Annotated in this window: 105 protein-coding genes, 20 tRNA genes and 1 pseudogene (2 of these 126 running past the window's edge); 55 read left to right on the top strand and 71 right to left on the bottom strand. The window is 52.9% G+C overall.

Going from position 1 to position 115,343, the window contains the following annotated elements; genetic code table 11:
* The 4 genes in view from nadD to leuS are tightly spaced (at most 14 nt apart) and all read right to left on the bottom strand, a layout consistent with a single transcriptional unit that may run on beyond the window.
* On the bottom strand, window positions 1-78 hold the start of the coding sequence (nadD, locus tag FDW97_RS10860) for a nicotinate-nucleotide adenylyltransferase (protein WP_087857163.1). It extends 564 nt beyond the left edge of the window; the window shows 78 of its 642 coding nt (coding positions 1-78); it begins with the start codon at window positions 76-78; its stop codon lies off the left edge, out of view.
* A gap of 1 nt (window position 79) precedes the next feature.
* Complete coding sequence (holA, locus tag FDW97_RS10855; RefSeq protein WP_069323158.1) at window positions 80-1,111, bottom strand: DNA polymerase III subunit delta; 1,032 nt, start codon at window positions 1,109-1,111, stop codon at window positions 80-82.
* On the bottom strand, window positions 1,111-1,704 hold the full coding sequence (gene lptE / locus FDW97_RS10850) for an LPS assembly lipoprotein LptE (RefSeq protein WP_137351034.1): 594 nt from the start codon (window positions 1,702-1,704) through the stop codon (window positions 1,111-1,113). The genes holA and lptE overlap by 1 nt, the downstream gene beginning before the upstream one ends.
* A 14-nt stretch (window positions 1,705-1,718) precedes the next feature.
* Window positions 1,719-4,301, bottom strand: a complete 2,583-nt coding sequence (leuS, locus tag FDW97_RS10845) for a leucine--tRNA ligase (protein ID WP_110498575.1) — start codon at window positions 4,299-4,301, stop codon at window positions 1,719-1,721.
* Window positions 4,302-4,536: 235 nt separating this feature from the next.
* Between leuS and FDW97_RS10840 the strand changes: the two genes are divergently transcribed.
* Window positions 4,537-5,019: a zinc ribbon-containing protein gene (locus FDW97_RS10840; protein ID WP_006685521.1), complete on the top strand. Its 483-nt coding sequence runs from the start codon at window positions 4,537-4,539 to the stop codon at window positions 5,017-5,019.
* Between the two features lie 96 nt (window positions 5,020-5,115).
* Here the strand turns inward: FDW97_RS10840 and rihA are convergent, their stop codons facing one another.
* From rihA to miaB, 10 genes are all read right to left on the bottom strand, one after another.
* Window positions 5,116-6,051 carry a pyrimidine-specific ribonucleoside hydrolase RihA gene (gene rihA / locus FDW97_RS10835; protein ID WP_085047514.1) on the bottom strand — a complete coding sequence of 312 codons (936 nt, stop codon included), beginning with the start codon at window positions 6,049-6,051 and terminating at the stop codon, window positions 5,116-5,118.
* A gap of 116 nt (window positions 6,052-6,167) precedes the next feature.
* Window positions 6,168-6,893, bottom strand: a complete 726-nt coding sequence (gltL, locus tag FDW97_RS10830; protein ID WP_000631392.1) for a glutamate/aspartate ABC transporter ATP-binding protein GltL — start codon at window positions 6,891-6,893, stop codon at window positions 6,168-6,170.
* Window positions 6,893-7,567, bottom strand: coding sequence for a glutamate/aspartate ABC transporter permease GltK (gene gltK, locus FDW97_RS10825; RefSeq protein ID WP_038638772.1), 675 nt, complete (start codon window positions 7,565-7,567; stop codon window positions 6,893-6,895). The genes gltL and gltK overlap by 1 nt, the downstream gene beginning before the upstream one ends.
* Entirely contained in the window at window positions 7,567-8,307 is a 741-nt protein-coding gene (gene gltJ / locus FDW97_RS10820) for a glutamate/aspartate ABC transporter permease GltJ (RefSeq protein WP_038638776.1), read from the bottom strand. The genes gltK and gltJ overlap by 1 nt, the downstream gene beginning before the upstream one ends.
* Before the next feature lie 159 nt (window positions 8,308-8,466).
* Window positions 8,467-9,375, bottom strand: a complete 909-nt coding sequence (gene gltI, locus FDW97_RS10815; protein WP_003022762.1) for a glutamate/aspartate ABC transporter substrate-binding protein GltI — start codon at window positions 9,373-9,375, stop codon at window positions 8,467-8,469.
* 357 nt (window positions 9,376-9,732) lie between these two features.
* On the bottom strand, window positions 9,733-11,271 hold the full coding sequence (gene lnt, locus FDW97_RS10810) for an apolipoprotein N-acyltransferase (RefSeq protein ID WP_038638779.1): 1,539 nt from the start codon (window positions 11,269-11,271) through the stop codon (window positions 9,733-9,735).
* Window positions 11,272-11,295: 24 nt separating this feature from the next.
* Complete coding sequence (gene corC, locus FDW97_RS10805) at window positions 11,296-12,174, bottom strand: CNNM family magnesium/cobalt transport protein CorC (protein WP_038638785.1); 879 nt, start codon at window positions 12,172-12,174, stop codon at window positions 11,296-11,298.
* 96 nt (window positions 12,175-12,270) lie between these two features.
* Window positions 12,271-12,738: an rRNA maturation RNase YbeY gene (ybeY, locus tag FDW97_RS10800; RefSeq protein ID WP_003835559.1), complete on the bottom strand. Its 468-nt coding sequence runs from the start codon at window positions 12,736-12,738 to the stop codon at window positions 12,271-12,273.
* Complete coding sequence (locus tag FDW97_RS10795) at window positions 12,735-13,781, bottom strand: PhoH family protein (protein ID WP_019076268.1); 1,047 nt, start codon at window positions 13,779-13,781, stop codon at window positions 12,735-12,737. Before FDW97_RS10795 ends, ybeY begins: the two co-directional genes overlap by 4 nt.
* A 153-nt stretch (window positions 13,782-13,934) precedes the next feature.
* Window positions 13,935-15,365 carry a tRNA (N6-isopentenyl adenosine(37)-C2)-methylthiotransferase MiaB gene (gene miaB, locus FDW97_RS10790; RefSeq protein WP_085047762.1) on the bottom strand — a complete coding sequence of 477 codons (1,431 nt, stop codon included), beginning with the start codon at window positions 15,363-15,365 and terminating at the stop codon, window positions 13,935-13,937.
* A 147-nt stretch (window positions 15,366-15,512) separates the two neighbouring features.
* Between miaB and ubiF the strand changes: the two genes are divergently transcribed.
* Window positions 15,513-16,688: a 3-demethoxyubiquinol 3-hydroxylase gene (gene ubiF / locus FDW97_RS10785; RefSeq protein ID WP_137351033.1), complete on the top strand. Its 1,176-nt coding sequence runs from the start codon at window positions 15,513-15,515 to the stop codon at window positions 16,686-16,688.
* Window positions 16,689-16,792: 104 nt separating this feature from the next.
* On the opposite strand, the gene FDW97_RS10780 is transcribed toward ubiF, so the two are convergent.
* The 18 genes from FDW97_RS10780 to nagB all read right to left on the bottom strand — a co-directional run bounded on the left by FDW97_RS10780 (window position 16,793) and on the right by nagB (window position 24,348).
* A tRNA-Gln gene (locus tag FDW97_RS10780) sits at window positions 16,793-16,867 on the bottom strand.
* Window positions 16,868-16,902: 35 nt separating this feature from the next.
* Window positions 16,903-16,977, bottom strand: a tRNA-Gln gene (locus tag FDW97_RS10775).
* A gap of 43 nt (window positions 16,978-17,020) precedes the next feature.
* Window positions 17,021-17,097 (bottom strand) — tRNA-Met (locus FDW97_RS10770).
* Between the two features lie 21 nt (window positions 17,098-17,118).
* Window positions 17,119-17,193 (bottom strand) — tRNA-Gln (locus tag FDW97_RS10765).
* A 35-nt stretch (window positions 17,194-17,228) separates the two neighbouring features.
* Window positions 17,229-17,303, bottom strand: a tRNA-Gln gene (locus tag FDW97_RS10760).
* Between the two features lie 43 nt (window positions 17,304-17,346).
* A tRNA-Met gene (locus FDW97_RS10755) sits at window positions 17,347-17,423 on the bottom strand.
* A 21-nt stretch (window positions 17,424-17,444) separates the two neighbouring features.
* Window positions 17,445-17,519, bottom strand: a tRNA-Gln gene (locus tag FDW97_RS10750).
* Window positions 17,520-17,556: 37 nt separating this feature from the next.
* A tRNA-Gln gene (locus tag FDW97_RS10745) sits at window positions 17,557-17,631 on the bottom strand.
* A 37-nt stretch (window positions 17,632-17,668) separates the two neighbouring features.
* Window positions 17,669-17,743 (bottom strand) — tRNA-Gln (locus tag FDW97_RS10740).
* Window positions 17,744-17,780: 37 nt separating this feature from the next.
* Window positions 17,781-17,855, bottom strand: a tRNA-Gln gene (locus tag FDW97_RS10735).
* 37 nt (window positions 17,856-17,892) lie between these two features.
* A tRNA-Gln gene (locus FDW97_RS10730) sits at window positions 17,893-17,967 on the bottom strand.
* A gap of 23 nt (window positions 17,968-17,990) precedes the next feature.
* Window positions 17,991-18,075: transfer RNA gene (locus tag FDW97_RS10725), tRNA-Leu, on the bottom strand.
* A gap of 8 nt (window positions 18,076-18,083) precedes the next feature.
* Window positions 18,084-18,160 (bottom strand) — tRNA-Met (locus tag FDW97_RS10720).
* A 223-nt stretch (window positions 18,161-18,383) separates the two neighbouring features.
* Entirely contained in the window at window positions 18,384-20,048 is a 1,665-nt protein-coding gene (gene asnB / locus FDW97_RS10715; protein WP_038638793.1) for an asparagine synthase B, read from the bottom strand.
* Window positions 20,049-20,299: 251 nt separating this feature from the next.
* On the bottom strand, window positions 20,300-21,052 hold the full coding sequence (gene nagD / locus FDW97_RS10710) for a ribonucleotide monophosphatase NagD (RefSeq protein WP_038638796.1): 753 nt from the start codon (window positions 21,050-21,052) through the stop codon (window positions 20,300-20,302).
* A 57-nt stretch (window positions 21,053-21,109) separates the two neighbouring features.
* The gene (locus tag FDW97_RS10705) at window positions 21,110-22,330 is read right to left on the bottom strand and encodes an N-acetylglucosamine repressor (RefSeq protein WP_038638799.1); all 1,221 of its coding nucleotides are present in this window, start codon (window positions 22,328-22,330) and stop codon (window positions 21,110-21,112) included.
* Window positions 22,331-22,338: 8 nt separating this feature from the next.
* On the bottom strand, window positions 22,339-23,487 hold the full coding sequence (nagA, locus tag FDW97_RS10700; protein WP_038638801.1) for an N-acetylglucosamine-6-phosphate deacetylase: 1,149 nt from the start codon (window positions 23,485-23,487) through the stop codon (window positions 22,339-22,341).
* Window positions 23,488-23,547: 60 nt separating this feature from the next.
* Entirely contained in the window at window positions 23,548-24,348 is an 801-nt protein-coding gene (nagB, locus tag FDW97_RS10695) for a glucosamine-6-phosphate deaminase (RefSeq protein ID WP_003022803.1), read from the bottom strand.
* A gap of 342 nt (window positions 24,349-24,690) precedes the next feature.
* Here nagB and nagE point away from each other — a divergent pair, with 342 nt between their 5' ends.
* The 4 genes from nagE (at window position 24,691) to chiQ (ending at window position 30,716) form a co-directional block, all read left to right on the top strand.
* Window positions 24,691-26,640: a PTS N-acetyl glucosamine transporter subunit IIABC gene (gene nagE / locus FDW97_RS10690; RefSeq protein WP_137351032.1), complete on the top strand. Its 1,950-nt coding sequence runs from the start codon at window positions 24,691-24,693 to the stop codon at window positions 26,638-26,640.
* Window positions 26,641-26,826: 186 nt separating this feature from the next.
* Window positions 26,827-28,494 (top strand): glutamine--tRNA ligase, encoded by a 1,668-nt coding sequence (glnS, locus tag FDW97_RS10685; RefSeq protein WP_038638804.1) that lies wholly within the window; start codon window positions 26,827-26,829, stop codon window positions 28,492-28,494.
* Window positions 28,495-28,927: 433 nt separating this feature from the next.
* The gene (gene chiP, locus FDW97_RS10675; RefSeq protein ID WP_038638807.1) at window positions 28,928-30,334 is read left to right on the top strand and encodes a chitoporin; all 1,407 of its coding nucleotides are present in this window, start codon (window positions 28,928-28,930) and stop codon (window positions 30,332-30,334) included.
* A 49-nt stretch (window positions 30,335-30,383) separates the two neighbouring features.
* Window positions 30,384-30,716, top strand: coding sequence for a ChiQ/YbfN family lipoprotein (chiQ, locus tag FDW97_RS10670; RefSeq protein ID WP_038638809.1), 333 nt, complete (start codon window positions 30,384-30,386; stop codon window positions 30,714-30,716).
* Between the two features lie 44 nt (window positions 30,717-30,760).
* Here the strand turns inward: chiQ and FDW97_RS10665 are convergent, their stop codons facing one another.
* From FDW97_RS10665 to ybfF, 8 genes are all read right to left on the bottom strand, one after another.
* On the bottom strand, window positions 30,761-32,056 hold the full coding sequence (locus FDW97_RS10665) for an MFS transporter (protein ID WP_137351031.1): 1,296 nt from the start codon (window positions 32,054-32,056) through the stop codon (window positions 30,761-30,763).
* Window positions 32,057-32,109: 53 nt separating this feature from the next.
* Window positions 32,110-33,249, bottom strand: coding sequence for a tricarballylate utilization 4Fe-4S protein TcuB (gene tcuB, locus FDW97_RS10660; RefSeq protein ID WP_137351030.1), 1,140 nt, complete (start codon window positions 33,247-33,249; stop codon window positions 32,110-32,112).
* The gene (gene tcuA / locus FDW97_RS10655) at window positions 33,236-34,639 is read right to left on the bottom strand and encodes an FAD-dependent tricarballylate dehydrogenase TcuA (RefSeq protein WP_137351029.1); all 1,404 of its coding nucleotides are present in this window, start codon (window positions 34,637-34,639) and stop codon (window positions 33,236-33,238) included. The genes tcuB and tcuA overlap by 14 nt, the downstream gene beginning before the upstream one ends.
* Before the next feature lie 97 nt (window positions 34,640-34,736).
* Complete coding sequence (gene tcuR, locus FDW97_RS10650; protein ID WP_038638820.1) at window positions 34,737-35,663, bottom strand: tricarballylate utilization LysR family transcriptional regulator TcuR; 927 nt, start codon at window positions 35,661-35,663, stop codon at window positions 34,737-34,739.
* Between the two features lie 127 nt (window positions 35,664-35,790).
* Complete coding sequence (fur, locus tag FDW97_RS10645) at window positions 35,791-36,237, bottom strand: ferric iron uptake transcriptional regulator (RefSeq protein ID WP_003022836.1); 447 nt, start codon at window positions 36,235-36,237, stop codon at window positions 35,791-35,793.
* 289 nt (window positions 36,238-36,526) lie between these two features.
* A complete protein-coding gene (fldA, locus tag FDW97_RS10635; protein ID WP_003022839.1) occupies window positions 36,527-37,057 on the bottom strand; it encodes a flavodoxin FldA in 531 nt (176 codons plus the stop codon).
* A 349-nt stretch (window positions 37,058-37,406) separates the two neighbouring features.
* Entirely contained in the window at window positions 37,407-37,694 is a 288-nt protein-coding gene (gene ybfE, locus FDW97_RS10630) for a LexA regulated protein (protein ID WP_042310165.1), read from the bottom strand.
* A 128-nt stretch (window positions 37,695-37,822) separates the two neighbouring features.
* Window positions 37,823-38,596, bottom strand: a complete 774-nt coding sequence (ybfF, locus tag FDW97_RS10625; RefSeq protein WP_137351028.1) for an esterase — start codon at window positions 38,594-38,596, stop codon at window positions 37,823-37,825.
* 193 nt (window positions 38,597-38,789) lie between these two features.
* Here ybfF and seqA point away from each other — a divergent pair, with 193 nt between their 5' ends.
* Window positions 38,790-39,332, top strand: coding sequence for a replication initiation negative regulator SeqA (gene seqA, locus FDW97_RS10620; RefSeq protein WP_137351027.1), 543 nt, complete (start codon window positions 38,790-38,792; stop codon window positions 39,330-39,332).
* Window positions 39,333-39,356: 24 nt separating this feature from the next.
* Complete coding sequence (pgm, locus tag FDW97_RS10615) at window positions 39,357-40,997, top strand: phosphoglucomutase (alpha-D-glucose-1,6-bisphosphate-dependent) (RefSeq protein WP_137351026.1); 1,641 nt, start codon at window positions 39,357-39,359, stop codon at window positions 40,995-40,997.
* 95 nt (window positions 40,998-41,092) lie between these two features.
* Here pgm and kdpE read toward each other — a convergent pair whose 3' ends face one another.
* From kdpE to kdpF, 6 genes are read right to left on the bottom strand one after another with little or no spacing between them, the layout of a single operon-like run.
* Window positions 41,093-41,770: a two-component system response regulator KdpE gene (kdpE, locus tag FDW97_RS10610; RefSeq protein ID WP_038638835.1), complete on the bottom strand. Its 678-nt coding sequence runs from the start codon at window positions 41,768-41,770 to the stop codon at window positions 41,093-41,095.
* Entirely contained in the window at window positions 41,767-44,451 is a 2,685-nt protein-coding gene (gene kdpD, locus FDW97_RS10605) for a two-component system sensor histidine kinase KdpD (RefSeq protein ID WP_137351025.1), read from the bottom strand. Before kdpD ends, kdpE begins: the two co-directional genes overlap by 4 nt.
* Before the next feature lie 10 nt (window positions 44,452-44,461).
* Complete coding sequence (gene kdpC, locus FDW97_RS10600) at window positions 44,462-45,028, bottom strand: potassium-transporting ATPase subunit KdpC (protein ID WP_137351024.1); 567 nt, start codon at window positions 45,026-45,028, stop codon at window positions 44,462-44,464.
* An 8-nt stretch (window positions 45,029-45,036) separates the two neighbouring features.
* Window positions 45,037-47,085, bottom strand: coding sequence for a potassium-transporting ATPase subunit KdpB (gene kdpB, locus FDW97_RS10595; RefSeq protein ID WP_085047503.1), 2,049 nt, complete (start codon window positions 47,083-47,085; stop codon window positions 45,037-45,039).
* Between the two features lie 20 nt (window positions 47,086-47,105).
* The gene (kdpA, locus tag FDW97_RS10590; RefSeq protein ID WP_137351023.1) at window positions 47,106-48,785 is read right to left on the bottom strand and encodes a potassium-transporting ATPase subunit KdpA; all 1,680 of its coding nucleotides are present in this window, start codon (window positions 48,783-48,785) and stop codon (window positions 47,106-47,108) included.
* Window positions 48,785-48,874 (bottom strand): K(+)-transporting ATPase subunit F, encoded by a 90-nt coding sequence (gene kdpF / locus FDW97_RS10585; protein WP_077949339.1) that lies wholly within the window; start codon window positions 48,872-48,874, stop codon window positions 48,785-48,787. Before kdpF ends, kdpA begins: the two co-directional genes overlap by 1 nt.
* Before the next feature lie 308 nt (window positions 48,875-49,182).
* On the opposite strand from kdpF, the gene FDW97_RS10580 reads away from it, so the two are divergent.
* From FDW97_RS10580 to FDW97_RS10565, 4 genes are all read left to right on the top strand, one after another.
* Entirely contained in the window at window positions 49,183-49,389 is a 207-nt protein-coding gene (locus FDW97_RS10580) for a YbfA family protein (RefSeq protein ID WP_003022870.1), read from the top strand.
* Between the two features lie 87 nt (window positions 49,390-49,476).
* Window positions 49,477-49,908, top strand: coding sequence for a DUF523 and DUF1722 domain-containing protein (locus FDW97_RS10575; RefSeq protein ID WP_085047501.1), 432 nt, complete (start codon window positions 49,477-49,479; stop codon window positions 49,906-49,908).
* 20 nt (window positions 49,909-49,928) lie between these two features.
* The gene (gene phrB, locus FDW97_RS10570) at window positions 49,929-51,347 is read left to right on the top strand and encodes a deoxyribodipyrimidine photo-lyase (RefSeq protein ID WP_137351022.1); all 1,419 of its coding nucleotides are present in this window, start codon (window positions 49,929-49,931) and stop codon (window positions 51,345-51,347) included.
* 161 nt (window positions 51,348-51,508) lie between these two features.
* Window positions 51,509-52,411, top strand: a complete 903-nt coding sequence (locus FDW97_RS10565) for an Rpn family recombination-promoting nuclease/putative transposase (protein ID WP_137351021.1) — start codon at window positions 51,509-51,511, stop codon at window positions 52,409-52,411.
* Between the two features lie 50 nt (window positions 52,412-52,461).
* Here the strand turns inward: FDW97_RS10565 and dtpD are convergent, their stop codons facing one another.
* The gene (gene dtpD, locus FDW97_RS10560; RefSeq protein WP_137351020.1) at window positions 52,462-53,943 is read right to left on the bottom strand and encodes a dipeptide permease DtpD; all 1,482 of its coding nucleotides are present in this window, start codon (window positions 53,941-53,943) and stop codon (window positions 52,462-52,464) included.
* Between the two features lie 289 nt (window positions 53,944-54,232).
* On the opposite strand from dtpD, the gene ybgI reads away from it, so the two are divergent.
* Genes ybgI through nei form a run of 8 tightly spaced genes read left to right on the top strand, consistent with a single transcriptional unit; the run spans window position 54,233 to window position 60,525 of the window.
* A complete protein-coding gene (gene ybgI / locus FDW97_RS10555; RefSeq protein ID WP_016152273.1) occupies window positions 54,233-54,976 on the top strand; it encodes a radiation resistance protein YbgI in 744 nt (247 codons plus the stop codon).
* 15 nt (window positions 54,977-54,991) lie between these two features.
* Window positions 54,992-55,648, top strand: a complete 657-nt coding sequence (gene pxpB / locus FDW97_RS10550; RefSeq protein WP_137351019.1) for a 5-oxoprolinase subunit PxpB — start codon at window positions 54,992-54,994, stop codon at window positions 55,646-55,648.
* Window positions 55,642-56,574, top strand: a complete 933-nt coding sequence (gene pxpC / locus FDW97_RS10545) for a 5-oxoprolinase subunit PxpC (RefSeq protein ID WP_137351018.1) — start codon at window positions 55,642-55,644, stop codon at window positions 56,572-56,574. The genes pxpB and pxpC overlap by 7 nt, the downstream gene beginning before the upstream one ends.
* On the top strand, window positions 56,564-57,298 hold the full coding sequence (gene pxpA / locus FDW97_RS10540; RefSeq protein ID WP_137351017.1) for a 5-oxoprolinase subunit PxpA: 735 nt from the start codon (window positions 56,564-56,566) through the stop codon (window positions 57,296-57,298). Before pxpC ends, pxpA begins: the two co-directional genes overlap by 11 nt.
* A 52-nt stretch (window positions 57,299-57,350) precedes the next feature.
* Window positions 57,351-58,073, top strand: coding sequence for a DUF969 domain-containing protein (locus tag FDW97_RS10535; protein ID WP_003831395.1), 723 nt, complete (start codon window positions 57,351-57,353; stop codon window positions 58,071-58,073).
* On the top strand, window positions 58,070-59,065 hold the full coding sequence (locus FDW97_RS10530) for a DUF979 domain-containing protein (RefSeq protein WP_038638872.1): 996 nt from the start codon (window positions 58,070-58,072) through the stop codon (window positions 59,063-59,065). The genes FDW97_RS10535 and FDW97_RS10530 overlap by 4 nt, the downstream gene beginning before the upstream one ends.
* 9 nt (window positions 59,066-59,074) lie before the next feature.
* Window positions 59,075-59,719, top strand: coding sequence for a pyroglutamyl-peptidase I (gene pcp, locus FDW97_RS10525; protein WP_038638875.1), 645 nt, complete (start codon window positions 59,075-59,077; stop codon window positions 59,717-59,719).
* A gap of 14 nt (window positions 59,720-59,733) precedes the next feature.
* Window positions 59,734-60,525, top strand: coding sequence for an endonuclease VIII (nei, locus tag FDW97_RS10520; protein WP_121528773.1), 792 nt, complete (start codon window positions 59,734-59,736; stop codon window positions 60,523-60,525).
* Here nei and FDW97_RS10515 read toward each other — a convergent pair.
* From FDW97_RS10515 to FDW97_RS23520, 3 genes and pseudogenes are all read right to left on the bottom strand, one after another.
* Window positions 60,522-61,568 (bottom strand): AbrB family transcriptional regulator, encoded by a 1,047-nt coding sequence (locus tag FDW97_RS10515; protein ID WP_137351016.1) that lies wholly within the window; start codon window positions 61,566-61,568, stop codon window positions 60,522-60,524. The two genes, nei and FDW97_RS10515, sit on opposite strands and share 4 nt — an antisense overlap.
* Before the next feature lie 174 nt (window positions 61,569-61,742).
* Window positions 61,743-63,026, bottom strand: a complete 1,284-nt coding sequence (locus tag FDW97_RS10510; protein ID WP_137351015.1) for a citrate synthase — start codon at window positions 63,024-63,026, stop codon at window positions 61,743-61,745.
* 203 nt (window positions 63,027-63,229) lie between these two features.
* A pseudogene (locus FDW97_RS23520) lies at window positions 63,230-63,340 on the bottom strand (hypothetical protein).
* 382 nt (window positions 63,341-63,722) lie between these two features.
* On the opposite strand from FDW97_RS23520, the gene sdhC reads away from it, so the two are divergent.
* The 9 genes from sdhC (at window position 63,723) to FDW97_RS10465 (ending at window position 74,514) form a co-directional block, all read left to right on the top strand.
* The gene (gene sdhC, locus FDW97_RS10505) at window positions 63,723-64,127 is read left to right on the top strand and encodes a succinate dehydrogenase cytochrome b556 subunit (protein ID WP_042309715.1); all 405 of its coding nucleotides are present in this window, start codon (window positions 63,723-63,725) and stop codon (window positions 64,125-64,127) included.
* Window positions 64,121-64,468 carry a succinate dehydrogenase membrane anchor subunit gene (gene sdhD / locus FDW97_RS10500; RefSeq protein WP_137351014.1) on the top strand — a complete coding sequence of 116 codons (348 nt, stop codon included), beginning with the start codon at window positions 64,121-64,123 and terminating at the stop codon, window positions 64,466-64,468. The genes sdhC and sdhD overlap by 7 nt, the downstream gene beginning before the upstream one ends.
* Window positions 64,468-66,234 carry a succinate dehydrogenase flavoprotein subunit gene (gene sdhA, locus FDW97_RS10495; RefSeq protein ID WP_038638885.1) on the top strand — a complete coding sequence of 589 codons (1,767 nt, stop codon included), beginning with the start codon at window positions 64,468-64,470 and terminating at the stop codon, window positions 66,232-66,234. The genes sdhD and sdhA overlap by 1 nt, the downstream gene beginning before the upstream one ends.
* A gap of 15 nt (window positions 66,235-66,249) precedes the next feature.
* On the top strand, window positions 66,250-66,966 hold the full coding sequence (gene sdhB, locus FDW97_RS10490) for a succinate dehydrogenase iron-sulfur subunit SdhB (RefSeq protein ID WP_038638888.1): 717 nt from the start codon (window positions 66,250-66,252) through the stop codon (window positions 66,964-66,966).
* Window positions 66,967-67,230: 264 nt separating this feature from the next.
* Window positions 67,231-70,032 (top strand): 2-oxoglutarate dehydrogenase E1 component, encoded by a 2,802-nt coding sequence (gene sucA, locus FDW97_RS10485; protein WP_038638891.1) that lies wholly within the window; start codon window positions 67,231-67,233, stop codon window positions 70,030-70,032.
* Window positions 70,033-70,046: 14 nt separating this feature from the next.
* Window positions 70,047-71,270 carry a 2-oxoglutarate dehydrogenase complex dihydrolipoyllysine-residue succinyltransferase gene (odhB, locus tag FDW97_RS10480; RefSeq protein ID WP_038638894.1) on the top strand — a complete coding sequence of 408 codons (1,224 nt, stop codon included), beginning with the start codon at window positions 70,047-70,049 and terminating at the stop codon, window positions 71,268-71,270.
* 91 nt (window positions 71,271-71,361) lie between these two features.
* Complete coding sequence (gene sucC / locus FDW97_RS10475; protein ID WP_038638897.1) at window positions 71,362-72,528, top strand: ADP-forming succinate--CoA ligase subunit beta; 1,167 nt, start codon at window positions 71,362-71,364, stop codon at window positions 72,526-72,528.
* Complete coding sequence (sucD, locus tag FDW97_RS10470) at window positions 72,528-73,397, top strand: succinate--CoA ligase subunit alpha (RefSeq protein WP_003022929.1); 870 nt, start codon at window positions 72,528-72,530, stop codon at window positions 73,395-73,397. The genes sucC and sucD overlap by 1 nt, the downstream gene beginning before the upstream one ends.
* 226 nt (window positions 73,398-73,623) lie before the next feature.
* Window positions 73,624-74,514: a PocR ligand-binding domain-containing protein gene (locus tag FDW97_RS10465; protein ID WP_137351013.1), complete on the top strand. Its 891-nt coding sequence runs from the start codon at window positions 73,624-73,626 to the stop codon at window positions 74,512-74,514.
* On the opposite strand, the gene cobA is transcribed toward FDW97_RS10465, so the two are convergent.
* Window positions 74,493-75,281: a uroporphyrinogen-III C-methyltransferase gene (gene cobA / locus FDW97_RS10460; RefSeq protein WP_137351012.1), complete on the bottom strand. Its 789-nt coding sequence runs from the start codon at window positions 75,279-75,281 to the stop codon at window positions 74,493-74,495. The two genes, FDW97_RS10465 and cobA, sit on opposite strands and share 22 nt — an antisense overlap.
* Window positions 75,282-75,686: 405 nt before the next feature.
* On the opposite strand from cobA, the gene FDW97_RS10455 reads away from it, so the two are divergent.
* Window positions 75,687-76,589 carry a LysR family transcriptional regulator gene (locus FDW97_RS10455; protein ID WP_038638907.1) on the top strand — a complete coding sequence of 301 codons (903 nt, stop codon included), beginning with the start codon at window positions 75,687-75,689 and terminating at the stop codon, window positions 76,587-76,589.
* Between the two features lie 82 nt (window positions 76,590-76,671).
* On the opposite strand, the gene cobO is transcribed toward FDW97_RS10455, so the two are convergent.
* The 10 genes from cobO to glmS all read right to left on the bottom strand — a co-directional run bounded on the left by cobO (window position 76,672) and on the right by glmS (window position 87,777).
* Window positions 76,672-77,274, bottom strand: coding sequence for a cob(I)yrinic acid a,c-diamide adenosyltransferase (cobO, locus tag FDW97_RS10450; protein WP_137351011.1), 603 nt, complete (start codon window positions 77,272-77,274; stop codon window positions 76,672-76,674).
* A 9-nt stretch (window positions 77,275-77,283) separates the two neighbouring features.
* The gene (locus FDW97_RS10445) at window positions 77,284-78,936 is read right to left on the bottom strand and encodes a class I fumarate hydratase (RefSeq protein ID WP_061381689.1); all 1,653 of its coding nucleotides are present in this window, start codon (window positions 78,934-78,936) and stop codon (window positions 77,284-77,286) included.
* Between the two features lie 62 nt (window positions 78,937-78,998).
* Complete coding sequence (gene glsA, locus FDW97_RS10440) at window positions 78,999-80,000, bottom strand: glutaminase A (RefSeq protein ID WP_085047488.1); 1,002 nt, start codon at window positions 79,998-80,000, stop codon at window positions 78,999-79,001.
* Between the two features lie 70 nt (window positions 80,001-80,070).
* Window positions 80,071-81,378, bottom strand: a complete 1,308-nt coding sequence (locus tag FDW97_RS10435; protein WP_038638921.1) for a dicarboxylate/amino acid:cation symporter — start codon at window positions 81,376-81,378, stop codon at window positions 80,071-80,073.
* A 168-nt stretch (window positions 81,379-81,546) separates the two neighbouring features.
* Complete coding sequence (locus FDW97_RS10430) at window positions 81,547-81,864, bottom strand: DUF4387 domain-containing protein (protein ID WP_006685446.1); 318 nt, start codon at window positions 81,862-81,864, stop codon at window positions 81,547-81,549.
* Complete coding sequence (locus FDW97_RS10425; RefSeq protein ID WP_038638923.1) at window positions 81,861-83,231, bottom strand: acyclic terpene utilization AtuA family protein; 1,371 nt, start codon at window positions 83,229-83,231, stop codon at window positions 81,861-81,863. Before FDW97_RS10425 ends, FDW97_RS10430 begins: the two co-directional genes overlap by 4 nt.
* 3 nt (window positions 83,232-83,234) lie before the next feature.
* Entirely contained in the window at window positions 83,235-84,476 is a 1,242-nt protein-coding gene (locus FDW97_RS10420) for a methylaspartate ammonia-lyase (protein ID WP_038638925.1), read from the bottom strand.
* Window positions 84,476-85,921: a methylaspartate mutase subunit E gene (locus tag FDW97_RS10415; RefSeq protein ID WP_038638927.1), complete on the bottom strand. Its 1,446-nt coding sequence runs from the start codon at window positions 85,919-85,921 to the stop codon at window positions 84,476-84,478. The genes FDW97_RS10420 and FDW97_RS10415 overlap by 1 nt, the downstream gene beginning before the upstream one ends.
* A 12-nt stretch (window positions 85,922-85,933) precedes the next feature.
* Window positions 85,934-87,328 carry a methylaspartate mutase accessory protein GlmL gene (gene glmL / locus FDW97_RS10410; protein ID WP_038638930.1) on the bottom strand — a complete coding sequence of 465 codons (1,395 nt, stop codon included), beginning with the start codon at window positions 87,326-87,328 and terminating at the stop codon, window positions 85,934-85,936.
* Window positions 87,328-87,777, bottom strand: coding sequence for a methylaspartate mutase subunit S (gene glmS, locus FDW97_RS10405; RefSeq protein ID WP_038638933.1), 450 nt, complete (start codon window positions 87,775-87,777; stop codon window positions 87,328-87,330). Before glmS ends, glmL begins: the two co-directional genes overlap by 1 nt.
* Window positions 87,778-88,997: 1,220 nt before the next feature.
* Between glmS and cydA the strand changes: the two genes are divergently transcribed.
* From cydA to pnuC, 20 genes are all read left to right on the top strand, one after another.
* Entirely contained in the window at window positions 88,998-90,566 is a 1,569-nt protein-coding gene (gene cydA / locus FDW97_RS10400; RefSeq protein WP_038638936.1) for a cytochrome ubiquinol oxidase subunit I, read from the top strand.
* A 15-nt stretch (window positions 90,567-90,581) separates the two neighbouring features.
* Complete coding sequence (cydB, locus tag FDW97_RS10395) at window positions 90,582-91,721, top strand: cytochrome d ubiquinol oxidase subunit II (protein WP_038638939.1); 1,140 nt, start codon at window positions 90,582-90,584, stop codon at window positions 91,719-91,721.
* A gap of 14 nt (window positions 91,722-91,735) precedes the next feature.
* Entirely contained in the window at window positions 91,736-91,849 is a 114-nt protein-coding gene (gene cydX / locus FDW97_RS10390; RefSeq protein ID WP_061381940.1) for a cytochrome bd-I oxidase subunit CydX, read from the top strand.
* Window positions 91,849-92,142: a cyd operon protein YbgE gene (ybgE, locus tag FDW97_RS10385; RefSeq protein ID WP_038638940.1), complete on the top strand. Its 294-nt coding sequence runs from the start codon at window positions 91,849-91,851 to the stop codon at window positions 92,140-92,142. The genes cydX and ybgE overlap by 1 nt, the downstream gene beginning before the upstream one ends.
* A 275-nt stretch (window positions 92,143-92,417) precedes the next feature.
* Window positions 92,418-92,822: a tol-pal system-associated acyl-CoA thioesterase gene (gene ybgC, locus FDW97_RS10380; RefSeq protein ID WP_003831439.1), complete on the top strand. Its 405-nt coding sequence runs from the start codon at window positions 92,418-92,420 to the stop codon at window positions 92,820-92,822.
* Entirely contained in the window at window positions 92,819-93,511 is a 693-nt protein-coding gene (tolQ, locus tag FDW97_RS10375; protein WP_003022976.1) for a Tol-Pal system protein TolQ, read from the top strand. The genes ybgC and tolQ overlap by 4 nt, the downstream gene beginning before the upstream one ends.
* Window positions 93,512-93,514: 3 nt before the next feature.
* Window positions 93,515-93,943, top strand: coding sequence for a colicin uptake protein TolR (gene tolR / locus FDW97_RS10370; RefSeq protein ID WP_003022978.1), 429 nt, complete (start codon window positions 93,515-93,517; stop codon window positions 93,941-93,943).
* 64 nt (window positions 93,944-94,007) lie between these two features.
* Window positions 94,008-95,264 carry a cell envelope integrity protein TolA gene (gene tolA / locus FDW97_RS10365; RefSeq protein ID WP_137351010.1) on the top strand — a complete coding sequence of 419 codons (1,257 nt, stop codon included), beginning with the start codon at window positions 94,008-94,010 and terminating at the stop codon, window positions 95,262-95,264.
* Between the two features lie 128 nt (window positions 95,265-95,392).
* Entirely contained in the window at window positions 95,393-96,685 is a 1,293-nt protein-coding gene (gene tolB / locus FDW97_RS10360; protein ID WP_038638949.1) for a Tol-Pal system beta propeller repeat protein TolB, read from the top strand.
* Between the two features lie 34 nt (window positions 96,686-96,719).
* The gene (gene pal, locus FDW97_RS10355; protein WP_006685431.1) at window positions 96,720-97,238 is read left to right on the top strand and encodes a peptidoglycan-associated lipoprotein Pal; all 519 of its coding nucleotides are present in this window, start codon (window positions 96,720-96,722) and stop codon (window positions 97,236-97,238) included.
* Window positions 97,239-97,247: 9 nt separating this feature from the next.
* The gene (gene cpoB, locus FDW97_RS10350; RefSeq protein ID WP_137351009.1) at window positions 97,248-98,036 is read left to right on the top strand and encodes a cell division protein CpoB; all 789 of its coding nucleotides are present in this window, start codon (window positions 97,248-97,250) and stop codon (window positions 98,034-98,036) included.
* Between the two features lie 165 nt (window positions 98,037-98,201).
* Window positions 98,202-98,277 (top strand) — tRNA-Lys (locus FDW97_RS10345).
* A gap of 137 nt (window positions 98,278-98,414) precedes the next feature.
* Window positions 98,415-98,490: transfer RNA gene (locus FDW97_RS10340), tRNA-Val, on the top strand.
* Between the two features lie 3 nt (window positions 98,491-98,493).
* Window positions 98,494-98,569: transfer RNA gene (locus FDW97_RS10335), tRNA-Lys, on the top strand.
* Between the two features lie 32 nt (window positions 98,570-98,601).
* Window positions 98,602-98,677, top strand: a tRNA-Lys gene (locus tag FDW97_RS10330).
* Between the two features lie 32 nt (window positions 98,678-98,709).
* Window positions 98,710-98,785: transfer RNA gene (locus FDW97_RS10325), tRNA-Lys, on the top strand.
* A 45-nt stretch (window positions 98,786-98,830) separates the two neighbouring features.
* A tRNA-Lys gene (locus FDW97_RS10320) sits at window positions 98,831-98,906 on the top strand.
* Window positions 98,907-98,938: 32 nt separating this feature from the next.
* Window positions 98,939-99,014, top strand: a tRNA-Lys gene (locus FDW97_RS10315).
* A gap of 276 nt (window positions 99,015-99,290) precedes the next feature.
* Entirely contained in the window at window positions 99,291-100,334 is a 1,044-nt protein-coding gene (nadA, locus tag FDW97_RS10310; protein ID WP_137351008.1) for a quinolinate synthase NadA, read from the top strand.
* Between the two features lie 26 nt (window positions 100,335-100,360).
* A complete protein-coding gene (gene pnuC, locus FDW97_RS10305) occupies window positions 100,361-101,080 on the top strand; it encodes a nicotinamide riboside transporter PnuC (RefSeq protein ID WP_038638959.1) in 720 nt (239 codons plus the stop codon).
* On the opposite strand, the gene zitB is transcribed toward pnuC, so the two are convergent.
* Window positions 101,077-102,018 (bottom strand): CDF family zinc transporter ZitB, encoded by a 942-nt coding sequence (gene zitB, locus FDW97_RS10300; protein WP_137351007.1) that lies wholly within the window; start codon window positions 102,016-102,018, stop codon window positions 101,077-101,079. The two genes, pnuC and zitB, sit on opposite strands and share 4 nt — an antisense overlap.
* 113 nt (window positions 102,019-102,131) lie before the next feature.
* Complete coding sequence (locus FDW97_RS10295) at window positions 102,132-102,506, bottom strand: YbgS-like family protein (protein WP_038638965.1); 375 nt, start codon at window positions 102,504-102,506, stop codon at window positions 102,132-102,134.
* Between the two features lie 316 nt (window positions 102,507-102,822).
* Here FDW97_RS10295 and aroG point away from each other — a divergent pair, with 316 nt between their 5' ends.
* A complete protein-coding gene (gene aroG, locus FDW97_RS10290) occupies window positions 102,823-103,875 on the top strand; it encodes a 3-deoxy-7-phosphoheptulonate synthase AroG (RefSeq protein WP_038638968.1) in 1,053 nt (350 codons plus the stop codon).
* Between the two features lie 106 nt (window positions 103,876-103,981).
* Here aroG and gpmA read toward each other — a convergent pair whose 3' ends face one another.
* The 7 genes from gpmA to modE form a co-directional block, all read right to left on the bottom strand.
* A complete protein-coding gene (gpmA, locus tag FDW97_RS10285) occupies window positions 103,982-104,734 on the bottom strand; it encodes a 2,3-diphosphoglycerate-dependent phosphoglycerate mutase (protein WP_038638971.1) in 753 nt (250 codons plus the stop codon).
* A gap of 233 nt (window positions 104,735-104,967) precedes the next feature.
* Window positions 104,968-106,008, bottom strand: a complete 1,041-nt coding sequence (galM, locus tag FDW97_RS10280; RefSeq protein ID WP_069323186.1) for a galactose-1-epimerase — start codon at window positions 106,006-106,008, stop codon at window positions 104,968-104,970.
* Entirely contained in the window at window positions 106,002-107,150 is a 1,149-nt protein-coding gene (galK, locus tag FDW97_RS10275; RefSeq protein ID WP_087857618.1) for a galactokinase, read from the bottom strand. Before galK ends, galM begins: the two co-directional genes overlap by 7 nt.
* Before the next feature lie 3 nt (window positions 107,151-107,153).
* A complete protein-coding gene (gene galT / locus FDW97_RS10270; RefSeq protein WP_121528777.1) occupies window positions 107,154-108,200 on the bottom strand; it encodes a galactose-1-phosphate uridylyltransferase in 1,047 nt (348 codons plus the stop codon).
* Between the two features lie 9 nt (window positions 108,201-108,209).
* Window positions 108,210-109,226 carry a UDP-glucose 4-epimerase GalE gene (gene galE, locus FDW97_RS10265; protein ID WP_137351006.1) on the bottom strand — a complete coding sequence of 339 codons (1,017 nt, stop codon included), beginning with the start codon at window positions 109,224-109,226 and terminating at the stop codon, window positions 108,210-108,212.
* Window positions 109,227-109,443: 217 nt separating this feature from the next.
* Window positions 109,444-110,916: a molybdate ABC transporter ATP-binding protein ModF gene (gene modF / locus FDW97_RS10260; protein WP_137351005.1), complete on the bottom strand. Its 1,473-nt coding sequence runs from the start codon at window positions 110,914-110,916 to the stop codon at window positions 109,444-109,446.
* A 67-nt stretch (window positions 110,917-110,983) separates the two neighbouring features.
* Window positions 110,984-111,772 (bottom strand): molybdenum-dependent transcriptional regulator, encoded by a 789-nt coding sequence (modE, locus tag FDW97_RS10255; protein ID WP_137351004.1) that lies wholly within the window; start codon window positions 111,770-111,772, stop codon window positions 110,984-110,986.
* Window positions 111,773-111,902: 130 nt separating this feature from the next.
* Here modE and FDW97_RS10250 point away from each other — a divergent pair, with 130 nt between their 5' ends.
* The 4 genes from FDW97_RS10250 (at window position 111,903) to modC (ending at window position 114,774) form a co-directional block, all read left to right on the top strand.
* A complete protein-coding gene (locus tag FDW97_RS10250) occupies window positions 111,903-112,052 on the top strand; it encodes an AcrZ family multidrug efflux pump-associated protein (protein WP_003023026.1) in 150 nt (49 codons plus the stop codon).
* 198 nt (window positions 112,053-112,250) lie between these two features.
* Window positions 112,251-113,024, top strand: coding sequence for a molybdate ABC transporter substrate-binding protein (modA, locus tag FDW97_RS10245; protein WP_137351003.1), 774 nt, complete (start codon window positions 112,251-112,253; stop codon window positions 113,022-113,024).
* Window positions 113,024-113,713, top strand: coding sequence for a molybdate ABC transporter permease subunit (modB, locus tag FDW97_RS10240; protein ID WP_038638996.1), 690 nt, complete (start codon window positions 113,024-113,026; stop codon window positions 113,711-113,713). Before modA ends, modB begins: the two co-directional genes overlap by 1 nt.
* A 2-nt stretch (window positions 113,714-113,715) precedes the next feature.
* The gene (modC, locus tag FDW97_RS10235) at window positions 113,716-114,774 is read left to right on the top strand and encodes a molybdenum ABC transporter ATP-binding protein ModC (RefSeq protein WP_038638999.1); all 1,059 of its coding nucleotides are present in this window, start codon (window positions 113,716-113,718) and stop codon (window positions 114,772-114,774) included.
* Here modC and FDW97_RS10230 read toward each other — a convergent pair whose 3' ends face one another.
* Window positions 114,775-115,343, bottom strand: the 3' portion of a protein-coding gene (locus tag FDW97_RS10230; protein WP_085047480.1) for a pyridoxal phosphatase. Its footprint extends 250 nt past the window's final position; only the last 569 of its 819 coding nucleotides appear in the window; its start codon lies off the right edge, out of view — the gene reads right to left on this strand; the stop codon is at window positions 114,775-114,777. It lies immediately after the preceding gene.

The raw sequence follows: 115,343 nt of genomic DNA, 5'->3' as shown, positions 1-115,343 counted from the left end.
CAGAATTTCAACCGGTTTAAGATGACCATAATGCACCGGATCAAAGGTGCCGCCGAACAGAGCCTGCAATGATTTCATATCAACCATCAATAAAAACATCGGCCAGCGATTTATGGCAGAGCAAAAGGGAAAGTCCCTCAAGTTCCGCCCACACTGACTGACCATAGTCTTGTTTAAGCGTAATTTCCGTACGCGTTAACAGCGTCACGGCCTGACGCAGCTGTGCCGGATTTAGCCGGTTAAGCGCGTCTCCCATCATGCCACGGCGATTTTGCCACACACGATGTTTATCAAACAACGTGCGTAAGGGCGTATGGGCCGACTGCCGTTTCAGGTTGACCAGCAACAGCAATTCGCGCTGTATCGTACGCAGTAAAATAACCGGCTCGCTGCCCTCAAGGCGTAACTGTTGCAGGATGTGCAGTGCGCGCTTGCTTTTGCCCATCAGCAGCGCATCCACCCAGTGGAATGGGGTAAAGTGCGCGGCATCGTTAACGGCTTTCTCTACGCGAGGCAGCGTGAGTTTGCCATCAGGCCACAGCAACGCTAACCGCTCAAGTGCTTGCGCCAGTGCTAACAGGTTACCTTCATAGCAATAGCATAATAGCTGATTGGCTGCGTCATCCAGTTGCAGGTTGTTAAGTTTCGCTCTCGCGGCAACCCAGCGTGGGAGCTGTGCTTGTTCCGGCGTCTGGCAGCTAACCTGAACCGCGTTATTCGCCAACCCGGTATACCATGCGCCGTTTTCCTGCGCCTTAGTCAGTTTGTTGCCGCGAACAATCAGCAGCAGATCGTCATGAAGCAGAGTGATGAGCGAAGCGAGTTGTTCGTTAATGGCGGCATTGGGGCCATTTTCAGGCAACTGCAGGAGTAGCGTTTGACGGCTGGCAAACAGGCTCATCGCCTGGCAGAGTGAAAATATTTCTCCCCAGTCGGTGCTGGTGTCCAGAGTAAAAGCGTGGTGTTCTTCGAATCCTTGCGTTGCGGCAGCCAGACGGATGGCATCCTGGCTTTCCTGCAATAAAAGGGGATCGTTGCCCAGTAGTAAATACGCCGCGCGCAGCCCTTCATTGAGCTGTGCGCGGAGTTGTTCAGGGTACAGCTTGAGCATCAGTTACCCAGCGTGGTGGAAACACGCGCCGGAGATGACGCAGGCGCTGCAGGTTTCGTCGCTGCTGGCTCAGCATCCACACTGGATGACTGAGTATCGGCCAAATGTACGCTTGGCAGCTTACGAATCAACTGTTCTGCCGCTTTGTCGTACATCTCTTTGATGATCATGTCCTGCTCGTTATCCTTCGCCAGTGCAGCCTGTGGGTTGTCAAAGAACGAACGATAAACTTTGGCGCTGATGGGGTAAATATCATGTCCCGGAATCAGTACGGTAGCGCTTACGGACATCACCATCTGGTATTCAGCCGTTTGACCATTCTGGAATACCGACGCTGTATCCTGTGATAGGCTGACCGCGCCAAGGCGTAAGGACGTCACATCTTTGCGCATGGTACCGTCTTCAAGCAGCGTAACGCCGTTCAGACGCAGCTGATTACGCACCGCGCGGCTTAATGGGCCATTCGGATCGCCAGAGTTCAGGATCATGGTTTTCATTGAGGGTGGAACCTGCGTAGTACTACGCAGATGCCAACCACACCCGGCGGTGACCAGCACCGCCAGAGATAACAACAATGTTGTCAGAAGTCGCACGCTTCCTCCCGCGCTTAGCCAACGACCAGATTGAGGAGTTTACCCGGTACGTAAATCACTTTACGCACGGTAACGCCATCAAGATATTTTGCCACCAGGTGTTCCTGGCCAGCACGTTCACGAACCTGTTCTTCGGTGGCGTTTACCGGAACGGTGATTTTGCCACGTACTTTACCGTTAACCTGAACGACAACCAGCGTTGAGTCTTCAACCATAGCGCTTTCGTCAGCTACTGGCCACGGTGCGTTATCGATATCGCCTTCGCCTTTCAGCGCCTGCCACAGGGTGAAGCAAACGTGTGGGGTGAACGGGTTAAGCATACGCACAACGGCCAGCAACGCTTCCTGCATCAGGGCGCGGTCCTGCTCGTCTTCCTGCGGCGCTTTCGCCAGCTTGTTCATCAGTTCCATAATCGCCGCAATTGCGGTGTTAAAGGTCTGACGACGACCGATATCATCGGTGACTTTAGCGATAGTTTTGTGTACGTCGCGACGCAGCGCTTTTTGATCTTCGCTCAGAGCAGCAACGTTCAGGGCAGCAACATCACCTTTAGAAGTATGCTCGTAAACCAGTTTCCAGACACGTTTCAGGAAGCGGTTAGCCCCTTCAACGCCGGATTCCTGCCATTCCAGGGTCATGTCAGCCGGAGAGGCGAACATCATAAACAGACGCACGGTGTCCGCGCCGTAACGTTCAACCATCACCTGCGGGTCGATGCCGTTGTTTTTGGACTTGGACATCTTGCTCATGCCGGTATACACCAGTTCATGACCTTCGGCGTCCTTCGCCTTCACGATACGACCTTTTTCGTCGCGTTCAACGATGGCATCAACCGGAGAAACCCAGTTACGCTCGCCGTTAGCGCCGACGTAATAGAACGCATCTGCCAGCACCATGCCCTGACACAACAGTTGTTTAGCCGGTTCGTCAGAGTTCACCATGCCCGCGTCGCGCATCAGCTTATGGAAGAAGCGGAAGTAGAGCAGGTGCATGATGGCGTGTTCGATACCGCCAATGTAGATATCAACTGGCAGCCAGTAGTTAGCGGCCTCTGGATCCAGCATGCCTTCGTTGTACTGCGGGCAGGTATAACGCGCGTAGTACCAGGAGGACTCCATAAAGGTATCGAAGGTGTCGGTCTCACGCAGCGCAGGCATGCCGTTAATGGTGGTTTTCGCCCACTCAGGATCGGCTTTGATCGGACTGGTGATACCGTCCATGACCACGTCTTCCGGCAGAATAACCGGCAGTTGATCTTCTGGTGTCGGCAGCACGGTACCGTCTTCCAGCGTCACCATCGGAATCGGCGCGCCCCAGTAACGCTGACGGGAAACGCCCCAGTCGCGCAGACGATAGTTAACTTTACGCTCACCCACGCCTTTTGCGACCAGCTTGTCAGCAATGGCGTTGAAGGCAGCTTCGAAGTCGAGGCCATCGAACTCACCGGAGTTAAACAGCACGCCTTTTTCGGTCAGAGCTTGTTCCGACAGATCCGGCTCTGCGCCTTCGGCGGTCAGAATGACCGGCTTGATGGTCAGGCCATATTTGGTGGCAAATTCGTAGTCGCGCTGATCGTGACCCGGAACGGCCATCACTGCGCCAGTGCCGTATTCCATCAGGACAAAGTTTGCCGCCCAAACCGGGATCTCTTCGCCAGTCAGCGGGTGAACGGCTTTAAAGCCAGTATCGACGCCTTTCTTCTCCATGGTCGCCATTTCGGCTTCAGCAACCTTGGTGTTGCGGCATTCGTCAATGAAGGCGGCCAGTTCAGGGTTGTTCGCGGCGGCTTTCTGCGCCAGCGGATGACCTGCGGCAACGGCCAGGTAGGTCGCACCCATAAAGGTGTCCGGACGGGTGGTATAGACGGTCAGCGTGTTGTCGTAACCGTTCACGTCGAAGGTGATTTCCACACCTTCAGAACGACCGATCCAGTTGCGCTGCATAGTCTTAACGGTGTCCGGCCAGTGATCCAGGTTATCCAGATCGCGCAGCAGTTCGTCAGCGTAAGCGGTGATTTTAATGAACCACTGCGGGATCTCTTTACGCTCAACTTTGGTATCGCAACGCCAGCAGCAGCCGTCGATAACCTGCTCGTTGGCAAGAACGGTCTGATCGTTCGGGCACCAGTTGACTGCAGAGGTTTTCTTATATACCAGGCCTTTTTTATACAGCTCGGTGAAGAACTTCTGTTCCCAACGGTAGTATTCCGGGGTGCAGGTCGCCAGCTCGCGGCTCCAGTCATAACCAAAGCCCAGCATTTTGAGCTGGTTTTTCATGTAGGCGATGTTGTCGTACGTCCACGGTGCCGGAGCGGTGTTGTTTTTAACCGCAGCGCCTTCCGCAGGCAGACCGAACGCATCCCAGCCAATGGGCTGCAGTACGTTTTTGCCCAGCATACGCTGGTAGCGGGCGATCACGTCACCGATGGTGTAGTTACGTACGTGGCCCATGTGTAGTCGACCAGAAGGATAGGGAAGCATAGACAGGCAGTAATACTTCTCTTTGCTCTCGTCTTCGGTCACTTCAAATGTGCGCTTCTCATCCCAGTGAAGCTGTACTTTGGATTCTATCTCTTCCGGGCGGTATTGCTCTTGCATGGCAGCCAGTGGTCCTGTTTTCAATACAGCTACAAACGTAGCTCTAGATGTGGTGTTTCAGATCCGCATAGCATAGCCCAAACGCCCGCGCCAAAACAGCCTTTCGCGCATTCAGCGTTGAATTCCCGCAAGGATAATTCTTGCACGAATTTACACACTCTGTGGACAGTCTTGCAAAGCGTAGCGTAAATAACGTCTATTATTATAGACAGTTAACGACCCAGGAGGTGAAGTGATGAACAAGGTTGCTCAATATTACCGTGAACTGGTGGCTTCACTGAGCGAACGCCTGCGTAACGGCGAACGCGATATTGATGCGCTGGTGGAGCAGGCGCGTCAGCGAGTTATGCAGACCGGGGAGTTAACGCGAACCGAGGTGGAAGAGGTCACCCGGGCCGTCAGACGCGACCTGGAAGAGTTTGCGTTGAGTTATGAAGAGAGTCTCGATGAAGAGACTGATAGCGTCTTTATGCGGGTTATCAAAGAGAGCATCTGGCAGGAACTGGCCGATATTACTGATAAAACGCAGCTCGAATGGCGCGAAGTGTTCCAGGATCTTAGCCATCATGGGGTTTATCACAGCGGCGAGGTGGTCGGCCTGGGCAATCTGGTCTGCGAGAAGTGCCACTTCCATTTAGCGGTATACACCCCGGATGTACTGCCGCTGTGCCCGAAATGCGGCCATGACCAGTTTCAGCGTAGACCGTTTGAGCCGTGATCGCTTATTGCCGGATGGCGACGCGAAGCGTCTTATCCGGCCTACAAACTGCACGATTTTGTAGGCCGGATAAGCGTTAGCGCCATCCGGCGTGTATTAGGCGTAAAACTTCAGCCGTTCTGCCAGCAAATCGACAAACCCCTGGCGATCAACGTCCACCATCACGGTTGCGTTAGGTTTATTGCCGCTCAGGAAATAGTAGTCCACCACCGTCATCCCCTGGGTATATTTGCCCTGCGTTTCCACGCCAACCCAACGTTCAACGGTAGTAAACAGTTCAGGTTTCAGCAGCCAGGCAATGGTACACGGGTCGTGCAGCGGCGCGCCGATGAATCCCCATTTTTCGTCTTTATGATATTCAAAGAAAAAGTCGAGTAGTTCAGCCACGATCGTCGAAACAGGGTTGCCGATAGCGCGGAATCGCTCGGTATCTTCACGATGTATTTGCGCTTTATGCGTGACGTCCAGACCTGCCATCACCACAGGGATACCCGACTGGAATACGATCTCAGCGGCTTCAGGATCGACATAGATATTGAATTCCGCCGCGGGCGTCCAGTTCCCGAGGCCCATCGCACCGCCCATAATCACGATACGGGCGATTTTGGCGTGCAGCTCAGGATGGCTGTTCAGAAGCAATGCCACGTTAGTTTGCGGCCCGGTGGAGACAATCGTGACCGGTTCCGGGCTGTCATGCAGGGTTTTCGCCATCAGTTCTACGGCGGTACAGTCCAGAGGAGCGAAAGCGGGTTCCGGCAATGCCGGGCCATCCAGCCCACTCTCACCGTGGACGTTATCGGCAATAATCAGATCGCGCATCAGCGGTTTTACGGCTCCGCCGGCTACAGGGATATCCGTACGGTTGAGTAACGTTAACATGCGTAATACGTTACGTAGCGTTTTGTCGGGCGTCTGGTTGCCGGCAGAAGAGGTGATTGCTTTCACATCCAGTTCAGGTGAGGCGAGGGCGAGAACAATTGCGATAGCGTCGTCATGACCTGGATCGCAATCAAACAGGATAGGAAGTGCCATTGTTGCTCCTTGTAAGTGGGACTTTGTGACAAGGTTAACGCTGGGCTGTACCTGTTTCGAGGAGTGAAGAGATAAAGCGTGAGGTGGCGCGCACATAGCGGTGCGCGCCAGCAAGATTAGTGCAGGATTTTCGCGAGGAAGTCTTTGGCGCGGTCCGATTTCGGATTGGCGAAGAACTCTTCTTTCGGTGAGTCTTCAACAATTTTCCCTTCATCCATGAAGATCACCCGGTTCGCCACTTTCCGCGCAAAGCCCATTTCGTGGGTAACCACCATCATGGTCATCCCTTCATTGGCCAGTTCAACCATAACGTCCAGCACTTCGTTGATCATTTCAGGGTCAAGCGCAGATGTCGGTTCGTCAAACAGCATAGCGATGGGATCCATGCACAGCGCCCGGGCGATGGCGACACGTTGTTGCTGTCCCCCGGAGAGCTGAGCCGGAAACTTTTCGGCATGGGCCGCCAGACCGACACGCTCCAGAAGCTTCTGCGCTTTTGCGCGGGCAGGCGCTTTATCGCGTTTCAGCACTTTTACCTGCGCCAGCGTCAGGTTTTCAATGATCGACAGATGTGGAAACAGTTCAAAGTGCTGGAACACCATGCCCACACGGGAGCGCAGTTTGGCCAGATCGGTTTTTTTGTCGTTCACCACGGTGCCATCAACCGTGATGACGCCCTGTTGTACCGGCTCCAGACCGTTCACGGTTTTGATAAGCGTGGATTTACCGGAACCTGAAGGACCGCAGACCACGACCACTTCACCTTTTTTCACTTCCGTAGAGCAGTCGGTCAGCACCTGAAAGTGACCATACCATTTAGAAACATTTTTCAGGGTAATCATTAAACTGTCCTTTTCTTCAAATAGCTGACCAACAACGATGCGCTCAGACTGAATACAAAATAAACGGCGCCAGCAAACAGGATCATTTCAACCTGCGTGCCGTCACGCTCGCCAATGGTGGAGGCGGTACGGAAGAAGTCTGCCAGACTTAATACATAGACCAGCGAGGTATCCTGGAAGAGTACGATACCCTGGGTAAGCAGCAGCGGCACCATCGCGCGGAAGGCCTGCGGCAGAATAATGAGCTTCATCGACTGCCAGTGGGTCATCCCCAGCGCCAGCGCGGCGCTGGACTGCCCGCGAGAAATACTCTGGATCCCTGCCCGGATAATCTCTGAGTAGTACGCGGCTTCAAACATTGAAAACGCGACCATCGCCGAGATCAGGCGAATATCGGTCTTTGGCGACAAACCCAATACGTTTTGCAGGAAGCCGGGCACAATCAAGTAGAACCACAGCAGTACCATCACCAGTGGAATGGAACGGAATACGTTGACGTAGCCTTTCGCAAACCAGGCAATCGGCGCGAAGCTGGACAGACGCATGACGGCCAGGATAGTTCCCCATACGATACCAATGACGACCGCCGTGACGGTAATTTTCAGCGTGATCATCAGCCCATCCAGCAGATACGGCAGGGAAGGGACAATAGAACTCCAGTCAAATTCGTACATTATTTGCCTCCCATATTGCCCGGCAGGCGGATCTTGCGTTCGACGAGATTCATCACCAGCATGATGACAGCGTTAATCAGCACGTAGGCCAGAGTAATGGCCGTAAACGATTCCCAGGCGTGGGCGGAGTAATCCAGCAGTTTCCCCGCCTGCGCCGCCATATCGACCAGGCCGATAGTAGAAGCGATCGCGGAGTTCTTCACCAGGTTCATCATCTCTGAGGTCATTGGCGGAACAATCACGCGGTAAGCGTTTGGCAGCAGAACATAACGATAAGCCTGCGGCAACGTCAGCCCCATCGCCAGCGCAGCGTTTTTCTGTCCACGAGGCAGAGACTGAATAGCAGCGCGAACCTGCTCGCAGACGCGCGCAGCGGTAAACAGCCCCAGACAAAGCATGGATGAAAGGAAGAACTGAATATTGGGATCCAGTTCCGACTTGAACCACATACCAATGTTTTCCGGTAACAGTTCAGGAATGACCAGATACCAGGTAAAAAATTGGACAATGAGCGGAACGTTACGAAACAGCTCAACGTACAGCGTGCCGATCCCGGCAAGGAAGCGGTTGGGAACTGTACGTAAAATGCCGAATAAAGAACCGATGAGGAAAGCGATAATCCAGGCCGTAATGGATAACGCGACCGTGACCTGGAAACCACTCCAGAGCCAGCCGAGATAGGTGGTGTTGCCGAACGGGGCTTGTTGTAAAAAAATGCCCCAGTTCCAGTCTATAGACATAAATCTACTCCAGAAAAAAAAGGGTAGCAGCGCTACCCTCGAAGATTGTTATTCAGCGTTTTGCGGTTTTCAGGCCTGATGGGGAACGACCATCAGGCTTATAGTCTGTCCGTGCCGAGTAGCAATCGAGAGGGAGGGGAAGCCTCCCATTTATTTTAGTTAGTTAAGCGCTTTATCATTCGGTTCTTTGAACAGAGCTTTCATCTCATCTGATAGTTCGAAATTCATGTTCAGGTTCTTCGGTGGAATTGGGTTTTTAAACCACTTATCAAACCATTTTTCCGCTTCGCCTGAGGTCTGCGCCTTGGCGATCGTGTCGTCCATTAGTTTTTTGAACTCAGGGTCATCTTTACGCAACATGCAGCCGTAGGCTTCCTGAGACTGCGGCTTGCCGACGATCTCCCAGTTGTCTGGTTTCTTCGCCTTCGCGCGTTCGCCAGCCAGCAGGGCGTCATCCATCATAAAGGCAACGGCGCGACCGCTTTCCAGAGTACGGAAAGAGTCACCGTGGTCTTTCGCGCTGATGATGCGCATGTCCATTTTTTGTTCTTCGTTCAGCTTGTGTAGCAGCACTTCTGAGGTGGTACCCGAAGTCACGACCACTGCTTTGCCTTTCAGGTCAGCGAAATCTTTGACATCGCCGCCTTTTTTCGCCAGCAGACGGGTGCCGACAACGAAAATGGTGTCAGAGAATGCCGCTTGTTTTTGACGCTCGACGTTGTTGGTGGTGGAACCACATTCAAAGTCGAAGGTACCGTTTTGCAGCAGCGGGATACGGTTCTGTGAGGTAATCGGGATCAGTTTTACCTGCAGGTCAGGCTTGTTGAGTTTTTTCTTCACGGCTTCAACGATGGCGTTGGAGTAATCCTGTGAATAACCGACCACTTTTTGCTGATTATCGTAGTAAGAAAACGGTACCGATGATTCACGGTGACCGACAACGATAACGCCATTTTTGGCGATCTTGTCCAGCGTGCTGCCTGCCGCTGGTGCCGCATCTTCTGCGTGCGCCAGACCGGCGGACATTCCCATGACCAGCATGGCAGTGGCGAGCTTACGTAATTGCATATCCAACTCCTTTATCGTCTGCGCCAGGGACGCATTGATACCCATTGTGATGTTGTTATTGTTTACTACTTAAACGTGCAGTCTTGTATATGTTTGTTAACATTTAGTTTGGATGAATGTAAAGAATTTGCTGTGTTATTGTTTATTTTTGCGAAGTGCGCCGCACCATTTGGGGGCAAAAATATCTTGTTGCACGTTTCAGGTGCTACCAAAGATCAACTTTGGTGCGACCAGGTTGCACATTCAGCCAAAACTGCGTTTGCCTTGTATAACAAAGCAATAGACGTGCCAGAATGGGCAAGGTAGGGAGTTTGTCGGCCGGATAAACACATCGTTATCCGGCCCGGGGAAGGAAGGTTATTTACGACGCTGGCGCAGGCTCATTACCAGCGCGCCAAAGCCAAACAGTGCGGTAAGCAGCCATAGCGGCCAGTTACCGGTACGGGCATACGGGGTTAAGCCCGTGGTTGGCGTTACGCTGGTGGTCAGAACCTGGCGGGTAAACTGCGGGATCATCGCCTGAATCTCACCCTGTGGACCAATCACCGCCGTAATACCGTTGTTGGTGCTACGCAGCAGCGGGCGCGCCAGTTCCAGGGAACGCATACGCGCCATCTGGAAGTGCTGCCACGGGCCGATAGACTTACCAAACCACGCATCGTTAGAGATGGTGAGCAGATAGTCCGTATCCGGGCGGAAGTTATCGCGAACCTGTTCGCCAAGAATGATTTCGTAGCAGATAGCTGCGGTCAGCTTAAAGCCGTGCGCATGCAGCTGTGGCTGCACATACGGCCCGCGGCTGAACGACGACATAGGCAGGTCAAAGAACGGCGCTAACGGGCGCAGGATCGATTCCAGCGGAACAAACTCGCCAAACGGTACCAGATGGTTTTTGTTGTAGCGGTTGCTGGAGTCGTAGCTGTACGGACTGTCTTTACCCAACGTGATGATGGTGTTGTAGGTGTCGTAACGGTTCTGCTTATTCAGCCGCGCGTCTACGATACCGGTAATCAACGTGCTGTTTTTCGATTTCAGCAGGTCATCCATCATGCTCAAAAAACGCTGCTGGTTAATTTCCAGGTCCGGGATAGCGGACTCCGGCCAGATGATCAGCTGTGATTTGCCCATTTCAGGCTGGGTGGCGTCGAGATAAATTTTCAGCGTATTAAGTAGCTGACCCTCATCCCATTTGAGTGACTGTGGAATGTCACCTTGTACCATCGAAACCTGAGTTGTTTTTTCCGGCTCAAGCGTATACCACTGGATATAGCGCAGCGGGAAGGGCAGAGCGAAAAGCACCACGCCAGCAATCAGCGGTTTCCAGTTGCGCGTCACCAGCGCCAGCGCCAGCAGGCCGCTGACCATCATCAGCAGGAAGTTAATCGCTTCAACGCCCATCACCGGCGCCAGCCCTTTTAACGGGCCATCAATCTGGCTATAACCAAACTGCAGCCACGGAAAGCCGGTCAGGACCCAGCCGCGCAGGAACTCGGTTATCTGCCAGACAACCGGCGCGGCAATGGCGACGCGTAGCCAGGTTGTTTTCGGCCACAGGCGTGACAACACGCCAGCAAACAGACCGGTATAGAGTGAAAGGTAGGCGGCAAGCAGTACCACAAGGAAAACGTTAACCGGACCTGGCATACCGCCAAACTGCGCGATGCTGACGTAGACCCAGTTAATGCCGGAGCCAAACAATCCCAGGCCCCAGAAGTAGCCGATAGCGGCTGACTGAAGTGGACGGCGGTTGAGGGTGAGAGCCTGCAGGCCCATCAGCGATACGATCGCCGCTGGCCAGATGTCATACGGAGAGAAAGCCAGCGTCCCGCAGGCACCGAATAATAACGCCAGCAGCAGGCGAATGCGCTGGCGTTCAATTAGTGAGGCAAATGCCATGTAGTCTTAGATCCAGTTTCGGGTTTATTCGTCCAGTTTGGGCTGGGGTGAGTCGTCCGGAATTCTGACATGAACCTGAATAATACGACGGCTGTCGGCCATTGCCACTTTGAACTGGTAACCATCAATGTCGATAGTCTCCCCACGAGCGGGAAGATGACCAAAGGCCTGCATGACCAGACCACCAATGGTATCGACTTCTTCGTCGCTAAAGTGGGTGCCAAAGGCTTCGTTGAAGTCCTCAATTGGCGCCAGCGCGCGAATGGTCCAGGTGTGGCGACTGAGCTGACGGAAATCAATATCGTCTTCTTCGTCGTACTCATCTTCGATTTCACCAACGATTAGTTCAAGGATGTCCTCAATGGTCACCAGACCAGAGACACCGCCGAACTCGTCGATGACGATAGCCATATGATAACGCTGGGAGCGGAACTCTTTCAGCATGCGGTCAACACGCTTGCTTTCCGGTACGACAACCGCCTGGCGTAACACTTTCTCCATGCTGAAGGCTTCGGCATCGCTGCGCATAAACGGCAGCAGATCTTTGGCCATCAGAATCCCTTCAATGTGATCTTTGTCTTCGCTGATCACCGGGAAACGCGAGTGGGCTGACTCGATAATGACATCAAGGCATTCATCCAGGGTCTGGTTGCGTTTCAGGGTAATCATTTGAGAGCGGGGGATCATGATGTCGCGAACGCGCTGGTCCGCAATGTCCATCACCCCTTCGAGCATATCACGCGTATCTTCATCGATAAGGTCGTTCTGCCCGGAATCACGGATCAGCTCCAACAGTTCGTCGCGGTTTTTGGGTTCACCGTGGAAAAGTTGGCTCAGTAACAGGGAAAAAAATCCCTTTTTGCTGGTTAACGTGTCACTACTGTGTGAATTGTCGTCGCTCATGGCGTCGTATGGGTTCTCATGTTAGTTAATAGGTCGCTCAATGCGCGTAAACTCAGCGCATGGCTTCATGGGAAGCCCGGGCAGATGCCCGACGGCTTATTCCTTCTCGGCAATGTACGGATCCTCATAGCCCAGAGCAAGCATAATCTCTGTTTCAAGGGATTCCATTTCTTCCGCTTCATCATCTTCGATATGGTCGTAGCCGAGTAAATGCAGGCTACCGTGCACCACCATGTGCGCCCAGTGGGCCTCAAGCGGTTTACCTTGCTCTTGCGCTTCTTTCTCAACCACCTGGCGGCAGATGATCAGATCGCCCAGCAGTGGCATCTCAATGCCCGGCGGGGCTTCAAACGGGAAAGAGAGCACGTTGGTTGATTTATCTTTCCCGCGATAGGTCAGGTTCAGCTCGTGGCTTTCCGCGTCATCAACCAGGCGAATCGTCACTTCAGACTCTTCCTGAAACTGCGGGATTACCGCATCCAGCCAGCCCTGAAACTGACTTTCTGTGGGTAAACCAGATTCGTCTTCACATGCCAGCTGTAAATCGAGAATAACCTGACTCATTTTTGCTCCTGCTCCTGAGCTTCGCGCTTGCGTTCCGCTGCCAGCTCGGCTTTTCGTTTCTGTTCTGCTTCTTCCCAGGCTTCATACGCCGTGACGATACGGGCGACTACCGGGTGGCGAACCACGTCTTCGCTATGGAAGAAATTAAAACTAATCTCGTCGACTTCGGCCAGCACCTCAATGGCATGACGCAGACCGGACTTGGTGCTACGCGGCAGGTCAATCTGCGTGATATCGCCGGTGATGACCGCTTTGGAGTTAAAGCCGATACGGGTCAGGAACATTTTCATCTGTTCGATGGTGGTGTTCTGGCTCTCATCAAGAATGATGAACGCATCGTTCAAGGTACGGCCGCGCATATAGGCCAACGGCGCCACCTCAATGACGTTACGCTCGATCAGCTTTTCGACCTTCTCAAAACCGAGCATTTCGAACAGCGCGTCATACAGCGGACGTAAATAGGGATCGACTTTCTGACTCAGATCGCCTGGCAGGAAGCCCAGTTTTTCGCCGGCTTCCACTGCCGGACGGGTCAGCAGAATTCGACGGATCTCCTGGCGCTCAAGCGCATCGACCGCGGCGGCAACCGCGAGATACGTTTTACCCGTACCTGCAGGGCCAACGCCGAAGGTGATGTCGTGATCGAGGATGTTAGCGATGTACTGCGCCTGGTTCGGCGTACGCGGTTTAATCACTCCGCGCTTGGTTTTGATATTCACCGCTTTGCCAAATTCCGGCACGCTGTCCGCGCTTTGCTCAAGCACACGCGCTTCTTTAATCGCCAGATGAATTTGCTCAGGTTCAATGTCCTGCGTCTGACCGCGCATTGGAGCGGTATCGACATACAGGCTGCGTAAAATATCAGCCGCAGCGGTGACGCAAATTGGGCGACCGGTCAGCTTAAAGTGGTTATCCCGACGGTTAATTTCGATGCCGAGGCGACGTTCCAGCTGTTTGATGTTGTCATCAAATGGACCGCAAAGGCTCAACAGACGGGCGTTGTCTGCGGGTTCAAGGGTGATTTCGCGAGTGTCTATGTTCAAACTGTTCCTCTTTAGCATGTCTCGCCGGACGCTGAACATTTACCGGCATCTAAGGAAATTATTCACGCCATAGGGAAAAGGCGCAAGCATTGCAATAAATATGGGGATTGCGGGAGGAAATACAAGGCCCGTCAGAGCTGACGGGCCAGAAGATTAAGGCTGGTAAATACCGACGCCCAGATCGTTTTCTTTGCGGGTACGCGCAATAACCGACTCAGGGGATTCTGCGATGCGCAGGCCCATTTCGTCTTCGGTGCGCACCACTTTACCGCGCAGGGAGTTCGTCCAGACATCGGTAATTTCAACATCCACAAACTTACCGACCATTTCCGGGGTGCCTTCAAAGTTCACCACGCGGTTGTTTTCGGTACGCCCTGACAACTCCATGATGCTCTTACGTGATGTGCCTTCAACCAGAATACGCTGGGTTGTGCCGACCATACGGCGGCTCCAGGCCATGGCCTGCTGGTTAATACGCTCCTGCAGGATATACAGACGCTGTTTTTTCTCTTCTTCCGGTACGTCGTCAACCATATCGGCTGCCGGGGTGCCAGGACGCGCAGAGAAGATAAAGCTGTAGCTCATGTCAAAATTCACGTCAGCAATCAACTTCATGGTCTGCTCGAAATCCTGTGTGGTTTCGCCAGGGAAGCCAACGATGAAATCTGAGCTAATCTGAATGTCCGGACGCGCCGCGCGCAGTTTGCGAATGATCGCTTTATATTCCAGCGCGGTATGGGTGCGTCCCATCAGATTCAGTACGCGATCTGAACCGCTCTGTACCGGCAGGTGCAGGAAACTCACCAGCTCCGGCGTATCGCGATAAACTTCAATGATATCATCGGTGAACTCGATCGGATGGCTGGTGGTGAAGCGGATACGGTCAATGCCGTCGATCGCCGCAACCAGGCGCAGCAGGTCAGCAAAAGATCCTGTCGTGCCATCATAGTTCTCACCGCGCCAGGCGTTCACGTTTTGCCCCAGCAGGTTCACTTCACGCACGCCTTGCGCCGCAAGCTGAGCGATTTCAAACAGGATGTCATCCGCCGGGCGGCTGACTTCTTCACCGCGGGTGTAGGGCACCACGCAGTAGGTACAATATTTATTACAGCCTTCCATGATGGACACAAACGCGCTTGGACCTTCAGCACGCGGTTCCGGCAGGCGGTCAAACTTTTCGATCTCCGGGAAACTGATATCAACTACCGGGCTACGGCTAGTGCTTCCACGTACTTTATTGATCATTTCCGGCAGGCGATGCAGAGTCTGCGGCCCAAAAATAATATCGACGTAGTGGGCGCGCTGGCGAATATGATCGCCTTCCTGAGATGCGACACAGCCACCGACACCGATGATGAGATTGGGGTTTTTCTCTTTTAACAGCTTCCAGCGGCCCAACTGATGGAAAACTTTTTCCTGAGCCTTCTCACGGATTGAGCAGGTATTCAGCAGCAGCACATCCGCTTCTTCCGCCACGTCGGTCAGTTGATACCCATGAGTGGCATCCAGCAGATCGGCCATCTTCGATGAATCGTATTCGTTCATCTGACAGCCCCAGGTTTTAATATGGAGTTTTTTGGTCATCGACTTGCTCTTGCGAAATTGTGGCTGAAATGCAGGGCGCATAGTGTACTGCTTTGGCGCGGTTGTGACCAGTATGACGGATGTCAGCCTCAAGGGGTAAAAAATCCTGTAAACTTACACAATACATGTAACAGGATGATTGACCACATGACAAATCAACCAACGGAAATTGCCATTGTCGGCGGGGGGATGGTCGGCGGCGCGCTGGCGCTTGGACTGGCGCAGCATGGATTTACGGTAACGGTCATTGAACATGCCGTTCCCGCGCCGTTTGTGGCTGATGGACAGCCCGATGTCAGAATTTCCGCCATTAGCTCCGCCTCGGTGTCGTTGCTGAAAGGGCTGGGGGTCTGGGATACAGTTCAGGGTATGCGCAGTCATCCTTACCGTCGTCTGGAAACGTGGGAATGGGAAAATGCCCATGTAATGTTTGATGCCGCCGAGCTTAAGTTACCTTTGCTGGGTTATATGGTGGAAAACACGGTTCTGCAACAGGCACTCTGGCAGGCGCTGGAAGCCCACCCGAAAGTCACGCTGCGCGTACCGGCGTCATTGATCTCTCTGCATCAGCATGATGATCGTCACGAGCTTGAACTGGCTGGCGGTGAGAAAATCAGCGCGAAGCTGGTGATCGGCGCGGACGGCGCAAATTCTCAGGTGCGGAAAATGGCCGGGATTGGTATTCATGCCTGGCAGTACGCGCAGTCCTGCATGTTAATCACCGTACAATGCGAGAACGCACCTGGCGACAGCACCTGGCAACAATTCACGCCTGACGGTCCGCGCGCATTTTTACCGCTGTTTGATAACTGGGCCTCGCTGGTGTGGTATGACTCACCGGCGCGTATCCGCCAACTGCAGGGTTTGGGCATGTCGCAACTGCAGGTGGAGATCGCCAAACACTTCCCGTCGCGACTCGGCAACGTTACGCCTGTGGCGGCGGGGGCATTCCCGCTTACGCGTCGTCACGCGCTACAATATGTCCAGCCAGGTCTGGCGTTGGTGGGCGATGCCGCGCATACCATTCATCCGCTGGCGGGGCAGGGCGTTAATCTGGGGTTCCGTGATGTGGATGCGCTGATTGACGTGCTGGTTAATGCGCGCAGCTACGGTGAATCCTGGGCCAGTCAGCCGGTACTGAAGCGCTATCAGAATCGTCGTATGACTGATAATTTCATTATGCAGAGTGGGATGGATCTGTTCTACGCCGGATTCAGCAACAACCTGCAGCCGCTGCGTATCATGCGTAATCTCGGGTTAATGGCCGCAGAGCGCGCAGGCGTACTGAAACGTCAGGCCTTGAAGTATGCGTTAGGATTGTAATTCAGGCAGGCCTACGGGGGAAATACGTAGGCCTGATAAGCGGAGCGCCATCTGGCGATAAACGCAGAAAAGCAAAAAGCTCGCCGAAGCGAGCTTTTTTAATATGGCTGGGGTACGAGGATTCGAACCTCGGAATGCCGGAATCAGAATCCGGTGCCTTACCGCTTGGCGATACCCCAACGGGCGCACCCACAATGTGGACGACTTTTGAAATTGGCTGGGGTACGAGGATTCGAACCTCGGAATGCCGGAATCAGAATCCGGTGCCTTACCGCTTGGCGATACCCCAACAATATTTTGGCTTTACCGAACGAGTCGATACGTCCTTAATATGGTGGCTACGACGGGATTCGAACCTGTGACCCCATCATTATGAGTGATGTGCTCTAACCAGCTGAGCTACGTAGCCTGATACTATTATATTCTTCGATGGCTGGGGTACCTGGATTCGAACCAGGGAATGCCGGTATCAAAAACCGGTGCCTTACCGCTTGGCGATACCCCAACGGGCGCACCCACAATGTGGACGACTTTTGAAATTGGCTGGGGTACGAGGATTCGAACCTCGGAATGCCGGAATCAGAATCCGGTGCCTTACCGCTTGGCGATACCCCAACAATATTTTGGCTTTACCGAACGAGTCGATACGTCCTTAATATGGTGGCTACGACGGGATTCGAACCTGTGACCCCATCATTATGAGTGATGTGCTCTAACCAGCTGAGCTACGTAGCCTGATACTATTATATTCTTCGATGGCTGGGGTACCTGGATTCGAACCAGGGAATGCCGGTATCAAAAACCGGTGCCTTACCGCTTGGCGATACCCCAATGACCGTTGCGGTGAACCGCTATATCGAAGAAAAAATGGCTGGGGTACCTGGATTCGAACCAGGGAATGCCGGTATCAAAAACCGGTGCCTTACCGCTTGGCGATACCCCAATGACCGTTGCGGTGAACCGCTATATCGAAGAAAAAATGGCTGGGGTACCTGGATTCGAACCAGGGAATGCCGGTATCAAAAACCGGTGCCTTACCGCTTGGCGATACCCCAATGACCGTTGCGGTGAACCGCTATATCGAAGAAAAAATGGCTGGGGTACCTGGATTCGAACCAGGGAATGCCGGTATCAAAAACCGGTGCCTTACCGCTTGGCGATACCCCAATGACCGTTGCGGTGAACCGCTATATCGAAGAAAAAATGGCTGGGGTACCTGGATTCGAACCAGGGAATGCCGGTATCAAAAACCGGTGCCTTACCGCTTGGCGATACCCCATCCGTGCAACGCTTACGGGTGAATGGTGCGGGAGGCGAGACTTGAACTCGCACACCTTGCGGCGCCAGAACCTAAATCTGGTGCGTCTACCAATTTCGCCACTCCCGCAAAAAAGATGGTGGCTACGACGGGATTCGAACCTGTGACCCCATCATTATGAGTGATGTGCTCTAACCAGCTGAGCTACGTAGCCATCTTTTTTTCGCGTAACCTTATCGGCGTTGCGGGGCGCATTATGCGTATTGAGCCTTGAAGCGTCAACCCCTTTTTCATTGAAAATAGCTGGAATGTGACTGTTTGGTTAGGTTGCGAACAGCATGGCGCAATATTCGGCAATTATTAGTTATTAATTGTTTTTTTGCACAGAAAACAGACATAAAAAAAGAGCCCCGTAGGGCTCTTTTCTAAGGATTAACTTATTTATAAGCGGACTGATGTACGCCAACCGCACGACCAGAGGGATCGTTCATGGTTTTAAACGCTTCATCCCATTCAATCGCTTTGGCGGAAGAACAGGCTACTGATGGTCCGCCAGGCACGCATTCCGCCGCGCTGGCAACCGGGAACAATTCTTCAAAAATCTCACGGTACAAATACGCTTCTTTAGACGATGGCGTGTTGTAAGGGAAACGGAAGCTGGCGGTTTCCAGTTGTTGGTCAGAAACTTGCTCAGCAGCCACCTCTTTCAAGGTATCGATCCAACTGTAACCGACACCATCAGAGAACTGCTCTTTCTGACGCCATGCGACGCTGGCAGGCAGGTAAGATTCAAAACATTCGCGCAGCACATGTTTTTCCATTTTGCCGTTGCCGCACATTTTATCCTGCGGGTTGATGCGCATCGCCACATCAAGGAATTTCTTATCCAGGAAAGGCACGCGAGCTTCCACACCCCAGGCAGACATCGCTTTGTTGGCGCGGGCGCAGTCGAACATATGCAGCGCCTGCAGCTTACGCACGGTTTCTTCATGCAGCTCTTTCGCGTCTGGCGCTTTGTGGAAATAGAGATAGCCGCCGAATACTTCGTCAGAGCCTTCACCCGACAGCACCATTTTAATGCCCATCGCTTTAATTTTACGCGACATTAAGTACATCGGCGTTGAGGCGCGGATCGTTGTGACATCGTAGGTTTCGATGTGATAAATCACGTCGCGGATAGCATCCAGACCTTCCTGTACGGTGAAGTGGATCTCATGGTGCACGGTACCCAGATGGTTCGCGACCTCTTGCGCGGCTTGCAGATCCGGTGCGCCTTCCAGGCCGACGGCGAAGGAGTGCAACTGTGGCCACCAGGCTTCGCTACGTTCCTGATCTTCAACACGGCGCGCCGCGTATTTTTTCGTAATCGCGGAAATGACCGAGGAATCCAGACCACCGGACAACAGTACACCATAAGGAACATCTGACATCAGATGGCTTTTCACCGCATCTTCCAGCGCCTGACGCAGCTCGTTTTTATCGGTCACGTTGTCTTTGACCGCATCGTAATCAAACCAATCACGCTGATAATACTGACGAATTTCGCCGTCCTTACTCCACAAATAGCTACCGGCCGGGAATTCTTTGATTGTGCGACATACCGGAACCAGGGCTTTCATTTCAGACGCGACGTAGAAGTTACCGTGTTCGTCGTAACCCATATACAGTGGGATGATCCCGATGTGATCGCGACCAATCAGATAAGCGTCCTGTTCGCTGTCGTACAGGGCAAAAGCAAACATGCCTTGTAGGTCATCCAGGAACTCCGGGCCTTTTTCCTGATACAGCGCGAGGATAACTTCGCAGTCTGAACCGGTCTGGAACTGATAGCGATCGCCGTATTCCGCGCGCAGCGCCTGATGGTTATAAATTTCACCGTTAACCGCCAGGATATGCGTTTTCTTCACGTTGTACAGCGGCTGAGCACCGGCATTGACGTCGACGATGGACAGACGTTCGTGCGCCAGAATGGCGTTATCACTGGCGTAAATACCTGACCAGTCCGGGCCGCGATGGCGCATCAGACGAGATAATTCCAGGGCTTTTTTACGCAGTTCAACTGCGTCAGTTTTAATATCGAATACGCCAAAAATAGAACACATAACCTTCTCCGTTAACCTGTTGCGTGATGCTTTTTATGTTTGCTTGATAAAGAAAATGCCGCAAAGCGGGAGAGGGCGCAAGCGAATTACGGTGCGGAAAATAAAAAACGCAATGGTCATTGCTGATTGGTGAAAAAAGATTACGTAATGAGCGCTATTATTGATGAATCAGCAGTGAAAAGATGAATTTATTGAATGGGTGTGTTTTTCAGGCCGGATAACTTGCAGGTATTGTTATCCGGCCAAAGAGATTAAATGACGTCTATCTCAGCAACGGATGGATAAATCCAGCTCGGTCTGAACGGCATGCTGTCGATGTCGTCAAGCGTTGAGACGCCAGACAATACCAGAATGGTTTCCAGACCGGCCTGGAAGCCCGCCAGAATATCGGTACGCAGGTTATCGCCAACGATAACGGTCTCTTCCGAGTGCGCCTGCATTTTGTTGAGCGCCGCGCGAATAATCCACGGGCTGGGTTTGCCGACATAAAACGGCTTACGGCCAGAGATTTTCTCGATACCGGCGCACAGTGCACCGCAGGCGGGATAAAAGCCGCGGCCGTGAGTATCCGGGTTTGTGGCGATGAAACGCGCGCCGTTAGCGACAAAATATGCTGCTTTATGCATCATGTCCCAGTTATAGGAGCGCGTCTCGCCAACAATCACAAAATCGGGGTTCACGTCGGTAATGGTAAACCCGGCTTTATACAGCTCATGAATTAACGCGCCTTCACCTACCACGTAGGCTTTTTTGCCTTCCTGGCGACGAAGAAAATCAGCGGTAGCCATGGCGGAAGTATAAAAGACGCTATCGGGGACATTCACTCCCGCGGTGGCGAAGCGGTTTGCCAGATCTTGCCCGGTCTGTGAAGGGTAGTTAGTCAGCAGAACTAACGGCAGGCCTTTTTCCAGGATCCCGGTCAGAAATTCTGCCGCACCCGGTACGGCGACATTGTCGTGCATCAGCACGCCGTCGATATCACAAATTACATTCTTAATGGTCATGAACAACCCAGGGAATTAGTTATGAGTCTTATAGTAATCCACTACTATATGAGAGCATTAGTTTTCCAGCAAACGTTGCAGCAATGTCCCGTTGAGCATCGCGCGCTTCACCAGCGCAAAGGCGCCAATGGCGGAACGGTGATCCAGCGTGGAACGAACCACCGGTAAATTGTGGCGAAACGCTTTCAACGCCTGCGTGTTGATACAGCTTTCTATTGCAGGCAGCAGCACTTTATCTGCCTCAGTAATTTCGCCTGCAATGACGATTTTTTGTGGGTTAAACAGGTTGATGGCGATGGCGATGGTTTTACCCAAGTGGCGACCAACGTGTTCAATCACTTCTGCTGCCAGGTTATCGCCCTTATTTGCCGCCTTACAGATAGCTTTAATATTGCAATCATCCAGCGTGAGTCGGCTGGGATAACCCTGTTTCAGTAAGTTTTGCACGCGGTGCTCGATAGACGCATTGGCGGCAATGGTTTCCAGACAGCCGAAGTTACCGCAGTGACAGCGCTCACCCAGCGGTTCAACCTGAATGTGACCAATCTCGCCCACGTTGCCATTGCGACCGATGAAAATTCGGCCATTGGAAATAATTCCCGCCCCGGTTCCGCGGTGAACTCGCACTAAAATGGAGTCTTCGCAATCCTGGCTTGCCCCGAAATAGTGCTCGGCCAGCGCCAGGCTGCGGATATCGTGACCGACAAAGCAGGTAACCTTAAAGCGTTTTTCGAGCGCCTCGACCAGCCCCCAGTTTTCGACCTGAATGTGCGGCATATAGCGAATGACGCCGCTTTCAGGATCAACCAGGCCGGGCAAGATGACGGAAATCGCAATCAGCTCGCGGATTTTCCGCTGGCAGCTGTCAATAAAAGTGGCAATGGTGTTGAGCAGCGCATACTCCAGCGTTTCCTGGGTGCGCTCCGGGAGAGGGTAATGCTCTTCGGCGACCACTTTACTGCTCATATCATAGAGCGTGAGCGTCGTGTCGTGACGGCCCAGACGTACGCCAATGGCGTGGAAATTGCGGGTTTCGGTGACGATAGAGATAGCGCGGCGGCCCCCGGTGGAGGCCTGCTGATCGACTTCTTTGATCAGCCCGCGTTCGATCAACTGACGCGTAATTTTGGTTACGCTGGCGGGGGCAAGCTGGCTTTGCTCGGCAATTTGAATACGCGAGATTGGCCCATGCTGGTCAATCAGGCGATAAACCGCCGCGCTGTTAAGCTGTTTTACGAGATCAACATTACCTATTTGAGCTTGTCCGCCTGGTGTCATTCTTTCTCTTACTCAGTAACGACCTCGTTGCCATTAACGATGGTCTTGATGATTTTAAAGTCGTGCGTAAACGCAGTCAGGTTGGCTACTTTGCCTGGCGCGATGCTGCCGAGTCGTTTGTCGACGCCAATGGCGCGAGCAGGGTAGAGCGTTGCCATGCGTAACACTTCGTCGAGAGCGATATTCGCATGTTCGACCAGATTGCGTACGCCTTCAATCATGGTTAATGATGAACCGCTCAATGTACCGTTCTCATCAACGCACAATCCATTCCGGTAGTATATTGTTTTACCAGCGAAAATGAACTGTTCAATATTGGCACCTGCTGGCGCGGTCGCGTCGGTGACCAGGCACAGCTTGTCGCCTTTCAGGCGCTTGGCATTACGGATGTTAACGTAGTCAACATGCAGACCATCAGCGATGATACCGCAATAAATATCGGCTTCGTCAAGAATAGCGCCCGCCAGGCCCGGTTCGCGGCCCGTTATATAAGGCATGGCGTTAAACAGATGCGTTGCAAAGGTAATCCCTGCGCGGAAGCCGATTTTGGCCTCTTTTACCGTCGCATTGGAGTGACCGGCGGAAACCACGATACCTGCATTTACCAGTTTGGTGATGACCTCTACCGGGACCATTTCTGGCGCCAGCGTCACTTTGGTTATCACGTCAGCATTATCGCACAGGAAATCAACCAACGCAGCGTCCGGTTGACGGACAAATCCTGGATTATGGGTGCCTTTTTTCACCAGATTCAGCCACGGACCTTCCAGATGAAGTCCTAATGCCTGATTCGGGTGTTTCGCCAGGTATTCACGCATGACGCGAACGCCTTGTTTCATCAGATCATCGCTGGTGGTGATAAGCGTAGGCAGATAGTTGGTGCAGCCTGATTTTTCATTGGCTTTCTGCATGATTTCCAGCGTTTCGACGGTCACGGCTTCTGCCGTATCGTTAAACTGTACGCCACCGCAGCCGTTTAGCTGTACATCGATAAAACCGGGGGAAATAATGGCCCCATTCAGTGAGCGTTGTTCAATTCCTGACGGTAACTCAGCCAGTGGGCAAACGCTGTCAATCAGGCCATTGGCGACAACAATCGCATGGTCATCAAGAATTTCGTGACCGGTAAAGATCCGGCCCTGGGTTAAAGCATACATTCCGACCCCCGATTTCAAAAAATGCCGCCCTGCAACTTATCGACAGGGCGGAGACATCAATTACAGACCTTTAATATTTTCCGCTTCTAACTCGTTAAAGTATTTCAGCGTTTTCACTTTCAGTTCCATGGTGGAAGGCTCATCGCACACCACAACGGCTTTTGGATGCAACTGCAGACAGCTGATGGTCCACATGTGGTTAACATTGCCTTCAACGGCGGCTTGCAGCGCCTGCGCCTTCTGGTGACCCAGTACCAGGATCATCACCTCTTCGGCATCCAACAGGGTGCCCACGCCCACGGTCAGGGCATATTTAGGCACCTGGCTTACGTCGCCGTCAAAGAAGCGTGAGTTAGCAACACGCGTGTCGTGAGTCAGCGTTTTGATGCGGGTACGGGAAGCCAAAGAAGAGGCTGGCTCGTTGAACGCGATGTGACCATCGTTGCCTACACCGCCCATAAACAGGTGGATTTTACCGTAAGAACGGATTTTTTCTTCATACTGACGGCATTCTGCATCAATATCCGGCGCGTTACCATTGAGGAGGTTGATGTTTTCTGCTGGAATATCAACGTGATCAAAGAAGTTACGATGCATGAAGCTGTGATAGCTTTCCGGATGCTCTTTCGGCAGGCCAACATATTCGTCCATATTGAAAGTAACAACATGCTTGAAGCTCACCTGGCCCGCTTTATGCATTTCAACCAATGCCTTATAAGCTGTCAGCGGAGTACCGCCCGTCGGCAGGCCCAGAACGAACGGGCGATCTGCCGTTGGTTTGAACGCGTTAATACGGTTAACGATATGGCGAGCAGCCCATTTGCCGACTTGTTCAGCGGTATTCAGGGGGATCAGTCTCATTCTTCACCTCAAAAGTAAATGTAAGCAATTGGCGGATTGAGTCTCTGTGCAGTATTAAGCGTAACCTGGTTTTGCATCGGTAAGGATCAATCCGTTTCGATTTTTTGAATGATAAAATAAGTTTTCGTAGTTAGCCAGTGAAAGGGAGGGTTAATAACGATATTTGGTGACTGGAATCACAAAAAACACGCGTTTAATTTGCGATACGAATTAAATTTTCACACACTCAGAATGTAGATGAATGGTTAATATCGTTGATCCAGAATCTTGCTGTCAGGAATGGTCGCACAATAAAAATATGGCTTCAAAGAAGCCTAATCGGGGTCTCGTAGGGGGAATAAAATGAATATTTTAGGTTTTTTCCAGCGGCTGGGTAGGGCGTTACAGCTCCCCATCGCTGTGCTGCCAGTCGCGGCACTGTTGCTGCGATTCGGCCAACCAGATTTACTAAACGTACCTTTTATCGCGCAAGCGGGTGGGGCTATCTTCGATAACCTGGCGCTGATTTTCGCTATCGGTGTGGCTTCCAGCTGGTCAAAAGACAGCGCGGGTGCGGCAGCGCTGGCAGGTGCGGTCGGTTATTTCATATTGACCAAAGCAATGGTTACCATTAACCCGGCCATCAATATGGGTGTACTGGCGGGTATCATCACCGGTCTGGTTGGCGGTGCGGTGTATAACCGTTGGTCTGGTATCAAACTGCCTGACTTCCTGAGCTTCTTTGGCGGCAAACGCTTCGTGCCGATCGCCACTGGCTTCTTCTGTCTGGTGCTGGCTGCTATCTTCGGTTACGTGTGGCCGCCGGTGCAGAACGCCATCCATGCGGGTGGTGAGTGGATCGTAGGCGCTGGCGCGTTGGGTTCCGGTATTTTTGGTTTCATCAACCGTCTGCTGATCCCAACCGGTCTGCATCAGGTTCTGAATACCATCGCCTGGTTCCAGATTGGCGAATTTACTAACGCCGCTGGCACCGTTTTCCACGGTGACATCAACCGCTTCTATGCGGGTGATGGCACTGCGGGTATGTTCATGTCTGGTTTCTTCCCGATCATGATGTTTGGTCTGCCGGGTGCGGCGCTGGCGATGTACTTCGCTGCTCCGAAAGCGCGTCGCCCGATGGTTGGCGGTATGCTGCTGTCCGTTGCGATCACCGCGTTCCTGACCGGTGTTACCGAGCCGCTGGAATTCCTGTTCATGTTCCTGGCGCCACTGCTGTATCTCCTGCACGCACTGTTAACCGGTATCAGCCTGTTCGTTGCGACGCTGCTGGGGATCCACGCGGGCTTCTCCTTCTCCGCAGGTGCTATCGACTACGTGTTGATGTACAACCTGCCGGCAGCAAGTAAGAACGTCTGGATGCTGGTCGTGATGGGTCTGGTCTTCTTCGTCATCTACTTTGTGTTGTTCAGCGCGGTTATTCGTATGTTTAACCTGAAAACGCCGGGCCGCGAAGATAAAGAAGACGATATCGTTACAGAAGAAGCGAACAGCAATACTGAAGAAGGTCTGGCTCAACTGGCAACCAGCTACATTGCTGCGGTTGGCGGTACCGATAACCTGAAAGCGATTGATGCCTGTATCACCCGTCTGCGTCTGACTGTGGCCGATTCTGGTCGCGTAAACGATGCGATGTGTAAACGCTTAGGCGCATCGGGTGTCGTTAAGCTGAACAAACAAACTATCCAGGTCATCGTAGGTGCGAAAGCGGAATCCATCGGCGACGAAATGAAGAAAGTTGTGGCGCGTGGCCCGGTTGCGGCAGCGTCTGCTGAAAGTGCACCAGCAGCAGCGGCCCCGGTGGCAAAACCGCAGGCTGTAGCGAACGCAGTCATCGTTGAAGCGCTGGTTTCTCCGATTACCGGTGACGTCGTTGCGCTGGAGCAGGTTCCTGATGAAGCCTTCGCCAGCAAAGCGGTAGGCGATGGCGTTGCGGTGAAACCAACGGATAAAATCGTGGTTGCTCCGGCTGCGGGCACTATCGTGAAAATCTTCAACACCAACCATGCGTTCTGTCTGGAAACCGTTAAAGGCGCGGAAATCGTAGTCCATATGGGTATCGATACCGTCGCGCTGGAAGGTAAAGGCTTTAAACGCCTGGTTGAAGAAGGTGCGGAAGTGACGGCGGGTCAACCGATTCTGGAAATGGATCTGGATTTCCTGAACGCCAATGCACGTTCCATGATTAGCCCGGTTGTGTGCAGCAACAGCGATGATTTCGGCGCTCTGGTCATTAAAGCCGAAGGTCATGTGGTTGCCGGTCAGACACCACTGTATGAGATTAAAGGTAAATAACTGCTCCTGAGTAAAGTGAGTTAAATGCCTTAAGCGGCGGGGGATATTCCTCCGCCGCTTTTTTTTGCAGCAATTGGCCCCAATATTTTCGATTGATACATATTTTGCGTAACTAAAGGTTGTCAGTCTGCCTGGCTTATAAGATCATATTCCGTTATACGTTGTTTACGCTTTGAGGAATCCACGATGAGTGAGGCTGAAGCCCGCCCGAGTAACTTTATTCGTCAGATCATCGATGAAGATCTGGCCAGTGGTAAGCACACCACGATCCATACCCGTTTTCCGCCGGAGCCAAATGGCTATCTGCACATTGGCCACGCGAAATCCATTTGTCTGAACTTTGGTATTGCGCAAGATTACCAGGGCCAGTGCAACCTGCGTTTTGATGATACGAACCCGGTTAAAGAAGATATCGAGTACGTTGAGTCGATTAAAAACGACGTTGAATGGTTAGGTTTCCACTGGACTGGCGACATTCGCTACTCGTCGGATTACTTCGATCAGCTTCATGCCTATGCGGTAGAGCTTATTAATAAAGGTCTGGCGTACGTTGACGAACTGTCAGCGGACGAAATTCGCGAATACCGCGGTACGCTGACTCAGCCGGGTAAAAACAGCCCGTTCCGCGATCGCAGCGTCGAAGAGAACCTCGCGCTGTTCGAAAAAATGCGTACCGGTGGCTTTGAAGAAGGTAAAGCCTGCCTGCGCGCGAAAATCGACATGGCGTCGCCGTTTATCGTGATGCGCGATCCGGTGCTGTACCGTATTAAGTTCGCTGAACACCACCAGACCGGCAACAAGTGGTGCATCTACCCGATGTACGATTTTACCCACTGCATCAGCGATGCGCTGGAAGGCATTACCCACTCGCTGTGTACGCTGGAGTTCCAGGATAACCGTCGTCTGTATGACTGGGTGCTGGACAACATCACCATCCCGGTTCACCCGCGTCAGTATGAATTCTCGCGCCTGAATCTGGAATACACCGTGATGTCCAAGCGCAAGCTGAACCTGCTGGTGACCGACAAGCACGTTGAGGGCTGGGACGATCCGCGCATGCCGACCATCTCTGGCCTGCGTCGTCGCGGTTATACCGCGGCCGCTATCCGTGAATTCTGCAAACGCATTGGCGTGACCAAGCAGGACAACACCATTGAGATCGCCTCTCTGGAATCCTGCATTCGTGAAGATCTGAATGAAAACGCGCCGCGCGCGATGGCGGTTATCGATCCGGTGAAACTGGTTATCGAAAACTACCCGCAGGGCGAGAGCGAAATGGTGACCATGCCTAATCATCCGAATAAACCGGAAATGGGCAGCCGTGAAGTGCCGTTCAGCGGTGAAATCTGGATCGACCGCGCTGACTTCCGCGAAGAAGCGAACAAGCAGTACAAGCGTCTGGTGATGGGCAAAGAAGTACGTCTGCGTAATGCTTACGTGATCAAGGCCGAGCGTGTAGAGAAAGATGCGGAAGGGAATATTACCACCATTTTCTGCACTTACGATGCCGATACTCTGAGCAAAGATCCGGCCGATGGTCGTAAAGTAAAAGGTGTTATTCACTGGGTCAGTGCGGCACATGCGTTACCGATTGAAATCCGCCTGTACGATCGTTTGTTTAGCGTACCGAACCCAGGTGCGGCAGAGGACTTCCTGTCCGTGATTAACCCGGAATCCCTGGTGATTAAACACGGCTACGGCGAGCCATCGCTGCAGGCCGCGGTCGCAGGCAAAGCGTTCCAGTTTGAACGTGAAGGTTACTTCTGCCTTGACAGCCGCTACGCTACGGCTGACAAGCTGGTGTTTAACCGCACCGTTGGTCTGCGCGATACGTGGGCTAAAGCGGGCGAATAAGCCGCAACACATCCTGTCTAAACGCCGCTTCATGCGGCGTTTTTTTTACGCCAAAACGTTTTCCAGGCTCCATTTGCGGAGCGAATTAATTACATGCCTGTAATAATGAATCGGCTGAATGTTTTTACCTTTAAATAACTTACCGCAATATGAAATGGGCTGAAACCGATTTCATCCCCATGGAAAACAAGCGGTTTTTTCTTTTTTTCAACGCTTTTTTATCTCCCGATGAAAATGTAACAGAAAGCAATGAAATATGTGCGGTTGCTCATACTATTACATACTCGTTACAGAAAGAGATTGATAATTCGCGTCGCGAAAAATAGTCTATTCATTGTAGTCACTGAGGTTTTCTTAGCGCTACTTTTTTAATTTTTGTTTTTTCGCTGACCGCTTTTATCGGCAGCATTTTTATGTCAAAGAGGATTAACATATGCGTACGTTTAGTGGCAAACGTAGTACGCTGGCGCTGGCTATCGCCGGTATCACAGCAATGTCGGGTTTCGTTGTCGCTCCCCAGGCTCACGCCGAAGGTTTCATTGATGACTCCACTTTAACCGGCGGCATCTATTACTGGCAGCGTGAGCGTGACCGTAAAGATGTCACCGATCATGACAAATACAAAACCAACCTTTCTCACTCCACATGGAACGCCAACCTCGACTTCCAGTCCGGTTATGCGGCGGATATGTTTGGTATTGATATTGCAGCATTCACCGCGATTGAAATGAACGAAAGTAGCGAAAGCGGCCATCCAAACGAAATCGCATTCTCTTCAAAAAATAAAGGCTATGACGAAGATTACTCCGGCGATAAGAGCGGAATTAGCCTGTATAAAGCAGCAGCCAAATTTAAATACGGCCCAACCTGGGCACGCGCAGGTTACATTCAACCAACCGGGCAGACGCTATTGGCTCCGCACTGGAGCTTTATGCCTGGTACTTATCAGGGTGCCGAAGCCGGTGCCAACTTCGACTATGGTGATGCCGGCGCACTGAGCTTCTCTTATATGTGGGCCAACGAATATAAAGCGCCGTGGCACACCGAAGTCGATAAATTCTATCAGGCCGATAAAAAGACCAGCGTAGATTACCTGCACTCAATCGGCGCGAAATATGACTTCAAAAATAACCTGTTGCTGGAAGCGGCATTTGGTCAGTCTGAAGGCTACGTCGATCAGTACTTCGCGAAAGCCAGCTACAAATTCGATTTAGGCGGTAACCCGTTTACCACCAGTTATCAGTTCTACGGCGCGCGCGACAAAGTTGATGACCGCACCGTGAACGATATTTATGACGGCACGGCCTGGCTGCAGGCGTTGACCTTCGGCTACAAAGTGGCGGAAGTGGTTGACCTGCGACTGGAAGGGACCTGGGTTAAAGCGGACGGGCAGCAGGGGTACTTCCTGCAGCGTATGACCCCGACCTACGCCTCATCAAACGGTCGTCTGGATATCTGGTGGGACAACCGCTCCGACTTCAACGCCAACGGCGAAAAGGCCGTCTTCTTCGGTGCAATGTATGACCTGAAGAACTGGAACCTGCCGGGTTGGGCAGTCGGTGCGTCCTACGTTTACGCCTGGGATGCCAAGCCATCTACCTGGCAGCTCAATCCGGATGCGTACTACGACAAAAACCGGACTATCGAAGAGTCTTCTTACAGCCTGGATGCGGTCTATACCCTGCAGGACGGTCGTGCGAAGGGCACCATGTTTAAACTGCACTTCACCCAGTACGACAACCATTCAGACATTCCGAGCTGGGGCGGTGGTTATGGCAACATCTTCCAGGATGAACGCGACGTGAAGTTCATCGTTATTGCTCCGTTCACCATCTTCTAATGCCAACAGCGGCAGACCAGACGTCTGCCGCTCCGTTGAGGAAAGTGCTATGAAAAAACTGATACTCATCGCCATTATGGCATCAGGGCTGGTGGCTTGTGCGCAATCCCCTTCGCCGAAAGAAGACAGTCGCCTGAAAGAAGCCTACAGCGCGTGTATTAACACCGCGCAAGGATCGCCGGAGAAAATTGAAGCCTGCCAAAGCGTGCTGAATGTGTTGAAGAAAGAAAAGCAGCACCAGCAGTTTGCTAATGAAGAAAGCGTACGCGTACTGGATTATCAGCAGTGTATCCAGGCCACGCGCACGGGTAACGATCAGTCCGTTAATGCTGATTGTGACAAGGTCTGGCAGGAAATTCGTAGCAAGAACGCTGCGCAGTAATTCGAAAAATGCTACGGGCGGAGAATTTTCCGCCCGTTTGCTTTTCAGAGCTTATGTTCCACTGGTTGATAGCCCCGACTCAGTCGGACAAACAGCATTGCCGTGGCGGCGAGTCCACAAAGTGCTGCGCACATCAGCCACCATCCAGGTGAGCTTTTATCCCCGGTTAGCTGGACCAGCGCCGTGGATATGACTGGTGTAAGGCCGCCAAAAATCGCCGTGGCAAGACTGAATGCCAGTGAAAAGCCCACCGTACGGACATAGACAGGCATCACCTCGGTGAGTGCCGCGACCATTGCCCCGTTGTACATGCCAAAAAAGAACGAGAACCAAAGCAGGACCAGCGTCATGCGCATGAAGTCTGGCGCGGCGGTGAGCCAGTGCATTACCGGCCAGGTGGTAAGCAGTGCCAGTACGGTAATCCCCATCAATACCGGACGACGACCAATTCGGTCAGATATCGCCCCGCCAATCGGCAGCCAAATAAAGTTAGAAATACCGACCAGCATGGTGACTACCAGGCTATCGCGCGCGCTCAGGTGGAGTACGGCCCTGCCGTAGGTTGGGGTGTAGACGGTAATAAAGTAAAACGTCGTGGTGGTCATCGCTACCAGCAGCGTACCCGCAGCGATCAGACGCCAGTTTTTGATGATAGTGGTGAAAATTTCCCTGGTGTCGGGACGGTGCGTACGTTGTAAAAATGCGTCTGTTTCCTGAAGCGAACGGCGCAGGACGAAGATCAACGGAATAATCATACAACCAATAAAGAACGGAATGCGCCAGCCCCATTCAGAGATCTCATCGTGCCCCAGTGTGGCATTCAGAGCGTAGCCAATCAGCGCCGCCACCACAATGGCGACCTGTTGGCTGGCGGACTGCCAACTGGTGTAGAAACCTTTATTGTCAGGCGTGGCGATTTCAGAAAGATAAACCGAAACGCCTCCCAGCTCTACGCCCGCAGAGAAGCCTTGCAATAATCGACCGACTAATACCAGCACAGGGGCCAGCAGGCCAATGCTTTGGTAACCGGGAACCAGGGCAATCAGCAGGGTACCGCAGCCCATGATCGCCAGCGTCACCATCAGTCCTTTACGGCGACCAATTCTGTCGATGTAAGCACCCAGCACGATTGCGCCAACGGGCCGCATTAAAAAACCCGAACCGAAAACCGCAAAGGTCAACATGAGCCCGGCAAATTCACTCTCCGCGGGGAAGAACGTCTTTGCGATATAGGTGGCGTAAAACCCGAACAGAAAAAAGTCGAACTGTTCGAGAAAATTACCGCTGGTTACCCGCAGTATTGCGCCGAAAGTTCCGGCGCGCGATGGTTGTTGTGTCATTGGGTTTGCTCCACTGTCTTATCATAATATTTATAGAGGTAAGAGTTTGCGGGTTAGTCGCCTGTGACCCCCGCTTGTTTGCCGCGCCGTTTCTCAATCGCCCACTTGAGTAAGGCTGCGCAGCGGTAAAATCCGTGGGCAAATTTTCCGTAAGGAATGGTCAGAAAAAGCGCCATGACCACGCCGAGATGAATGGCCAGTAAAATAGCCATCCATGAGGTGTCTCTTCCCGCCAGCAGCGCCAGACCGGTCAGACTGGTCAGCAGCAGCAGCAAAATAAAACCGCGATCCATCGGTTTTTGCCGTGCGTCGCCGTGTAGCGGTGAGCGTTTAAGATTCAGCCATAGTAAGCCAGCCGGGCCGACAACCAGACCAATGCCGCCCAGCGTGCCCAGCATCACCGGAACGCTGAAGAACGGGTAGGGCGCTTCTATGCCTGCAAAGTAGTGATAGCCTGTAGCCACCACGGTGGCGGCAAAGCAGAGCATAAAACCGTAGAAGGTAAAGTGGTGGAAACGGCGGCGCATCAGGGTGAAAGCATCATCCGCTTCGTTACAACCTTTGCCGTGGCCACCATCGAGATATTTCAGCGTCAGCGCATCGTGTGAGGCTTCAGCAATCTCGGCGGAACGCGGCATACCCGGAGAGATCTCGCGCCAGAAGCGGATCACGCCCGCCATCAGCAAACCGATCGCCAGAATAAAGACCGAACCAAACATCCAGGCCAGCAGGTTATGCGGGAAAATTTGATAGAAATCCCCGGCCAGCGGAGGATGGAATAGTGAACCTTTCAAACCTATAGCGAGGAGTAAAAACAGGATCAGACCGAAAACCAGCGCCAGCGTCACGGTTACGCCCGCGCGACGATAAAGCGCGCCAAAGGCGGCGGGTTGCGTATAATGCTGATAAGTTTCGAGCCGGACCTCCGCCATCGCCTTCGGTACGTTGATGGCAAATTCATGAGGCGGGGCATACTGACACGCGTGCAGGCAAGCGCCGCAGTTATGGCACAAGTTCGCCAGATAGTTGATATCCGCTTTACCGAATTCCAGACGTTGCGTCATCGCCGGGAATACGGCGCAAAAGCCTTCACAATAGCGACAGGCATTGCACACCTGCATCACACGTTCAACTTCAGCTTCCGGTTCGGTGATAATTTGCGCTTCGATGATCAGTTTCTCAAGCTGCTTCATGACGTGTCTCCTTACGTGCGGCCAGCGCGGCTTCTTTTCCGGCAATGCGGCCAAAGGTGGTGCCGATCGACATCCCCACGCCTGCGGTGTAGCCCTTGCCCAACACGTTGCCCGCCATCATCTCTCCGGCGACGAACAGGTTACGGCTTGGAAGCCCGGCAAAATGCACAGCGGCGTGTTCGTTCACTTTTAACCCAAGATAAGTGAAGGTGATCCCTGGTCGCAGGGCATAGCCGTAGTATGGCGGCTGGTCAAGCGGTCGCGCCCAGTGCGTTTTCGCGGGTAGCAAATCTTTGGTGGCGCAGTTATCCAGAACGGTGTGGTCGAACTGACCTGGCTGGCAGGCGTTGTTGTATTGCGTCACGGTGTGGGTAAAACGTTCGGCATCCAGTCCTAACTGAAGAGCCAGCTCTGCCAACGTATTGGCCTGCGCGCCGGGAAAGACCGGCGGCATAAAGTGGCCAATAGCTTTACTGTCGATGATGGAGTAGCCAATCTGCCCTGGCTGTTGAGCGACCAGACGTCCCCAGATGGCGTAGCGTTTGGGCCAGAAATCTTCACCTTCATCATAAAAGCGCTCAGCGTCCCGGTTCACCACTATACCGAGCGAGACGCAGTCCACGCGGGTGCAAATCCCGCCGTCATATAATGGCGCTCTGGCATCAATGGCCACGCAGTGTGACTGGGAGGGATCGCCGATAATGTCGGCTCCGGCATCCATCATAAATTTGAGCAGTACGCCCTGGTTAAAGCGCGTGCCGCGAATCAGGAAGTTATCCGCTGGCCATTCGCCGCGCTCGTTCTCTCCCCATGCTTCTCGTAGCCATTCGCGGTTAGACTCAAAACCGCCAGCGGCAAGCACGCAGGATTTAGCGGTGATGCGCTCTTCGCCTGCCAGCGCCGCCACGAACTCGCCATTACGCAGTTCAAGCGCCTGAACCGGGGTGTTATAGCGGATCTGCACTCCCAGCTTTTCTGCGCTGCGATAATAGGCATTCACAAGGGCCTTTCCACCGCCCATAAAAAAGGCGTTGGTTCGCGCCACGTGTAAAGCGCCAGAGAGAGGAGGTTGAAAGTTAACGCCGTGCTGGCGCATCCAGTCGCGGCATTGTGAAGAGGTACGGATCACCAGACGCGCCAGCGCTTCGTTGGTATTCCCTTCCGTGACGCGCCACAGATCTTGCCAGAATTCTTCTTCAGGATAGCTGTCCACCAGCACATCCTGCGGCGCATCATGCATACAACGTAAATTACGCGTGTGTTGGGAGTTTCCTCCGCGCCATTCCCGGGGGGCCGCTTCGAGCAGGAGTACCGAAGCTCCTTGCTCCCGGGCGGTCAAGGCAGCACATAACGCGGCATTACCACCACCAATCACCAGAACATCAACCATCGTATACTCCATTACCATTTAACTATTTGTTAAATTTGTAATTGAAATGTATACGCACAGCTTGTGCGGGCGCTATGATGTGGTGCTAAACAGTACTTTAGTTATTGTAAAGAGTAGCGCCAGGCCAGCTTCCTGCTTCCACCAGTTGATGCATAACTTTCGTCAGCACCACACGGGCGGCAAGGCCTGCCGGGGTAAGTTCATCGTCAGAGAGGCTGACCAGAAAGTTAGGGCGGCTAAGTATCGGATTATAGACGCCGATCACTCTTAGAGTTTCTTTATCGAGATGGGAGATCGCCGCACCGGGCTGAAGAGTGGCGCCAATGCCACTGCGTACGGCGCGCATCAGTAACGCCAGACCATCAATTTCAGTAGCGATCTCAATATTTAGCGCGTGTTCCTGGCAGATGGCATCCAGCCTGCCGCGCAGACCATGTCCCGGGCTTGGCATGATCAATGGAATATTTGCCAACTGGGCTGGAGCAATATTGTCGTCGACAATATCAGCCAATAGGGCATGGGTCCCAATCAAAAACAGCCGTTCTTCAAGAATCGGTCTGGCGCTCCAGCGCAGGATCTTTTCTTTTTGAAACACGACAGCCAGATCAATCTGGCGGGTATTAATCATTCGTTCCAGGTTGCCAGAGAGACTTTCCACCACATGCAGGCGAACATCAGCATAGCTTTCCCGCATGGCGTGAATAAATGGCATACCGAGAACGGAAGCGGTACTGGGGGCCATACCGACGCTGACGTGTCCGGAAAGTCGGGCCTCGCGCGCGGCGAGGATTGCATCGTCTGCATGCCGGAGCGCCAGCTGCGCCTGGGAGTAAAAAGCCAGTCCGGCGCTGGTGGGCGTCACACCGCGCGAGGTGCGTTGAAGCAGACGAATAGCAAGTTCGCTTTCCAGGCGCGTCATTTGCTGACTGAGTGCCGAAACACCGATATTGAGATCGAGCGCCGCGCTACCCATGCTGCCGGTTTCTACAATACGCACAAAATAGCGTAGTTGACGAAGTTCCATTTCAACTCTCCGAATGGCAATTGATTTTTACATTAAAGCAACATTGACGTAGAAGGAAGAGGGGGATGGTCAAATTTGGCCCATAAAAAAAGCCAACCGGATGGTTGGCTTTTCAGAAAGCGTCACATTATTTGCCGTCGTGCGCATGCTCATCTTCGCGGCAATCGCCTTCGGCGCAGTGGCCATAAAGATAGAGGCTATGGTTGGTTAAGCGAATACCATGTTTAGCCGCAATCTCACGCTGACGCGCTTCAATGGAATCATCGCTGAACTCGACCACTTTGCCGCAATCGAGGCAAATGAGGTGATCGTGGTGATGCTGTTGAGTCAGTTCGAAGACGGATTTACCACCTTCAAAATTGTGGCGGGTCACGATACCGGCATCATCAAACTGGTTCAGCACACGATACACGGTCGCCAGACCAATTTCTTCACCCATATCGATCAGGCGTTTGTATAAGTCTTCCGCACTGACGTGATGGTTATCCGGTTCCTGAAGAACTTCCAGAATTTTTAAACGAGGAAGCGTTACTTTCAGGCCAGCCTTCTTTAATGCGGTATTGTTGTCAGTCATGCGGAATCTGTCCTGTAGCTAAACGATTCACTTCATTAACAGAAGTGACAGAAATTGCACTTGAGAAATTGCGTATCATTATAGAACTGCCATGGTTAAATGAAAACAGCAAGTCTCTGGCATATATTGTTAATCAAAACGTGGTATCGCCGACAAACACACTGTGCAACACCCGATTGGCATCCAGCCATTGTACAGGGTCAGACGGAAAAGTTACAAATTTGTAGCAATTATTTTGATTGGTTTTATCTATTGATGCGGCGCAGATGAGGATCTGCGCCGCGCGAAATCAGGCATTGATGATTTCGTCGAGGTGCAGTTCTTCTGAGATCTGCTTAACCCATTTTTCTACGCGTTCAGCGGTCAGCTCCGGCTGGCGATCTTCATCGATAGCCAGACCGACAAAGTGGTCGTCGTCAGCCAGGCCTTTGGACGCTTCAAAGTGATAACCCGCCGTTGGCCAGTGACCGACGATGGTGGCGCCGCGTGGCTCAATGATGTCGCGAATTGTGCCTAACGCATCGCAGAAATATTCTGCGTAATCTTCCTGGTCGCCGCAGCCGAACAATGCAACCAGTTTGCCGTTAAAATCAATGTCTTCGAGGGTAGGGAAGAAATCGTCCCAGTCACACTGCGCTTCACCGTAGTACCAGGTTGGAATGCCGAGCAGCAGAATGTCATACCCTTCCAGGTCTTCTTTGCTGCTTTTTGCAATGTCATGTACATCGGCAACGTCTTTACCAAGCTGTTTTTGAATCATTTTTGCGATGTTTTCGGTATTACCGGTGTCGCTGCCGAAAAAGATGCCAGTGATTGCCATGAGTAAAATAACCTCTTGAAACTTATTGAAATGGTGGTGGCGCATTGCCCACGGATAAGGGCAATCATAGCAGAACAGTCAGGCATGCGGAAACAGCAAACACGCGGGACTGCACTCTGTGCTACACGATTTATGATTTATACCCGTCATACTTCAAGTTTCAGGTGCGTTGGCTGCGCTCACTTACCCGAATCACATACTACAGTAAGCTCATCGGGATGCGTTCATTTGCCGCATGATTCGGCCTTACGGCCTCCCCCCTTCGGGGCCAGCGCAAGCGCTGTTCAAAACGGCCGGGGCGTTTTGTCCTGCAACTCGAATTATTTAGTGTATAGAGCAGAAATTCAGACTATGCCTGACCGCGCAATGCGGTGAGTTGGGTCATCAGCATCTCTTCGATGAGTTCACTGCGACTCATGTTGCGCGCCTCGGCCAGCTCGTTTAACGCGTCAACGGCATCAGCGTTCAGTTTCAGTTCGACACGCTTAAGCCCGCGAACTTTGTCACGTTTAAGCTGATTACGTTTATTTATACGTAACTGTTCATCACGCGAGAGCGGATTAGTTTTGGGTCGTCCCGGGCGACGCTCCTGCGCGAACAGATCTAATGTCGTACGGTCCGTTTGTTCTTTGGCCATGATCTTGGTGACTTCGGGGAAACAATCAGCCAGGCGTCCGCCCGGATGGATAGCGCGCCATAATACATCAGCAGGAGAGGCACGCCAACGCCCACGCGCGTAATCGCGCACGGACGCTGAGTTTTTAATCAGTTAGCCGGTTCGTTCAGATAACGACGGATGGCCCGCAGCACTGCTTCAGGTTTTTCCGCATGTACCCAATGCCCCGCGCCTGCGATAACGTGCGCCCGAGCCTGCGGGAATTGTGCCAGTAGCTGCTCGCGATACGCTTCGGTGACATAAGGGGAGTTACCGCCTGGAATAAACAATGCCGGGTGCTCCCATGCCGGGAGGGTGTGCCAACCGACGATATTGGGATATTGATCCCATAATACGGGAACGTTAAAGCGCCACTCGCCGTCAACAAAGGATTTCAGCATAAACTGAATAACACCCTCTTCTTGCAGATGCTGGCGCATGACGCTTGCCGCTTGCTGGCGCGAGGACGCTTGTGCCTCGGTTACGGCATTGATTGCCGCAAAAATCTCATCGTGACGGCGCACATGATAGTCAACCGGCGCAATATCAATAGCCACCAGCCGATCAATACGATCAGGGGCTAACGCGGTTAACGCCATGACGGCTTTTCCCCCCATAGAGTGACCAATAAAGATCGCTTTTTCGATCTGTCGATCGTCCAGCGTATCCACCAGGTCTTGCGCCATGGCCGCATAATTCATCTCAGGCGATCGGGGCGAGAGGCCATGATTTCGCATATCGACCTGGATGATATCGTGATCGGCCACCAGGGAGCGTGCCAGGATCCCCAGGTTATCCAGGCTACCAAACAGGCCGTGAACCAGGACGATGGGAGAATTATTGTGCAGGTTTTGCGCAGATTGCGCTCGGATATTCAATTTCATGGCAAAGTTCTTTTTTTCACACTCACGGGTTAGGGTATCATGTTGACCATTCTGCCACAGGGCTGCAACAACTACGGTTACTCCGAGTTTTATCAGCCACCAGGCTTGACGCTATCCGCTGTTGGGATTTGCCTTTACACTACGCGTGTTAACCCAACAACTTGTATTCAGCTAAACACTGCACTGGATTAAGATGAAAACGATTGAAGTTGATGATGAACTCTATAACTATATTGCCAGCCATACCAAGCATATCGGCGAGAGCGCATCCGACATTTTACGGCGTATGTTGAAATTTTCCGCCGCAGCACAGCCTGTCACTCCGGTAGTAAAAGAAGTCCGCGCTGTGCAACCTGTCGTGGAAGCTAAGCCGGTTAACCCCGTAAAAGATAAAGTGCGCGCGATGCGTGAACTGCTGTTGTCCGATGAATATGCGGAACAGAAGAAAGCAGTAAATCGCTTTATGCTGGTGCTGTCTACACTCTATTCTCTGGATCAAAACGCATTCGCCGAAGCAACGGATTCGTTGCATGGCCGGACGCGCGTTTATTTTGCGGCAGATGAACAGACGCTGCTGAAAAATGGTAATCAAACCAAACCGAAACACGTGCCAGGCACGCCGTACTGGGTGATCACCAATACCAACACCGGCCGTAAATGCAGCATGGTGGAGCACATCATGCAGTCAATGCAATTCCCTGCGGAATTGATTGAAAAGGTTTGCGGAACAATTTAATCCTTGTATTAGAAGGACCAGGCAATGGCAATCCACAACCGTGCAGGTCAACCTGCGCAACAGAGTGATTTGATTAACGTCGCCCAACTGACGGCACAGTACTATGTACTGAAACCAACGGCAGGGAACGCTGAGCACGCCGTCAAGTTCGGTACGTCCGGGCATCGCGGCAGTGCAGGTCGTCATAGTTTTAACGAGCCGCATATTCTGGCTATCGCCCAGGCGATTGCTGAAGAACGTGCGAAAAACGGGATTACTGGCCCGTGCTTTGTGGGCAAGGATACCCACGCGCTGTCTGAACCGGCTTTTATCTCTGTGCTGGAAGTGCTGGCGGCGAATGGCGTTGATGTCATCGTGCAGGAAAACAACGGCTTTACGCCAACCCCTGCCGTGTCGAATGCCATCCTGGTCCACAACAAAAAAGGCGGCCCGCTGGCTGATGGCATTGTGATCACGCCGTCCCACAACCCGCCGGAAGATGGTGGCATTAAATACAACCCGCCAAACGGTGGTCCGGCAGATACCAACGTCACCAAAGTGGTGGAAGACAGGGCTAACGCGTTGCTGGCTGACGGTCTGCAAGGCGTGAAGCGTATGTCGCTGGACGCGGCGCTGGCATCGGGTCATGTGAAAGAGCAGGACCTGGTTCAACCGTTTGTGGAAGGACTGGCGGATATCGTCGACATGGCGGCGATCCAGAAAGCGGGTCTGACGCTGGGTGTCGATCCGTTGGGCGGTTCCGGTATCGAATACTGGAAGCGTATTGCGAAGCACTACAACCTGAACCTGACTATCGTTAACGACCACGTTGATCAGACTTTCCGCTTTATGCATCTCGATAAAGACGGCGCAATCCGTATGGACTGCTCCTCCGAGTGCGCGATGGCGGGTCTGCTGGCGCTGCGTGACAAGTTCGATCTGGCCTTTGCCAACGATCCGGACTATGACCGTCACGGTATCGTCACCCCGGCGGGGCTGATGAACCCGAACCACTACCTGGCGGTGGCGATCAACTATCTGTTCCAGCATCGTCCGCAGTGGGGCAAAGATGTTGCCGTCGGTAAGACGCTGGTTTCCTCGGCAATGATTGACCGCGTGGTCAACGATTTGGGTCGTAAGCTGGTGGAAGTGCCGGTCGGTTTTAAATGGTTTGTTGACGGTCTGTTCGATGGCAGCTTTGGCTTTGGTGGTGAAGAGAGCGCGGGCGCTTCTTTCCTGCGTTTCGACGGTACACCGTGGTCGACCGACAAAGACGGCATCATCATGTGCCTGCTGGCGGCAGAAATTACCGCTGTGACCGGTAAGAACCCGCAAGAACACTACAACGAACTGGCTGCTCGCTTCGGCGCGCCGAGCTACAATCGTTTGCAGGCGAGCGCGACCTCCGCGCAGAAAGCGGCGCTGTCTAAGCTGTCTCCGGAAATGGTAAGCGCCAGCACGCTGGCTGGCGACCCGATCACCGCACGTCTGACAGCGGCACCTGGCAATGGTGCTTCCATTGGCGGTCTGAAAGTGATGACTGACAACGGCTGGTTTGCCGCGCGTCCGTCAGGCACAGAAGACGCTTACAAGATCTATTGCGAAAGCTTCCTCGGCGAAGAACACCGCAAACAGATCGAAAAAGAAGCGGTTGAGATCGTCAGCGAAGTGTTGAAAAACGCGTAAACCCCAGGCCGGATAAGACGCTAACGTCACCATCCGGCATGAATAAAAAAGCCGGATAGCATGTATGCTGATCCGGCTTTTTTATTCGACTAGACTTACGGCATAAACCGATAGCCAATCCCGGTTTCGGTCAGAAAATGACGTGGACGAGCCGGGTCCCGCTCCAGTTTCTGGCGCAGGTGTCCCATATAAATTCGCAGATAGTGACTGTGTTCGACGGCGTTTGGCCCCCAGACCTGATTTAACAGCTGGCGTTGCGTCAGTACCTTCCCGGCATTATTCAGCAGTACCGCTAACAGGCGAAACTCAATCGGCGTCAGATGGATTTCCTCGTCACCACGGTGTACGAGGCGGGCGGCGATATCCACTTTTACGTTGGAAAAATGCACCACCGGTTCGGGAGACGCGCCGCTGGCGTGGCGACGCAATGCCACGCGCAATCGCGCCTGTAGCTCGCCAATACCGAAGGGTTTACTGAGATAGTCATCGGCGCCGGCATCCAGCGCGGCGATTTTATCGCTCTCTTCGCTGCGGGCTGAAAGCACAATTACCGGGATTGCGCTCCATTGCCGCAGGTCGCGAATAAAATCAATGCCGTCGCCGTCTGGCAGGCCGAGATCGAGAATGATGAGATCGGGTTTTCGCGTGGCGGCTTCCAGCAAACCACGTTGTAGCGTTTCCGCTTCATATACACGCAGACCATCGGCTTCCAGCGCAGTGCGCAGAAAGCGGCGAATGGCCTGTTCATCTTCAACAATCAGTACGTTTGTCACATATCCTCATGAAAATCTTCAAGTTCAGGGGGGATCTCCTGGGGTAGTGTAACACGGAAACATGCCCCCCCCTGGGCACGATTATGGGCGGAAATGGTACCGCCGTGCACGTCCACAATCGCCTGACAAATGGCCAGTCCCAACCCCACGCCGGGTACCGATGACTCTTTGTTTCCTCTGGAAAATTTGTCAAAAACGCGCTGTTCCATACCCGACGGAATACCCGGTCCATTATCCCAGACGTCCAGTAGCAGGTGCTCGCCATCAACGCTGGCGTCAATGCCGATTTGTGCCTGCGGACCCGCGTATTTTACGGCGTTCTCCAGCAGGTTGATCAACACCCGTTCAAAAAGCGGGCCATCGACATGGATCAGCGTCAACGGTTCGGGTAACGACAGGTTAATCGGAGCAGAGAGTCCTGGCTCCAGCATCTGCAGGGCGCTGCCCACCACCTCTTCCAGCGTTAACCACTCCTTCTTAAGATTAAAGCCGCCAGACTGAATTCGCGCCATATCCAACAGATTATTAACCAGTCGGGTGGTATTCAGCACGTGCTGGCGAATCTCACTGGCCTGGCGCGCATGCGGCGAACCTTCACTGGCCAGATCCAGCGTTAAAATCTCTGCCTGACCGAACAGCACCGTCAGCGGCGTGCGCAAATCGTGGGACAGGGCGGCAAGCAGCGCATTGCGAATACTTTCGCGTTCACTGGCAAACCGGGCCTGCTCTTCGCTGGCGGTCAGGGTCAGACGTTCCAGCGCACTGGCGACCAACAGGGTAAAGGTTTCCAGCAGGCGCTGCTGCTCGGGAATCATCAACTGACGCAGATTTCCCGGTTCCACTACCAGTAGCCCATGCGTTTTATCGGCGCTTTTTAGCGGTAAGATTTGGTACGGTACGCCCGGTAAGGTATCAGTGCCCGCGCCAGCCGGTTGCCCTTTGTCAAAACTCCATTGGGCAATGGCATCGTCCCATGGCGTCATGCCCTGTTGATGGGTGAGGGGAGCCAGCTTACCGTGTTCATCAGGTAATAAAACCTGACTGCGGGCCTGAAACGTTGAGGCGATAAACTGTTCGCTGGTCGCGGCGATATCCTTCTGGCTCCGTCCAACGGCTAACGCTTTCGACATCTCATACAGATGACGCGTACGCTGTTCCCGATAGCGCGCCACCCGCGCCTGATAACGGACGCCGGCGGTCAGATTACCGATAACCAGCCCGACCGTTAGCATTACGGCAAAGGTAAGCAGATACTGGACGTCGGAAACGGCCAGCGTCCCACGTGGGGCAATAAAGAAGAGATCGAAGCTGGCGACGTTAATAAAGGTTGCCAGTACGGATGGCCAGCGTCCGTAGAAGAGGGCGATAACCACCACACCCAGTAAATAGAGCATTACCAGGTTAGCGGCATCAAAAGCCATCAGCCACTGCATCGCGATCAGCGTAATGATGGCGCATAGCGCGACGGCAACCACACAACCCTGAATTTGTACCCGCCATTTATCTTTAAAGGTGCGGTTATCCGTAGTGGGTAGCGTCGGGCGTGAAGGCGGTTCGTCCAGCGCGACAATCATCAGATCGAGATCCGGTGCGCGATGGGCCAGTTTGTCGGCAAAGGAATCGCTGCGCCACCAGCGACGCGTTGTCGGACGCCCGAGCACAATTTTTCCCAGATTATGCTCGCGGGCGTAGCGGATTACCGCTTTATCTTCAGCAGGATCGGAAAGCGTGGCGGTTTCCGCGCCCAGCTCCTGGGCTAATCGCAGTGCGCTTAAGATCGCGCGCCGCTGTTTTTCGGGGAGTCGGTGCAGTGCCGGCGTTTCGACATACACAGCATGCCAGACGCTGCCGAGACGCGCCGCCAGCCGCGCGGCGGCGCGCACCAGTTTTTCGCTGCCGGTATTGTGCCCAATACACAGCAAAACGGCGTCGCGGGTATGCCAGACTTTTTCTTCCCCTGGACGCCCGCGCCAGGCGCGCATTTGATCGTCCACCCGATCGGCCGTGCGGCGCAAGGCCAGCTCGCGCAGCGCGATCAAATTACCTTTGCGAAAGAAATGCTCGATGGCTCTTTCCGCCTGACCTGCGATATAGACCTTGCCTTCGTTCAGGCGCTGGCGCAAATCATCGGGGGGAAGATCGACCAGCACCACATCGTCAGCGGCATCGAAGAAAGGATCAGGGACGGTTTCGCGCACCTGAATACCAGTGACGCCGCTGACCACATCATTGAGACTTTCCAGATGCTGGACGTTAACGGTGGTAAAGACATCGATACCGGCTTCCAGCAGCTCTTCAATATCCTGCCAGCGCTTTGGATGGCGTGAGCCTGGCGCATTACTGTGCGCCAGTTCATCCATTAAAATGAGCGCCGGACGGCGGGCCAGCGCGGCATCAAGATCGAACTCGCTGATGTGACGACCGTGACGCGCGTGTCGCTTTAGCGGCAGGATACTGAGACCGTCCAGCAGCGCGGCGGTCTCTTTGCGTCCGTGGGTTTCCACCACGCCAATCAGCACATCTAACCCCTGCGCCCGCAGCCGCTGGGCTTCCGTTAGCATGGCCCAGGTTTTCCCGACGCCCGCGCAGGCGCCGAAGAATATTTTTAATTTTCCGCGGTGCGGGGCGGTGGTCTGCTCCAACAGGCGATCGGGGTCGGGACGTAAGGGTTCGCTATGCATGTCCTTTTTCTCAGAGCTTATCCAGCGCTAAATTAAGTTCCACCAGGTTCACCACCGGCTGGCCGATAAAACTGACCAGCGGCTTTTGCGTGTATTGTGCAACCAGGCGCGACACCTCTTCAACGCTGAGGTTGCGGGCCTGCGCCACGCGAGGAATTTGCCAGGCCACCGCGGCGGGCGTCAGGTTGTTATCCAGCCCGCTGGCAGACGCGGTTACCAGCTCTAGCGGAACGGCTGGATTAGCCTGTGGATTGGCAGCGCGCAGCGCGGCAATCCGGCTTTGCAACTGTTTATCCAGTTCCGGGTTGCTGACGGCCAGGTTACTGCCGCCAGAAGCCATGGGATTATAGGGCATTTCCGCCGTCGCAGACGGACGCCCCTGAAAATAACCGGCGGCGGTAAAATGTTGCCCAATAAGCTCAGAGCCGCGAACAACCTGATCTTCGCGGATCAACGAGCCGTTAGCCTGGTGGGGAAACCACCACTGCCCCAGCGCGGTGGTCAGCAGCGGGTAAGCCCCGCCGGTAATAAGCATCAGGAAAATCAATGTTGATAATGCAGGACGTAATCCACTCATCTGAAACCTCACACCAGACCCAACAGGGTCAGCAGTAAATCAATCGCTTTAATACCAATAAATGGCACCACCAGACCGCCCAGACCGTAGATCCACAAATTACGGCGCAACATTGCAGATGCGGATAACGGCTTGTAGCTCACGCCTTTAAGCGCCAGTGGGATCAGAAAAACGATGATTAGCGCATTAAAGATAACCGCGCTGAGGATCGCTGAATCCGGCGAATGCAGTCCCATGACGTTAAGCGCATTGAGCTGCGGATAGGTGGCGGCGAACGCGGCCGGGATAATGGCGAAATACTTTGCCACGTCATTGGCGATACTGAAGGTGGTCAGCGAGCCGCGCGTCATCAGCATCTGTTTCCCAATGTGCACCACTTCAATCAGTTTGGTGGGGTTGGAATCGAGATCCACCATGTTGCCAGCTTCCTTCGCCGCCTGGGTCCCGGAGTTCATGGCGACCGCGACATCCGCCTGCGCCAGTGCCGGGGCGTCGTTGGTTCCGTCGCCGGTCATCGCCACCAGACGGCCTTCCGCCTGATACTGACGAATCAGCGCCAGCTTGGCTTCCGGCGTGGCCTCCGCTAAGAAATCATCCACCCCGGCTTCTGCGGCGATCGCGGCGGCGGTCAGGCGGTTATCGCCGGTTATCATCACCGTTTTGATCCCCATTTTGCGCAGTTGGGCAAAACGTTCTTTGATCCCGCCTTTCACAATATCTTTCAGGGCTATCACGCCCAGTACGCGGGAGCCTTCGGCTACCACCAGCGGCGTAGCGCCAAGGCGAGCGACGTTGTCGACCTTCTGCTCGACATCGGCGGGGAAGTGACCGCCGTTGGCTTCAACGTGACGACGAATGGCATCGACCGAACCTTTGCGGATCATACGGTTGTCGATGTTGATACCGCTCATCCGGCTTTGCGCGGTAAACGGCACAAAGGTCGCGTGCAGCGATTGCACGTCGCGAATACGCAGATTAAAGCGCTGTTTTGCCAGAATAACGATGCTGCGGCCTTCCGGTGTTTCATCGGCCAGCGATGAAAGCTGTGCGGCATCGGCCAGCGTTTTTTCGTCCACGCCCTGGGCAGGCAGAAAATCTGAAGCCTGACGGTTACCCAGCGTAATGGTACCGGTTTTATCCAGCAGCAGGACGTCCACGTCACCCGCGGCTTCGACCGCACGTCCGCTGGTGGCAATGACGTTCGCGCCCAGCATTCGGCTCATCCCGGCCACGCCAATAGCAGAAAGCAGACCGCCGATGGTGGTGGGGATCAGACAAACGAGCAGGGCAACCAGTACCGTGACGCTGACCGCGCTGCCGCCCCAGGCGGAAAACGGCCATAGCGTGGCGGTCGCCAACAGAAAGACGATAGTCAGGGCAATCAGCAGGATCGTCAGGGCGATTTCATTGGGGGTTTTACGCCGCTGCGCGCCTTCGACCATGGCGATCATCCGGTCGAGGAATGTTTCGCCGGGGTTTACGCTACATTCGATCACCAGCCAGTCGGAGAGGATGCGAGTCCCGCCGGTGACCGAGGCAAAATCGCCACCGGATTCACGAATGACCGGCGCAGACTCACCGGTAATCGCGCTTTCGTCTACCGATGCGCCACCTTCGATCACCTCGCCGTCACACGGGATAATATCGCCAGCTTCCACCAGCACAATATCGCCTTTACGGAGATCATCGGCAGGGACGTGATCCATGGCCGAGCCGTATTTTGGTTCGCGAAGTTTGCGGGCAAAGGCGGTTTTTTTCACCCCTTTCAGACTGTTCGCCTGTGCTTTACTGCGCCCCTCAGCCAGCGCTTCGGCAAAGTTAGCGAACAGGACGGTAACCCACAGCCACAGACTAATCGCGCCGGTAAACCACGGATTGCCAGGCATATAACCTGTTGCCATCGCCAGCGTTAACAGCGTGGTCAACAGACTGCCCAGCCAGACGAGAAACATCACCGGATTACGCCATTGGGTATGTGGGCTTAATTTTTTCACGGCATCCATCAGCGCCTGTGCGACCAGAGAAGGTTCGAACAGCGCCAGTTGCTTGCGACTCATAGTAATGTGCTCCGCATCACTCAGTGTAATGACAGGTATTCTGCGACCGGGCCAAGGGCCAGGGCAGGAACAAAGGTGAGAGCGCCAACCAGTAACACCGTACCGATTAACAACCCGACAAACAGCGTGCCGTGGGTGGGTAGCGTGCCAGGGCTGGCAGGCTGGATCTTTTTACTGACCAGCGACCCGGCAATAGCCATCACGGGTACGATCACGCCGAAGCGACCAAAGAACATGCACAGCGCCAGCAGGCAGTTCCAGAACGGGCTATTGGCGCTTAATCCGGCAAAGGCGCTACCGTTGTTGTTCGCAGCAGATGACACGGCATACAGCACTTCACTAAACCCATGTGGACCCGGGTTGAGCATGGCGCTGCGCCCGGCATCGGTCATCATTGCTATTGCTGTGCCAAGCAGGACCAGCGCAGGGGTGACCAGAATCGCCAGCGCGGTCATTTTCATTTCGCGCACGTCGATTTTCTTACCCAGGTATTCCGGTGTTCGGCCAATCATCAGCCCGGCGATGAACACAGCCAGCAATACGAACAGCAGCATGCCGTACAGACCTGAACCCACACCGCCGAAGACCACTTCGCCAATTTGCATCAGCCACATCGGCACCATTCCGCCGAGTGCGGTAAAGGAGTCATGCATCGCAATCACTGCGCCACAGGATGCCGCCGTTGTGACGACCGCAAACAGACTGCTGACCAGTACGCCAAAGCGGCTCTCTTTGCCTTCCATGTTGATATTGCTGTCTGCACCTAACTGCATCAGATGCGGGTTGCCCTGAACTTCGGCCCACATCACGACGGCTACGCAGATGACAAAAATGAGCGACATGGCCCATAACAGGGTCCGGCCCTGACGACGATCGCCCACCACATCGCCAAAGGCAAAACACAGCGCGGTAGGAATTAAGAAAATAGCCAGCATCTGTACCAGGTTGGTCAGTGCGGTTGGGTTTTCAAACGGATGTGCTGAGTTAGCGTTAAAGAAACCGCCCCCGTTGGTGCCGAGCATCTTAATCGCTTCCTGCGAAGCGACAGGTCCCATCGGCAGCAACTGTCTCACCCCTTCAAGCGTCGTGATGGGCTGATAGGGCAATACGTTTTGCAGCGCGCCTTGTTGAATAAAAAACAGGGCGATGAGCAGCGCAATCGGCACGAGGATCCACAGCGTAATACGAACCAGATCGACCCAGGCATTACCCAGCGTATCCATGCTCTGGCGCGTAAAGGCACGCGTCAGGGCAAAAATCACCGCAATACCGGTCGCCGCGGACAGGAAGTTCTGCACGGTCAACCCAGCCATCTGGCTGAAGTAGCTTAAAGTGGTTTCACCGGCATAAGATTGCCAGTTGGTATTGGTGACAAAACTCACCGCGGTGTTGAGCGCCAGATGCCATGAAAGTCCTGGAAGCTGCTGAGGATTCAGCGGCAGCAGGTTTTGCGCCATCAGCATCGAAAACAGGACCAGCAGGCCCAGTACATTGAGCGCGAGGATTGCCAGCAGATACTGCCGCCAGTTCATCTCCTGTTGCGAAATGCCCAGACCACGCCAGAGCTCACTCTCCACGCCAGCGAGGCCCGGCAGAGACGTATTATTGATGAGTCGGGCCAGCCCAAACCCCAGCGGTCTGGCGATGACAAACAGCACCAGCAAGAAACTGGCAATGAGTAAAAAACCTTGAGCCGCCATCAGAACGCCTCCGCATTAATCAGGGCATACACAAGGTAACCTAATAATAAAAAGACCAGCCCAATGCCGGTTATCACGCCTGCACTCACAGTGCACCTCCAGTGGCATAAATGTGATAACCAGAGCGTAGGTTTTTGCTTGCAAAGATTTCGCAAAAATCGGCGGGCGGGGTGTAAAAAAAGTATAAAAATGGCAAAGACCATTATTTAACTAATGGTTAGTATTAATTTAACTTTTATGTAACTTAATTACGGTTTTAAGCTAAACGGGGCATAAATAGATAAAAATAAGTGGTCGGATGAGTAGTAAAATTACACACAAGGCGGTATTATTTTCATCAGTTAACCAACTTTATTTTTCCGGTGCGATTCACCGAACAGTTATATGGGAGAGGATTATGGACTTTTATAAAGAATATCCAGCACACATTGTTTTCTTACGCCGTACCTTTGCCGTAGTGGCGGGCGTACTGGCGCTGCCGGTCATGCTGTTCTGGAAAGACCGTGCCCGTTTTTACAGCTACCTGCATCGCGTCTGGTCTAAAACCAGTGATAAGCCGGTGTGGATGGAGCAGGCTGAAAAAGCCACCTGCGATTTCTACTGATAATTAATGAATCCTAAAAGCCGCTGATATCAGCGGCTTTTTTGCTCATGATAGCTACACTTATCTCAGGAATGAAAAGGAGCGATCATGAGCGAGAAAATCCCTGTTGGTATCAGTGCCTGTCTGTTGGGGGAAGCGGTTCGCTATGATGGTGGGCATAAGCGCCTGGCCTTTGCTGTAGAAGAACTGTCGCCGTGGGTCGCGTTCGAACCCGTATGCCCTGAAATGGGGATCGGGTTACCGGTCCCGCGACCTGCGCTGCATCTGGTCAAAGAGGGCGAGGCTGTCTCCCTGCGTTTTAGTGATAAGCGCGAGGGGTATTTTCGTACGCAATTAAATTCTCGTCAGCGACAAGAGCTGGCCTCTCTCATTGACGGCTATCGACGTGCGACTCAACCGCTGCTTGCGCCAATAACATTACTCAAACACTATATGGCGGAATACCCGGATGCTTATCTTTCCGGGCAGCGCTATTTCAATCCCTGGCCAGAGGCTCTGCGTTTGCGCTACGGGCGTTAATTTTTTTCTTCAGGAGTGTTATGACCACCCATTTGGTCTGGTTTCGGCGTGATTTACGTCTGCACGACAACCTCGCGCTGGCGGCGGCTTGTCGGGATCGTTCTGCGCAGGTGCTGGCGTTATATATATCTACCCCCGGGCAGTGGAAGGCCCACGATATGGCCCCGCGTCAGGCGGCATTTGTCAACGCGCAGTTGAATGCGTTACAAGCGGCGCTGGCAGAAAAAGGCATCCCTTTACTGTTTCATGAAGTGGCTGATTTTGCGGCCAGCGTGGACACCGTCAAACGTGTCTGCCTGCAGTATGACGTCAGTCGATTATTTTATAACTATCAATATGAAATAAACGAACGACAGCGTGATGTAAACGTAGAGAAATCATTACCCCAGGTGGTGTGCGAAGGGTTTGATGACAGCGTGATCCTGCCTCCTGGAGCGGTGATGACCGGCAATCATGAGATGTATAAAGTGTTCACGCCGTTTAAAAATGCCTGGCTGAAGCGCATTAAAGACGGTATTCCAGAATGTGTGAGCGCGCCGAAAATGAGAGAAAGCGGTGTTCTTGACGCACCGTTAACATCAATAACGCTGAGCTATCCGCAGCAAGATTTTGATGCGCAGAGGTTTGTGGCAGAGGAAAAATTGGCCATCGCGCAATTACGCCAGTTTTGCCAGCAGGCTGCGGGAAAATACGAGCAGCAGCGTGATTTTCCCGCGATTGACGGGACCAGTCGATTATCCGCAAGCCTGGCGACAGGCGGGTTATCGCCGCGCCAATGCCTGAATCGACTGCTCGCAGAGCAGCCGCAGGCGCTTGAGGGCGGGGCGGGCAGCGTCTGGCTGAACGAGCTTATCTGGCGTGAATTTTATCGTCATCTGATGACGTATCATCCGGCGCTGTGTCGGTATCAACCCTTTATCCGCTGGACCGATCGCGTGCAATGGCAGAATAACCCGACGCATTTGCAGGCCTGGCAAACGGGTCAAACGGGTTACCCGATTGTGGATGCGGCGATGCGTCAGCTCAACGCCACGGGCTGGATGCATAATCGTTTACGCATGATTACGGCCAGTTTTTTAGTAAAAGACCTGCTGATCGACTGGCGTAAAGGGGAGCAGTATTTCATGTCGCAACTGATCGATGGCGACCTGGCGGCCAATAACGGCGGCTGGCAGTGGGCCGCATCCACCGGAACCGATGCCGCACCGTATTTCCGCATATTTAACCCCACGACGCAGGGCGAAAAATTTGACCGTGACGGTGAGTTTATCCGCCAGTGGCTGCCGGAATTGCGCGATGTGCCGGGTAAAGCCATCCATGAGCCGTGGTCGTGGGCGGAAAAAGCGCAGGTGACGCTCAACTATCCTCGCCCGATTGTCGATCACAAGCAGGCCAGACTGGCTACGCTGGCGGCATATGAGGCGGCGCGAAAAGGGTAAAGGCAGGGTGGATTTCTGCGTAATGCCTTCCAGCAAAATGAATTTGTTGCAGTTGGGCGCGTTTAGCGCTGAAGTGTGCGCGCAAGGTTGTTAATGCCCTGATGCAGATGCTTTTATCTGGCAGTAAAGTTCCGTCATCTTCATTCGGGTGATGGAACTTGATGACAATGCCAACAACCTCCACACCGCACGACGCGGTATTTAAAACGTTTTTACATCATCCCGAAACGGCGCGGGATTTTCTCGACATTCACCTGCCAGCTGAACTGCGGATGCTTTGCGATTTGAATTCGCTGAAGCTGGAGTCAGAAAGCTTTATTGAAGCGGATTTACGTTCGCGCTACTCCGACGTGCTCTGGTCTTTGCACACACGCAACGGTGACGGTTATGTCTATGTGGTGATAGAGCATCAAAGTTCAGCCGAGCCGCATATGGCTTTTCGTCTGTTGCGTTATGCGATGGCGGCGATGCAGCGTCATCTGGACGCAGGGCATAAGGAACTGCCTCTGGTGATACCGATGCTCTTTTATCATGGCTGCCGAAGCCCCTATCCGTACTCATTGTGCTGGCTGGATGCCTTTGCTGACCCCGTGGCGGCAAGACAGCTTTATTCCAGCGCATTTCCGTTGGTAGACATAACGGTGGTACCCGATGATGAGATCATGGCTCACAGACGAATGGCGCTGCTGGAATTAATGCAAAAACATATCCGTCAGCGGGATTTGCTGGGGCTGGTAGAGCAACTGGCCACGCTGCTACTTACTGGATGCGCTAATGACACGCAATTACAGGCGATGTTTAATTACATCCTACAATCTGGCGACGAATCTCGTTTTAATGAATTTATGCAGGAGATAGCGCAACGGATCCCCCAACATAAGGAGAGGCTGATGACTATTGCAGAGCGGTTACGGTTAGATGGATTACAGGAAGGGTTACAGCAGGGTAAACAAGAAGCCGCATTACGTATAGCGCAAACCATGCTGGAACAAGGTATAGATCGCACAATGGTGCTACTGGTTACAGGTCTTACTGAAGAGGAACTCGCAGAAATTCATGCATAATTACCTGAAAAAACAGGCCCGAATCTTATCACATCATCGGGCCTGTACACTCAGGACTCTACTGCTAACGCACGGTTTCTGAATTTCAGCGACTGGTACAGCCAAATCAGCAGCACCAGTACCACACAGGCCAGTGCGCCCCAGGTAATTTCGCTAAAGACGTCGATATAGGCATTGATGGAATAGTTGATGGCGCCGGCAGCGTCAAACGAACCTTGTGACGTCTGGTCGGCGATCACCCCAGCCAGGTAGTTGGCGATTGCGCCGGAAAGCAGCATATAAATGCCGGTTAATACACCGGTTACTCCGGGGATCTCAATGCGGGTAATTTGTGACATTGCCACCGGGTCGATAAACAGTTCCGCAAAGCCCATGACCGCCAGCCCCAATACCATCAGCGGCATGGAAGAGTGGCCGTAAGCGGCGGACCAGCGGGCACTTAAGGTCAGAATACAAAAACCGGCGCTCATTAAACCGAGACCAAGGGCAAATTTGCCCCAGATGCGTACGGTGCGATTGCCGCCTACGCTCTCTTTGACCACCCATGCCAGCACGATACCGCACAGCATAACCGCAAAGGCGTTAACCGACTGGAACATCGCGGTGGGTACGGAATACCCCAGAATGTCGCGATTAACAAAGCGGTCGATATACAGGCTGATTGAGCTACCGCCCTGTTGAGCAAAGGCCCAGAACAGCAGGCTAAAGAAGGTCAGCGTGACGATGAGTCCCAGCTCTTTGCGCTGCTTCTGGGTTTGCGCCTGGCGGTAAATCTTCGCCAGAACCGCCAGACCGATAACAGTAGCAACGATCAGGGCGTACACGGACCACTCTTTCCAGAACAAGACAGTAATCAGCAGTGGGGCGGCAACCAGCAGAACTAACAACCAGGCCCAGTTCGGCAACATGTATTTTTTCGCGCGCAGGACGGCCTTATTGACGCCGGTGGTATGGGCGAAATGGCGATTACCACATAAGAAAATCACCAGCCCTGCCAGCATGCCGATAGCGGCCAGCGCAAACCCCATCGCCCAGCTGTACTCTTCCTGCACATAGCCACAGGCTATCGGGGCAATGATTGAGCCGATGTTGCCGGCGGCGTAGAGCAGAGAGAACCCACCGTCGCGGCGGGGATCTTCAGGCTGATACAGTTCACCCAGCAGGCAACTGACGTTGGATTTAAACAGACCGTAGCCACAGACGATAATCGCTAGCGATAAATAAAGGAATGCCGGGGCCATTTCGCTGGCGCCCAACACCAGATGCCCCACCGCCATCAAAAATGCGCCGATCATCACCGCCATCCGGTTGCCGAGCACTTTATCTGCCAGATACCCTCCGAGAATGGGCGTGACGTAGACCAACGAGCAGTAGGCGCTGAACAGTTCGTAGGCGTGATTATCGTCGTACTTAAGCTGGTTAGTGAGATACAGAATCAGCAGCGCACGCATACCGTAAAAACTGAAATATTCCCAAATTTGTAGCGCGACAACGTAATAAATTGCCCGCGGTTGAGATGCTTGTTTATTCATTGTTTTCTCGAAGTAAATGTCTCGCAACAGGTTGAATGTGCTGTGCGGGCGTGTTTCCTTAAAGTTGTAACTTTGATACAGATCTGATTATTTTTGCAATATGCTGTCTGATTGCATAAATATACATGAATTAGATCGCGTGGTGGTATGCAAATTACGTTCTACAGTGGTGTGATTGTTTCTTAATGTGTCAGTGAAATGACTATCGACGAACGCAGGCGAGGACGCTATTTTAACCTAAGCTGTGTTGCTGATTGGGCAGGCAGAACTTATGACAACGAGGACGATGATGAAAAACACCGAACTGGAACAACTGATCAATGACAAACTGAACAGCGCCGCCATTAGCGACTATGCGCCGAACGGTTTGCAGGTTGAGGGCAAAGAGACGGTGCATAAAATCGTGACCGGCGTGACCGCAAGTCAGGCGCTGCTGGACGAGGCAGTGCGCCTGCAGGCCGATGCGGTCATCGTTCATCACGGTTATTTCTGGAAAGGCGAATCTCCGGTGATTCGCGGCATGAAGCGCCATCGTCTGAAAACGCTGTTGGAAAATGATATTAACCTGTATGGCTGGCATCTGCCGCTGGATGCCCATCCGGAACTGGGCAATAACGCGCAGCTTGCCGCGCTATTGGGGATTACCGTGATGGGGGAAATTGAGCCGCTGGTACCGTGGGGTGAACTCTCTATGCCGGTTCCGGGGCTGGAGCTGGCGTCGTGGATTGAAGCGCGTCTGGGCCGTAAACCGTTATGGTGCGGTGATACCGGGCCGGAAAAGGTGCAACGCGTCGCGTGGTGTACGGGGGGCGGTCAAAGCTTCATTGATAGCGCAGCCCGGTTTGGCGTCGATGCCTTTATCACCGGTGAAGTCTCAGAGCAAACCATTCACTCTGCCCGCGAACAGGGGCTGCATTTTTATGCTGCCGGTCACCATGCGACCGAACGCGGCGGGATTCGCGCATTAAGCGAATGGCTGAATGAAAATACCGATCTGGATGTCACTTTTATTGATATTCCTAACCCAGCGTAATAAAGAGGGACGAAAGTGCAGCGAGCGCGTTGTTATCTGTTAGGTGAGACTGCGGTAGTTCTGGAACTGGAGCCGCCCATTACGCTGGCGACTCAAAAACGTATCTGGCGTCTGGCCCAGCGTCTGGTTGATGCTCCGAATGTACGTGAAGCGATTCCAGGAATGAACAATATCACGGTGATCTTGCGTGACCCACAAACGCTGGCGCTGGATGCGATTGAACGCCTGCAGCGCTGGTGGGAAGAGAGCGAAGCGCTGGAGCCGGATTCGCGTTTTATTGAAATTCCCGTGAGTTATGGCGGTGAGTTTGGCCCCGATCTGGCAGAGGTCGCCCGGCACAGTGGATTAAGCGACAAGCAGGTTGTTGAACTTCATGCGTCAGTCGACTATGTGGTGTGGTTTATTGGTTTTCAGCCAGGGTTCCCCTATCTGGGGAGCTTACCTGAACCACTCCATACCCCCAGACGGTCAGAACCGCGTCTGCTTGTTCCGGCAGGTTCTGTAGGTATTGGTGGATCGCAAACGGGGGTCTATCCGCTTGCCACGCCTGGCGGATGGCAATTGATTGGGCGTACCTCCGTGTCGTTATTTGATCCAAAACGAGAAGAGCCGATCCTGTTGCGCGCTGGGGATACCGTGCGTTTTGTTCCGCAGAAGGAGGGGGTATGTTAAACATCATTCGTGCGGGCATGTACACCTCGGTCCAGGACGGCGGACGCCACAATTTTCGTCAATCCGGCATCAGCCACTGCGGCGCGCTGGATAAACCGGCGTTAAACGTTGCTAACCTGCTGGTGGGAAATGATGCGAATGCCGCTGCGCTGGAAATCACGCTGGGGCAACTGGTAGCCGAATTTGAAGCCGATGGTTGGTTTGCCCTGACCGGCGCCGGATGCGAAGCGCATCTGGATCGTGCTCCTGTGTGGAGTGGGTGGCGATTGCCGGTGAAAGCGGGACAGCGACTGACGCTAAAACGTCCACATCATGGTATGCGTAGTTATCTGGCGGTTGCGGGCGGATTTGATGTTCCCGAAGTCATGGGCTCGCGCAGCACCGATCTTAAAGTTGGCATTGGCGGGCTGGAGGGGCGTCTGCTGCGTGATGGCGATCGGCTGGCGATTGGGGTATCTACCCGGCAATTCAGCGGACCTCAGGGGGTAAAACAGCTGATGTGGGGAAACCACATTCGCGCGCTGCCCGGGCCTGAATACCAGGAATTTGACGAGGTCTCGCAGGCGTCTTTCTGGCGTTCGCCGTGGCAGCTTAGCCCGCAAAGCAACCGGATGGGCTATCGCCTGCAGGGGCAGCCGTTGACGCGTATGACCGATCGCGAGTTGCTGTCGCATGGCTTACTCCCCGGCGTGGTGCAGGTTCCGCATAATGGTCAACCGATCGTGCTGATGAACGATGCCCAGACGACGGGCGGCTATCCGCGCATCGCCTGTATCATCGAAGCGGATATGTACCATCTGGCGCAGATCCCGCTCGGTCAGCCGATTCATTTTGTGCAGTGTTCGCTGGAGGAAGCGCTTAAGGCGCGCCACGATCAGCAGCGTTATCTGCAACAGTTAACATGGCGACTTAATAATGAAAATTGATCTCAACGCAGACCTCGGTGAGGGCTGTGCTAACGATGCAGCGCTGCTGCAACTGGTGTCGTCAGCTAATATCGCCTGTGGATTTCACGCCGGTGATGCGCAAACCATGCTTTTAAGCGTGCGTGAAGCGCTAAAAAATGGCGTGGCGGTAGGCGCACATCCGAGCTTTCCGGATCGGGAGAATTTTGGCCGTAGCGCCATGACTCTGCCTGTGGAAACGGTTTATGCGCAGACGCTGTATCAAATTGGTGCGCTGGCAGCCATTACGCGCGCGGAAGGCGGCGTGATGCACCATGTGAAACCCCACGGTATGCTTTATAACCAGGCGGCAAAAGATCCACAGTTGGCGAACGCGATTGCGAAAGCGGTGCATGCCTGCGATCCTTCGCTGGTTCTGGTGGGGCTGGCGGGAAGCGAACTGATTCGCGCCGGGGAACATTATGGCCTGGTGACGCGTCAGGAGGTTTTTGCCGATCGGGGTTACCAGGCTGACGGCAGTCTGGTTCCGCGTAGCCAGCCTGGCGCATTGATTGAGGATGAAGAGCAGGCGCTGGCGCAAACGCTAGAAATGGTGCAATCCGGTAGAGTAAAAAGCCAGAGCGGAACATGGGCGAACGTGATAGCCCAGACGGTATGCATTCATGGGGATGGCGAGCACGCACTCGCTTTTGCCCGTCGCTTGCGCAGCGCATTCGAAGCATGCAATATTCAAATTAGCGCATAATTTTTTCATACAAAACAATAATATATTACACAACAACATAAGGGATTTAATTATGGGAGAGGTCATTTCTCTCTGGCCATTGACGGGTATCGCCGTCATTGTGGTCGGATTTCTTTTACGTTTTAACCCGGTATTGGTGGTCATTATTGCCGGGATCGTCACCGGACTGGCGGCGCATATGCCAATCGCTACCATTCTGGAAAAGCTGGGTGAGGGATTTCTCAACACCCGCAACCTGCCGTTTATCCTGCTGATCCCCCTGGCGGTTATTGGTCTGCTGGAGCGTCACGGACTCAAAGAGCGCGCTCAGGCGTGGATTGCCAAAATCCGCAGCGCCACCAGCGGCCGTCTGCTTATTGTCTATCTGTTTATTCGTGAGGCGACCGCCGCCTTAGGGCTGACCAGCCTGGGGGGACATCCGCAGATGGTGCGTCCGCTGCTGGCGCCAATGGCGGAAGGGGCCGCCGAGAAAAACCACGGTGAGATACCGGGCGCGGTTCGTTATCGTCTGCGCGCCATGTCTGCCGCGACTGATAACGTTGGGCTGTTTTTCGGTGAAGATATCTTTGTTGCCTTCGGTGCCATCATATTCATGCACAATTTTATGCTGGAATCGGGCGGGATCCAGACCGAACCGCTGCATATCGCCCTGTGGGGGATCCCGACGGCAATTTGCGCCTTCCTGATCCACGGCACGCGTCTGTGGCGGCTGGATAGCTATTTGCAGCGTGAAGTGGCGAAAGCGAATGCCGCAGCGAAAGGGGAAGCGAAATGAATTTTCAGCAAAGCTATCTCTACTGGCTGGCAGGCGCGGTATTACTGATTGTGGCGCTGATGTCGTGGCGGGATAAGGCTAACCCGCGTCGCTTAACCACCGGTTTGTTTTGGGGCCTGTACGGCGTTCTCTTTCTGCTTGGCGACTGGACATACTCGCTGTTTGGCGATAAACGCGCTGTGCATATTGCCGTCGGCGTCGCGGTGGTCATACTGGCCCTGATCGCCGGTTTCGGCGGCGTAAAGCTGGGAAGCTACCATCAACGAACGCAGCAACAGCGCGAAGAGAGCGCCAGTCGTCTGGGTAATCGCCTGTTTTTTCCGGCGCTGGCGATCCCGGTGGTAACCGTTATCGGCGTGCTGATGTTCAACCATATTCCGGGTTTACAGGATGCGCTGTTTGGGCCGGGTAATCATGCCACGCTGGTGACGCTCTTTTCGATGACCGCAGGTTCGTTGATTGGTCTGGCGATGGCGATAAAAATGACCCATGAGCGGGTGCATCAGCCGATTCAGGAAGCGCGCCGACTGCTGGACTCCATCGGGTGGGCATTCATCCTGCCGCAAATCCTGGCCACGCTCGGACTGTTGTTCACTGCGGCGGGCGTCGGCAGCGGCATTTCATATCTGACCCAGGAATATCTGGCGGTGGATAGCCGTTTTATCGCGGTGGCGGTGTACACCATTGGTATGGCCTTGTTGACGATGGTGATGGGCAATGCGTTTGCCGCTTTCCCGATCGTGACCGCGGGAATTGGTATTCCGATCCTCGTACTGCAACACGGTGGTAACCCGGCGGTGATGGCGGCGATTGGTATGTTCTCCGGCTATTGCGGAACATTGATGACGCCAATGGCGGCGAACTTCAATATTGTGCCTGCGGCGCTGCTGGAGCTACCAGACAAAAACGCGGTGATTAAAGCGCAGGTGCCAACCGGCATACTGCTGCTGTTGGTTAACGTTTTCCTGATGTATTTCCTGATGTTCCTGTAAGGAGGAAGGATGAAAACAGTACTCATCACGGGATTTGAACCCTTTGGCGGCGAGTCAGTTAACCCTTCCTGGGAAGTGGTCTCGGGTCTCGACAATGCTATCATCGATGGATGCCGTGTCGTTGCCCGCCAGTTGCCGTGCGTCTTTGGCGAGTCTCTCTCCGTACTCAATGCCGCGATTGACGCATTGTCGCCATCGCTGGTGCTGGCGGTGGGGCAGGCGGGTGGCCGAACGGATATTACCGTGGAGCGCGTGGCGATTAATGTTGACGATGCGCGTATTGCGGATAATCAGGGGCAACAGCCGATTGATGTACCGATTGTGGCCGATGGCCCTGCGGCGTGGTTCAGCACATTGCCGATCAAAGCGATGGTTGTCGCCATGCGCAACGCGGGAATTCCGGCCTCGGTTTCTCAGACGGCGGGTACCTTCGTGTGTAACCACGTGATGTATGGCCTGCTGCATAAATTACGCGACGTGCCGGCAGTGAAGGGCGGTTTTATTCATATTCCTTATCTGCCACAACAGGCCGCGCAGCACCCCGGTGCGCCAAGTATGGCGGCGGAAACAGTACGTCGGGCGCTGGAGGTCGCGATTGCCACCGCATTGCAGTTGGAAAGCGATATCGCGGTAACAGGCGGCGCAACACATTAACAAAGGACAGTATTATGCCTGAAGGCCCGGAGATCCGCCGCGCGGCGGATACCCTGGAGGCGGCAGTCAAAGGTAAACCCCTGACGGATGTCTGGTTTGCCTTTGAGCAGTTAAAACCGTATCAATCCCAACTCATCGGGCAGAGTGTTACCCAGCTTGAAACGCGGGGTAAAGCCTTGCTGACCCATTTTTCCAATGGCCTGACGCTGTATAGCCACAATCAGCTTTACGGCGTGTGGCGAGTGGTAGATACCGGCAACATTCCGCAAACCACGCGGGTGCTGCGCGTCAGGCTGCAAACCGAGGATAAAACTATCCTGCTGTATAGCGCGTCTGACATCGAAATGCTGACGCCACAGCAGCTCACCACCCATCCATTTCTGCAACGGGTTGGACCGGACGTGCTGGATTTGCGTTTAACGGCCGCAGAGGTAAAAACGCGTCTGCTGTCATCTCGTTTTCGCAATCGCCAGTTTTCCGGTCTGCTGTTGGATCAGGCATTTCTGGCGGGATTAGGTAACTATCTGCGGGTAGAAATTCTCTGGCATGTGGGGTTGACCGGTCAGCATAAAGCGTCACAGCTTAGCGATGAACAGTTGGATGCGCTGGCGCAAGCGCTACTTGATATTCCTCGCCTGTCGTATAACACTCGCGGCCAGGTCGATGACAATAAGCACCACGGCGCGCTGTTTCGCTTTAAGGTCTTTCATCGGGATGGCGAAGCCTGTGAGCGCTGTGGCGGCATCATCGAGAAAACGACACTTTCCTCGCGACCCTTTTACTGGTGTCCGGGCTGCCAGCATTAGGTGGACTGTCTTGGCGCATGCGCTGAAATAAAACGTGCCACCGCCGGACCGGTCAATAAAATACTGAACAGCCGCAGGGTTTGCATCGCCATGATTAGCGCTATATCGGCGTGGCTGCCAGCGGCAATTACCGCGACGGAATCCACTCCGCCAGGGCTGGTCGCCAGATAGGCGGTGAGAAAGTCGATTTGCATATAATGCGCCAGCCCCCAGGCCATCGCGGCACAAATCGCCATCAGTGAAAAAATGGACAACAATATTTGCGGCAGTGGCCGCAGCGCCATTAAAAAAATCTGTTTGTCAAAGCCAAGACCGATTTGCCAGCCAATCGCCATATACGCTATCGCCAGTAACCATTCCGGCAGTTCAATGACCATTATACCGCCTGCGTTTAGCAATGCGCCCGCCAGCATGGGCAGTAACATCACGCCGGAGGGGATACGCAGTAAGCGCCCGGCCACACCAGCAACTGCGGCCAGCAGTATGGTACTTAACAGATTAAGACTCAGCGGTGGAAACCAGACGATTTGCTGGCCGACCGTTTGTGCCTGTTCGCCCATGACAAATCGGGTGACCAGCGCGGCAGCGCCGACCACCAACAGTACGCGCAAATACTGCATAAACGCCACCAGGCGGATGTCAGCGCCATAATCCTGCGCCATCGCAACCATCGCGGCTGCCCCGCCAGGTGATGACCCCCACGCGCCGGTGTTCCCCGGCAGATTGCTGTAGCGAACCAGCAGCCAGCCGATCACCGCGCTGCTAATCAGGGTTGCCAGCAGGATGACAATCACCATCGGCCAGTGTGCCGCAAGTGTCGTTAAAATGGATCCGGTGAGGTTTTGCGCAATCATGCAGCCGAGAATGGCCTGAGCGGCAAGAAATGTGCAGCGGGGAGGGTGCAGGGAGATCCCGCGCATACTGAAAATGATACCGACAATCATCGAGCCGAGCAGCAATGCGCCTGGAAGATGTATCAACAGAAAGAACAGGGAAAGAAGGAGTGATAGCAGAAATAGCAGGCTCCACTGCAAAACAGGCATCCCATGCTCCTGAGTGAAATGAGGAAGATCTCAGTAAATCATAGAGAAAACGTGATGAGAATAAAATAATGTGGGTCAAGAATAAACAGACCGGACAGCGGCATTAACACCCTGTCCGGCCTGGAAGATACAAGGGAGTAGGCCGGACAGGCGAGAGCGCTATCCGGCAGACAATTAATGCTTAATATCAGACTTAAAGTCGCGCTTGTCGTAGCCGGTATACAGCTGACGAGGACGGGCGATTTTCATGCCGTCGGTGTGCATTTCGTTCCAGTGTGCAATCCAGCCAACGGTACGCGCCATAGCGAAGATCACAGTGAACATGGAGGACGGAATGCCCATCGCTTTCAGAATGATGCCAGAGTAGAAGTCGACGTTCGGGTAGAGTTTCTTCTCGATGAAGTACGGGTCGTTGAGCGCAATGTGCTCAAGCTCCATTGCCACTTCCAGCAGATCATCTTTGGTGCCCAGCTCTTTCAGCACTTCATGGCAGGTTTCACGCATCACGGTGGCGCGCGGGTCATAGTTTTTGTAAACACGGTGACCAAAGCCCATCAGGCGGAAAGAATCATTCTTGTCTTTCGCGCGGCGAACAAATTCCGGAATGTGTTTAACTGAGCTGATTTCTTCCAGCATTTTCAGCGCAGCTTCGTTGGCGCCGCCGTGTGCCGGTCCCCACAGGGAAGCAATACCAGCCGCGATGCAGGCAAACGGGTTCGCGCCAGAAGAACCTGCGGTACGTACGGTAGAGGTCGAGGCGTTCTGTTCGTGGTCAGCGTGCAGGATCAGGATACGGTCCATGGCGCGTTCCAGGATTGGATTAACTTCGTATTTTTCGCACGGCGTGGAGAACATCATGTTCAGGAAGTTACCGGCGTAGGAGAGATCATTGCGCGGGTAAACGAACGGCTGGCCGATGGAGTATTTGTAACACATCGCTGCCATGGTCGGCATTTTGGACAGCAGACGGAAAGCGGCGATTTCACGGTGACGCGCATTATTTACGTCCAGCGAATCGTGATAGAACGCAGCCAGCGCCCCGGTGACACCGCACATAACGGCCATCGGGTGAGAGTCGCGGCGGAAACCGTGGAACAGACGCGTGATCTGCTCGTGAATCATGGTATGGCGAGTGACCGTGGTTTTGAACTCGTCGTACTCCTCCTGCGTCGGTTTTTCGCCGTACAGCAGGATATAACACACTTCCAGATAGTTGGACTCGGTCGCCAACTGGTCAATCGGGAAGCCGCGATGCAGCAAAATGCCTTCATCACCATCGATGAACGTAATTTTGGATTCGCAGGATGCGGTAGAGGTGAAACCTGGGTCAAAAGTAAACATCCCCTTTGAGCCAAGGCTACGAATATCAATAACATCTTGACCGAGCGTACCTTTCAGCACATCCAGTTCAATAGCAGCGTCACCATTTAGAGTGATTTTTGCTTTAGTATCAGCCATTTACGGTCTCCTTAGCGCCTTATTACTTAAGACTGCGGAAGTCAGACTTGTTTTCGATACATCAATCAACCGTTACCAGTTTTTTATTCGGCTCGCCGCTCTGCGATAGAGGCGAAAACCAGGGTACAGAGCAATGGGCGCTTGCAGGTAAATCAGTTAACTCATGGTGAAATAGTAACAAATCAACAACTTAGCAATCCGAATTATTTAACCTGTCTATCACTAATAACTGTCCTGAAGGTATTGGTCAATACTTCCACACTGTTACATAACTAAATCTCCGGTGAAAGAGTGACCCCATAACTTTTACGCATTATATGCTTTTTCTGGTGTTGTTTGTAACAACTTTGTTTAATGATTGTCAAATCAGATGGTTAAAAATTAAAATAATGTTGTTATCGTGACCTATGTCACTGTTCGGGATAAAACCCGACAAACTATATGTAGGTTAATTGTAATGATTTTGTGAACGTCCTATACTGCCGCCAGGTCTCCGGAATACCCTGCAATCCCGAGCCAACCAGCGTTGTAACGTGTCGTTTTAGCAACTGGAAGCAGTGTTTTATATGACGCGTAGTTATAGTAAGGACGCTGTCTGACCCGCAAGCAGACCGGAGGAAGGAAATCCCGGCGTCTTTCAGACTACAGAAGTCTTATCTTCTGTGCCCGAAGTCCAAAGGGAATAATAAGAACAGCATGTGGGCGTTATTCATGATAAGAAATGTGAAAAAACAAAGACCTGTCAATCTGGATCTGCAAACGATCCGGTTCCCAATCACGGCGATAGCGTCCATTCTCCATCGCGTTTCCGGAGTGATCACCTTCGTGGCGGTCGGGATTCTGTTGTGGTTATTGGGTACCAGCCTTTCCTCCCCTGAAGGTTTCCTCACGGCGTCATCCATTATGAATAACTTCTTTGTGGAGTTAATCATGTGGGGGATCCTGATTGCGCTGGCCTATCACGCCGTAATGGGCATTCGCCATCTGTTGATGGATTTTGGCTATATCGAAGAAACCCTCGAAGCAGGGACACGCTCCGCCAAAATTTGTTTCGTTATCATTGTCGTGCTTTCACTTCTCGCAGGAGTCCTCGTATGGTAAGCAACGCCTCCGCATTAGGACGCAACGGCGTACATGACTTCATTCTGGTCCGTGCTACCGCTATCGTTCTGACGTTATACATCATCTATATGGTCGGCTTCTTCGCCACCAGCGGCGAGTTGACCTTTGAAGTCTGGACCGGTTTCTTCTCATCGGCATTCACCAAAGTCTTCACCCTGCTGGCGCTTTTTTCCATCTTGATTCATGCCTGGATTGGCATGTGGCAGGTGTTGACCGACTACGTTAAACCGCTGGCTGTACGCCTGATTCTGCAACTGGCTATCGTCATTGCGCTGGTGGTTTACGTCATTTATGGATTTGTTGTGGTGTGGGGTGTGTAATGAAACTGCCAGTCAGAGAATTTGATGCTGTTGTGATTGGTGCCGGTGGCGCAGGTATGCGCGCGGCGCTGCAAATTTCCCAGAGCGGACAGACCTGTGCGCTGCTCTCCAAAGTATTTCCAACCCGTTCCCATACCGTATCCGCGCAGGGTGGCATCACCGTGGCGCTCGGTAATACCCATGAAGATAACTGGGAATGGCACATGTACGACACCGTCAAAGGGTCGGACTACATTGGCGATCAGGACGCAATTGAATATATGTGTAAAACCGGCCCGGAAGCGATTCTGGAGCTGGACCATATGGGCCTGCCGTTCTCTCGTCTCGATAATGGCACCATTTATCAACGTCCGTTTGGCGGTCAGTCGAAAAACTTCGGCGGCGAGCAGGCGGCTCGTACCGCCGCAGCGGCAGACCGTACCGGCCACGCGCTACTGCATACCCTGTATCAGCAGAACCTGAAAAACCACACCACCATCTTTTCTGAGTGGTATGCGTTGGACCTGGTAAAGAACGCTGACGGCGCGATTGTCGGTTGTACCGCACTGTGTATCGAAACCGGTGAAGTGGTTTACTTTAAAGCCCGCGCAACCGTACTGGCCACCGGCGGCGCAGGCCGTATTTATCAATCCACTACTAACGCCCACATCAATACCGGTGACGGCGTCGGTATGGCTATCCGCGCTGGCGTGCCGGTGCAGGATATGGAGATGTGGCAGTTCCACCCCACCGGTATCGCCGGCGCGGGCGTGCTGGTCACAGAAGGCTGCCGCGGTGAAGGCGGCTATCTGCTGAACAAACACGGCGAGCGCTTCATGGAGCGTTATGCCCCGAATGCGAAAGATCTGGCGGGTCGTGACGTGGTGGCGCGTTCCATCATGATCGAAATCCGTGAAGGCCGCGGCTGTGATGGCCCGTGGGGTCCGCACGCCAAGCTGAAACTCGATCATCTGGGTAAAGAAGTGCTGGAGTCCCGGCTGCCGGGTATTCTCGAACTGTCTCGTACGTTTGCCCACGTTGACCCGGTGAAAGAGCCGATCCCGGTAATTCCTACCTGTCACTATATGATGGGCGGTATCCCGACCAAAGTAACCGGTCAGGCGTTGACCGTAAACGAGCAGGGCGAAGATGTGGTGATTCCGGGGCTGTTTGCGGTAGGCGAAATCGCCTGCGTATCGGTTCACGGCGCCAACCGTCTGGGCGGCAACTCGCTGCTGGATCTGGTGGTCTTTGGTCGTGCGGTAGGTCTGCATCTGCAGGAATCTATCGCGGAACAGGGCGACCTGCTGGATGCGACGGAAGACGAGATCGATGCTTCTCTGGCCCGTCTGAATCGCTGGAACGGCAACCGTAACGGCGAAGATCCAGTGGCCATTCGCAAAGCGCTGCAGGAATGTATGCAGCATAACTTCTCGGTATTCCGCGAAGGCGATGCGATGGCGAAAGGACTGGAAGAGCTGAAAGCGATTCGTGAGCGTCTGAAAAACGCCCGTCTGGATGATACCTCCAGTGAATTTAACACCCAGCGCGTTGAGTGTCTGGAGCTGGATAACCTGATGGAAACCGCTTACGCCACCGCAGTCTCTGCAAACTTCCGTACCGAAAGCCGTGGCGCGCATAGCCGCTTCGACTTCCCGGAACGTGATGATGAAAACTGGCTGTGCCATTCCCTGTATCTGCCAGAGTCGGAAACCATGACGCGACGTCAAGTCAATATGGAACCGAAGCTGCGCCCGGCATTCCCGCCGAAGATTCGTACTTATTAATGCGGAGACAGGACAATGAAACTCGAGTTTTCAGTTTATCGCTATAACCCGGATGTTGACGATGCTCCGCGTATGCAGGATTACACCCTGGAGGCGGAAGAAGGGCGCGACATGATGCTGCTGGATGCATTAATGCAGCTGAAGGAAAAAGATCCGTCGCTGTCGTTTCGTCGTTCCTGCCGTGAAGGGGTCTGCGGCTCCGACGGTCTGAACATGAACGGCAAAAATGGACTGGCCTGTATCACACCTGTTTCTGCGCTGAATCAGCCGGGCAAGAAGATTGTCATTCGCCCGCTGCCGGGTTTACCGGTTGTGCGCGATTTGGTGGTAGACATGGGACAATTCTACGCACAGTATGAGAAGATTAAGCCTTACTTGTTGAATAATGGGAAAAATCCACCGGCTCGTGAGCATTTACAAATGCCAGAGCAGCGTGAGAAGCTCGATGGGCTGTATGAATGTATTTTGTGTGCATGCTGCTCAACGTCCTGCCCATCATTCTGGTGGAATCCGGACAAGTTCATCGGTCCGGCAGGTCTGCTGGCCGCGTATCGCTTCCTGATTGACAGCCGCGATACCGAGACCGACAGCCGCCTGGAAGGTTTAAGTGACGCTTTCAGCGTATTCCGCTGTCACAGCATCATGAACTGCGTCAGCGTATGTCCTAAGGGGCTAAACCCTACGCGCGCCATCGGCCATATTAAGTCGATGCTGCTCAAGCGTAGTGCGTAAGTTGTTGTAGTGGTTGCCGGATGGCGACGTACCGTCTTATCCGGCCTACGGGTTACGTACCTTGTAGGCCTGAAAGCTACGCGCCATCGGGCAATAGAAGTGCAGGAAACCTCTAAAAACTGCCATATTATTAGACAGTTTTTAAAGGTTCCTTAGCGGACGCAGATGACACGACAGTCCGCAACAAGTGAACCCCGGCACGCACATCGGTGTGCGTGGTAGTATCCACGGCGAAGTAAGCATACAAATGCTTAAGGGATCACGATGCAGAACAGCGCTTTGAAAGCCTGGTTGGACTCTTCTTACCTCTCTGGCTCGAACCAGAGCTGGATAGAACAGCTCTATGAAGACTTCTTAACCGACCCTGACTCGGTAGATGCTAACTGGCGTTCGACGTTCCAGCAGTTACCTGGCACCGGAGTCAAACCGGATCAACTCCACTCAAAAACACGTGATTATTTCCGTCGGCAGGCGTTGATTACCCCACGTTACTCTTCTTCTATTTCCGACCCTGATGCCAATGTGAAGCAGGTTAAAGTCCTGCAGCTCATTAACGCCTACCGTTTCCGCGGTCATCAACATGCGAATCTCGATCCGCTGGGACTGTGGCAGCAAGAGAAAGTGGCCGATCTGGATCCATCTTTCCACGATCTGACCGATGCGGATTTTCAGGAAAGCTTTAACGTAGGTTCTTTTGCCGGCGGCAAAGACACTATGAAGCTGAGCGACCTGGTTGTTGCGCTGAAACAAACCTACTGCGGTCCGATTGGCGCCGAGTATATGCACATCACCAGCACCGAAGAAAAACGCTGGCTTCAGCAGCGCATCGAGTCTGGCCGTGCCGCGTTCAGTAGCGAAGAGAAAAAACGCTTCCTCAGCGAACTGACCGCTGCGGAAGGCCTGGAACGCTATCTGGGCGCGAAGTTCCCGGGCGCGAAACGCTTCTCGCTGGAAGGCGGTGATGCGTTAATCCCGATGCTCAAAGAGATGATCCGCCACGCGGGCAACAGCGGTACGCGTGAAGTGGTGCTGGGCATGGCGCACCGTGGTCGTCTGAACGTACTGGTCAACGTGCTGGGTAAAAAGCCGCAGGACCTGTTCGACGAATTCGCGGGCAAACATAAAGAACACCTCGGCACTGGCGACGTGAAGTACCACATGGGCTTCTCATCGGATATCGAAACCGAAGGCGGTCTGGTACACCTGGCGCTGGCGTTTAATCCGTCGCACCTGGAAATTGTTAGCCCGGTGGTAATCGGTTCCGTCCGTGCGCGTCTGGATCGTCTGGATGAGCCGAGCAGCAATAAAGTCCTGCCTATCACCATTCACGGCGATGCGGCAGTCACCGGGCAGGGCGTGGTTCAGGAAACCCTGAACATGTCGAAAGCGCGTGGTTACGAAGTGGGCGGTACCGTTCGCATCGTTATCAACAACCAGGTGGGCTTCACCACCTCTAACCCGTTGGATGCGCGTTCTACCCCATACTGCACCGACATCGGTAAGATGGTTCAGGCGCCGATTTTCCACGTCAATGCGGATGACCCGGAAGCGGTCGCTTTCGTCACGCGTCTGGCGCTGGACTTCCGTAATACCTTCAAACGCGATGTCTTCATCGATCTGGTGTGCTATCGCCGTCACGGCCACAACGAAGCCGACGAGCCGAGCGCAACCCAGCCGCTGATGTATCAGAAAATCAAAAAGCATCCGACGCCGCGCAAAATCTACGCCGACAAGCTGGAAGCGGACAAAGTCGCCACGCTGGAAGATGCGACCGAAATGGTCAACCTGTATCGCGATGCGCTGGATGCTGGCGAGTGTGTAGTGAAAGAGTGGCGTCCAATGAACATGCACTCCTTCACCTGGTCGCCATATCTCAACCACGAATGGGACGAAAGCTACCCGAACAAAGTTGAGATGAAGCGTCTGCAGGAGCTGGCTAAACGCATCAGCACTGTCCCTGAAGCGGTTGAAATGCAGTCGCGCGTTGCCAAAATTTACGGCGATCGTCAGGCCATGGCCGCAGGCGAGAAGCTGTTCGACTGGGGGGGCGCAGAGAATCTGGCCTACGCCACGCTGGTTGACGAAGGCATTCCGGTTCGTCTGTCGGGTGAAGACTCCGGTCGCGGAACCTTCTTCCACCGTCACGCGGTGATTCATAACCAGGCAAACGGTTCAACCTACACGCCGCTGCAGCATGTGCATAACGGCCAGGGCACGTTCCGCGTATGGGACTCCGTACTGTCTGAAGAAGCAGTGCTGGCGTTTGAATACGGCTATGCCACGGCGGAACCGCGCACGCTGACCATCTGGGAAGCGCAGTTCGGTGACTTCGCCAACGGTGCTCAGGTCGTTATCGACCAGTTCATCTCTTCCGGCGAACAGAAATGGGGTCGTATGTGCGGTCTGGTTATGCTGCTGCCGCACGGCTACGAAGGTCAGGGTCCGGAGCACTCCTCCGCGCGTCTGGAACGTTATCTGCAACTTTGCGCTGAGCAAAACATGCAGGTTTGCGTCCCGTCTACCCCGGCACAGGTGTACCACATGCTGCGTCGTCAGGCGCTGCGCGGTATGCGCCGTCCACTGGTGGTGATGTCGCCGAAGTCGCTGCTGCGCCATCCGCTGGCGGTCTCTACGCTGGATGAACTGGCAAATGGCACCTTCCTGCCGGCCATTGGCGAAGTCGATGAGCTTGATCCGAAAGGCGTGAAGCGTGTCGTGATGTGTTCTGGTAAGGTTTATTACGACCTGCTGGAGCAACGCCGCAAGAATGATCAAAAAGATGTTGCCATTGTGCGCATCGAACAGCTCTATCCGTTCCCGCATAAAGCGGTGCAGGAAGCGCTGAAACCGTTCGCTCACGTACATGATTTTGTCTGGTGCCAGGAAGAGCCGCTCAACCAGGGCGCATGGTACTGCAGTCAGCATCATTTCCGTGAAGTGATTCCATTTGGGTCCGCTCTGCGTTATGCAGGTCGCCCGGCCTCTGCCTCTCCGGCAGTAGGGTATATGTCCGTTCACCAGAAACAGCAACAAGATCTGGTTAATGACGCGCTGAACGTCGATTAAATAAAGGATAAATAATGAGTAGCGTAGATATTCTTGTTCCCGACCTGCCTGAATCCGTAGCGGATGCAACGGTTGCAACCTGGCACAAAAAACCGGGCGATGCAGTACGTCGTGATGAAGTACTGGTAGAAATCGAAACTGACAAAGTGGTACTGGAAGTACCGGCATCAGCGGACGGTATCCTTGATGCGGTTCTGGAAGATGAAGGGACAACCGTCACCTCTCGCCAGATCCTCGGTCGCCTGCGTGAAGGCAACAGCGCGGGTAAAGAAACCAGCGCCAAGTCTGAAGAGAAAGATTCGACTCCGGCACAGCGCCAGCAGGCGTCGCTTACTGAGCAGAACAACGATGCCCTGAGCCCGGCGATCCGTCGCCTGCTCGGTGAACATAACCTCGAAGCCAGCGCCATCAAAGGCACTGGCGTCGGTGGCCGCATTACCCGCGAAGATGTGGAAAAGCATCTGGCCAAAGCGCCGGCAGCAACAGCCGAAGCCAAAGCACCAGCCGCCGCGCCTGCGCCTCAGCCTCAACTGGGTGCGCGTGGCGAAAAACGTGTTCCGATGACTCGTCTGCGCAAACGCGTAGCCGAACGTCTGCTGGAAGCGAAAAACTCCACCGCCATGCTGACGACGTTCAACGAAGTCAACATGAAGCCGATTATGGACCTGCGTAAGCAGTACGGCGACGCGTTCGAGAAACGCCACGGTATCCGTCTGGGCTTTATGTCTTTCTACGTGAAAGCGGTGGTTGAAGCGCTGAAACGCTATCCGGAAGTCAACGCCTCTATCGATGGCGATGACGTGGTGTACCACAACTACTTTGATGTCAGCATGGCGGTCTCCACGCCGCGCGGCCTGGTAACGCCGGTCCTGCGTGATGTGGATCTGCTGGGTATGGCTGACATTGAGAAGAACATTAAAGAGCTGGCAGTAAAAGGTCGCGACGGCAAGTTGACGGTTGAAGATCTGACGGGCGGTAACTTCACCATCACTAATGGCGGTGTGTTCGGTTCCCTGATGTCTACGCCGATTATCAACCCACCGCAGAGCGCCATCCTGGGTATGCATGCCATCAAAGATCGTCCGATGGCGGTAGACGGCAAGGTTGAAATCCTGCCGATGATGTATCTGGCGCTGTCTTACGATCACCGTCTGATCGATGGTCGTGAGTCAGTAGGCTTCCTGGTAACCATTAAAGAGTTGCTGGAAGATCCAACGCGTCTGCTGCTGGACGTGTAACGAAAAAGAGTATCACCTGCCCCGTAGGTCTGGACGCCTTATCAGGCCTACGGGTAAAAGATAACGATTACCTGAAGGATGGACAGAACACATGAACTTACATGAATATCAGGCAAAACAACTTTTTGCCCGCTATGGCTTACCGGCACCGGTGGGTTATGCCTGTAATACTCCGCGTGAAGCTGAAGAAGCCGCATCTAAAATCGGCGCAGGCCCGTGGGTAGTGAAATGTCAGGTTCACGCTGGTGGCCGTGGTAAAGCGGGCGGTGTGAAGGTTGTTAACAGCAAAGAAGACATTCGCGCTTTTGCTGAGCACTGGCTGGGGAAACGTCTGGTGACTTACCAGACAGACGCGAATGGCCAACCGGTAAATCAGATCCTGGTTGAAGCGGCGACCGATATCGGTAAAGAACTTTACCTCGGCGCAGTGGTTGACCGTAGCTCCCGTCGCGTGGTCTTTATGGCCTCTACCGAAGGCGGCGTGGAAATTGAAAAAGTGGCGGAAGAAACCCCACACCTGATCCACAAAGTGGCGCTGGATCCGCTGGCAGGCCCGATGCCTTACCAGGGACGCGAGCTGGCGTTCAAACTGGGTCTGGAAGGTAAACAGGTTCAGCAGTTCACCAAGATCTTCATGGGTCTGGCGACTATCTTCCTGGAGCGCGACCTGGCGCTGATCGAAATCAACCCGCTGGTAGTGACCAAACAGGGCGACCTGATCTGCCTCGACGGCAAACTGGGCGCTGACGGCAACGCGCTGTTCCGCCAGGCTGACCTGCGTGAAATGCGCGACCAGTCTCAGGAAGATCCGCGTGAAGCGCAGGCGGCACAGTGGGAACTGAACTACGTTGCGCTGGACGGCAACATCGGCTGTATGGTTAACGGCGCGGGCCTGGCAATGGGCACCATGGATATCGTTAAACTGCACGGCGGCGAACCGGCTAACTTCCTCGACGTGGGCGGCGGCGCGACCAAAGAGCGCGTGACCGAAGCGTTCAAAATCATCCTCTCCGATGACAATGTAAAAGCCGTACTGGTTAACATCTTCGGCGGTATCGTACGTTGCGACCTGATCGCTGACGGTATCATCGGCGCGGTAGCGGAAGTGGGCGTTAACGTTCCGGTTGTCGTTCGTCTGGAAGGCAACAACGCCGAACTCGGCGCGAAAAAACTGGCTGATAGCGGCCTGAATATTATTGCAGCGAAAAGTCTGACGGATGCAGCTCAGCAGGTTGTTGCCGCAGTGGAGGGGAAATAATGTCAGTTTTAATTAATAAAGATACCAAGGTTATCTGCCAGGGCTTCACCGGTAGCCAGGGGACATTCCACTCCGAACAGGCGATTGCTTACGGTACGCAGATGGTTGGCGGCGTAACGCCAGGCAAAGGCGGCACCACTCACCTGGGTCTGCCGGTGTTTAACACCGTGCGTGAAGCGGTAGAAGCGACCGGCGCAACCGCCACCGTTATCTACGTTCCGGCGCCGTTCTGCAAAGACTCCATCCTGGAAGCAATTGATGCAGGCATCAAACTGATTATCACCATCACCGAAGGTATCCCGACGCTGGATATGCTGACCGTGAAGGTGAAGCTGGACGAAGCGGGCGTGCGCATGATCGGCCCGAACTGCCCAGGCGTGATCACCCCGGGCGAATGCAAAATCGGCATCATGCCGGGTCACATTCACAAGCCGGGTAAAGTGGGTATCGTTTCCCGTTCCGGTACGCTGACCTATGAAGCGGTTAAGCAGACCACCGACTACGGTTTCGGCCAGTCCACCTGTGTCGGTATCGGCGGCGACCCGATTCCAGGCTCTAACTTCATCGACATTCTGAAGCTGTTCCAGGAAGATCCGCAGACTGAAGCGATCGTGATGATCGGTGAGATCGGCGGTAGCGCGGAAGAAGAAGCGGCGGCGTACATTAAAGATCACGTCACCAAGCCGGTTGTCGGCTACATCGCGGGCGTCACCGCGCCGAAAGGAAAACGTATGGGCCACGCCGGTGCGATCATTGCCGGTGGTAAGGGTACCGCGGACGAGAAATTCGCGGCTCTGGAAGCTGCCGGCGTGAAAACCGTTCGCAGCCTGGCCGATATCGGCGAAGCGCTGAAAACCGTTATTAAGTAAGAAGTAAAAAAACAGCCCTGACTATCTGCATGGTCAAGGGCTGGTCCCGTTTCGACATGGTTGGCCATCTGATGATGGCCTTTTTTGTTTTCTGCCGTCTATTCTCTTGCGATTCGATCATAATCATATTCATAAATGAGATTATTTTTTGCGGTCAGCATCATTCTTTCTCTTGATTAAATTCTGCATATTACCGGCTTTAATATCATGAGTGCCGGAGGAGAGCGTGCCGCTGAAAATCCAGAATGACTATTTACACGTTTTTTTCTCGATAGCCGAAGTATTCTCTCGCGCGACCGGGTTAGCCGCGGTCGTGATTGATATTCACGGCAAGGCACTGTCGGATTGTCATAATTTTAATTCGTTCTGCACATTAATGCGGGCGGATGAGCGGTATCGTGTAGGTTGCGAAAAATGCGATAAGCAGTGCGCTTTTGAGGGGCTAAAACAGCTTAAACCCAGAATACTCACCTGTCATGCAGGGTTAAGTTTGTTCTCGATGCCAATAATTAATGAAGGGCATCTTTATGGTTTTATTGTTTGCGGGCAGGTCCGGTCAAAGTATCAGGAATATAAAACTATCGTAATTAATAATAAATTTTCATGGATGGATGACCCAAAAATAAAAGCTGAATGGGGTCAGGTTGCGGTAGTGGATAATAATACGCTGGTGGCATCGGCTAATTTGTTAAGTTTTATTGTTGATAACTATGAGCAAGAGCGACAATCCGATCAGATATTCGCCCCACCGACCCGTTACGTTCGTCATTATTTCACTGAACCTTCTCGTCATGAGAAAAAACTTCTGGCGGCGCTGCGTTATATTGATGAAAATTTGTATGGTGAATTATCCCTGGAATCCGTAGCGGCGCATGTGTGCTTAAGCGCGAACTATTTCAGCCGATTTTTTAAGAAGCGGCAGGGCGTTAATTTTAAAACCTGGGTGAATCAGAAAAAAATGCAAAAAGCGGGGGAGTTGTTGCACGATCCCGTGCACTCAATAGACAGTATTGCCCGGAAACTTCAATACGCGCAAACCAGCTACTTTTGCCGCGTTTTCAGGGCGGCGCATCAAACGTCGCCCCAGTCTTTTCGTCATGCCAGACTTTCGCAGTAAAGATCTTCTGCCATGGTGATGGCTTCCGGTATAAAAGAGAGTCGATCGCTCAGGGTCACCACCTCGCCAATAACAATCAGCGCAGGTGGTGCAATGTTAGCCTCCTGCGCTTTGCTCAGTAATGAACCGAGCGTACAGGTTAGTCGGCGTTGATTCTCTCGGGTGGCGGACATAATTAGCGCTGCGGGTGTATCTGCTGATTTACCGCCCATCAACAGCTCTTCGCAAATAAACGCCAAATTGGCGATTCCCATGACGATAACCAGCGTGCCATTTAGCTTCGCCAGTTGACGCCAGTCCTGCTGCTGGTTGCCTTCCCGCGTATGGCCTGTCACCACGTGAAAACCGGAGGCGAAATCGCGATGCGTCACCGGGATCCCGGCATAGGCCAGGCCGCCGATGGTAGAACTGATACCCGGCACAACTTCAAATGGGATACCCGCTTCAACAAGATCTTCAACTTCTTCGGCCCCACGACCAAACACATAAGGATCGCCCCCTTTCAGGCGTACGATGTTGTTATGTGTTTGGGCATACTGGATCAGTAATGCGTTAATTTCATCCTGGGGAACACAATGAAAGCCGGGATTTTTGCCGACATTGATAAGCAGGCAATCAGGTAATGCCCATTCCAAAATTTTGGGATTGACCAGCCGATCGTAAATAATGACATCAGCCTGCTTAATGCACATCATCGCTTTGAGGGTGAGCAATGAAATATCACCGGGACCTGCTCCAACGAGCCAGACCTTTCCGAAAGTTTTCACATTGTGTCCTTTATCACGTCTAACAAAAAAAGGCAGAAACTACATCAAGGAATGATTAAAAGCAGTCGTTTGCCCGTAAGTTATAACGTGAAATTATCTAAAATTATCGCATGGATAATATTGATTAATCTCGCAAAGTTTTTTCTGCAATAAACAAGTTAACTTGAAAAATTATTAAGAACTTATTGGCACTATTTGCATAGGTTTAACCTTATTTAAATTGTGTTTATTGTTGTGCTTGAGTATTATTGGTTAATATTTATCCGCCATCTGTATGAGTAAATCATGGATTGGATCAATGACATCAATGGATGAAATAAAATATAACTCTCGATGCTTATCTGGGTGTCTTGAATTATTTTTTATAAATTAAACTATTTTTGTACGCTGCATATGGAAGAGGTTATGAGAGGAAAAATACCGAAGACGGAGTTGCTGGTAACTTTTGAAGTTGTTGCGCGTCACGAAAGTTATACCCGGGCTGCTGAAGAGCTGGCTTTAACACAAAGTGCTGTTTTCCGTCAGGTGAATGCACTGGAGGATTTTCTGAATACCTCGCTATTTAATCATGCCAAGAAACGCATTTTTTTAAATGCGGCGGGCAAACATTATTTAAGTATCGTTAAAGAAACGTTAAATAAACTTGAGCGAGATACGACGACGATAATGACCTGGCAGCCGACGGTGCAGGTTATTGAGCTGGCAGTGAATCCGACCTTCAGCACGCATTGGCTGATCCCGAATCTGCGCGAGTTCAACAAACTCAATCCTGATATTATCGTGAATATCCATTCGCTGGCGAATATTGGTGATTTTCTCAATCGGGAGTATGACGCGGCAATCATGCGTGAAGATTTCTACTCGCCATGGTCGGGCGTTGAGTACCTGTTTGAAGAGGAAATTCTGCCGGTCTGCAGCCGCTGCTTGCTGGCTGAGCCGGAGCGGAAACTGGCGGTCGAGGAGTTGCTGAACGAATTCCCGCTTTTACACCAAAGCACGCGTATCAAAGGCTGGCAGGAATGGTTCGCGCTGTCAGACGTCAGCAGCCCGTTGGTCAATAAAGGTCCAAGATTTGATTTGCTGTCGATGCTGATTGCGGCGGTTCGCTCTAATCTGGGCGTGGCATTGCTTCCTCGTTTTGCCATTCAGCACGATCTGGACAGTGGTGATATGGTCATTCCTTGCGATGTCCCGATGCGAACCGGGAACCGTTTCATCATGACGTGGCGTGAAGAGAAAGCGGAATCTGTGCATTTACAGATCTTCCGGGACTGGCTGTTGAATAAATCTGTGGTATCGCCTGCCTGATGGTACCGTGTGCCTTGTCAGGCCTGCAAAGAACGGTAGGCCGGATAAGACGCCAGGGCGTCGTTATCCGGCAAAAGAATGGCTACCAGTCGATTCCCACCTGCGCCTGAATACCGCTGTCAAACGCGTGCTTGACCGGGCGAATTTCGCTGACCGTATCGGCCAGTTCCAGCAACAGTGCGTGGCATCCGCGCCCGGTGACGATAACACTCTGACCGACAGGGCGATTTTCGATGGCGCTGAGAACCTCCTGGGTATCCAGGTAGTGGTAAGCCAGCATGTAAGTCAGTTCATCCAGCACCACCAGATCGTAATGCGCATCAGCCAGCATGCGCTTACTTTCTTGCCAGACTAAAGTGGCCGCGTCGATATCCGCTTGCCGGTTTTGGGTTTCCCAGGTAAATCCGGTGCCCATAATATGGAATTCAACGCCGAGCGGCTGCAGGGTGTTGTACTCGCCATTATCCCACTGACCTTTGATAAACTGCGCGATGCCAACGGTTTTTCCGTGACCAACCGCGCGCGTTGCTGTGCCAAAGGCTGCGGTGGATTTCCCTTTACCGTTACCGGTGAAGACAATCAGGATCCCTTTCTTCTCCGTTGCCGCCGCCACGCGGGTATCAACCTGTTCTTTCAGTTTCTGCTGACGTTGGCGGTGTCTGTCATTATTGGCTCGCGCTTCCATTACGTCTCCTTAATGTCCTGCCGGACAGGTTGCGCAGCGATGTTGCTGCTCAAACTGACTAAAGAAGTTATTACCTTTGTCGTCGACTAACACGAAGGCCGGCATATTTTTAACTTCCATCATCCAGACCGCTTCCATTCCCAGTTCGGGATATTCCAGGCAGTGCAGGCTTTTCACGTACTGTTGGGCAAGCAGGGCCGCGGCGCCGCCGATGCTACCGAGGCTAAATCCACCGTGTTTATGGCAGGCATCAGTGACCTGTTGGCTGCGGTTACCTTTGGTGAGCATAATGAGACTACCGCCTTGTGCCTGGAAAGCATCGACATACCCATCCATGCGCCCGCCAGTGGTGGGACCCATTGAACCACAGGCCTGATTCTCCGGCGTTTTGGCGGGACCTGCGTAATAGACGATATGCTTTTTCATGTATTCCGGCATCGGTTCGCCGTTATCCAGGCGCGCTTTGATGTTAGCGTGGGCAATATCACGGGCGACAACAATTGGACCACTTAACGACAAACGAGTACCGATAGGCAGAGCGGACAGGTCGTGCAGAATCTCGCGTAGCGGGCGGTTGAGATCCAACTGTACGGTTTGGGCGCCATTTTCTACCCGTTGGGAATCAGGAATGAATTTGCCCGGGTTATGCTCCAGTTTCTCCAGCCAGATACCGTGTTTGTTAATTTTAGCCTTAATGTTGCGGTCGGCTGAGCAGGAGAGGGCCATGGCGATAGGGCAGGAACCACCGTGACGCGGCAGGCGAATCACGCGGATATCGTGGGCAAAGTACTTGCCGCCAAACTGCGCGCCGATACCAAACTCACGGCTGGCATTGAGCAACTCGGCTTCCAGGGCCGTATCGCGGAACGCCTGACCCAGTTCGTTCCCGCTGGTGGGCAGGTTGTCGTAATACTTGGTTGAAGCCAGCTTGGCGACTTTCAGCGCCTGGTCGGCCGACAAGCCTCCAACGACGAAAGCGATGTGATACGGCGGGCAGGCGGCTGTGCCCAGTGATTTCATTTTTTCGATCAGAAAGGCGGTGAGCTTTTCCGGTTGCAGAATGGATTTTGTTTCCTGGAACAGCGCCGCTTTATTGGCCGAGCCGCCGCCTTTGTTGACAAACAGGAAGCGGTATTCATTGCCAGGCGTGGCGCTGATATCGATTTGTGCCGGCAGGTTAGTCTGAGTATTGACCTCGGTGTACATATCCAGCGGGGCATTTTGCGAATAACGCAGGTTGTTTTCGGTGAAGGTAGTATACACGCCTTTGCTTAACGCTTCTGCGTCATCGCCGCCGGTCCAGACATGCTGACCTTTGCAGGCCACAATCGTTGCCGTTCCGGTATCCTGACAGTTAGGCAGCACGCCTTTGGCCGAAACTTCAGCGTTGCGCAGCAGTTGCAATGCAACATACTTATCGTTACCGCTGGCCTGTGGATCGTGCAGAATGCTGGCGATCTGTTTCAAATGTCCGGCGCGCAGGAAGAATGAAGCCTCATAAAATGCCTGCTGTGCTAATAAGGTTAACGCTTCAGGCGCAACCTTAATCACTTCCTCTCCGTCTAACTCCGAAACTGTAACGTGCTGATTACTCAGTAATTCATATTCGGTACTATCTTTACCCTGAACAAAGAGTTCCTGCCAGACAAATGGTTTAGACATGTTTACTTCTCACCTCTTCGTGTTGTTTGCCGGATAAGCGAAGCGCTATCCGGCATAGAGTTTTATTTTGCTAAAAAGACATTCGCTTCGGTCGCTTCGGCGACATATTCGATCGTTTTCTGGGCACGAACGCTGTTACCGGCTTCATCCAGCGGTGGGGAATAGACGGCTATCGCATATTCGCCTGGCACAACGGCAACCATCCCACCGCCGACGCCGCTTTTCGCCGGGATGCCTACGGTGTACAGCCACTTACCACTACCGTCGTACAAGCCGGCAATGGCCATTTCAGCCAGTACCTGTGGGACATATTTTTCATTCAGCAATTGCTTACCGTTGAACGGTGATTTGCCTTTGTTTGCGAGTACCGCGCCCATTTTGGCCAGTTGCTCAACGGTGATATCGACGGAGCACTGACGGGTATAAATTTCGACAGCGTCGTCTGTGTTGCCATAAAAGCTGTTATAGGATTCCATCAGCTTCGCCAGCGCCTGGTTGTGCTGGTTGGTTTCCATCTCGGATTTGAAAACCGGCTCGTTCACGGTGAGTGTGGCATCAGCCCAGACGTTCAGGTTGTCGAGGATTTTGTTCCAGCGATCGGTTTTATCTTTGGCTTCGATCAGGCTAACGGTGCTCATCGCCCCGGCGTTTACCAGCGGGTTTTCCGGTGCGCCTTTAGTCAGTTCTACCGCCAAACCAGAATTGAATGGCATGCCGGTGGCATTGGCCCCAAGTTTCTCCAGGACGACCTGAGGGCCATGTTGTTCCATGGCGAGCGCCAGGGTGAAGACTTTACTCAGGGATTCCATTGGGAAGGGTTTGTTAACATCGCCCACCTGATAGATCTTGCCGTCCACCGTGGCAATGGTGATGGCAAAATTTTTCGGGCTGTAGGTCGCCAGGGCAGGGATGTAGTCGGCGACTTTGCCATCGTTGTTACTTTTATATTTCTGATGTGCCTGGTCGATAATCTTTGCGTAATCCGGCGCGGTTTGCGCGAGAGTCGTTGCGCTAAACAAAACGCTGAAGGAAAAAATACTCACGCCGATAAGGGTTTTATTCATGGTGTAATCCTGTTGGTGTGTTCATCATCTTGCCGGATAAGCGCGAGCGCCATCCGGCAATCGCGTGCTATCAGGACATCGCAACTTCTGACGGTTCGGTCGCCGGACGTTCTTGTTCCGGTGTCTTCACTGGCGCAGTTCCGCGACAGCCCTGGCCGAAGTGTTCACCTTCCCAACGACCTACAATGGCAGCGCCCATGGCGTTACTCATGACGTTGGTAGCGGAACGACCCATATCGAGGAATGGATCCACACCCATTAGCAGGATCAGACCGGCTTCCGGAATGTTGAACTGGTTCAGGGTAGCGGCGATAACAACCATTGATGCACGCGGTACGCCCGCCATCCCTTTCGAGGTCAGCATCAGGATCAACAGCATGGTGATTTGCTCGCCCATGCTTAGTTCGATATTGCACGCCTGAGCAATAAATACGGTGGCAAAGGAGCAGTACGCCATCGAGCCGACCAGGTTAAAGGAGTAACCGATAGGCAGAACGAAACTGGCGATTTTTGAGGAAACGCCGAATTTTTCCAGTTTGTCCAGCGTGCCTGGGAAGGCGGCTTCAGAGCTGGAGGTGGTGAAGGCCAACAGTGCTGGTTCGAGGATTGATTTCGTTAAGCGCGCGATGCAAGGCCCTACGATCATGGTGGACAGACCGATCAGGATCGCCCACAGCATACCCAGCGTAAGGTAGAACTCACCCATAAAGATCCCGGCGCTGACCATTACTCCCAGACCACGTTCGGCAATCAGACCCGAGATAGCGGCAAACACGGTCAGTGGCGCAAACAGCATGACGTAGCCCGTCAGCTTCAGCATTACGTGCACCAGTGAGTCCAGAACCTTCACGATCGGCTCGGCTTTTTCACCAATCGCAGCCAGGCTGCAACCGAGGAAAATTGAGAAGACGACGATCTGCAGAATTTCGTTACGTGCCATCGCATCAACAATACTGGTTGGTACCGCGTGCGAGATAAATACTTTCAGCGTGAACGGTTCAGATTTAACGGCGGCAACGGCCCCGGCGTCATGCGGAACAAAGTTGATGCCAGCGCCTGGCTGGAAAATATTAACGATAACCAGGCCCAGCGCGATTGACAGCAGTGAGGCGCAAATAAACAGGAAGAAGGTTTTCGAAAATATACGTCCCAGCGTTTTGGCATCGCCCATTTTGGCAATACCCACAACCAGAGTTGAAATAACCAATGGCGCGATAATCATTTTCACCATGCGTAAAAATATGGTGGTAAAAATGGAAATATCTGCTGCATAAGATTTTGCCGTTTCAGCCGCGACCATATTATTTATGGCCACCCCGGCAATCATGCCGAGTATCAGACCTAATATGATCATCTTCGTTAAACTTATTTTCTTCATGTGTACTCCATCGGATAAAGGTTGGTAATTGGAATTGTGTAGGGCGGCGCGCGCCTGAACCTGGACAGCAGTTCAGACGCACGCCTGTTGTGACCAACCGCATGAATAATTCGAAGCACTGTGATACAGCTGAATTCTGTGCTCCAATGGCTGTTATTGTGTTTTTTACTACAGGTCGAACTCAATACTTAATAATGGCGCGTGTTGCTGCGCACCATAAACATCATTGTCACCAATGTTGCCGGAGATAATATCGCGCGGCATGACAATTTTTACGGCATTCGCCGGGTCAAACCAGACAATATTATGAATAAAGTCAGGTTTGACATTATACAAACCAGCAATAAGTTGTGGCGTTAATTGTTCTGAACGCTTCACTCGCTGATAATCTTCACGGGTTTTAAATAAAATATCTAAAACCAGTTCGTACGGCCCGGCGTTTTTGGAACGAATGACTTGCGCCAGCGAACAAATTGAGTGTTTCATGCCTGAACTCCTTCTGGCGTCACCTGTTCAATATGGAAATCAAAACGCAGCGCATCGCTCGCTTCAATCAGGTGATAGATCGAGAACTCATACACCGGTCCACTCTGAATATCGGATGGCGAGAACGGGAAGGCGAGGTTGCCCGCGGTCGCAATGCGATTTTCATAACCGTAGTGCAGCAGGGTAGAGCGCACCAGCGAGCAAACGCTGTTGGCGATATCCTGCGTCGGCGCGACGACGTCCAGCAAAATCCCCAGTTCATGACCGGCGGTTTTCATCGGCTCATGGTTGCCCATCACACCGTTCTTACCGTACAGGTGGAACGTCATACGGATACTGTCGTCATTCAGCGAGAGGTTACGCTTAACGCTGGCCTGTACCTCTTCGAGAATAGTGTCAATTCCGGCAATCATGATCGGGTCGCGCGTTCCGGCGATGGTCAGGCAGCGGAAGCCAACCTGACGTGCGCCTTCCAGTTTCAACGCATACGGCGTTTCTTCATGACGTGAACCGCTGACATACACTTCGCCCTCGTTAACCTGGGTGAAGGTGCACGCTTTCAGGTTCAGCACGCCGCCTGGCCCCGGCAGGAAGTACGGATCGGACTTCTCATACAGGGTGTGCGCCGCCGCGGAAGTTTCAGTGAACTTACGCTTGGGATTGAACGCTTTCAGCGTAAAGCCGTTGTCGTCAATGATCCCCATCGCACAATCTGAGCCAGAGCCAGGGGTGGCGGCAATGGCGGCACACTCAAGGATCTTACCGCAATGAAGCGCCAGACCTTCATCAAAGCCCTGCATAATCGGCAGCGCGGCGAAGCAGGCCGGATCGTAGGCTCGTCCGCCCAGTACCACCTGCGCACCGGCTTGCAGCGCGCGCTGGAATGGCTCGACGCCCATCTGCGCGACAATGTAGGTGCTGTCTTCAATTGCCTCGTGAGTCAGTTCAGGCACAAAATCGAGCGCGGTGATTTTGCCGTTATCCAGCGCCTGATGAACGATTTCTTTGTCAACATCAGACGGGATGAGCGCCATGGAGAAGGACAGTTTTTCTTCCTGGGCAATCTCATGGATTATCTGGCGACACCACTCCAGATGCGGAGCGGCGCCTGAACCACCGGCCGTGCCAATCACTACCGGGATGTTGTTCTTAACGCCTGCCACGATCATATAGCGCAGATCGCGTTTCACTCCGGCCCTGTCGGTAAAAGGTTTACCCGCCCCCAGGTAGTGAGGGCCAGGATCGGAGGAACCTGCGTCAACAGCAATAAGATCCGGTGACTCTTCCATGGCTTTACGAAAACTCTCTTCCGGGAAGCCATAACCCAGGATAGCCGTAGGCGATAAGATCTTAAATGTGCGTGCCATCTCTTAATCCTTAGTTTGCAACAGCGCGATGGTGCGGTTCATTTCGTTAAACACGATGTTGAGACCTTCATCGAAACCCATACCTGGTTTGACCAGCATGCGCATAGGACGCGCAGCCAGCGCGACGTGTACGCAGGTACGAGCACTGATTTCCGTTTCGTTACAGGTACCGCCCTGATAGGCTTCCATCGCGTGTTTGTTGCAATACAGCACTGCGTCAACGATGTTGTGAATACCGCCCAGATCCGGGGTTTTGATCTGCACCATGTGGCAACTGCCCGCGTCGGTGAAGTCCACGATGTCCTGATAGGTGTTACACCACTCATCCGCAACGATTTTCACGCCGGAACCCAGACGGGTCAGTTCTTTGGTAATGGCGGTTAACATGCGGATCTGATCCGGCTTGTTACCGGCATCCACCGGACCTTCAATGTACAGCGGCAGGCCCTGAGCTTCCGCTTCCAGGCTGGCGATGTATTCAGCGCAGCGCACCGGATCCATATCGAAGATCAGACCGATAGTGCCATAGACATCAATGTGCAGCGTCGGGTGATAACGCTCACTGGTGCGCAGGGTTAAGATGCGATTAGACAACCAGCGCACATACTCACGCAGCTTTTCACCTTTAAAGCCCAGCTTCTCTTCCACGTTGTTGATCAACGCGTGCGGCAGAACGTCCACGCCTTTAAGGATCATTTTGTCGACGGCGATATAACGGTCATCACCACTCTGACCAAATAATGGAATGGCTTCCGGGACGCATGGCAGTTGCCACTCGTCGCACACCACTTCAGTTTTCAGACGGCCGGTCGCCAGCGCCGCCGCGTCGAGCAGTGCCTGAGAAAGACCGTAACGGACGGCGGTATGCAGCAGATGGCCATCGATACGCAACTGATCAAAGAAGCGGGCGTTTGGCAGGAAAGCATCCACGTCACGGCCTTCCAGCAGCGGCTTGATATGATCGTTGAGGAAAGGAATAAAGTTTTCAGCCAGGAACAGCGGGTCGCGGCCGCCTGCGCCTGAATATTGCACCGCAGCACAATCGCCTACCGCCACTGCGCCGTTTTCCAGAACCAACTGCACAGAAACGCATTCACCCGCCTGGCGGACAGAGGTAAAGCCAGGCGTTACCGGAGAGCCGGTATAGATAAACCCGTCATGACCGGCACCGTTTTTGATGGCCTGCTGATCGTCAAAATAAAATGAGGAGTAGCCAGCGGTGAAAAGGGCCTGTTTAATTTTCATTATGGTCTTCCTATTAATTTACTGTGGGATACGGCGTTGATGTCATCAATGACCATCTGGAAAGAAGGTTTACGGCCTTCGAAATGCGCGCGCTCTGCGACGTAGTCGTGGTGCAGGGCGAGAATGTCTTTCGGCAGCGGAACAGCGCCGGCTTCGAGAATACGGATGGCGCCTGTGTTATCGCGTACCGGCAGAATCTTCCCGGCGTTACAGGCGGCAGGGGCGAAAGGCACATCCAGCACGCCAGCTTCAAAGGCCAGCACCGTACCGCGTGCAATATCGCCATTGCCGAGTTCAAAGACTTTTTTCAGCACCGCGCGGACTTCGCTCTTGATCAGCTCGACTTCCTGTTCCACGGCTGCGCACTGCGGGAATTTCTGGTCGCTGACCATGTTGAGCATCTGGCGTGATGCTTTAAGACCCTGAGCGTTAGCGGCCGCTGTTGGGATACCGAACGCTTCGTGCGGGCTTTTGGTGATCACTTTTGTTGCGCCCGACATACCGGCAACCGCTGCGCCCCAGGCGATAACGGAGAAGGCTTTCGCTTCATCTTCCGGGAATCCGCCCATCCACTGATGGAAAACGGTGCTCAGCTCGTAATCGTCGAAGCCGTGGTTATGGAAGTATTCGTGGGACAGCTCACGCAGCGCCTGAATAGCGGCGATATCCTGCGTCAGGCTACCGACCTGACCGTAGCCGACGGTGATTGACTTCACGCCCTGTTCCAGCGCCAGCAGACCTTCAATAATCGCAACCGAGTGGGACATAAATGGTGGGATCAGGGTGCCAGTCAGCGGACCAAACGGTTCGCGGTTGATGCGAATACCGTTCTCTTCATACAGACCCATCAGACGATCGCAGTACTGCCAGTCGCGGATGGATTTTTCCAGGGTGACGCGTTTGGCATAAGGGATGTTGTAAGAGATACCGCCGCCTTCGTAGCTGGTAAAGCCACTGGCCATGGCGATTTCTGCCAGCAGGCGCGCGTCCGGCGTACCGTGGCGAACCTGGATCGGTTTTTCCAGTGACTCAGTCATACGGCGGCAGGCAGCAACCCCGTGATTGACGACCGGTAAACCATTCAGCTTGGAAGTCCCTGCTTCGATGGATTTCTGGATCCCGACAGCGGCTTCTTCATAGCGGTTCAGACGGGTGTAGGCATCAATAGTACTTGGCAGGAGGTCGCACTCTTCCTGCAACGTTTTGAGCAGCGCAATATGCTCGTCCATTAACGCCACGCCTGCGCGCGGTTGGCTCAGGGTTCTACCTTCCTGATCGGCCTTCAGCAGGGCAAGGGAGAAGCGCTTTTTATCCGGAATTGATTGCTGGTACTTCACGCCATCTTCGAAGTTCTCAACGTCTTTACCGGTTTCCCAGGTTTGCAACACCTGATGCCTTTCGGTCATGAATTCGTCATGGGTCAATTTTTTATTTCGAAGTTCCATTCGTAGCTGCCTTTAGTTTTGTAGGGTTAAACACTGAATGCTGGTGCGAGCAGCGGCTTGCGGGTACAGCCTGGCGACATTTGCCAGTAGAGGGAGCAGGCCATTTGAATCGCGGTAATACTCAAACTGGTTCGGTAACAGAATTCTTTTACCCTGGTCGTCCAGCTCCCGGTATTTGAGCCAGTTATGGATATCGAACTGGCTGGCGCGAGAGAGCCATCCACCTGAACCGACGACTTTGCGTACGGTGGTGAGATCGCGACCCATCTGTAAATCCACGTTACCCACGCAGGTGCAAACCTGCTTTTTAGTGCCCGCGTGGCGCTCAGCGGCATAGCCCACGCATAAACCTGCCAGCAGAGTGTCGAAATATTTCTCCTCCTCGCTGAGTGGCAGGTAATCCGGCTGCCCAACCAAATGACGCAGGTAGCGGTAAAACGCTTCCTCGCGCTGCGGCTGTTGGGCGAAGATGACTTTCACCATTTCCTGTGTGCTTTCTCCCACCACGACGGCGGAAACGCGCATTCCCAGGTCGCCTTCAACGGTACGTTTGACGAAAGGTTCTGGAACGCCATGCAGGACGGTATCGGGGGAGAGGGTATTCGCGCTGGCCGAATAGACATCCGTGGTGGCTCCGCCCATATCAATCAGCATGAATTCCTTCCATGCGCTGTCGTAATCGCTAATGGCTTTGACTAACTCATATACCGTCCATGGCGTCGGCATTGGCTCTTCGCCTGTTTCACCGACAATGACATCCAGACCTTTGCCTTTCACAATGCGTGACAAAAACACATCACAAATCGCCTGGCGTGCGGCAAACGGATTCGGGTGATCGAGATCAGGCAGAATGTTGTCTACCGTGGTCAGATCCTTGTGCCCGAGAATCGTTTGTATTTCATCCTGAATGTCCCGGTTTCCTGCGTAGATAATGGCGCAATCCAGCTTCGAGTCTGCCAATGCACGCGCATTCGCCAGACCATAGCTTTCTTCTCCACCGTCTGTACCGCCGGTAAATAACAGGATGTCCGGTGGTGATGATTCCAGCTCCTGTATGTCATGACGGTTCAGCTTGTACGAATAATATTGCGCGATTTTCGCTCCTGCCGAATGGGCGGTAACTTTTGCCGATTCCAGCGTAATGGAGGGCACCAGTCCCATCGCTGCAACGGCGAGCCCACCTTTAGCCGAGGAGGAGTATTTCAACTGCACTTCACCACTTTTCAGTAACGGGCGAGCATCGGCAACATTCAGCACCTGATTCAGGCTGGCAAAAAAACCGTCTGCCAGATGATGTGTGGTGGTTGGGGTCAGGACATGGTTTACCAGGGTTAACTCCTCGCCTTCATGGGCGAAGAGGGCTGCCTTGGTCCAGGTCGAGCCGATATCGACAGAAACTGTTTGCATCAGATAGCCTCTTCCAGGCAACGCTGTTCGAGGCCATTGTGTTGGTGAATATCATTGGCGATAAGCGCACAGACATCTTCCAGATCGTGGCTGGGGGCGAAGACGCGGTTAAATCCCATCTCTTTAAACTTCACTTCCACATCGGCGAAGTCATGTTTGCCTACAACCAGGTTGCCGCCGACGTACAGCAGAATGTCACCGAGTCCGCGTTCGATGCAGCGTTCACGTAACCCGAGGCAGTCGATGTCACCATGTCCGTAAATAGAGGACACCACGATGGCATCGGCGCCTGTTTCGATCGCGGCATCGATATATTCATCCTGACTCACCATCACCCCGAGGTTGATTACGTGAAAATCATGCGCAGTAAAAACGCGATCCAGAACTTTATTGCCTACTGCATGGCAGTCAGCACCGATAACGCCAATAACAAGTGTAGATTTTTTCATGGGTAATCCTCTGTAGGGCTGATGGTCAATAAGTGAAAATACTTTTCTAATATTCAGAGCTTGGATTGTGACAACCTTTTAATAGGGTTGGAGTTTCTGTGGAAGAGAAAAAGGAAGCAATTGATCTATTTTCAAAATATCCTGACAAAAATGATTGTTATATTTATTCTCATAAAAATGTGTTTTTAATCATGTGCTTACTATGTGTTTTTTTGTTCTGGTTTTAATTTTTTAGAAAATCGAGTAATAAATAACTTGCCATGTTTGTGATCAAAATCTTATTTTGTTGGGCGCGTCATTCAGGTAACAATTTTAATAATTTCAAAAATTCCCTTCACTAAATAACTTGTGAACAACCTAACGGTTTTTTATTTATTAATCTTATATGTCACAATTATTCCTTTGTTAAATTTAGGATAAAAATGATAATGAATTGTTTGTGGCATATTTAATCTTTGCCACAGAAGCGAAGACGCGACGTGAACGATAACTTATGGTGATGACAAAAGTGACAGGCGGACTTTCTGCGCCAGAACGCTCAATGCAATGCGTTGGCCAATGGGGAGCGTTTCCGCTTCCAGTTGAGATAGTTACATCACGGTGTTAATTATAAGTAAAAATAAAATGAATAATTTGTATGAAATAACTATTCCACGCCTTGCTAAACAAAAAACTGTGAGCTACCCAGCAATAGTGACTCTTTATCTGCTGGCAATTTTATTTGCCTGGTTGGTTAAAAGACCGTGTAGATTTAAATAAATATCCTATCATTTATAGTAACGACAAATACTCATTGAAAAACATGTTGTTAACATGGTGTTCACTAGTCCTCGTAGTGTTAAACACCATTAACAACAAATTTGAAAATTGATTTAAATCAAAGTTTAAAACTTGGAAAACATCGTCAAAAGAGGTTAAATTGCTGCAGATCAAATTGGTCTGAAAGTGGTAAATTAGCTATAAATTGATCACTATCGAAAAATGCAAATTTGTCTCGATAAAAACCTGTTTATTGTAAGGATTTTACGGCGTAATATAATTGCGGGATCAATTTGAGTGTTTTATTAACATGTTTGTAACCTTTCATCATTGTCTTTTCTTCAAATGAGAAGAACGAACGGCGGCGGAAGGAAGCAGATAAATTTGTATTGGGGCATGCGTGTGACCCTTTCTAACGGGGTTCACTCTCGGAGTCTTCATGCGATGAGCAAGGAGTCATGATGTTAGATATAGTCGAACTGTCGCGCTTACAGTTTGCCTTGACCGCGATGTACCACTTCCTGTTTGTGCCACTGACGCTCGGTATGGCGTTCTTGCTGGCCATTATGGAAACGGTCTACGTCCTTTCCGGCAAACAGATTTATAAAGATATGACCAAGTTCTGGGGCAAGTTGTTTGGTATCAACTTCGCTCTGGGTGTGGCTACCGGTCTGACCATGGAGTTCCAGTTCGGGACTAACTGGTCTTACTATTCCCACTATGTAGGGGATATTTTCGGTGCGCCGCTGGCTATCGAAGGTTTGATGGCCTTCTTCCTCGAATCCACCTTTGTAGGTCTGTTCTTCTTCGGTTGGGACCGTTTGGGTAAAGTCCAGCATATGTGCGTCACCTGGCTGGTGGCACTGGGTTCTAACCTGTCCGCATTGTGGATTCTGGTAGCGAACGGCTGGATGCAAAACCCAATCGCCGCGGATTTCAACTTCGAAACCATGCGTATGGAGATGCTGAGCTTCTCCGAACTGGTGCTCAACCCGGTTGCCCAGGTGAAATTTGTTCACACGGTGGCATCAGGGTATGTCACTGGCGCGATGTTCATTCTTGGCATCAGTGCTTATTACATGCTGAAAGGCCGTGACTTTGCGTTCGCAAAACGCTCCTTCGCGATTGCTGCCAGCTTTGGTATGGCGGCTGTGCTGTCTGTTATCGTGCTGGGTGATGAATCCGGTTACGAAATGGGCGACGTACAGAAAACTAAACTCGCCGCTATTGAAGCTGAGTGGGAAACTCAACCTGCTCCTGCTGCGTTTACCTTGTTCGGTATTCCCGACCAGGATAAACAAGAAAACAAATTTGCGATTCAAATTCCTTATGCGCTGGGCATCATTGCCACCCGCTCTGTTGATACACCGGTCATTGGTCTGAAAGACCTCATGGCGCAGCATGAAGAGCGTATCCGTAACGGGATGAAGGCGTATCAGCTGCTGGAAGAATTGCGTGCGGGGTCAACCGATCAGGCTGTTCGTGACCAGTTCAACAGCATGAAGAAAGATTTGGGTTATGGTCTGCTGCTGAAACGCTATACGGACAACGTCACCGACGCAACCGAAGCGCAAATTCAACAGGCAACGAAAGATTCTATCCCTCGCGTTGCGCCGCTGTATTTCGCTTTCCGTATCATGGTGGCGTGTGGCTTCTTGCTGCTGGCCATTATTGCGCTTTCCTTCTGGAGCGTCATTCGTAACCGCATCGGTGAGAAAAAATGGCTGCTGCGTGCCGCGCTGTACGGTATTCCACTGCCGTGGATTGCTGTAGAAGCAGGTTGGTTCGTCGCCGAATATGGCCGACAACCATGGGCAATCGGCGAAGTATTACCAACGGCGGTGGCAAACTCATCGTTGACAGTAGGCGATCTGCTGTTCTCCATGATCCTGATTTGTGGCCTGTATACCCTGTTCCTGGTGGCAGAATTGTTCTTAATGTTCAAGTTTGCACGCCTCGGCCCGAGCAGCCTGAAAACCGGTCGCTATCACTTTGAGCAGTCCAATGTGACTTCTCAGCCGGCACGCTAAGACAGGAGTCGTCAAATGATCGATTATGAAGTATTGCGTTTTGTCTGGTGGCTGTTGGTCGGCATTCTGCTGATTGGTTTTGCGGTCACTGATGGCTTCGACATGGGGGTGGGCATGCTCACCCGTTTCCTCGGTCGTAATGATACCGAGCGTCGAATTATGATTAACTCCATCGCCCCGCACTGGGACGGTAACCAGGTTTGGCTCATCACCGCGGGTGGCGCTCTGTTCGCTGCCTGGCCGATGGTGTATGCCGCTGCGTTCTCTGGTTTCTATGTGGCGATGGTTCTGGTACTGGCGTCTTTATTCTTCCGTCCGGTCGGTTTTGATTACCGTTCCAAGATTGAAGACACTCGTTGGCGTAACATGTGGGACTGGGGCATTTTCATTGGTAGCTTTGTTCCGCCGCTGGTCATTGGCGTGGCGTTCGGTAACCTGTTGCAGGGCGTACCGTTCCATATCGATGAGTACCTGCGTCTGTACTACACCGGTAACTTCTTCCAGTTGCTGAATCCGTTTGGTCTGCTGGCAGGTATCGTGAGCGTTGGAATGATCATCACCCAGGGCGCGACCTACCTGCAGATGCGTACGGTTGGTGAGCTGCACCTGCGTACGCGTACCACCGCGCAGGTAGCGGCGCTGGTGACTCTGGTCTGCTTCGCGCTGGCCGGCGTGTGGGTGATTTACGGTATTGACGGTTATGTTGTGACCTCTGCAGTGGATCATCATGCCGCCTCTAACCCGCTGACCAAAGAAGTGGCGCGTGTTGCTGGCGCATGGATGGTGAACTTTAATAATGCACCTATTCTGTGGCTGGTTCCTGCACTGGGCGTGGTTCTGCCGCTGTTGACCATCCTGACTTCTCGTATGGAGAAAGGGGCATGGGCGTTCGTCTTCTCCTCACTGACGTTAGCCTGCATCATCCTGACTGCCGGTATCGCAATGTTCCCGTTTGTGATGCCATCCAGCACCATGATGAACGCGAGTCTGACCATGTGGGATGCGACTTCCAGTCAGCTGACGCTGAACGTGATGACTTATGTGGCATTGGTGTTTGTACCGATCATTCTCATCTACACCACCTGGTGTTACTGGAAAATGTTTGGTCGCATCACCAAAGAAGATATTGAACGTAACACCCATTCTCTGTACTAAGTAAGGAGCTAAATATGTGGTATTTCGCATGGATTCTGGGAACGCTTCTTGCCTGTGCATTTGGGATAATCACAGCCCTGGCGCTTGAGCACGTTGAATCAGGCAAAGCCGGACAAGAAGAAAGCTGATGATCAACCTTATCGCGATGGTTTATGCGGTAATGGACAAGCGCCCCTTGCGGGCGCTTTCCTTTGTGCTGGCAATCGTGTTGGCTGGCTGCATATTCTGGGACCCGTCACGTTTCGCGGCCAAAACCAGTGAGCTTGAAATCTGGCATGGTTTTCTGCTGATGTGGGCTGTCTGCGCTGGCATCATTCACGGCGTTGGCTTTCGTCCTCGCGCGGTGCACTGGCAGGGCATCTTCTGCCCGCTGATCGCGGATATCGTCCTCGTTGTTGGTCTGATTTTCTTCTTCTTTTGAATAAGAAACATCCTTAAATATTTATGGGCTTGCATAAGCCCATAATTTTTTACTCTCCGTTTACTTTCCCCCATTCCAAAGCACCATTCCCGCGCGTATAGTAGCGAAGTTTGAAAGCACTAACCTTTTGTTGCATTACCGGGATGTACAGTGAAGACAGCGCGATATACAACGACATTCTTGATGCATCGCGGCGGCAAAAACGCGAGTCACCAGGCGCTTACCAGGGTAAGCAACGGGTGTGAGTGGACGAAGCCAACAAAGAGGCAGTAAGAATGAATAAGTATATGTTTCGATGGCCGGTTCGTGTCTACTATGAAGACACTGATGCCGGTGGGGTGGTTTACCACGCCAGCTACGTCGCTTTTTATGAAAGAGCACGCACAGAGATGCTGCGTCATCATCACTTCAGTCAGCAGGTGCTGCTGGCAGAGCGCGTAGCCTTTGTGGTGCGCAAGATGACTCTTGAGTATTTTGCGCCTGCGCGGCTCGACGATATGCTCGAAGTCCAAACCGAAATTACGTCAATGCGTGGCACCTCATTGGTTTTCACGCAACGCATTGTCAACGCAGAGAACACCGTGCTGAATGAAGCCGAAGTTCTGATTGTTTGCGTTGATCCACTCAAAATGAAGCCTCGTGCGCTTCCCAAGTCTATTGTCGCGGAGTTTAAGCAGTGACTGACATGAATATCCTTGATTTGTTCCTGAAGGCAAGCCTTCTGGTTAAACTTATCATGTTGATTTTGATTGGTTTCTCAATCGCATCCTGGGCCATTATTATCCAGCGGACCCGTATTCTGAATGCCGCTTCACGTGAAGCAGAAGCATTTGAAGACAAGTTCTGGTCTGGTATTGAGTTGTCACGCCTGTATCAGGAAAGTCAGGGGCGTCGTGATAATTTGGCGGGATCGGAACAAATTTTTTATAGCGGATTCAAAGAATTTGCGCGTTTGCACAGGGCCAATAGCCATGCGCCGGAAGCGGTCGTTGAGGGGGCATCCCGTGCGATGCGAATCTCGATGAACCGTGAACTGGAAACGCTGGAAACGCATATTCCATTCCTCGGCACCGTCGGCTCCATCAGTCCGTATATCGGTCTGTTCGGTACCGTTTGGGGGATCATGCACGCGTTTATCGCGCTGGGCGCGGTAAAACAGGCAACGTTGCAAATGGTCGCACCGGGTATCGCGGAAGCGTTGATTGCGACGGCTATCGGTCTGTTTGCGGCAATCCCGGCGGTTATGGCTTACAACCGACTGAATCAGCGCGTGAACAAGCTGGAACTGAATTACGACAACTTTATGGAAGAGTTTACCGCGATTCTGCACCGCCAGGCGTTTACCGTTAGCGAGAGCAACAAGGGGTAAGCCATGGCCAGAACGCGTGGACGAGGTCGTCGCGAACTTAAGTCCGAAATCAATATTGTACCGCTGCTCGACGTACTGTTGGTGCTGCTGCTGATCTTTATGGCAACCGCGCCGATCATTACCCAGAGTGTGGAAGTCGATCTGCCGGATGCGACCGAATCGCAAGCCGTCAGCAGTAACGACGAACCTCCGGTCATTATTGAAGTTTCCGGTATTGGGCAATACAGCGTGGTGGTTGAAAAAGATCGTATGGATCAACTGCCGCCGGAGCAGGTTATTGCGGAAGCGAAAAGCCGCCTGCAGACCAATCCGAAAACGGTCTTTTTAATCGGTGGTGCGAAAGACGTGCCTTATGATGAAATAATTAAAGCGCTGAACTTGTTACACAGTGCAGGCGTGAAATCGGTTGGCTTGATGACGCAGCCAATCTGATGTCTGCGTATTGCTGGCTTGAAAGATAGCGCGTAACAGGCGAACAGTTTTTTGGGAACCGAGAGTGTCAAAGGCAACCGAACAAAACGACAAGCTCAAAAGGGCGATAATTATTTCAGCGGTGCTGCATGTCATTTTATTTGCAGCGCTTATCTGGAGTTCGTTCGATGAGCACATTGATACTTCAGCCGGCGGCGGTGGCGGTTCGTCCATCGACGCCGTTATGGTTGATCCTGGCGCCGTTGTGCAACAGTACGACAGGCAGCAGCAACAGCAGGCAAGTGCGAAACGTGCAGAAGAGCAGCGTGAAAAACAGGCGCAGCAGCAGGCTGAAGAACTTCGCGAGAAACAGGCCGCTGAGCAAGAGCGCCTGAAGCAGCTGGAAAAAGAACGTTTAGCCGCGCAGGAAAAAGTGCGCGAACAAGCGGAACAGCAGAAACAGGCTGAAGCTGCCGCCGCGAAAGCGCAAGAGCAGCAGAAACAGGCTGAAGAAGCTGCGGCGAAGGCTGCTGCAGACGCGAAGGCCAGGGCGGATGCACAGGCGAAACAAGCGGCAGATGCCGCGAAGAAAGCCGCTGCGGACGCACAGAAAAAAGCTGAGGCTGAAGCCGCTAAAGCCGCCGCTGATGCGAAGAAAGTTGCCGAAGCACAAGCCGCTAAGGCTGCCGCAGACGCCGCGAAGAAAGCCCAGGCTGAAGCTGCTAAGCAAGCTGCAGCAGAAAAAGCTGCCGCCGAAAAAGCAGAAAAAGCCGCTGCCGCAAAAGCAGCAGCTGCTGAAAAAGCGGCGGCTGAAAAGAAAGCTGCTGCGGAAAAAGCCGCTGCAGACAAGAAAGCTGCCGCTGACAAAGCTGCTGCTGACAAGAAAGCTGCGGCAGATAAAGCAGCTGCTGCGAAAAAAGCGGCTGCTGAGAAGGCCGCTGCGGCCTCGGGCGTTGACGACCTGTTGGGTGACTTAAGCTCCGGTAAGAATGCGCCGAAATCAGGTGGTGGAGCGAAAGGAAACGGTCAGCCGGCGAAAGATAGTGGTACAAGTGGTGCAAATGGCGGCGCATCTGGCGCTGATATCAGTGCTTACGCCTCTCAAATTCGTAATGCGATCCAGAGCCGTCTGTATGGTGCTGATTTGTATGCGGGCAAATCTTGCGTATTACATATCAAGTTAGCACCCGATGGTCTGTTGCTGGATGTGACCGAAGAGGGCGGCGATCCGGCATTGTGCCAGGCTGCGCTGACGGCTGCGAAAACAGCCAGAATTCCTAAACCGCCTAGCCAGGCTGTTTATGAAAAAGTAAAAGATGCCAAACTGGACTTTAAACTGTAATAACAACCCCTGAGAAATTGGGGGAAACAGTCTAAGGTTGAGACAGAGTTCTGGTAGTTTTGTGTATTTGAGTTTGTTAACATTCTGCTAAATTATCGTGGGCGTTCCGTCCAGATAAGGGAGATATGATGAAGCAGGCATTACGAGTAGCATTTGGTTTTCTGATGCTGTGGGCAGCAGTGCTGCATGCAGAAGTACGTATCGAGATCACCCAGGGGGTGGACTCGGCACGCCCGATTGGCGTTGTCCCATTCCAGTGGGCAGGGCCGGGTGCTGCACCTGAAGATATCGGTGGTATCGTAGGCGCTGACCTGCGTAACAGCGGTAAATTTAACCCATTAGACCGTTCTCGTCTGCCGCAGCAGCCGGGCACCGCGGCGGAAGTTCAACCTGCTGCATGGTCTGCGCTGGGTATTGATGCCGTCGTGGTCGGGCAGGTAACGCCGAATCCGGATGGCTCCTACAGCGTGGCTTATCAACTGGTAGATACCGGCGGCGCGCCGGGTACCGTACTGGCGCAGAACACCTATAAAGTGAACAAGCAATGGCTGCGTTACGCGGGCCATACAGCCAGTGACGAAGTATTTGAAAAACTGACCGGCATTAAGGGCGCATTCCGTACCCGTATCGCGTATGTTGTCCAGACCAACGGCGGTCAGTTCCCGTACGAATTACGCGTGTCCGACTACGATGGTTACAACCAGTTCGTGGTACACCGTTCTCCGCAGCCGCTGATGTCTCCGGCGTGGTCTCCGGACGGTTCAAAACTGGCTTACGTGACCTTCGAAAGCGGTCGTTCTGCGCTGGTTATTCAGACGTTGTCTAATGGCGCTGTTCGTCAGGTCGCTTCTTTCCCGCGTCACAACGGCGCACCTGCGTTTTCTCCGGATGGCAGCAAACTGGCGTTTGCCCTGTCTAAAACCGGTAGCCTGAACCTGTATGTCATGGACATTGGTTCTGGTCAAATCCGTCAGGTGACGGATGGTCGCAGCAACAACACTGAACCTACCTGGTTCCCGGACAGCCAGAATCTGGCCTTTACTTCTGACCAGGCCGGTCGTCCGCAGGTATACAAAGTTAACGTCAACGGCGGTGCTCCGCAGCGTATTACCTGGGAAGGTTCGCAAAACCAGGATGCGGATGTGAGCAGCGACGGTAAATTTATGGTAATGGTAAGCTCGGCCAACGGTCAGCAACACATTGCCAAACAAGATCTGGTAGCGGGTGGCGTACAAGTTCTGTCGTCAACGTTCCTGGATGAAACGCCAAGTCTGGCACCTAACGGCACTATGGTAATCTACAGCTCTTCTCAGGGGATGGGATCCGTGCTGAATTTGGTTTCTACAGATGGGCGTTTCAAAGCGCGTCTTCCGGCAACTGATGGTCAGGTTAAATTCCCTGCCTGGTCGCCGTATCTGTGATAATAAATAATTGATTAATAAAGGAATCATTGAAATGCAACTGAACAAAGTGCTGAAAGGGCTGATGATTGCTCTGCCTGTTATGGCTATTGCGGCATGTTCTTCTAACAAGAACGCCAGCAATGACGGCAGCGAAGGCATGCTGGGTGCCGGCACTGGTATGGATGCAAACGGCAGCGGCAACATGTCTTCTGAAGAGCAAGCGCGTCTTCAGATGCAGCAGCTGCAGCAGAACAACATCGTTTACTTCGATCTGGACAAGTACGATATCCGTTCTGACTTCGCTGCAATGCTGGATGCGCACGCTAACTTCCTGCGTAGCAACCCGTCTTACAAAGTCACCGTAGAAGGTCATGCGGACGAACGTGGTACTCCTGAGTACAACATTTCCCTGGGTGAGCGTCGTGCAAACGCCGTTAAGATGTACCTGCAGGGTAAAGGCGTTTCTGCTGACCAGATCTCCATCGTTTCTTACGGTAAAGAAAAACCTGCAGTACTGGGTCATGACGAAGCGGCTTACTCCAAAAACCGTCGTGCCGTACTGGTTTACTAAGAGAATTGCATGAGCAGTAACTTCAGACATCATCTGTTGAGTCTGTCGTTACTGGTTGGCATAGCGGCCCCCTGGGCCGCTTTTGCACAGGCGCCAATCAGTAGTGTCGGCTCAGGCTCGGTCGAAGACCGTGTCACTCAACTCGAGCGTATTTCTAACGCTCACAGTCAGCTTTTAACCCAACTCCAGCAACAACTCTCCGATAATCAGTCCGATATTGACTCTCTGCGTGGTCAAATTCAGGAAAATCAGTATCAACTGAATCAGGTTGTTGAACGTCAGAAACAGATATTGCTGCAGATGAATAATCTTGGCAGCGGTAGCGCGCCTGCGGCGCAGTCTGCGGGTGGGGATCAGAGCGGGGCGACGGCCCCTGCGCCTGATGCGGGGGCTGCGGCAACGTCAGGGGCTCCGGCACAAACTGGCGATGCGAATACCGATTACAATGCAGCAATCGCCCTGGTACAGGATAAATCCCGTCAGGATGACGCGATTGAAGCATTTCAGAACTTCATCAAAAAGTACCCGGACTCTACTTACCTGCCAAATGCCAATTATTGGCTGGGTCAGTTGAATTACAACAAGGGTAAAAAAGATGATGCCGCGTTCTATTTCGCTTCGGTAGTTAAAAACTTCCCAAAATCACCTAAGGCTGCAGACGCGATGTATAAAGTCGGCGTCATCATGCAGGACAAGGGCGACACAGCAAAAGCTAAAGCGGTTTATCAGCAGGTTATCACTAAATATCCTGGCACTGATGGCGCGAAACAAGCGCAAAAACGCCTTAACGCGATGTAATGACCACCATGCGACCAGAAATCGTGTTATTTCTGGTCGCGTCGTGTGATTCCTAAGCAGTTGAGTTATTTACCTCGAAATTTTTGTTGCGCTAAAATCTGAAATCAGTAATATATGCCGCCGTTGCCAAGGGATATCAAACAGCCTGAAAGCGGCGAAAAAAGTGGGTCGTTAGCTCAGTTGGTAGAGCAGTTGACTTTTAATCAATTGGTCGCAGGTTCGAATCCTGCACGACCCACCAATCGTTCTGGTGGAACGCGATAGTAAAACGTGAAGGATAACGTTGCGTAAGCAACGGCCCGTAGGGCGAGACGAAGTCGAGTCATCCTGCACGACCCACCACTAACTCAGTTAGTAAGTAGTATCCAGCGTAGTATCGGGTGATTAGCTCAGCTGGGAGAGCACCTCCCTTACAAGGAGGGGGTCGGCGGTTCGATCCCGTCATCACCCACCACTCGGGGCGTTAGCTCAGTTGGTAGAGCAGTTGACTTTTAATCAATTGGTCGCAGGTTCGAATCCTGCACGACCCACCATCCTGAAAGTATAAAGAAGTAAACCCTATAAGGGGGCGTTAGCTCAGTTGGTAGAGCAGTTGACTTTTAATCAATTGGTCGCAGGTTCGAATCCTGCACGACCCACCATCCTGAAAGTATAAAGAAGTAAACCCTATAAGGGGGCGTTAGCTCAGTTGGTAGAGCAGTTGACTTTTAATCAATTGGTCGCAGGTTCGAATCCTGCACGCCCCACCAATTCCTGGTGGTTCCGAGTAAAATTTTTTCAGGTGACATCCGAGCGGGTCGTTAGCTCAGTTGGTAGAGCAGTTGACTTTTAATCAATTGGTCGCAGGTTCGAATCCTGCACGACCCACCATCCTGAAAGTATAAAGAAGTAAACCCTATAAGGGGGCGTTAGCTCAGTTGGTAGAGCAGTTGACTTTTAATCAATTGGTCGCAGGTTCGAATCCTGCACGCCCCACCAGTGTAAAAAGGCGCCCTAAAGGCGCCTTTTTGCTATCTGCAATATGGAATATTCGAACCTGCTTGCCTGATGCGCTTCGCTTATCAGGCTTACGGGTGCCAAATGTAGGCCGGATAAGACGCCAGTCGCCATCCGGTACTCATCACACGCAATTATTGTGACTTTTCTGCACTAATCCGCTATCTTGTTTAGCATATAAAACAAACTAAACCGAATATGGCGTGTGTCACGCTTTTAATCGGTTATTTCGTTAAGCCAGTAAAACGAGAAAGCAAGATGAGCGTGATGTTTGATCCTGAAGCTGCAATTTATCCATTTCCGCCGAAGCCAGCACCGCTGAGTGCGGACGAAAAACAATTTTACCGTGAAAAAATCAAGCGCCTGCTGAAAGAGCGTGATGCCGTTATGGTCGCGCACTATTACACCGATCCTGAAATCCAACAGTTGGCCGAAGAGACCGGCGGCTGTATTTCTGATTCTCTGGAGATGGCGCGGTTCGGCTCAAAACATCCCGCTTCTACGCTGTTGGTTGCGGGCGTGAGATTTATGGGAGAAACCGCCAAAATTCTCAGCCCGGAAAAGACCATCCTGATGCCAACCCTGCAGGCAGAATGTTCATTAGATCTGGGTTGTCCGATTGATGCGTTCAGCGCGTTTTGCGACGCGCATCCGGATCGCACCGTAGTGGTTTACGCCAATACCTCAGCAGCAGTTAAAGCACGTGCCGACTGGGTCGTGACCTCCAGTATTGCGGTTGAACTTATTGAGCATCTTGATAGTTTGGGTGAAAAAATCATCTGGGCCCCGGACAGACATCTGGGCAACTACGTGCAAAAACAGACCGGTGCAGACGTTCTTTGTTGGCAGGGGGCGTGTATCGTCCACGACGAGTTTAAAACTCAGGCTTTAACACGCATGAAAGCGCTTTACCCCAATGCCGCCGTGCTGGTGCATCCGGAGTCCCCTCAGTCCATCGTTGATATGGCCGATGCGGTCGGGTCAACCAGCCAGTTAATCAACGCAGCAAAATCGTTACCGCACCAGCAACTGATAGTGGCGACAGACCGGGGTATTTTTTACAAAATGCAGCAAGCTGTTCCCGATAAAGAGTTGCTTGAAGCGCCAACGGCAGGCGAAGGGGCAACCTGTCGCAGTTGCGCACATTGTCCGTGGATGGCGATGAACGGCCTCAAGGCGATTGCTGAGGGTCTGGAGCAAGGGGGGATTGCTCACGAGATACATGTAGATGCAGCGCTGCGAGAAGGTGCATTGCTGCCGTTAAACCGCATGTTGGAATTTGCGGCTACACTTCGGGCTTAATTAATTTATTTGCTCTGGGGGAAAAGATGGACTTTTTTAGCACGCAGAACATTCTGGTACATATTCCGATCGGTGCGGGCGGTTACGATCTGTCGTGGATCGAAGCCGTGGGGACGATCGCCGGGTTATTGTGTATTGGCCTGGCGAGCCTTGAGAAAATCAGTAATTACGTCTTCGGACTGATAAACGTCACGCTGTTTGCGATTATCTTCTTTCAGATCCAGCTCTATGCCAGCCTGTTGCTGCAGGTTTTCTTTTTTGCCGCGAATATCTACGGCTGGTATGCCTGGTCCCGGCAAACCAACCAGCATGAGGCAGAGTTGAAAATACGCTGGTTGCCGTTACCGAAAGCGATCGGTTGGCTGGCTGCTTGCGTGGTGGCGATTGGCCTGATGTCGGTCTATATCGATCCGGTGTTTGCATTTTTGACACGTATTGCCGTGAACATTATGCAGGGGCTGGGATTACAGGTAGCGGCTCCAGAGTTGCAACCCGATGCATTCCCGTTCTGGGATTCCTGCATGATGGTGCTGTCGATTGTGGCGATGATCCTGATGACGCGCAAATACGTTGAAAACTGGCTGTTGTGGGTGATCATTAACGTCATTAGCGTAGTGATCTTTGCTCTGCAAGGCGTATATGCCATGTCACTGGAATATATGATCCTGACGGTTATCGCCCTGAACGGAAGCAGGTTGTGGATTAACAGCGCGCGTGAGCGGGGTTCCCACGCGCTGTCCCATTAATGGTGATGATGTGCATGGCCGGACACGCCCTGATACAGGTGGCAGTCCGGCCCATTACACGGCTGATATTCCATCTGGATCGTGGCGTGTTCAATCTGGTAGTGATGAATCAGGAAATGTTGAATACGCTCCAGCAGCGCGTCGTGATCGTGCGGCGGGACCACCTGCACATGCAGCGTCATGACCGGTTTTTCACCTACCATCCAGACGTGTACATGATGCACATTGCGAACTTCGGGGATATCCCGGCTGAGATGGCGCTGCAAGGCGGCAATATCCAATGTAAGCGGAGCGCCTTCCAGTAATTCATTTACGCTATCTTTCAATAACCGCCAGGCGCTACGCAGTACCAGCACGGAAACCAGAATCGAGAGAATTGGGTCCGCTGGCGTCCAGCCCGTCCAGATAATAATCAGCGCAGCGATGATTGCTCCAACCGAGCCGAGCAAATCGCCCATTACGTGTAGCGCTGCGGCGCGGACGTTAAGGTTTTTCTCTTCACTGCCGCGATGTAAAACCCAAAAAGCGAGCACGTTCGCCAGTAAACCCGCGACAGCAATGATCATCATCATGCCGCCCGCAACGGGACGTGGCGTATGGAAGCGCTCAATGGCCTCCCAGACGATTAAAATGGTGATCACAACCAATGCGATGGCGTTAACAAACGCGGCTAATGTTGTGAGTCTCAACCAGCCGAAAGTGTGCCTTATAGTGGGCGGGCGCCTGGAGAACTGGACCGCCAGCAGGGCAAATAGAAGCGCGGCGGCATCTGTGAGCATATGTCCGGCATCAGCCAGTAACGCCAGCGAGCCTGAAATAATTCCACCCGCCACTTCAACCAGCATAAATCCGGCTGTAATGCAGAATGCGAAAAGCAATCTGCGGGCATTATTGTCCTTAGGTTGCTCAGGGGAAGTATGAGTATGTGAGTGCGCCATTATGCCATCCCTTTGTTATTCTCACCTTTACTGTATGTCATGATACCGTTTTTGGGATGATAAAATTAAAAAGGAGAGCTATTGCTCTCCCGTTATTAGCTTTATTTTCAGCGTTACTGGGTAGTACCGTCAGTTTTGGTGTCGGCATCATTATTGATGCCGTTTCCGGTCTCAACTTTTTTATTCACATCCGGGCAGCGTCCATCCTTACACATGGTGTTTTTATGCACCTCGTCTTTGGTCATTCCTTCATGGTTCATTGATGAACCGTCCGGATGCAGCATTGTGCCACCCGAATTCACGTTGTTGTTATCGACATTATTTGGCGCAACGTTTTCGCGCGCGTCTGGCGCGACTTGACCGGCATCTGCCGCGGAATTTGCCTGGCCGTTATTCGACTGCGTGTTGGTGTCAGCTGCGAGCGCCGCGCCGCTGGCGAGGCTGAGTGTGGCCGTCAAAAAGAGTGAAGTCAGCTTTGTCATATGCATATTATGCTCCTGTTATGATTGAGATGTCGGATAACGTCTTCCAACAGTGCATGTGCCAGTACATCAGCAGGACATGGTTAATAGTTTTGCTATGCAAATTAAAACCAGCATAGAATCTTGAAATTTATGAGAATTTAAGCTGTTACAGTTATAAATTGTAGTCTGGATCTCTTTTTTCGCTACTTTATTGCGTTTTTTGGGCCTATTCCAGGATTAATCCGTCCAAAGTGTAAAACCCCGTTTACACTTTATGACTGAAGATATAGATTGGAGGGATTGCATTCATTTATATAAGTATGGCAACGCTGGAATAATCATGAATTATCAGAACGACGATTTACGCATTAAAGAGATCAACGAATTATTACCCCCGGTCGCACTGCTGGAAAAATTCCCCGCTACTGAAAATGCCGCCAATACGGTGGCGCATGCCCGTAAGGCGATTCATAAAATTCTCAAAGGCAGTGACGATCGTCTGCTGGTGGTGATTGGGCCGTGTTCTATTCATGATCCGGCAGCGGCTAAAGAGTATGCCGCTCGCTTGCTGGCGCTACGTGAAGAGTTAAAAGGCGAACTTGAAATCGTCATGCGCGTCTATTTTGAAAAACCGCGTACAACCGTAGGCTGGAAAGGACTTATCAACGATCCGCACATGGATAACAGCTTCCAGATCAACGACGGTCTGCGCATTGCCCGTAAACTGCTGCTGGATATCAACGACAGTGGTTTGCCGGCCGCAGGCGAGTTCCTGGATATGATCACCCCACAATATCTTGCCGATCTTATGAGCTGGGGCGCCATTGGCGCACGTACCACAGAATCTCAGGTACACCGTGAATTGGCGTCAGGTTTGTCCTGCCCGGTTGGTTTTAAAAACGGTACTGATGGCACCATCAAAGTCGCCATTGATGCAATCAATGCTGCCGGGGCGCCGCATTGCTTCCTGTCTGTAACCAAATGGGGCCATTCGGCGATTGTGAATACCAGCGGTAATGGCGATTGCCATATCATTCTGCGCGGCGGCAAAGAGCCGAACTACAGCGCTCAGCACGTTGCCGACGTGAAAGAAGGTTTGGTCAAAGCGGGGCTTTCTCCGCAGGTGATGATCGACTTTAGCCATGCCAACTCCAGCAAGCAGTTCAAAAAACAGATGGATGTTGCGAAAGATGTTTGCGGGCAGGTTGCCGGTGGCGAAAAAGCAATTATTGGCGTGATGATTGAAAGCCATCTGGTTGAAGGTAATCAGAACCCGGATAGCGGTGAACCCCTGACCTACGGCAAGAGCATCACCGATGCCTGCATTGGCTGGGAAGATACCGATGCGGTGTTACGCCAGTTGGCGGAAGCGGTAAAAGCGCGCCGCGGGTAAAAAACTCATCCGGGTTAGCCTCGGTAGGCCGGATAAGGCAACGCCGCCATCCGGCAATAAAAAAAGCGTGGAGCATTCCACGCTTTTTTTATTGGGAGCGAAAAAATTACTTCGCTTTACCCTGGTTAGCAACGGCTGCGGCTTTTGCCGCGATCTCGTCAGCGTTACCCAGATAGTAGTGTTTAATCGGCTTAAAGTTTTCGTCAAACTCATAGACCAGCGGTACGCCGGTCGGGATGTTCAGTTCGAGGATTTCATCTTCGCTCATGTTATCCAGGTACTTCACCAGCGCGCGCAGGGAGTTACCGTGAGCAGCGATAATTACGCGCTCACCGCTTTTCATACGCGGCAGAATGGTTTCGTTCCAGTAAGGAATCACGCGATCGATGGTCAGCGCCAGGCTTTCGGTGAGCGGTAGTTCTTTGTCAGTCAGTTTGGCATAACGCGGGTCGTGACCCGGATAACGCTCGTCATCTTTGGTCAGTTCCGGCGGGGTGACCGCAAAGCCGCGACGCCATTGCTTAACCTGCTCGTCACCGTATTTTTCAGCGGTTTCTGCTTTGTTCAGACCCTGTAGCGCGCCGTAATGACGCTCGTTCAGTTTCCAGGATTTCTCAACCGGCAGCCAGGCCTGATCCAGTTCGTCCAGTACGTTCCATAGGGTATGGATGGCACGTTTCAGCACAGAGGTATAGGCAAAATCGAAGCTATAGCCTTCCTCTTTCAACAGTTTACCGGCCGCTTTTGCTTCACCTACGCCTTTCTCGGACAGATCAACGTCATACCAACCGGTAAAACGGTTTTCGTTGTTCCACTGACTTTCACCGTGTCGTACCAGAACCAGCTTAGTTACAGCCATACACTCACTCCTATCAATCATATTTAATGATAATAATTCTCATTATATTGCCGTAATGAGTCAGCGGCAATGCTTACGCATAACCATAGCGAAAATAGCGCCACAGTGTAAGGTTCTTGTGAACTCAAGGTTGCGATTTTGTCTTTGGATGATGGGGGGTTGAGCGGGTTTACTGCGGAAAACAAACAACAGGCCCGATAAATTTATGCTATCGGGCCTGTCAGGATGAACTGTCAGGCAGGAATAAACTGATATTCCGTCACGCTGGCATACTCTTCACCCGGATGCAGGAAGCAGTCCGGCTGTGGCCATTCCGGATGGTTCGGGCTGTCTGGCAGAAACTCACTTTCCAGCGCCAGACCTTGCCAGTCTTCATAGGCCTCCGGCCCACGTGAAGGCGTACCGCCAAGGAAGTTTCCTGAGTAAAACTGCAATGCCGGGGCTGAGGTGTAAACCACCATCTGCAGTTTTTCATCCTGAGACCAAACCTGAGCCGCCGGAGTACGCGCATTGCCTTGTGCCTGGAGCAGGAAGGCGTGATCGTAACCTTTTACCTTGCGCTGATCGTCATCGGCCAGAAATTCGCTGGCGATGATTTTCGGGGAACGGAAATCAAAAGTGCTTCCGGCGACGGATTTCAGCCCGTCATGCGGGATGCCCATTTCGTCTACGGGTAAATACTCGTCCGCCAGAATTTGCAGCTTGTGCTGGCGCACATCCGTTTTGTCACCGTCGAGATTAAAGTAGACATGATTCGTCAGATTTACCGGGCAGGGCTTATCAACCGTGGCACGGTAGGTTATCGAAATCCGATTATCGTCAGTCAGGCGATACTGCGCGGTGGCGCAAAGATTACCAGGGAAACCCTGGTCGCCATCGTCAGACGTTAAGGCAAACAGCACCTGACGGTCATTCTGATTCACTATCTGCCAGCGACGTTTGTCGAAACCGTTCGGTCCGCCGTGCAGTTGGTTATCACCCTGGCTTGGCAGCAATTCAATGGTTTCGCCGTCAAAGGTATAGCGGCTGTTGGCGATACGGTTAGCGTAGCGGCCAATGGAAGCCCCCAGAAACGCAGCCTGTTCCGGGTATTGCTCCGGACTGGCGCAACCGAGCAGGGCTTCGCGCACACTACCATCGCTAAGTGGAATACGCGCAGAGAGCAGCGTTGCGCCCCAGTCCATGAGCGTGACCACCATCCCTGCGTCGTTACGCAGGGTAAGCAGGCGGAACGGCTGACCGTCGGGCGCCATTACGGGAATTTCGTTTAACATTGTCCGGCTCCTTGTGAAGGTTTACAGACGTAAAATGTTTCTTTAATACCGGTTTTAGCTTCGTACTGTTCGGCGACAGCCTGCTGCACGGCAGGTACCAGATCTTGCGGGATCAGCGCCACAATACAGCCCCCGAAGCCGCCGCCTGTCATACGAACACCACCTTTATCGCCGATGGTTGCTTTGACAATCTCAACCAGCGTATCAATTTGCGGCACGGTAATTTCAAAGTCATCGCGCATTGAAGCGTGAGATTCCGCCATCAGCTGACCCATGCGTAACAGGTCGCCTTTTTCCAGCGCATTCGCAGCTTCCACGGTACGCGCGTTTTCCGTGATCACGTGACGAACGCGTTTGGCGACAATCGGATCCAGTTCGTGAGCAACTGCGCTAAAGGTTTCAAAGCTGACGTCACGCAGGGCAGGTTGCTGGAAGAAACGCGCCCCTGTTTCACACTGTTCGCGACGGGTGTTGTACTCGCTACCCACCAACGTACGTTTAAAATTGCTGTTGATGATTACCACCGCCACGCCTTCAGGCATGGAAACGGCTTTGGTGCCCAGCGTACGGCAGTCGATCAGCAGCGCATGATCTTTCTTGCCAAGCGCGGAGATCAACTGATCCATAATGCCGCAGTTGCAGCCGACAAACTGGTTTTCAGCTTCCTGGCCGTTCAGAGCAATCTGCGCCCCGTCGAGCGGCAGATGATAAAGCTGCTGGAACACGGTACCTACCGCCACTTCCAGCGAAGCCGAAGAGCTTAAGCCTGCGCCCTGAGGCACATTACCGCTGATCACCAGATCCGCGCCGCCAAAGGCGTTATTACGCTTTTGCAGATGCTTCACCACGCCACGCACGTAGTTTGACCACTGCTGGCTATCATGAGCGATAATTGGCGCGTCCAGAGAGAACTCGTCCATTTGATTATCGTAGTCAGCCGCGATAACGCGAACTTTTCTGTCATCGCGTGCCGCACAGCTAATCACGGTTTGATAGTCGATAGCGCAGGGCAGAACGAATCCGTCGTTATAATCGGTATGTTCGCCAATCAGGTTTACACGGCCCGGTGCCTGAATAGTATGGGTGGCAGGGTAGCCAAATGTTTCAGCAAACAGAGATTGTGTTTTTTCTTTCAGACTCATTATTTAAACTCCGGATTCGCGAAAATGGATGTCGCTGACCGCACGCAGTCGTTCAGCCGCTTGTTCTGCTGTCAGGTCGCGCTGGGTTTCCGCCAGCATTTCGTAACCGACCATAAATTTGCGCACGGTTGCCGAACGCAGCAGCGGCGGATAAAAGTGTGCGTGCAACTGCCAGTGTTGGTTTTCTTCACCGTTAAACGGTGCGCCGTGCCAGCCCATGGAGTAGGGGAATGAGCACTGGAACAGGTTGTCGTAACGACTGGTCAGTTTTTTCAACGCCAGCGCCAGATCAGCGCGCTGTTCGTCGGTCAAATCGGTGATACGCAGGACATGCGCTTTTGGCAGCAGCAGCGTTTCGAACGGCCATGCCGCCCAATAGGGCACGACTGCCAGCCAGTGTTCTGTTTCAACGACCGTACGGCTACCATCAGCCAGTTCACGCTGGACGTAATCAAGGAGCATCGGCGCGCCCTGTTCGGCGAAGTACGCTTTTTGCAGGCGATCTTCACGTTCGGCTTCGTTGGGCAGAAAGCTATTGGCCCAAATCTGTCCGTGGGGATGGGGGTTCGAACACCCCATTGCCGCGCCTTTATTCTCAAAGACCTGCACCCAGGGATAGGTTTTGCCTAAATCTGCCGTCTGTTCCTGCCACGTTTTCACGATTTCTGTTAGCGCAGGCACGCTGAGTTCCGGCAGCGTTTTGCTGTGATCGGGCGAAAAGCAAATCACGCGGCTGGTACCGCGCGCGCTCTGACAGCGCATTAACGGATCGTGGCTGTCCGGCGCGTCCGGGGTATCGGACATCAGCGCGGCAAAGTCGTTAGTAAAAACATAGGTCCCGGTGTAATCCGGGTTTTTATCGCCGGTAACACGTGTATTGCCTGCACACAGGAAGCAGTCCGGGTCATGTGCGGGTAGGACCTGCTTAGATGGTGTTTCCTGCGCCCCTTGCCAGGGGCGTTTTGCACGATGCGGTGAGACGAGGATCCACTGCCCGCTGAGCGGGTTAAAACGGCGGTGTGGATGATCGACAGGATTGAATTGCGTCATGATTGATCCTTAATCCGTATATCCCTGCGGATGGCGTGATTGCCAGTGCCAGGTGTCTTGCGCCATTTCATCCAGGGTGCGAGTTACGCGCCAGTTGAGCTCGCGATCGGCTTTACTGGCATCTGCCCAGTAGGCCGGAAGATCGCCATCACGACGCGGGGCAAAATGGTAATTCACCGGTTTACCGCAGGCTTTACTGAAGGCGTTGACCACATCCAGCACGCTGCTGCCGATGCCCGCCCCGAGGTTGTAAATATGCACGCCCTGATTGCCCGCCAGTTTTTCCATCGCGGCGACGTGGCCATCTGCGAGATCCATGACGTGGATATAGTCGCGAACGCCGGTGCCATCTTCGGTAGGGTAGTCGTTGCCAAATATGGCAAGGGACTCGCGGCGGCCAACGGCAACCTGTGCGATGTAAGGCATCAGGTTATTTGGAATACCTTGCGGGTCTTCACCCATATCACCTGACGGATGCGCGCCAACCGGGTTGAAGTAGCGCAGTAAGGCGATACTCCAGTCGGGCTGTGCTTTTTGCAGATCGGTCAGGATCTGTTCAACCATCAGCTTACTTTTGCCATACGGGCTTTGTGGTGTGCCGGTGGGGAAACTTTCAACGTAAGGAATTTGCGGCTGATCGCCATAGACGGTCGCGGAGGAGCTGAAAATGAAGTTTTTCACGTTAGCGGCGCGCATGGCATTCACCAGACGCAGCGTCCCGTTGACGTTGTTGTCATAGTATTCCAGCGGCTTGGCAACGGACTCGCCAACGGCTTTTAACCCGGCAAAATGGATGACCGTGTCAATGGCATGATCGTGCAGAATTTCGGTTATCAGCGCTTCGTTACGAATATCCCCTTCCACGAAAGTCGGGTGTTTGCCGCCTAAACGCTCGATGACGGGCAGAACGCTGCGCTTGCTGTTGCAGAGGTTATCCAGGATCACCACCTCGTGACCGTTTTTCAGCAACTGCACGCAAGTGTGGCTTCCTATGTAACCGCTACCACCTGTAACCAATACTCTCATAATTCGCTCCGTTAAGCCTATGGTATGCAATAACCATAGCATAACAAAGATGCGAAAAGTGTGACATGGAATAAATTAGTGGAATCGTTTACACAGTGATGTTTTCACTCGTTTGCATTGGTTATTTTATTTTAAATCATCATGTTAAGTTGTTATCTCGGAGTTTATCTGAAAAAAATGCAGAAAAAAGGGCGTGTTAAACGCCCTCAAATGAAAATTAACGCAGAGAGGTTTGTTGATAGGCGTAGACATCGCCCTCGGGCACAAACTCCAGTCGATGGGTAATGCAGGCCGGGGCGTCTTCAGCATGGTGGGAGACAAACAGCAGTTGGGTTTCGCCTTCACCGATCAGTACATCCACAAACCGACGAATCAGTTGGCGATTGAGCGGGTCCAGGCCTTGCAAAGGCTCGTCGAGGATTAACAAAGTCGGGTGTTTAACCAGCGCACGCACAATCAACGCCAGCCGTTGCTGCCCCCAGGAAAGACTGTGGAACGGCGCATCCGCGATACGTTTATCCATGCCCAGAATATCCAGCCACTGCTGGACCAGTTTGTGCTGTCTGTCAGAGACGGCCTGATAGATGCCGATTGAGTCAAAGTAGCCGGAGAGAATCACATTGCGTACCGTCGTACTGACCCGGTAATCGAGATGCAGGCTACTGCTGACGTAGCCGATGTGTTTTTTAATATCCCAGATAGTTTCACCACTACCCCGGCGGCGGCCAAACAGCGTTAAATCGTTGCTGTAACCCTGGGGGTGATCGCCGGTGATTAAACTCAGTAGGGTTGATTTTCCCGCCCCGTTGGGGCCGACGATCTGCCAGTGTTCCCCCGGATTTACCTGCCAGCTCAGATGATGCAGGATAGGGCGATCGTTATACGAGACGGTGCCATCGTTAAGCACAATACGCGGCTCGTTATCGGACAGCGTGCGACGGACCGAAGGCTCGTCCGGCTCGGGTAATTGGATGCCTTCCAGGCGTTCACTATGGGCAAGTTGAGCGATTAATGCCTGTTGCAGAAGGTCTGCTTTTGCGCCGGTTTCAGTCAACGTGCAATCGGCAAGTACGCCGGCAAATTGCACGAACTCGGGAATCTCATCAAAGCGGTTAAGCACCAGTACCAGCGTAAAACCGGTCTGGTGCAGTTCAGCGAGCAGTTCTGCTAACTGGCGACGGGACGCCACGTCCAGCCCGTCAAAAGGCTCATCAAGGATCAGTAAATCCGGTGCGGACATTAACGCCTGACAGAGCAGGGTTTTGCGTGTTTCACCGGTGGAAAGGTATTTGAAACGCCTGTTGAGCAGGGAAGAAATACCAAACTGCTGCGCCAGCGCAGCGCAGCGAGCGGGGTCGTTGACCTCATCCTGAATGATTTCTGCGGTGGTACGCCCGGTGTCATCTTCACCGGGGCTGAGAAGATCGGTGTTGTTTCGCTGCCACTCGTCGCTGACCAGCTTTTGTAGCTGCTCGAAGGAGAGTCGGGTAATACGTGTAAACTGACAGTGCCGCTCACCTTTCAGTAGCGGCAATTCTCCTGCCAGCGCACGGGCCAGCGCGGATTTCCCGCTGCCGTTAGAGCCCACAAACGCCCAGCTATCACCCGCGTGTAATGTCAACGCATCTAACTGGAGCGTTTTTGTGTCGCTAAGACGAAACGTGCCTTGCGAAATTTGCAATGATGACATTTTGTATCCCATTATTTGCAGCAATTAATGACAGGGATACGTGTTCTTCAGGCTAATGTCAATTAACTCAGCACAGCGTCGCAATAATCACTTTGTCAGCATTAAAATATGCTGTTGCGTTAGCACCTTCCGCTAAAGCGTGAGTCTGCTCCACTGGCAGCGTCGCACACAGCGTCTGGCCGTCTGGCAACGTCATTAACACCTCACATTGTTCTGCGCCACGTTCGATATGACTAATCGTTCCATGCAACTGATTATCAGCGGCCTGAGCGATAGCATCGTCCTGGGTAATGCCTACCCACGGTGCTTTCAACAGAATTAATACTTCTTTGCCTTCCTCAAGACCCAAACGCTCACCGCTTTGCGCAGTAATCGCCACCTTCAGGCGCGTTTCGCCATCGGCCAACAGGACGTCGACATGCTGCTGAACCTGATCGTGGTCGCGAGCGGTAATCGTGCCAAACCATTGGTTACGGGCGCTGGTTTGCAGTGAAAAGCGGGAAATGGCTGCCAGCAGGCTATTGAGCGGCAGCGCATCGTCATCGCTCAACACATCAAACGCTTTTTGTTGAATTTGTGCGAGCAAATCATACAGTTGGATCAGACGCTGGCCGTAACGCGTCAACACCGCGCCGCCGCCGCCTTTACCGCCGGTGGCGCGCTCAACCAGCGTTTGCTCACTGAGCTGATTCATTTCGTTAATCGCGTCCCAGGCGCTTTTATAACTGATACCCGCATCCTTCGCGCCCTGACTGATGGAGCCGGAAAGCGCAATGTGCTTAAGCAGAGAAATGCGACGGGGATCGGCAAACAGTTTTTGCTGAAGTTTCAGCGTAAGAAGGATTTCGGCCTGCATCACAAGCTCCTGGCAAAAAAGGGTATTGTGACGGAAAACCGCGTGCGCGCAAAGCCAACCGCACAAAAGGGGAGTGCTTTTCTGCGCGATGTGGTTAGAATACAACTAAGGACTATATCTGGAGTTGACCATGTTAGAGTTATTGAAAAGTCTGGTATTCGCCGTAATCATGGTACCTGTGGTGATGGCCATCATTCTGGGTCTGATTTACGGATTGGGTGAAGTGTTCAACATTTTTTCCGGTATCGGTCAGAAAGACCAGTCCAGACAGAATCATTGATTCCCCAAACGCCCGCTCAGTCGGGCGTTTATATTTTTGCCTTTCAGCTCGTTTTCTCAGACAACAGTTTCTCAAGATCCTGCTTCTCGTGCCGATATTTTCATGGCGTAACCTCTAATTGGTATCAATAACCGCTGGGAAAATTCTGGCTTAACCGTTATATTTGCGCGTACATAACGAAACTCAAAGGAGCTACAGATGGCACGCACATGGTTACGCTTGTTTGCAGGGGCGACGCTTTCTCTTTCTGTCGCAGGACATGTATTGGCGGATGAAGGGAAAATCACGGTATTCGCAGCGGCTTCGCTCACCAACGCGATGCAGGATATTGCGACGCAATACAAAAAAGAGAAGAACGTTGACGTCGTCTCCTCTTTTGCCTCTTCTTCTACGCTGGCGCGTCAGATAGAAGCAGGCGCGCCTGCTGACCTGTTTATTTCTGCCGATCAGAAATGGATGGATTATGCGGTCGATAAAAAATCGATGGATACCGCCACGCGTGCAACGCTGTTAGGCAACAGTCTGGTGGTGGTGGCGCCGAAAGCCAGCGCCCAGCAAGACTTTACTATCGACAGTAAAACCAACTGGACCCATTTGCTGAATGGTGGACGCCTGGCTGTCGGCGATCCGGAACATGTTCCGGCAGGTATTTATGCCAAGGAAGCACTGCAAAAATTGGGCGCATGGGATACTCTGGCGCCGAAACTGGCACCTGCGGAAGACGTTCGCGGTGCGCTGGCGCTGGTGGAACGTAATGAAGCGCCGCTGGGGATCGTCTATGGTTCCGATGCGGTCGCCAGCAAAGGCGTCAAGGTCGTCGCGACCTTCCCGGAAGATTCACACCAAAAAGTGGAATACCCTATCGCGATTGTTGATGGGCACAAAAACGCAACGGTCAGCGCGTTCTATGATTACCTGAAAGGACCGCAGGCTGCTGAAATTTTTAAACGTTATGGATTTACGACCAAGTAATGATACTGACCGATCCTGAATGGCAGGCCGTCATACTGAGCCTGAAAGTTTCTTCCCTGGCCGTGCTGTTTAGTTTGCCGTTTGGGATCTTCTTTGCCTGGCTGCTTGTGCGATGCACCTTCCCGGGCAAAGCGCTGCTCGACAGTGTTTTGCATTTGCCGTTGGTGCTGCCGCCAGTTGTGGTGGGGTATCTGCTGTTAGTCGCCATGGGGCGGCGCGGATTTATCGGTGAGCGGCTGTATGACTGGTTTGGCATCACCTTTGCCTTTAGCTGGCGCGGTGCGGTGCTGGCTGCGGCGGTGATGTCTTTCCCTCTTATGGTACGGGCAATTCGTCTGGCACTGGAAGGCGTCGACGTCAAGCTGGAGCAGGCGGCCCGAACGCTCGGGGCCGGACGCTGGCGCGTATTCATGACCATTACCTTACCGCTGATGTTGCCCGGCATTATTGTCGGGACGGTGCTGGCGTTCGCGCGTTCCCTCGGGGAATTCGGCGCAACGATTACCTTTGTCTCCAATATTCCTGGCGAAACCCGCACTATCCCCTCGGCGATGTATACCCTGATCCAAACGCCTGGCGGCGAAAGCGCAGCGGCAAGGTTATGCATTATTTCTATTGTGTTGGCGCTGATTTCACTGCTGATTTCTGAATGGTTGGCGCGTATTAGCCGTGAGCGGACGGGGCGATAATCATGCTGGAACTTAACTTCTCCCAGACGTTGGGAACCCATTGCCTGACGCTCAACGAAACGCTGCCTGCCAGTGGGATTACCGCTATTTTTGGTGTCTCCGGCGCGGGAAAAACGTCGCTGATTAACGCCATCAGCGGTCTGACGCAGCCGCAGTCCGGACGTATTGTGCTTAACGGTCGGGTGTTAAACGATGTTGAAAACGGAATCTGCTTAACGCCTGAAAAGCGTCGGGTGGGCTATGTATTCCAGGATGCGCGTCTGTTTCCCCATTATAAGGTGCGCGGTAACCTGCGTTACGGTATGGCGAAAAGCATGGCCGGGCAGTTTGATAAGCTGGTGGCGCTGCTGGGCATTGAACCGCTGCTCGATCGCCTACCGGGAAGTCTTTCCGGCGGCGAAAAACAGCGCGTTGCTATTGGTCGGGCGCTGCTTACCGCGCCAGAGTTATTGCTGCTTGATGAACCGTTAGCCTCACTGGATATTCCGCGCAAACGCGAACTGCTACCTTATCTGCAACGTCTGGCGCGTGAAATTAATATTCCGATGTTGTATGTCAGCCACTCGCTTGATGAAATTTTGCACCTGGCAGACAAAGTGATGGTGCTGGAAAACGGGCAGGTCAAAGCATTTGGTTCGCTGGAGGACGTCTGGGGGAGTAGCGTAATGCACCCCTGGCTGCCGAAAGAACAGCAGAGCAGCATTCTGAAAGTCAGCGTGCTGGAGCATCATCCTCACTATGCGATGACCGCGCTGGCGCTGGGCGATCAGCATCTGTGGGTCAACAAGCTTGAGCAGCCGCTGCAATCCGTGCTGCGCATTCGCATTCAGGCGTCTGATGTTTCGCTGGTACTCCAGCCGCCGCAGCAGACCAGTATTCGTAACATACTGCGTGCGAAGGTCGCCCAGTGCTATGACGATAACGGTCAGGTGGAAGTGCAGCTTGAGGTAGGCGGGAAAACGCTGTGGGCGAGGATCAGCCCGTGGGCCAGGGATGAGCTTGGCATCAAACCTGGCCTGTGGCTGTACGCGCAAATTAAGAGCGTGTCGATCACCGCCTGATTACAGCAGGTGGGTGTAGATAAACTTCGCGATGCTGTCGGTGGTATTGTCACCAATCACGATGTTGGCGCGGGCTTTGACCGCGTCATCAGCGTTACCCATCGCCACGCCGGTGCCTGCGGCTTCCAGCATGCTGATATCGTTAAAGTTGTCGCCAAAGGCGATCACATTTTCCATTGACCCACCCTGCGCTTCGATCCACTGAGTAAGACGTCGCCCTTTGCTGTTACCTTTACGCGCAATGTCGACTTGATCATGCCAGGACCATTCACACTCCAGCCCCAGTTGTTGTTCAACGTCTTTACCAAACTGCTGCAGTTTTGGAATATCTTCGTCGGTCAGGGCAAATTTCCACACGGCGTTGACATCATGCGCGGCCTGCGCCAGCGAAGGAACCTGGGTGAAGGTTGGGCGCTGTTCCGGCGGCAGCGTTTGCGCCCAGTTAGCGGTACGCACCACATGCCCGGTCGGACGCTCATACAGCATGGCCTCGTCAACATACATCAGTCCATGAATTTGATGTTCATCCAGCATTTCGATCAGCAGCAATGCCTGGTCAACCGGGAGAG

The sequence above is a fragment of the Citrobacter sp. wls708 genome (assembly GCF_005281255.1).
Classification (GTDB): domain Bacteria; phylum Pseudomonadota; class Gammaproteobacteria; order Enterobacterales; family Enterobacteriaceae; genus Citrobacter; species Citrobacter werkmanii.
Note: the sequence above shows the minus strand (reverse complement) of the source record. Positions and strands in the feature narration are given on the sequence as shown.

Excerpts from the sequence above, each read along its gene's own strand:
- holA (WP_069323158.1), bottom strand. The coding sequence starts at position 1,111 with ATGCTCAAGCTGTACCCTGAACAACTCCGCGCACAGCTCAATGAAGGG.
- leuS (WP_110498575.1), bottom strand. The coding sequence starts at position 4,301 with ATGCAAGAGCAATACCGCCCGGAAGAGATAGAATCCAAAGTACAGCTT.
- FDW97_RS10840 (WP_006685521.1), top strand. The coding sequence starts at position 4,537 with ATGAACAAGGTTGCTCAATATTACCGTGAACTGGTGGCTTCACTGAGC.
- rihA (WP_085047514.1), bottom strand. The coding sequence starts at position 6,051 with ATGGCACTTCCTATCCTGTTTGATTGCGATCCAGGTCATGACGACGCT.
- gltL (WP_000631392.1), bottom strand. The coding sequence starts at position 6,893 with ATGATTACCCTGAAAAATGTTTCTAAATGGTATGGTCACTTTCAGGTG.
- gltK (WP_038638772.1), bottom strand. The coding sequence starts at position 7,567 with ATGTACGAATTTGACTGGAGTTCTATTGTCCCTTCCCTGCCGTATCTG.
- gltJ (WP_038638776.1), bottom strand. The coding sequence starts at position 8,307 with ATGTCTATAGACTGGAACTGGGGCATTTTTTTACAACAAGCCCCGTTC.
- gltI (WP_003022762.1), bottom strand. The coding sequence starts at position 9,375 with ATGCAATTACGTAAGCTCGCCACTGCCATGCTGGTCATGGGAATGTCC.
- lnt (WP_038638779.1), bottom strand. The coding sequence starts at position 11,271 with ATGGCATTTGCCTCACTAATTGAACGCCAGCGCATTCGCCTGCTGCTG.
- corC (WP_038638785.1), bottom strand. The coding sequence starts at position 12,174 with ATGAGCGACGACAATTCACACAGTAGTGACACGTTAACCAGCAAAAAG.
- ybeY (WP_003835559.1), bottom strand. The coding sequence starts at position 12,738 with ATGAGTCAGGTTATTCTCGATTTACAGCTGGCATGTGAAGACGAATCT.
- miaB (WP_085047762.1), bottom strand. The coding sequence starts at position 15,365 with ATGACCAAAAAACTCCATATTAAAACCTGGGGCTGTCAGATGAACGAA.
- ubiF (WP_137351033.1), top strand. The coding sequence starts at position 15,513 with ATGACAAATCAACCAACGGAAATTGCCATTGTCGGCGGGGGGATGGTC.
- asnB (WP_038638793.1), bottom strand. The coding sequence starts at position 20,048 with ATGTGTTCTATTTTTGGCGTATTCGATATTAAAACTGACGCAGTTGAA.
- nagD (WP_038638796.1), bottom strand. The coding sequence starts at position 21,052 with ATGACCATTAAGAATGTAATTTGTGATATCGACGGCGTGCTGATGCAC.
- FDW97_RS10705 (WP_038638799.1), bottom strand. The coding sequence starts at position 22,330 with ATGACACCAGGCGGACAAGCTCAAATAGGTAATGTTGATCTCGTAAAA.
- nagA (WP_038638801.1), bottom strand. The coding sequence starts at position 23,487 with ATGTATGCTTTAACCCAGGGCCGGATCTTTACCGGTCACGAAATTCTT.
- nagB (WP_003022803.1), bottom strand. The coding sequence starts at position 24,348 with ATGAGACTGATCCCCCTGAATACCGCTGAACAAGTCGGCAAATGGGCT.
- nagE (WP_137351032.1), top strand. The coding sequence starts at position 24,691 with ATGAATATTTTAGGTTTTTTCCAGCGGCTGGGTAGGGCGTTACAGCTC.
- glnS (WP_038638804.1), top strand. The coding sequence starts at position 26,827 with ATGAGTGAGGCTGAAGCCCGCCCGAGTAACTTTATTCGTCAGATCATC.
- chiP (WP_038638807.1), top strand. The coding sequence starts at position 28,928 with ATGCGTACGTTTAGTGGCAAACGTAGTACGCTGGCGCTGGCTATCGCC.
- chiQ (WP_038638809.1), top strand. The coding sequence starts at position 30,384 with ATGAAAAAACTGATACTCATCGCCATTATGGCATCAGGGCTGGTGGCT.
- FDW97_RS10665 (WP_137351031.1), bottom strand. The coding sequence starts at position 32,056 with ATGACACAACAACCATCGCGCGCCGGAACTTTCGGCGCAATACTGCGG.
- tcuB (WP_137351030.1), bottom strand. The coding sequence starts at position 33,249 with ATGAAGCAGCTTGAGAAACTGATCATCGAAGCGCAAATTATCACCGAA.
- tcuA (WP_137351029.1), bottom strand. The coding sequence starts at position 34,639 with ATGGTTGATGTTCTGGTGATTGGTGGTGGTAATGCCGCGTTATGTGCT.
- tcuR (WP_038638820.1), bottom strand. The coding sequence starts at position 35,663 with ATGGAACTTCGTCAACTACGCTATTTTGTGCGTATTGTAGAAACCGGC.
- fur (WP_003022836.1), bottom strand. The coding sequence starts at position 36,237 with ATGACTGACAACAATACCGCATTAAAGAAGGCTGGCCTGAAAGTAACG.
- fldA (WP_003022839.1), bottom strand. The coding sequence starts at position 37,057 with ATGGCAATCACTGGCATCTTTTTCGGCAGCGACACCGGTAATACCGAA.
- ybfE (WP_042310165.1), bottom strand. The coding sequence starts at position 37,694 with ATGGCCAAAGAACAAACGGACCGTACGACATTAGATCTGTTCGCGCAG.
- ybfF (WP_137351028.1), bottom strand. The coding sequence starts at position 38,596 with ATGAAATTGAATATCCGAGCGCAATCTGCGCAAAACCTGCACAATAAT.
- seqA (WP_137351027.1), top strand. The coding sequence starts at position 38,790 with ATGAAAACGATTGAAGTTGATGATGAACTCTATAACTATATTGCCAGC.
- pgm (WP_137351026.1), top strand. The coding sequence starts at position 39,357 with ATGGCAATCCACAACCGTGCAGGTCAACCTGCGCAACAGAGTGATTTG.
- kdpD (WP_137351025.1), bottom strand. The coding sequence starts at position 44,451 with ATGCATAGCGAACCCTTACGTCCCGACCCCGATCGCCTGTTGGAGCAG.
- kdpC (WP_137351024.1), bottom strand. The coding sequence starts at position 45,028 with ATGAGTGGATTACGTCCTGCATTATCAACATTGATTTTCCTGATGCTT.
- kdpB (WP_085047503.1), bottom strand. The coding sequence starts at position 47,085 with ATGAGTCGCAAGCAACTGGCGCTGTTCGAACCTTCTCTGGTCGCACAG.
- kdpA (WP_137351023.1), bottom strand. The coding sequence starts at position 48,785 with ATGGCGGCTCAAGGTTTTTTACTCATTGCCAGTTTCTTGCTGGTGCTG.
- FDW97_RS10580 (WP_003022870.1), top strand. The coding sequence starts at position 49,183 with ATGGACTTTTATAAAGAATATCCAGCACACATTGTTTTCTTACGCCGT.
- FDW97_RS10575 (WP_085047501.1), top strand. The coding sequence starts at position 49,477 with ATGAGCGAGAAAATCCCTGTTGGTATCAGTGCCTGTCTGTTGGGGGAA.
- phrB (WP_137351022.1), top strand. The coding sequence starts at position 49,929 with ATGACCACCCATTTGGTCTGGTTTCGGCGTGATTTACGTCTGCACGAC.
- FDW97_RS10565 (WP_137351021.1), top strand. The coding sequence starts at position 51,509 with ATGACAATGCCAACAACCTCCACACCGCACGACGCGGTATTTAAAACG.
- dtpD (WP_137351020.1), bottom strand. The coding sequence starts at position 53,943 with ATGAATAAACAAGCATCTCAACCGCGGGCAATTTATTACGTTGTCGCG.
- ybgI (WP_016152273.1), top strand. The coding sequence starts at position 54,233 with ATGAAAAACACCGAACTGGAACAACTGATCAATGACAAACTGAACAGC.
- pxpC (WP_137351018.1), top strand. The coding sequence starts at position 55,642 with ATGTTAAACATCATTCGTGCGGGCATGTACACCTCGGTCCAGGACGGC.
- pxpA (WP_137351017.1), top strand. The coding sequence starts at position 56,564 with ATGAAAATTGATCTCAACGCAGACCTCGGTGAGGGCTGTGCTAACGAT.
- FDW97_RS10535 (WP_003831395.1), top strand. The coding sequence starts at position 57,351 with ATGGGAGAGGTCATTTCTCTCTGGCCATTGACGGGTATCGCCGTCATT.
- FDW97_RS10530 (WP_038638872.1), top strand. The coding sequence starts at position 58,070 with ATGAATTTTCAGCAAAGCTATCTCTACTGGCTGGCAGGCGCGGTATTA.
- pcp (WP_038638875.1), top strand. The coding sequence starts at position 59,075 with ATGAAAACAGTACTCATCACGGGATTTGAACCCTTTGGCGGCGAGTCA.
- nei (WP_121528773.1), top strand. The coding sequence starts at position 59,734 with ATGCCTGAAGGCCCGGAGATCCGCCGCGCGGCGGATACCCTGGAGGCG.
- FDW97_RS10515 (WP_137351016.1), bottom strand. The coding sequence starts at position 61,568 with ATGCCTGTTTTGCAGTGGAGCCTGCTATTTCTGCTATCACTCCTTCTT.
- FDW97_RS10510 (WP_137351015.1), bottom strand. The coding sequence starts at position 63,026 with ATGGCTGATACTAAAGCAAAAATCACTCTAAATGGTGACGCTGCTATT.
- sdhC (WP_042309715.1), top strand. The coding sequence starts at position 63,723 with ATGTGGGCGTTATTCATGATAAGAAATGTGAAAAAACAAAGACCTGTC.
- sdhD (WP_137351014.1), top strand. The coding sequence starts at position 64,121 with ATGGTAAGCAACGCCTCCGCATTAGGACGCAACGGCGTACATGACTTC.
- sdhA (WP_038638885.1), top strand. The coding sequence starts at position 64,468 with ATGAAACTGCCAGTCAGAGAATTTGATGCTGTTGTGATTGGTGCCGGT.
- sdhB (WP_038638888.1), top strand. The coding sequence starts at position 66,250 with ATGAAACTCGAGTTTTCAGTTTATCGCTATAACCCGGATGTTGACGAT.
- sucA (WP_038638891.1), top strand. The coding sequence starts at position 67,231 with ATGCAGAACAGCGCTTTGAAAGCCTGGTTGGACTCTTCTTACCTCTCT.
- odhB (WP_038638894.1), top strand. The coding sequence starts at position 70,047 with ATGAGTAGCGTAGATATTCTTGTTCCCGACCTGCCTGAATCCGTAGCG.
- sucC (WP_038638897.1), top strand. The coding sequence starts at position 71,362 with ATGAACTTACATGAATATCAGGCAAAACAACTTTTTGCCCGCTATGGC.
- sucD (WP_003022929.1), top strand. The coding sequence starts at position 72,528 with ATGTCAGTTTTAATTAATAAAGATACCAAGGTTATCTGCCAGGGCTTC.
- FDW97_RS10455 (WP_038638907.1), top strand. The coding sequence starts at position 75,687 with ATGAGAGGAAAAATACCGAAGACGGAGTTGCTGGTAACTTTTGAAGTT.
- cobO (WP_137351011.1), bottom strand. The coding sequence starts at position 77,274 with ATGGAAGCGCGAGCCAATAATGACAGACACCGCCAACGTCAGCAGAAA.
- FDW97_RS10445 (WP_061381689.1), bottom strand. The coding sequence starts at position 78,936 with ATGTCTAAACCATTTGTCTGGCAGGAACTCTTTGTTCAGGGTAAAGAT.
- glsA (WP_085047488.1), bottom strand. The coding sequence starts at position 80,000 with ATGAATAAAACCCTTATCGGCGTGAGTATTTTTTCCTTCAGCGTTTTG.
- FDW97_RS10435 (WP_038638921.1), bottom strand. The coding sequence starts at position 81,378 with ATGAAGAAAATAAGTTTAACGAAGATGATCATATTAGGTCTGATACTC.
- FDW97_RS10430 (WP_006685446.1), bottom strand. The coding sequence starts at position 81,864 with ATGAAACACTCAATTTGTTCGCTGGCGCAAGTCATTCGTTCCAAAAAC.
- FDW97_RS10425 (WP_038638923.1), bottom strand. The coding sequence starts at position 83,231 with ATGGCACGCACATTTAAGATCTTATCGCCTACGGCTATCCTGGGTTAT.
- FDW97_RS10420 (WP_038638925.1), bottom strand. The coding sequence starts at position 84,476 with ATGAAAATTAAACAGGCCCTTTTCACCGCTGGCTACTCCTCATTTTAT.
- FDW97_RS10415 (WP_038638927.1), bottom strand. The coding sequence starts at position 85,921 with ATGGAACTTCGAAATAAAAAATTGACCCATGACGAATTCATGACCGAA.
- glmL (WP_038638930.1), bottom strand. The coding sequence starts at position 87,328 with ATGCAAACAGTTTCTGTCGATATCGGCTCGACCTGGACCAAGGCAGCC.
- glmS (WP_038638933.1), bottom strand. The coding sequence starts at position 87,777 with ATGAAAAAATCTACACTTGTTATTGGCGTTATCGGTGCTGACTGCCAT.
- cydA (WP_038638936.1), top strand. The coding sequence starts at position 88,998 with ATGTTAGATATAGTCGAACTGTCGCGCTTACAGTTTGCCTTGACCGCG.
- cydB (WP_038638939.1), top strand. The coding sequence starts at position 90,582 with ATGATCGATTATGAAGTATTGCGTTTTGTCTGGTGGCTGTTGGTCGGC.
- cydX (WP_061381940.1), top strand. The coding sequence starts at position 91,736 with ATGTGGTATTTCGCATGGATTCTGGGAACGCTTCTTGCCTGTGCATTT.
- ybgE (WP_038638940.1), top strand. The coding sequence starts at position 91,849 with ATGATCAACCTTATCGCGATGGTTTATGCGGTAATGGACAAGCGCCCC.
- ybgC (WP_003831439.1), top strand. The coding sequence starts at position 92,418 with ATGAATAAGTATATGTTTCGATGGCCGGTTCGTGTCTACTATGAAGAC.
- tolR (WP_003022978.1), top strand. The coding sequence starts at position 93,515 with ATGGCCAGAACGCGTGGACGAGGTCGTCGCGAACTTAAGTCCGAAATC.
- tolB (WP_038638949.1), top strand. The coding sequence starts at position 95,393 with ATGAAGCAGGCATTACGAGTAGCATTTGGTTTTCTGATGCTGTGGGCA.
- pal (WP_006685431.1), top strand. The coding sequence starts at position 96,720 with ATGCAACTGAACAAAGTGCTGAAAGGGCTGATGATTGCTCTGCCTGTT.
- cpoB (WP_137351009.1), top strand. The coding sequence starts at position 97,248 with ATGAGCAGTAACTTCAGACATCATCTGTTGAGTCTGTCGTTACTGGTT.
- nadA (WP_137351008.1), top strand. The coding sequence starts at position 99,291 with ATGAGCGTGATGTTTGATCCTGAAGCTGCAATTTATCCATTTCCGCCG.
- pnuC (WP_038638959.1), top strand. The coding sequence starts at position 100,361 with ATGGACTTTTTTAGCACGCAGAACATTCTGGTACATATTCCGATCGGT.
- zitB (WP_137351007.1), bottom strand. The coding sequence starts at position 102,018 with ATGGCGCACTCACATACTCATACTTCCCCTGAGCAACCTAAGGACAAT.
- FDW97_RS10295 (WP_038638965.1), bottom strand. The coding sequence starts at position 102,506 with ATGCATATGACAAAGCTGACTTCACTCTTTTTGACGGCCACACTCAGC.
- aroG (WP_038638968.1), top strand. The coding sequence starts at position 102,823 with ATGAATTATCAGAACGACGATTTACGCATTAAAGAGATCAACGAATTA.
- gpmA (WP_038638971.1), bottom strand. The coding sequence starts at position 104,734 with ATGGCTGTAACTAAGCTGGTTCTGGTACGACACGGTGAAAGTCAGTGG.
- galM (WP_069323186.1), bottom strand. The coding sequence starts at position 106,008 with ATGTTAAACGAAATTCCCGTAATGGCGCCCGACGGTCAGCCGTTCCGC.
- galK (WP_087857618.1), bottom strand. The coding sequence starts at position 107,150 with ATGAGTCTGAAAGAAAAAACACAATCTCTGTTTGCTGAAACATTTGGC.
- galT (WP_121528777.1), bottom strand. The coding sequence starts at position 108,200 with ATGACGCAATTCAATCCTGTCGATCATCCACACCGCCGTTTTAACCCG.
- galE (WP_137351006.1), bottom strand. The coding sequence starts at position 109,226 with ATGAGAGTATTGGTTACAGGTGGTAGCGGTTACATAGGAAGCCACACT.
- modF (WP_137351005.1), bottom strand. The coding sequence starts at position 110,916 with ATGTCATCATTGCAAATTTCGCAAGGCACGTTTCGTCTTAGCGACACA.
- modE (WP_137351004.1), bottom strand. The coding sequence starts at position 111,772 with ATGCAGGCCGAAATCCTTCTTACGCTGAAACTTCAGCAAAAACTGTTT.
- FDW97_RS10250 (WP_003023026.1), top strand. The coding sequence starts at position 111,903 with ATGTTAGAGTTATTGAAAAGTCTGGTATTCGCCGTAATCATGGTACCT.
- modA (WP_137351003.1), top strand. The coding sequence starts at position 112,251 with ATGGCACGCACATGGTTACGCTTGTTTGCAGGGGCGACGCTTTCTCTT.
- modB (WP_038638996.1), top strand. The coding sequence starts at position 113,024 with ATGATACTGACCGATCCTGAATGGCAGGCCGTCATACTGAGCCTGAAA.
- modC (WP_038638999.1), top strand. The coding sequence starts at position 113,716 with ATGCTGGAACTTAACTTCTCCCAGACGTTGGGAACCCATTGCCTGACG.